This is a genomic window from Klenkia sp. AC732 (genome assembly GCF_979256525.1).
Genome location: NZ_CEEDOS010000021.1, coordinates 1 through 83,555, shown reverse-complemented (window position 1 = coordinate 83,555; position 83,555 = coordinate 1). Strand labels below are relative to the sequence as shown.

Annotated in this window: 92 protein-coding genes and 1 tRNA gene; 78 read left to right on the top strand and 15 right to left on the bottom strand. The window is 72.3% G+C overall.

Annotated features, from left to right (window positions below):
* Nucleotides 1–373: 373 nt before the first annotated feature.
* From AC0IVP_RS12135 to rplA, 5 genes are all read left to right on the top strand, one after another.
* Nucleotides 374–446: transfer RNA gene (locus AC0IVP_RS12135), tRNA-Trp, on the top strand.
* A 130-nt stretch (nt 447–576) separates the two neighbouring features.
* Nucleotides 577–1,293 (top strand): preprotein translocase subunit SecE, encoded by a 717-nt coding sequence (gene secE, locus AC0IVP_RS12130; RefSeq protein WP_471756780.1) that lies wholly within the window; start codon nt 577–579, stop codon nt 1,291–1,293.
* Between the two features lie 55 nt (nt 1,294–1,348).
* Nucleotides 1,349–2,275, top strand: coding sequence for a transcription termination/antitermination protein NusG (gene nusG, locus AC0IVP_RS12125; protein ID WP_471756778.1), 927 nt, complete (start codon nt 1,349–1,351; stop codon nt 2,273–2,275).
* A gap of 112 nt (nt 2,276–2,387) precedes the next feature.
* The gene (rplK, locus tag AC0IVP_RS12120; protein WP_056289273.1) at nt 2,388–2,816 is read left to right on the top strand and encodes a 50S ribosomal protein L11; all 429 of its coding nucleotides are present in this window, start codon (nt 2,388–2,390) and stop codon (nt 2,814–2,816) included.
* Between the two features lie 205 nt (nt 2,817–3,021).
* Complete coding sequence (rplA, locus tag AC0IVP_RS12115; RefSeq protein WP_056289269.1) at nt 3,022–3,741, top strand: 50S ribosomal protein L1; 720 nt, start codon at nt 3,022–3,024, stop codon at nt 3,739–3,741.
* A 108-nt stretch (nt 3,742–3,849) separates the two neighbouring features.
* On the opposite strand, the gene AC0IVP_RS12110 is transcribed toward rplA, so the two are convergent.
* Both AC0IVP_RS12110 and AC0IVP_RS12105 read right to left on the bottom strand, forming a co-directional pair.
* Nucleotides 3,850–4,674 carry a DUF1295 domain-containing protein gene (locus AC0IVP_RS12110; RefSeq protein ID WP_471756776.1) on the bottom strand — a complete coding sequence of 275 codons (825 nt, stop codon included), beginning with the start codon at nt 4,672–4,674 and terminating at the stop codon, nt 3,850–3,852.
* A gap of 160 nt (nt 4,675–4,834) precedes the next feature.
* Nucleotides 4,835–6,163: a class I SAM-dependent methyltransferase gene (locus tag AC0IVP_RS12105; RefSeq protein WP_471756774.1), complete on the bottom strand. Its 1,329-nt coding sequence runs from the start codon at nt 6,161–6,163 to the stop codon at nt 4,835–4,837.
* 345 nt (nt 6,164–6,508) lie between these two features.
* Between AC0IVP_RS12105 and rplJ the strand changes: the two genes are divergently transcribed.
* The 15 genes from rplJ (at nt 6,509) to AC0IVP_RS12030 (ending at nt 27,532) form a co-directional block, all read left to right on the top strand.
* A complete protein-coding gene (gene rplJ / locus AC0IVP_RS12100; protein WP_056289261.1) occupies nt 6,509–7,135 on the top strand; it encodes a 50S ribosomal protein L10 in 627 nt (208 codons plus the stop codon).
* 15 nt (nt 7,136–7,150) lie between these two features.
* Entirely contained in the window at nt 7,151–7,534 is a 384-nt protein-coding gene (rplL, locus tag AC0IVP_RS12095; protein WP_056289260.1) for a 50S ribosomal protein L7/L12, read from the top strand.
* A 291-nt stretch (nt 7,535–7,825) separates the two neighbouring features.
* The gene (locus AC0IVP_RS12090; protein WP_082556473.1) at nt 7,826–8,938 is read left to right on the top strand and encodes an ABC transporter ATP-binding protein; all 1,113 of its coding nucleotides are present in this window, start codon (nt 7,826–7,828) and stop codon (nt 8,936–8,938) included.
* The gene (locus AC0IVP_RS12085; RefSeq protein ID WP_471756772.1) at nt 8,935–9,753 is read left to right on the top strand and encodes an MlaE family ABC transporter permease; all 819 of its coding nucleotides are present in this window, start codon (nt 8,935–8,937) and stop codon (nt 9,751–9,753) included. Before AC0IVP_RS12090 ends, AC0IVP_RS12085 begins: the two co-directional genes overlap by 4 nt.
* A 2-nt stretch (nt 9,754–9,755) precedes the next feature.
* Nucleotides 9,756–10,625: an MlaE family ABC transporter permease gene (locus AC0IVP_RS12080; RefSeq protein ID WP_471756770.1), complete on the top strand. Its 870-nt coding sequence runs from the start codon at nt 9,756–9,758 to the stop codon at nt 10,623–10,625.
* Nucleotides 10,622–12,055 (top strand): MCE family protein, encoded by a 1,434-nt coding sequence (locus AC0IVP_RS12075; protein ID WP_082556471.1) that lies wholly within the window; start codon nt 10,622–10,624, stop codon nt 12,053–12,055. The genes AC0IVP_RS12080 and AC0IVP_RS12075 overlap by 4 nt, the downstream gene beginning before the upstream one ends.
* Nucleotides 12,052–13,089 (top strand): MCE family protein, encoded by a 1,038-nt coding sequence (locus AC0IVP_RS12070; protein WP_056289251.1) that lies wholly within the window; start codon nt 12,052–12,054, stop codon nt 13,087–13,089. The genes AC0IVP_RS12075 and AC0IVP_RS12070 overlap by 4 nt, the downstream gene beginning before the upstream one ends.
* On the top strand, nt 13,089–14,114 hold the full coding sequence (locus AC0IVP_RS12065; protein WP_471756768.1) for an MCE family protein: 1,026 nt from the start codon (nt 13,089–13,091) through the stop codon (nt 14,112–14,114). The genes AC0IVP_RS12070 and AC0IVP_RS12065 overlap by 1 nt, the downstream gene beginning before the upstream one ends.
* Nucleotides 14,111–15,349, top strand: coding sequence for an MCE family protein (locus AC0IVP_RS12060; RefSeq protein WP_056289248.1), 1,239 nt, complete (start codon nt 14,111–14,113; stop codon nt 15,347–15,349). The genes AC0IVP_RS12065 and AC0IVP_RS12060 overlap by 4 nt, the downstream gene beginning before the upstream one ends.
* Nucleotides 15,346–16,629, top strand: coding sequence for an MCE family protein (locus AC0IVP_RS12055; protein WP_471756766.1), 1,284 nt, complete (start codon nt 15,346–15,348; stop codon nt 16,627–16,629). The genes AC0IVP_RS12060 and AC0IVP_RS12055 overlap by 4 nt, the downstream gene beginning before the upstream one ends.
* Nucleotides 16,626–17,900: an MCE family protein gene (locus AC0IVP_RS12050; protein WP_056289243.1), complete on the top strand. Its 1,275-nt coding sequence runs from the start codon at nt 16,626–16,628 to the stop codon at nt 17,898–17,900. Before AC0IVP_RS12055 ends, AC0IVP_RS12050 begins: the two co-directional genes overlap by 4 nt.
* 107 nt (nt 17,901–18,007) lie before the next feature.
* Nucleotides 18,008–18,607, top strand: coding sequence for a hypothetical protein (locus AC0IVP_RS12045; protein WP_056289240.1), 600 nt, complete (start codon nt 18,008–18,010; stop codon nt 18,605–18,607).
* A gap of 500 nt (nt 18,608–19,107) precedes the next feature.
* Nucleotides 19,108–19,617: a hypothetical protein gene (locus AC0IVP_RS12040; RefSeq protein ID WP_157518913.1), complete on the top strand. Its 510-nt coding sequence runs from the start codon at nt 19,108–19,110 to the stop codon at nt 19,615–19,617.
* Between the two features lie 416 nt (nt 19,618–20,033).
* On the top strand, nt 20,034–23,531 hold the full coding sequence (gene rpoB, locus AC0IVP_RS12035) for a DNA-directed RNA polymerase subunit beta (protein ID WP_235564390.1): 3,498 nt from the start codon (nt 20,034–20,036) through the stop codon (nt 23,529–23,531).
* A gap of 92 nt (nt 23,532–23,623) precedes the next feature.
* A complete protein-coding gene (locus AC0IVP_RS12030; protein ID WP_056289230.1) occupies nt 23,624–27,532 on the top strand; it encodes a DNA-directed RNA polymerase subunit beta' in 3,909 nt (1,302 codons plus the stop codon).
* Between the two features lie 125 nt (nt 27,533–27,657).
* Here the strand turns inward: AC0IVP_RS12030 and AC0IVP_RS12025 are convergent, their stop codons facing one another.
* From AC0IVP_RS12025 to AC0IVP_RS12015, 3 genes are all read right to left on the bottom strand, one after another.
* Nucleotides 27,658–28,749 (bottom strand): LLM class F420-dependent oxidoreductase, encoded by a 1,092-nt coding sequence (locus AC0IVP_RS12025; RefSeq protein WP_235564388.1) that lies wholly within the window; start codon nt 28,747–28,749, stop codon nt 27,658–27,660.
* A 100-nt stretch (nt 28,750–28,849) separates the two neighbouring features.
* Nucleotides 28,850–29,086 carry a hypothetical protein gene (locus AC0IVP_RS12020; protein WP_056289227.1) on the bottom strand — a complete coding sequence of 79 codons (237 nt, stop codon included), beginning with the start codon at nt 29,084–29,086 and terminating at the stop codon, nt 28,850–28,852.
* A 56-nt stretch (nt 29,087–29,142) separates the two neighbouring features.
* Nucleotides 29,143–30,120 (bottom strand): chymotrypsin family serine protease, encoded by a 978-nt coding sequence (locus tag AC0IVP_RS12015; protein WP_471756764.1) that lies wholly within the window; start codon nt 30,118–30,120, stop codon nt 29,143–29,145.
* 659 nt (nt 30,121–30,779) lie between these two features.
* Between AC0IVP_RS12015 and rpsL the strand changes: the two genes are divergently transcribed.
* From rpsL to truA, 36 genes are all read left to right on the top strand, one after another.
* Nucleotides 30,780–31,154, top strand: coding sequence for a 30S ribosomal protein S12 (gene rpsL / locus AC0IVP_RS12010; protein WP_055764615.1), 375 nt, complete (start codon nt 30,780–30,782; stop codon nt 31,152–31,154).
* Nucleotides 31,154–31,624 carry a 30S ribosomal protein S7 gene (gene rpsG / locus AC0IVP_RS12005; RefSeq protein ID WP_056289219.1) on the top strand — a complete coding sequence of 157 codons (471 nt, stop codon included), beginning with the start codon at nt 31,154–31,156 and terminating at the stop codon, nt 31,622–31,624. Before rpsL ends, rpsG begins: the two co-directional genes overlap by 1 nt.
* Before the next feature lie 107 nt (nt 31,625–31,731).
* On the top strand, nt 31,732–33,819 hold the full coding sequence (gene fusA / locus AC0IVP_RS12000) for an elongation factor G (RefSeq protein ID WP_056289217.1): 2,088 nt from the start codon (nt 31,732–31,734) through the stop codon (nt 33,817–33,819).
* Nucleotides 33,820–33,920: 101 nt separating this feature from the next.
* Nucleotides 33,921–35,114, top strand: a complete 1,194-nt coding sequence (gene tuf / locus AC0IVP_RS11995; protein WP_056289215.1) for an elongation factor Tu — start codon at nt 33,921–33,923, stop codon at nt 35,112–35,114.
* A 125-nt stretch (nt 35,115–35,239) separates the two neighbouring features.
* Nucleotides 35,240–35,545 carry a 30S ribosomal protein S10 gene (gene rpsJ, locus AC0IVP_RS11990; protein ID WP_014742859.1) on the top strand — a complete coding sequence of 102 codons (306 nt, stop codon included), beginning with the start codon at nt 35,240–35,242 and terminating at the stop codon, nt 35,543–35,545.
* Between the two features lie 13 nt (nt 35,546–35,558).
* The gene (gene rplC / locus AC0IVP_RS11985; protein WP_056289211.1) at nt 35,559–36,224 is read left to right on the top strand and encodes a 50S ribosomal protein L3; all 666 of its coding nucleotides are present in this window, start codon (nt 35,559–35,561) and stop codon (nt 36,222–36,224) included.
* Nucleotides 36,221–36,982, top strand: a complete 762-nt coding sequence (gene rplD / locus AC0IVP_RS11980; RefSeq protein ID WP_471756762.1) for a 50S ribosomal protein L4 — start codon at nt 36,221–36,223, stop codon at nt 36,980–36,982. The genes rplC and rplD overlap by 4 nt, the downstream gene beginning before the upstream one ends.
* Nucleotides 36,979–37,281: a 50S ribosomal protein L23 gene (rplW, locus tag AC0IVP_RS11975; RefSeq protein ID WP_014742856.1), complete on the top strand. Its 303-nt coding sequence runs from the start codon at nt 36,979–36,981 to the stop codon at nt 37,279–37,281. Before rplD ends, rplW begins: the two co-directional genes overlap by 4 nt.
* 55 nt (nt 37,282–37,336) lie before the next feature.
* Entirely contained in the window at nt 37,337–38,170 is an 834-nt protein-coding gene (gene rplB, locus AC0IVP_RS11970; protein WP_056289203.1) for a 50S ribosomal protein L2, read from the top strand.
* 23 nt (nt 38,171–38,193) lie between these two features.
* Nucleotides 38,194–38,475: a 30S ribosomal protein S19 gene (gene rpsS / locus AC0IVP_RS11965; RefSeq protein ID WP_055764633.1), complete on the top strand. Its 282-nt coding sequence runs from the start codon at nt 38,194–38,196 to the stop codon at nt 38,473–38,475.
* A gap of 20 nt (nt 38,476–38,495) precedes the next feature.
* A complete protein-coding gene (rplV, locus tag AC0IVP_RS11960) occupies nt 38,496–38,972 on the top strand; it encodes a 50S ribosomal protein L22 (protein ID WP_056289199.1) in 477 nt (158 codons plus the stop codon).
* On the top strand, nt 38,972–39,892 hold the full coding sequence (gene rpsC / locus AC0IVP_RS11955) for a 30S ribosomal protein S3 (protein WP_056289193.1): 921 nt from the start codon (nt 38,972–38,974) through the stop codon (nt 39,890–39,892). Before rplV ends, rpsC begins: the two co-directional genes overlap by 1 nt.
* 3 nt (nt 39,893–39,895) lie before the next feature.
* On the top strand, nt 39,896–40,312 hold the full coding sequence (gene rplP / locus AC0IVP_RS11950; RefSeq protein ID WP_056289191.1) for a 50S ribosomal protein L16: 417 nt from the start codon (nt 39,896–39,898) through the stop codon (nt 40,310–40,312).
* Nucleotides 40,312–40,545 (top strand): 50S ribosomal protein L29, encoded by a 234-nt coding sequence (gene rpmC, locus AC0IVP_RS11945; protein ID WP_055765175.1) that lies wholly within the window; start codon nt 40,312–40,314, stop codon nt 40,543–40,545. The genes rplP and rpmC overlap by 1 nt, the downstream gene beginning before the upstream one ends.
* Complete coding sequence (gene rpsQ, locus AC0IVP_RS11940; protein WP_056289188.1) at nt 40,542–40,841, top strand: 30S ribosomal protein S17; 300 nt, start codon at nt 40,542–40,544, stop codon at nt 40,839–40,841. The genes rpmC and rpsQ overlap by 4 nt, the downstream gene beginning before the upstream one ends.
* 205 nt (nt 40,842–41,046) lie before the next feature.
* The gene (gene rplN, locus AC0IVP_RS11935; protein ID WP_014377983.1) at nt 41,047–41,415 is read left to right on the top strand and encodes a 50S ribosomal protein L14; all 369 of its coding nucleotides are present in this window, start codon (nt 41,047–41,049) and stop codon (nt 41,413–41,415) included.
* 2 nt (nt 41,416–41,417) lie between these two features.
* Nucleotides 41,418–41,753 (top strand): 50S ribosomal protein L24, encoded by a 336-nt coding sequence (rplX, locus tag AC0IVP_RS11930; RefSeq protein WP_056290210.1) that lies wholly within the window; start codon nt 41,418–41,420, stop codon nt 41,751–41,753.
* Nucleotides 41,754–41,758: 5 nt separating this feature from the next.
* Nucleotides 41,759–42,343 (top strand): 50S ribosomal protein L5, encoded by a 585-nt coding sequence (gene rplE / locus AC0IVP_RS11925; RefSeq protein ID WP_056289185.1) that lies wholly within the window; start codon nt 41,759–41,761, stop codon nt 42,341–42,343.
* A 19-nt stretch (nt 42,344–42,362) separates the two neighbouring features.
* A complete protein-coding gene (locus AC0IVP_RS11920; RefSeq protein WP_014742845.1) occupies nt 42,363–42,548 on the top strand; it encodes a type Z 30S ribosomal protein S14 in 186 nt (61 codons plus the stop codon).
* 154 nt (nt 42,549–42,702) lie between these two features.
* Nucleotides 42,703–43,113, top strand: coding sequence for a 30S ribosomal protein S8 (gene rpsH, locus AC0IVP_RS11915; protein WP_056289182.1), 411 nt, complete (start codon nt 42,703–42,705; stop codon nt 43,111–43,113).
* A 12-nt stretch (nt 43,114–43,125) separates the two neighbouring features.
* On the top strand, nt 43,126–43,665 hold the full coding sequence (gene rplF / locus AC0IVP_RS11910) for a 50S ribosomal protein L6 (RefSeq protein ID WP_056289179.1): 540 nt from the start codon (nt 43,126–43,128) through the stop codon (nt 43,663–43,665).
* Nucleotides 43,665–44,081 carry a 50S ribosomal protein L18 gene (rplR, locus tag AC0IVP_RS11905; protein WP_056290207.1) on the top strand — a complete coding sequence of 139 codons (417 nt, stop codon included), beginning with the start codon at nt 43,665–43,667 and terminating at the stop codon, nt 44,079–44,081. The genes rplF and rplR overlap by 1 nt, the downstream gene beginning before the upstream one ends.
* A 31-nt stretch (nt 44,082–44,112) precedes the next feature.
* On the top strand, nt 44,113–44,772 hold the full coding sequence (gene rpsE / locus AC0IVP_RS11900) for a 30S ribosomal protein S5 (RefSeq protein WP_471756760.1): 660 nt from the start codon (nt 44,113–44,115) through the stop codon (nt 44,770–44,772).
* A 1-nt stretch (nt 44,773) separates the two neighbouring features.
* Entirely contained in the window at nt 44,774–44,956 is a 183-nt protein-coding gene (gene rpmD / locus AC0IVP_RS11895; protein WP_056289172.1) for a 50S ribosomal protein L30, read from the top strand.
* A 13-nt stretch (nt 44,957–44,969) separates the two neighbouring features.
* Nucleotides 44,970–45,413 (top strand): 50S ribosomal protein L15, encoded by a 444-nt coding sequence (rplO, locus tag AC0IVP_RS11890; protein WP_056289169.1) that lies wholly within the window; start codon nt 44,970–44,972, stop codon nt 45,411–45,413.
* Between the two features lie 187 nt (nt 45,414–45,600).
* Nucleotides 45,601–46,911: a preprotein translocase subunit SecY gene (gene secY, locus AC0IVP_RS11885; RefSeq protein ID WP_056289164.1), complete on the top strand. Its 1,311-nt coding sequence runs from the start codon at nt 45,601–45,603 to the stop codon at nt 46,909–46,911.
* Entirely contained in the window at nt 46,911–47,537 is a 627-nt protein-coding gene (locus AC0IVP_RS11880; RefSeq protein WP_056289161.1) for an adenylate kinase, read from the top strand. Before secY ends, AC0IVP_RS11880 begins: the two co-directional genes overlap by 1 nt.
* 67 nt (nt 47,538–47,604) lie before the next feature.
* The gene (gene map, locus AC0IVP_RS11875) at nt 47,605–48,408 is read left to right on the top strand and encodes a type I methionyl aminopeptidase (RefSeq protein WP_056289157.1); all 804 of its coding nucleotides are present in this window, start codon (nt 47,605–47,607) and stop codon (nt 48,406–48,408) included.
* Nucleotides 48,409–48,680: 272 nt separating this feature from the next.
* A complete protein-coding gene (gene infA / locus AC0IVP_RS11870) occupies nt 48,681–48,902 on the top strand; it encodes a translation initiation factor IF-1 (protein WP_012950459.1) in 222 nt (73 codons plus the stop codon).
* 67 nt (nt 48,903–48,969) lie between these two features.
* Nucleotides 48,970–49,083: a 50S ribosomal protein L36 gene (gene rpmJ / locus AC0IVP_RS11865; protein WP_012950458.1), complete on the top strand. Its 114-nt coding sequence runs from the start codon at nt 48,970–48,972 to the stop codon at nt 49,081–49,083.
* Between the two features lie 13 nt (nt 49,084–49,096).
* A complete protein-coding gene (gene rpsM, locus AC0IVP_RS11860) occupies nt 49,097–49,471 on the top strand; it encodes a 30S ribosomal protein S13 (protein WP_056289154.1) in 375 nt (124 codons plus the stop codon).
* A gap of 98 nt (nt 49,472–49,569) precedes the next feature.
* On the top strand, nt 49,570–49,974 hold the full coding sequence (rpsK, locus tag AC0IVP_RS11855) for a 30S ribosomal protein S11 (RefSeq protein ID WP_056289151.1): 405 nt from the start codon (nt 49,570–49,572) through the stop codon (nt 49,972–49,974).
* Nucleotides 49,975–50,015: 41 nt separating this feature from the next.
* Nucleotides 50,016–50,642: a 30S ribosomal protein S4 gene (gene rpsD / locus AC0IVP_RS11850; RefSeq protein ID WP_056289148.1), complete on the top strand. Its 627-nt coding sequence runs from the start codon at nt 50,016–50,018 to the stop codon at nt 50,640–50,642.
* Nucleotides 50,643–50,778: 136 nt separating this feature from the next.
* Nucleotides 50,779–51,843: a DNA-directed RNA polymerase subunit alpha gene (locus AC0IVP_RS11845; RefSeq protein WP_056289144.1), complete on the top strand. Its 1,065-nt coding sequence runs from the start codon at nt 50,779–50,781 to the stop codon at nt 51,841–51,843.
* A 142-nt stretch (nt 51,844–51,985) separates the two neighbouring features.
* Entirely contained in the window at nt 51,986–52,711 is a 726-nt protein-coding gene (rplQ, locus tag AC0IVP_RS11840; RefSeq protein WP_056289143.1) for a 50S ribosomal protein L17, read from the top strand.
* A 76-nt stretch (nt 52,712–52,787) separates the two neighbouring features.
* Nucleotides 52,788–53,570, top strand: coding sequence for a tRNA pseudouridine(38-40) synthase TruA (gene truA / locus AC0IVP_RS11835; protein WP_471756758.1), 783 nt, complete (start codon nt 52,788–52,790; stop codon nt 53,568–53,570).
* Nucleotides 53,571–53,584: 14 nt separating this feature from the next.
* Here truA and AC0IVP_RS11830 read toward each other — a convergent pair whose 3' ends face one another.
* Entirely contained in the window at nt 53,585–54,250 is a 666-nt protein-coding gene (locus AC0IVP_RS11830; RefSeq protein WP_471756755.1) for an SDR family oxidoreductase, read from the bottom strand.
* Between the two features lie 74 nt (nt 54,251–54,324).
* Nucleotides 54,325–54,939: a molybdenum cofactor guanylyltransferase gene (mobA, locus tag AC0IVP_RS11825; RefSeq protein WP_471756753.1), complete on the bottom strand. Its 615-nt coding sequence runs from the start codon at nt 54,937–54,939 to the stop codon at nt 54,325–54,327.
* A 42-nt stretch (nt 54,940–54,981) separates the two neighbouring features.
* On the opposite strand from mobA, the gene fdhD reads away from it, so the two are divergent.
* Entirely contained in the window at nt 54,982–55,815 is an 834-nt protein-coding gene (gene fdhD / locus AC0IVP_RS11820) for a formate dehydrogenase accessory sulfurtransferase FdhD (RefSeq protein WP_056289131.1), read from the top strand.
* On the opposite strand, the gene AC0IVP_RS11815 is transcribed toward fdhD, so the two are convergent.
* Genes AC0IVP_RS11815 through moeA form a run of 3 tightly spaced genes read right to left on the bottom strand, consistent with a single transcriptional unit; the run spans nt 55,809 to nt 57,966 of the window.
* Nucleotides 55,809–56,297, bottom strand: coding sequence for a MogA/MoaB family molybdenum cofactor biosynthesis protein (locus AC0IVP_RS11815; protein WP_056289128.1), 489 nt, complete (start codon nt 56,295–56,297; stop codon nt 55,809–55,811). The genes fdhD and AC0IVP_RS11815 overlap by 7 nt on opposite strands.
* Nucleotides 56,294–56,764: a cyclic pyranopterin monophosphate synthase MoaC gene (gene moaC, locus AC0IVP_RS11810; RefSeq protein WP_056289125.1), complete on the bottom strand. Its 471-nt coding sequence runs from the start codon at nt 56,762–56,764 to the stop codon at nt 56,294–56,296. The genes AC0IVP_RS11815 and moaC overlap by 4 nt, the downstream gene beginning before the upstream one ends.
* Entirely contained in the window at nt 56,761–57,966 is a 1,206-nt protein-coding gene (gene moeA / locus AC0IVP_RS11805; protein ID WP_471756751.1) for a molybdopterin molybdotransferase MoeA, read from the bottom strand. The genes moaC and moeA overlap by 4 nt, the downstream gene beginning before the upstream one ends.
* 81 nt (nt 57,967–58,047) lie before the next feature.
* On the opposite strand from moeA, the gene AC0IVP_RS11800 reads away from it, so the two are divergent.
* The 15 genes from AC0IVP_RS11800 to tsaD all read left to right on the top strand — a co-directional run bounded on the left by AC0IVP_RS11800 (nt 58,048) and on the right by tsaD (nt 72,000).
* Nucleotides 58,048–58,533 (top strand): beta-class carbonic anhydrase, encoded by a 486-nt coding sequence (locus AC0IVP_RS11800; RefSeq protein WP_056289117.1) that lies wholly within the window; start codon nt 58,048–58,050, stop codon nt 58,531–58,533.
* A 2-nt stretch (nt 58,534–58,535) separates the two neighbouring features.
* Nucleotides 58,536–59,765 (top strand): DUF7373 family lipoprotein, encoded by a 1,230-nt coding sequence (locus AC0IVP_RS11795; RefSeq protein ID WP_471756749.1) that lies wholly within the window; start codon nt 58,536–58,538, stop codon nt 59,763–59,765.
* Nucleotides 59,766–59,895: 130 nt separating this feature from the next.
* Nucleotides 59,896–60,339 (top strand): 50S ribosomal protein L13, encoded by a 444-nt coding sequence (gene rplM, locus AC0IVP_RS11790; protein ID WP_056289109.1) that lies wholly within the window; start codon nt 59,896–59,898, stop codon nt 60,337–60,339.
* Nucleotides 60,336–60,767 carry a 30S ribosomal protein S9 gene (rpsI, locus tag AC0IVP_RS11785; RefSeq protein ID WP_471756747.1) on the top strand — a complete coding sequence of 144 codons (432 nt, stop codon included), beginning with the start codon at nt 60,336–60,338 and terminating at the stop codon, nt 60,765–60,767. Before rplM ends, rpsI begins: the two co-directional genes overlap by 4 nt.
* A gap of 11 nt (nt 60,768–60,778) precedes the next feature.
* Nucleotides 60,779–62,131 (top strand): phosphoglucosamine mutase, encoded by a 1,353-nt coding sequence (gene glmM, locus AC0IVP_RS11780; protein WP_056289105.1) that lies wholly within the window; start codon nt 60,779–60,781, stop codon nt 62,129–62,131.
* 85 nt (nt 62,132–62,216) lie between these two features.
* Nucleotides 62,217–64,079: a glutamine--fructose-6-phosphate transaminase (isomerizing) gene (glmS, locus tag AC0IVP_RS11775; protein WP_471756745.1), complete on the top strand. Its 1,863-nt coding sequence runs from the start codon at nt 62,217–62,219 to the stop codon at nt 64,077–64,079.
* A complete protein-coding gene (locus AC0IVP_RS11770; RefSeq protein WP_056289098.1) occupies nt 64,076–64,450 on the top strand; it encodes a holo-ACP synthase in 375 nt (124 codons plus the stop codon). Before glmS ends, AC0IVP_RS11770 begins: the two co-directional genes overlap by 4 nt.
* Entirely contained in the window at nt 64,447–65,877 is a 1,431-nt protein-coding gene (locus AC0IVP_RS11765) for an NAD(P)H-hydrate dehydratase (protein WP_056289095.1), read from the top strand. The genes AC0IVP_RS11770 and AC0IVP_RS11765 overlap by 4 nt, the downstream gene beginning before the upstream one ends.
* Before the next feature lie 55 nt (nt 65,878–65,932).
* Complete coding sequence (gene alr / locus AC0IVP_RS11760; RefSeq protein ID WP_471756743.1) at nt 65,933–67,072, top strand: alanine racemase; 1,140 nt, start codon at nt 65,933–65,935, stop codon at nt 67,070–67,072.
* Complete coding sequence (locus AC0IVP_RS11755; protein ID WP_471756741.1) at nt 67,069–68,298, top strand: alpha/beta fold hydrolase; 1,230 nt, start codon at nt 67,069–67,071, stop codon at nt 68,296–68,298. The genes alr and AC0IVP_RS11755 overlap by 4 nt, the downstream gene beginning before the upstream one ends.
* Nucleotides 68,295–68,909 carry a uracil-DNA glycosylase gene (locus AC0IVP_RS11750; protein ID WP_471756739.1) on the top strand — a complete coding sequence of 205 codons (615 nt, stop codon included), beginning with the start codon at nt 68,295–68,297 and terminating at the stop codon, nt 68,907–68,909. Before AC0IVP_RS11755 ends, AC0IVP_RS11750 begins: the two co-directional genes overlap by 4 nt.
* Nucleotides 68,906–69,895 carry a tRNA (adenosine(37)-N6)-threonylcarbamoyltransferase complex ATPase subunit type 1 TsaE gene (gene tsaE, locus AC0IVP_RS11745; RefSeq protein ID WP_082556469.1) on the top strand — a complete coding sequence of 330 codons (990 nt, stop codon included), beginning with the start codon at nt 68,906–68,908 and terminating at the stop codon, nt 69,893–69,895. Before AC0IVP_RS11750 ends, tsaE begins: the two co-directional genes overlap by 4 nt.
* Before the next feature lie 11 nt (nt 69,896–69,906).
* Nucleotides 69,907–70,533: a tRNA (adenosine(37)-N6)-threonylcarbamoyltransferase complex dimerization subunit type 1 TsaB gene (tsaB, locus tag AC0IVP_RS11740; protein WP_471756737.1), complete on the top strand. Its 627-nt coding sequence runs from the start codon at nt 69,907–69,909 to the stop codon at nt 70,531–70,533.
* Nucleotides 70,530–70,967: a ribosomal protein S18-alanine N-acetyltransferase gene (gene rimI / locus AC0IVP_RS11735; RefSeq protein WP_235564378.1), complete on the top strand. Its 438-nt coding sequence runs from the start codon at nt 70,530–70,532 to the stop codon at nt 70,965–70,967. The genes tsaB and rimI overlap by 4 nt, the downstream gene beginning before the upstream one ends.
* Nucleotides 70,960–72,000, top strand: a complete 1,041-nt coding sequence (gene tsaD, locus AC0IVP_RS11730) for a tRNA (adenosine(37)-N6)-threonylcarbamoyltransferase complex transferase subunit TsaD (RefSeq protein ID WP_471756735.1) — start codon at nt 70,960–70,962, stop codon at nt 71,998–72,000. Before rimI ends, tsaD begins: the two co-directional genes overlap by 8 nt.
* Here tsaD and AC0IVP_RS11725 read toward each other — a convergent pair.
* The gene (locus AC0IVP_RS11725) at nt 71,981–73,216 is read right to left on the bottom strand and encodes a class I SAM-dependent methyltransferase (protein ID WP_471756733.1); all 1,236 of its coding nucleotides are present in this window, start codon (nt 73,214–73,216) and stop codon (nt 71,981–71,983) included. The genes tsaD and AC0IVP_RS11725 overlap by 20 nt on opposite strands.
* 197 nt (nt 73,217–73,413) lie before the next feature.
* On the opposite strand from AC0IVP_RS11725, the gene groES reads away from it, so the two are divergent.
* Nucleotides 73,414–73,722: a co-chaperone GroES gene (gene groES / locus AC0IVP_RS11720; RefSeq protein ID WP_055764705.1), complete on the top strand. Its 309-nt coding sequence runs from the start codon at nt 73,414–73,416 to the stop codon at nt 73,720–73,722.
* A gap of 174 nt (nt 73,723–73,896) precedes the next feature.
* A complete protein-coding gene (gene groL / locus AC0IVP_RS11715) occupies nt 73,897–75,540 on the top strand; it encodes a chaperonin GroEL (RefSeq protein ID WP_056289079.1) in 1,644 nt (547 codons plus the stop codon).
* A 180-nt stretch (nt 75,541–75,720) separates the two neighbouring features.
* On the opposite strand, the gene AC0IVP_RS11710 is transcribed toward groL, so the two are convergent.
* Nucleotides 75,721–76,020 carry a WhiB family transcriptional regulator gene (locus AC0IVP_RS11710; RefSeq protein WP_056289076.1) on the bottom strand — a complete coding sequence of 100 codons (300 nt, stop codon included), beginning with the start codon at nt 76,018–76,020 and terminating at the stop codon, nt 75,721–75,723.
* A 440-nt stretch (nt 76,021–76,460) separates the two neighbouring features.
* Between AC0IVP_RS11710 and AC0IVP_RS11705 the strand changes: the two genes are divergently transcribed.
* Nucleotides 76,461–77,222 carry a LuxR family transcriptional regulator gene (locus AC0IVP_RS11705; RefSeq protein ID WP_056289073.1) on the top strand — a complete coding sequence of 254 codons (762 nt, stop codon included), beginning with the start codon at nt 76,461–76,463 and terminating at the stop codon, nt 77,220–77,222.
* A gap of 1 nt (nt 77,223) precedes the next feature.
* Here the strand turns inward: AC0IVP_RS11705 and AC0IVP_RS11700 are convergent, their stop codons facing one another.
* Nucleotides 77,224–77,622: a DUF5319 family protein gene (locus AC0IVP_RS11700; RefSeq protein WP_056289070.1), complete on the bottom strand. Its 399-nt coding sequence runs from the start codon at nt 77,620–77,622 to the stop codon at nt 77,224–77,226.
* 136 nt (nt 77,623–77,758) lie between these two features.
* Between AC0IVP_RS11700 and guaB the strand changes: the two genes are divergently transcribed.
* From guaB to guaA, 3 genes are all read left to right on the top strand, one after another.
* Entirely contained in the window at nt 77,759–79,267 is a 1,509-nt protein-coding gene (gene guaB, locus AC0IVP_RS11695; RefSeq protein ID WP_056289067.1) for an IMP dehydrogenase, read from the top strand.
* 62 nt (nt 79,268–79,329) lie between these two features.
* On the top strand, nt 79,330–80,451 hold the full coding sequence (locus AC0IVP_RS11690) for a GuaB3 family IMP dehydrogenase-related protein (protein ID WP_056289064.1): 1,122 nt from the start codon (nt 79,330–79,332) through the stop codon (nt 80,449–80,451).
* A 2-nt stretch (nt 80,452–80,453) separates the two neighbouring features.
* Nucleotides 80,454–82,016, top strand: coding sequence for a glutamine-hydrolyzing GMP synthase (gene guaA, locus AC0IVP_RS11685; protein ID WP_056289061.1), 1,563 nt, complete (start codon nt 80,454–80,456; stop codon nt 82,014–82,016).
* A 140-nt stretch (nt 82,017–82,156) separates the two neighbouring features.
* Here guaA and AC0IVP_RS11680 read toward each other — a convergent pair whose 3' ends face one another.
* Both AC0IVP_RS11680 and AC0IVP_RS11675 read right to left on the bottom strand, forming a co-directional pair.
* Nucleotides 82,157–82,597 (bottom strand): phage holin family protein, encoded by a 441-nt coding sequence (locus AC0IVP_RS11680; RefSeq protein WP_471756731.1) that lies wholly within the window; start codon nt 82,595–82,597, stop codon nt 82,157–82,159.
* A 64-nt stretch (nt 82,598–82,661) separates the two neighbouring features.
* Nucleotides 82,662–83,555 (bottom strand): PspC domain-containing protein (locus tag AC0IVP_RS11675; protein WP_471756729.1); only part of this gene is annotated, 894 nt, incomplete at its 5' end.

Below are 83,555 nucleotides of genomic sequence, written 5' to 3'. Positions count from 1 at the left end.
GCGGGAGCGGGCTCCGACGCGGCGGGCCCCGGGGACGACAGGGCGGTCATGGGCACCATCGTGTCAGCCCGGTCACGGTGCGGTCACGACCCGGTCGTCAGCGGGGCCGCCGGCGGCCCGGGGGCGGCCCGGGGGCGGCCTGGGCGTGGACCGGGTGGCGGCACGGTCCCCGACCTGGGCGGAGACCCTCCCGGGGGGTCCGGGGACGGTGTGTCGGCAACCGGTGTCCCGGGTCCCGTACACTTCTCGTCCTGGGGCTCGCGACCCCGCCACCGGCGTGCCCCGGGGCCACCTCATCGAGCAGTCCGAGGGTGCCCTGGACCGCCCCGGCGGCGAGGCGGGGGTCCCGGTGTCCGACCCCGGTCGGGCACCTAGGGGTGTAGCTCAATTGGCAGAGCAGCGGTCTCCAAAACCGCAGGCTGCAGGTTCAAGTCCTGTCACCCCTGCTCGTGCCGCCGGCCAGCCGGCGGCCTGCACGACCCGCCCCGCGCGGCGCAGGACCACGGTCGGGTCGACCGGACCGTCAGGGCCGGGAACAGACCCGGCCACCGACCACCGACGACGAGGCGAGGCGCAGTGAGCGACGAGGAGCCGGGCACCGAGGACGGCCGTGCACGCCGGGCCTCCGGCGGTGCCGCCGACGACGCCACCGCCACGGGCAGCTCCGCCTCCGGCGCCACGGGCAGCTCCGCCCCCGGCGCCGGGGACAGCACCCCCGCCGACGCCACGCCGGCCGCCGCGGACGGCGAGCTGACCGACGAGCAGATCGACGCCGCGACCCCCGGGGTCGACGACGCCGCCGAGCTCGAGGCGGCCGAGGACGAGATCGCCGCCGAGGCCGCGCAGGACGAGGACAAGGTCGTGGCCACCCCGGCCCGGCGTCGTCGTGGCGCGATCACCGCCGACGACGCCGACGACGAGGACACCGACGACGCCACCGGGGCCGCTCCCCGGGTCCGGCGCCGTGACCGGCCCGGTGGCCGTCCGGCCAGCGAGGCTCGCACCACGCGGCCCGCCGGCGGGAAGAACACCGGCTCGAAGGCCGCTGACGGTGAGGGCACCCGCTCGCGGGCGGCCGCGGAGAAGGCCCGGGCCGAGGAGCTGCGGGACAAGCGCTCCATCGGCCGGTTCCTGCGCGAGGTCGTCGCCGAGCTCCGCAAGGTCATCTGGCCCGGGCGCAAGGAGCTCATCACCTACACCACCGTGGTGATCGTCTTCGTGGCCTTCATGGTCGCGCTCGTGGCCGGCCTGGACATCCTCTTCGCCCAGGGCGTGCTCGCCGTCTTCGGCTGAGCCACCACCACCGACGCTCGACGCACCACCGACGCACAGGAAAGAGACCCTCCCCGTGACCGACCCCCGCGAGACCGACGAGGCCCTCGAGGCCACCGACGCGACGCTCGACGAGCAGGCCGACGCCGCCGCCGTCGAGGACGCCACCGGTGCCGTCGACGCCGAGACCGGCGTGCGTGAGACGGGCGCTGCCGAGGGCTCCGTCGACACCGGCGACCTGACCGCCGACAACCCGATGGCCGACGCGGTCGCCGGCGGCAGCGGCAACGCCCGTGGTGCCGTGGACGACGCGCTCGTCGGGGCCGACACCGAGCCGGCACCGGACCACGACCCGCTCACCGAGGAGGTCCTCGAGACCGCCGAGGAGGAGGACGAGGACCCCGCCGAGGCGATGCGCAAGGCGCTGACCCGGGCGTTCGGTGACTGGTACGTCATCCACTCCTACGCCGGCTACGAGAACAAGGTGAAGACCAACCTCGAGTCCCGGATCACCAGCCTGGACATGGAGGACTACATCTTCCAGATCGAGGTGCCGACCGAAGAGGTCACCGAGATCAAGAACGGCAAGCGGGTGCAGGTCAACCGCAAGGTGCTGCCCGGCTACCTGCTGGTCCGGATGGACCTCACCGACGACTCGTGGGGCGCGGTCCGCAACACCCCCGGCGTCACCGGCTTCGTCGGCGCCACCTCCCGGCCCAGCCCGCTGAGCATCGACGAGGTCGTCAAGCTCCTGGTCCCCGCGACCACCCACAAGCAGGCCGCCTCCCCCGAGACGCCGTCGACGCCTGGTGGCTCGGCCACCACGCCCCTCGTCGACTTCGAGGTCGGGGAGTCGGTCACGGTCATGGACGGGCCGTTCGCGACCCTGCCCGCGACCATCAACGAGATCAACGCCGAGCAGCAGAAGCTGCAGGTGCTGGTCTCGATCTTCGGCCGCGAGACCCCGGTCGAGCTGTCCTTCAGCCAGGTCCAGAAGTTGTAGCTGAAGGACCTCGGAGCCCCCCAGCCCACGCTCCGCGCGGGCTGGGCCCCTGCTCCGAAGCCGTTCCATCCCAGACCATGCAGTTCCGGTCGCCAGACAGAAGAAGGAAGTCATGCCCCCCAGGAAGCGGTTGACCGCGGTCATCAAGCTCCAGATCAAGGCCGGCGCGGCCACCCCCGCACCGCCCGTCGGTCCGGCGCTCGGCCAGCACGGCGTCAACATCATGGAGTTCTGCAAGGCGTACAACGCCGAGACCGAGTCTCAGCGTGGCGACGTCGTCCCCGTCGAGATCTCCGTCTTCGAGGACCGCTCGTTCACCTTCATCACCAAGACCCCGCCGGCCGCGCGCATGCTGCTCAAGGCCGCCGGTGTCGAGAAGGGCTCGGGCGAGCCGCACAAGACCAAGGTCGCCACGGTCACCCGTGACCAGGTCCGCGAGATCGCGCAGACCAAGATGGCCGACCTGAACGCCAACGACCTCGACGAGGCCGAGAAGATCATCGCCGGCACCGCCCGGTCGATGGGCATCACCGTCGCGTGACGTCGGGCCGCCCGGCCGGCGGCCCCGCGACACCGCACGGAGCGACACCGCACGGAGCGACACGGCACGGGCACCACCTCACGGGCCCGACTGCACGACCGGCACCACCCCCGCACCTGCACCAGAGCTCTTGTGGGAGGGCCCAGCCAGGCCCGCACACCACGCAGTCGCGCCCCGGGCGCGACCCGAACGAGGGGATCCTCGAATGGCCAAGCACGGAAAGGGCTACCGCAAGGCAGCCGAGCTCGTCGACGGCGACCACCTGTACAGCCCGCTGCAGGCTGCAGGTCTGGCCAAGCAGACGTCGACCACGTCCTACGACGCCACCGTCGAGGTCGCCATGCGCCTGGGCGTCGACCCGCGCAAGGCAGACCAGATGGTCCGCGGCACGGTCAACCTGCCCCACGGCACCGGTAAGACCGCCCGCGTCATCGTCTTCGCGACCGGTGACAAGGCCGCCGAGGCCGAGGCCGCCGGCGCCGACGTCGTGGGCTCGGACGACCTGATCGAGCGCATCCAGGGCGGTTTCCTGGACTTCGACGCCGCGATCGCCACCCCGGACCAGATGGCCAAGGTCGGTCGCATCGCCCGCATCCTCGGCCCCCGTGGCCTGATGCCGAACCCGAAGACGGGCACCGTGACCCCCGACGTCACCAAGGCCGTCAACGACATCAAGGGCGGGAAGATCAACTTCCGCGTCGACAAGCAGTCCAACCTGCACCTGGTGATCGGCAAGGTCTCCTTCGACGAGGCCAAGCTGGTGGAGAACTACGCCGCCGCCCTGGACGAGGTGCTCCGCGCCAAGCCGTCGGCCGCCAAGGGCCGTTACGTCCGCAAGGTCACCGTCTCCACGACGATGGGCCCGGGCATCCAGGTCGACCCGAACCGCACGCGCAACCTGCTGGTGGACGAGCCCACCCAGTAGTCGACGGACCCCCTCGCCCCCCTGGTCACGCTCCGCGCGACCAGGGGCCCTGCGAGGGGGCCGACAGGAAGGGCCCCGCAGCTGACGCTGCGGGGCCCTTCCTGCGTCTCAGTGCTTCTTCGGGGGGAGTGGGAAGAACCCACTGGTGCGCTCCACGTACTCGGCGAAGCCGCGGCGGGAGCTCTTCATCCGCTTGTCGGTCATGGCCGCGCCGGAGCCCTTCACCAGGTTGAGGGTCATGAGCACCGGGCAGAGGACGAAGACCAGCCCGGACCAGTGCCCGGCGGTGAGCAGCCACAGGCCCCACATGACCGCGGCGTCCCCGAAGTAGTTGGGGTGACGGGTGTACTTCCACAGCCCACGGTCGTTCACCTCGCCCGCGTTGGCGGGGTCGGCCTTGAAGCGCTCGAGCTGCCAGTCACCGACCGTCTCGAAGGTGAACCCGACCGACCAGACGACGACCCCCAGCAGCGCGACCACCAGCGGCCAGCCCGACGTCGCCGGGCCCTCCTGGTAGGCGGCGACCTGCAGCGGCTGGGAGACCACGAAGAGCACCGCGACCTGGCTCAGGTAGACCCGGCGGTAGATGTGCGCCGCCGGCGAGCCCTTCGCCCGGGCCAGGATGTCCAGGTAGCGCGGGTCCTCCTTCGACCCGTTGCGCCGGCCGATGTGCACCGCCAGTCGCACGCCCCACGCCGTCGTCAGCGCCAGGGCCAGCAGCTGCCGGCCGGCGTCGCCGTGGTCACCGGCCTGCGCGACCAGCAGCCCCACCAGGGACACGACGACGAAGCCCAGCCCCCAGACGACGTCGATCACCGAGTGCCGGCCCAGCCGCAGTGCCAGCAGCCAGGTGCCGGTGAACACCGCCAGCAGCACGCCCAGCGTGATCAGCGCGTTGACGCCCAACGCGCCCCAGTCGACCCCGACGTCCATCCGTGTGTGCTCCTCGTCCTCGGGCCGTGGCTGACCCGTCCCTCCAGCATGTCCTGCCGGGTGTGCGTGCACGCGTCACCGCCGGCCGGACACCCCGGAGGGGGTGGCCGACCGGCGGTCGCGGTCGATCAGGTGGTGCGGGTCGTCGCGGGTGGGGCGGTCAGCCCGGGGTGACGTCCCAGCCGCGACGGGTGGCGGGCATCCCGCTGCGCCCGTCGGGGCGGGGCTTGACGAAGAGCAGCTGGTCCACCCCCATCCGGTTCTCGGCGAAGGTGAGCCCACCGCCGGCCAGGTAGAGCCGCCAGATCCGGGCACCGGCGACGCCGATGATGGCGACGACCTCGTCCCAGCGGTCCTCCAGGCGCTGCGCCCAGGCACGCACGGTCCAGTCGTAGTGCTCGCGGATGCTCTCCACGTCGCGCAGCTCCAGACCGGGCCGGGCCAGCATCTCCGCCGTCCCCCAGGTGGGCCGCATGTGCATGTCGGGGGCCACGTAGCGCTCGATGAACGCGCCGCCGCCGGGGGTGCTGGGGTGGCTCATGGCCTGCACCAGCACCCGGCCGCCGGGCTTGACCAGCCGGTGCAGCGTCTCGGCGTAGACCGGGTACTGCTCCTGGCCGACGTGCTCGCTCATCTCGATCGAGCTGATCGCGTCGTAGGGCCCCTCGGCGGGCATCGGCACGTCGCGGTAGTCCTGCAGCCGCACGGTGACCCGGTCGGCCAGCCCGCGCTCGGCGACGAGCTTCTCGATGTGGTCGCGCTGCTGGGCGGAGATGGTGACGCCCGTGGCGTGCACGCCGTGGTGCTGAGCGGCGTAGAGCAGCATCGAGCCCCACCCGCAGCCCACGTCCAGCAGCCGCATCCCCGGCTGCAGACCCAGCTTGCGGCAGACCAGCTCGAGCTTGTCCCGCTGCGCGTCGGTCACGGTGTAGCTGCCGTCGGCGGCGCCGGGGTCGGTGGCCGGGTCCTCGCGGAAGTAGGCGCACGAGTAGGCCATGTGCTCGTCCAGCAGTGCCTGGTAGACGTCGTTGCTCTGGTCGTAGTGGTAGCTGATCGCGTCGCTGTCCCGGTCGGTCGAGTGCTTCTCACCCGACAGCACCGCCTCCTCCGGAGGGGCGGGCGGACGCGGGCCCACGATGCCCAGCCGCAGCGCCGTCCGGCCCCAGCGGAGCTGGTCGCGCAGCGTGGGCAGCGCCGGCGGGCGCTCGCGGACCAGCGACCACACCCGGGACAGCCCCTCGGCCAGGTCGCCCTCGACGTCGATCTCGCCGGCCACGTAGGCGCGGGCCAGACCCAGCTCGTTGGGGTCCCACAGCAGCCGGCGCAGCGCGGTGCGGCTGCGGAGCACGACCACGGGGGCGTCGAGCGGGCCGGCCTCGCTGCCGTCCCAGGCGCGGATGCGGACCGGGACGCGGCCGCCGAAGACCTCGCCGACCAGGGCGGCGAGCCGCCCGGCGACGGACCGGTCGGGGGAGGTGGTGCTGGACATGCGTCGGTGCTCCTGTCGTGCGGGGGACTGGCCGAGATCCTCCCGGGTTCGCGGCGGGCGGTCCCGGCGGATGGGCCCGGCCGCTGCCCGTGTCGCCGATGGCGTACTCTTGCCGGAGTTCCCCCCAGACCGCTGGTCGTCGCACGTGCGCGTGTGATCGAAGGTCCCGGATCCCCGGGCGACCCGCGCAGGTGGACGGTCCGGTCGACAGGCGTCCTACGCCTGCTCTCTCGCCCCGTGCGCCCTGCGCCGGGGCGTCTGTCGTCTCTGACGAGGTCCAGGCCCTCTCGATCGTCCGCGCCCCGTGCCTCCTCCGGTGGTCGCCCCGACTGAGAGAGGAGGCCCATGCCCACGCAGGCCAAAGCCGAGGCGATCGCTGAGATCACCACTCGGTTCCAGGACTCGAGTGCGGCGGTGCTCACCGAGTACCGCGGGCTGACCGTGGCGCAGCTGACCCAGCTGCGTCGTTCCCTCGGTGCGGGCAGCAGCTACGCCGTCGTCAAGAACACCCTGACGAAGCGGGCCGCGGACCAGGTCGGTCACTCCGACCTGGCGCCGCTGCTCAACGGCCCGACCGCCATCGCGTTCATCTCCGGTGACCCGGTGGAGGCCGCCAAGGCCATCCGCGACTTCGCCAAGGCCAACCCGGCCCTGGTCGTCAAGGGCGGCGTCGTCGAGGGGCGCACGGTCGATGCCGCCGAGGTCACCCGCCTCGCCGACGTCGAGTCCCGTGAGGTCCTGCTGGCCAAGCTGGCCGGCGCGATGAAGGGCAACCTGACCAAGGCCGCCGGCCTGTTCCAGGCCCCGCTGTCGCAGGTCGCCCGCCTGGCCGCCGCACTGCAGGAGAAGAAGGAGGCGGCCGGGGAGACCCTGCCCGCCGCCGACGCTCCCGCCGCGGACGAGACCGCTGCTGCACCCACCACCCCCGACACCACCGACGCTGACGCCGCGCCTGCGGCCAGCGACGACTGACCAGAAGGAGACACCATGGCCAAGCTGTCCACCACGGAGCTGCTCGACGCTTTCAAGGAGATGACGCTCCTGGAGCTGTCGGACTTCGTGAAGGAGTTCGAGACCACCTTCGACGTCACCGCCGCCGCCCCCGTGGCCGCCGCTGCCCCGGCCGCCGCCGGTGCCGCTGCTGAGGCCCCGGCCGAGCAGGACGAGTTCGACGTCATCCTCGAGGCTGCCGGCGACAAGAAGATCCAGGTCATCAAGGAGGTGCGCGGTCTCACCTCCCTGGGCCTCAAGGAGGCCAAGGACCTGGTCGACGGCGCGCCGAAGCCGGTGCTGGAGAAGGTCGCCAAGGACGCTGCCGAGAAGGCCAAGGCCGCTCTCGAGGGCGCCGGCGCCACCGTCACCGTCAAGTGACACCCCGCCCGGCGCTCGCCGGGCACGTCACCCACGGGTGACACCTGCACCACCGCACGACCCGCAGGGGCCGTCCTCCACCTGGAGGACGGCCCCTCTGGCGTCTCCGGGACGGCGCGCGTCGGTGAGACGGGGGCCACGCGTTAGGCGTGACCCACGTAACCACTAACCTCCTGCGTCGTTGCTCCTCAGTAGGACGCGCGTCACCGCCCAGGTGGCCGCGCGCTGCCGGGGCCCCGCACTGGAGCGGGGGTGACGTGGACCGGTGTGGGTCGGTGGAGGAGGTCGGTCGTGGGTGTCGCCGTGCACGTGGAGGGGCTCACCAAGTCCTTCGGCAGCCAGAACATCTGGTCCGACGTCACGCTGACGCTCCCGCCCGGGGAGATCTCGGTGATGCTCGGCCCCTCAGGCACCGGCAAGTCGGTCTTCCTGAAGTCGCTGGTGGGTCTGCTCAAGCCCGAGCGCGGCTCGATCGTCATGAGCGACACCGACATCGTCACCTGCTCCGAGCGGCAGCTCTACGACGTGCGGCGGCTGTTCGGGGTGCTGTTCCAGGACGGCGCGCTCTTCGGGTCGATGAACCTCTACGACAACGTCGCGTTCCCGCTGCGGGAGCACACGAAGAAGAGCGAGTCCGAGGTGCGCGCGATCGTGCGCGAGAAGATGGACATGGTCGGCCTGTCCGGCACCGAGGGGAAGCTGCCCGGGGAGATCTCCGGCGGCATGCGCAAGCGCGCCGGCATCGCCCGCGCCCTGGTCCTGGACCCCGAGGTCATCCTCTTCGACGAGCCGGACTCCGGCCTGGACCCGGTCCGCGTCGCCTACCTCAACCAGCTGATCGTCGACCTGAACGCCCAGATCGACGCCACCTTCCTGATCGTCACCCACGACATCGGCACCGCCCGGACCGTGCCGGACAACCTGGGCCTGCTCTTCCGCCGGCACCTGGCCATGTTCGGCCCGCGCGAGCAGCTGCTCACCAGCCAGGAGCCCGTCGTCCGCCAGTTCCTCAACGGCCGCCGCGAGGGGCCGATCGGGATGAGCGAGGAGAAGGACGTCGCCCAGGTGGAGGCCGAGATGGCCGCCCTGGAGGCGCGCGGGGGCGACCAGCACAACGGCGTCGGACCCAAGGGCGCCTCGGGCGGCGAGGCCGTGCCCCCGCAGCTGGAACCCTCCCCGGGCCTGCCCGAGCGCAAGGCCGTCCGCCGCCGGCAGGAGCGGGTGGCCCGGATGCTGCACACCTACGACCCGACCACCGCCGACGCCATCCGGGCCAGCCTGCCCGCCGACCTGCTCGCGCTGGCCGACTCCGGCAGCTACCGGCCCACGACGGTCGGCAGCCGCGAGTGGCGCACCGAGGACGGCGCCGACCTCGTCGTGCCCGACCCGCGGGGCCGTCCGTGAGCGCACCCGGCGAGAAGCCGACGGCGCCGGGTCTGCTGGACGGGAGGCTGTCGCCGCTGCGCCCGCTCAAGGCCAGCGGCAACCTGTTCGCCTTCGCCCTGGACGTCGTCCGGGCGGTGTTCCGGCGGCCCTTCCAGCTGCGTGAGTTCATCCAGCAGACCTGGTTCGTGGCCTCGGTGACGATCCTGCCGACCGCGCTGGTGGCCATCCCCTTCGGCGCGGTCATCGCCCTGCAGCTGGGGTCGCTGACCCGCCAGCTGGGCGCCCAGTCCTTCACCGGGTCGGCCTCGGTGCTCGCCGTGCTGCGCGAGGCCAGCCCGATCGTCACCGCGCTGCTCATCGCCGGGGCCGGCGGCTCGGCGATCTGCGCCGACCTGGGTGCCCGCAAGATCCGCGACGAGATCGACGCCATGGAGGTGCTGGGCATCTCGCCGATCCAGCGACTGGTGGTGCCGCGCGTGCTGGCCTCGATGCTGGTCGCGGTGCTGCTCAACGGCCTGGTCTCGGTCGTCGGCGTCGTCGGCGGGTACTTCTTCAACGTCATCCTGCAGGGCGGGACGCCGGGGGCCTACCTGGCCTCCTTCAGCGCTCTGGCGCAGGTCGCGGACTTCTGGTCCGGGGAGATCAAGGCCCTGGTCTTCGGCCTGATAGCCGGGATCGTCGCCTCCTACAAGGGGCTGCGCGCCGGTGGTGGCCCCAAGGGCGTGGGGGACGCGGTGAACCAGGCCGTGGTCATCACGTTCCTGCTGCTGTTCGCGGTGAACTTCGTGATCACCGCGATCTACTTCCAGCTCGTGCCGCCGAAGGGCCAGTGACCGTGGCCCTCCTCTCACCCGTCGACCGGGTCAAGGTCCGCACCCGCCGGATCGTGGCGACCGTCTACCGCCGTCCGCTCACGGTGCTCGACGACCTCGGGGACCAGCTCGGGTTCTACGGGCGCGCGCTGGCCTGGACCCCGCGCACGCTCAAGCGCTACAAGCGGGAGACGCTCCGGCTGCTGGCGGAGGTCAGTTTCGGCACCGGCGCGCTGGCCGTCATCGGCGGCACCGTCGGCGTCATCGCGTTCCTGTCCTTCTTCACCGGCACCGAGGTCGGCCTGCAGGGCTACGCGGCGCTGGACCAGCTGGGCACCTCGGCGTTCACCGGGTTCCTCTCGGCCTACTTCAACACCCGGGAGATCGCGCCGCTGGTCGCCGGGCTCGCCCTGTCGGCCACCGTCGGCTGCGGCTTCACCGCCCAGATCGGTGCCATGCGGATCAACGAGGAGATCGACGCCCTGGAGGTCATGGGCGTGCCCTCGCTGCCGTTCCTGGTGACCACCCGCATCGTCGCCGGCTTCGTCGCCGTCATCCCGCTCTACGTGATCGGGCTGCTGACCAGCTACTTCGCCACCCGCACCATCACCACGACGGTCTACGGCCAGTCGGCGGGCACCTACGACCACTACTTCAACCTCTTCCTGCCCCCGCAGGACGTGCTGTGGTCCTTCCTCAAGGTGCTCGTCTTCAGCGTCGTGATCATCCTGAGCCACTGCTACTACGGCTACCGGGCCGGCGGCGGGCCCGCCGGCGTCGGCCTGGCCGTCGGTCGTGCCGTGCGCTTCTCGATCGTGGCCGTGATGGTCATCGACCTGTTCCTGTCCCTGGCCATCTGGGGCTCCACGACGACGGTGAGGATCGCAGGATGAGCCGGGGCAGGGGAGCCGTGGTCCGTCAGCGGCTGCAGGGGCTGGCGTTCCTGGTGGTCATCGCGCTGCTGCTGGGCCTGGCGGTCGCCACGTACCAGAAGGCGTTCAGCGACGCCGTCGAGGTGCGGCTGGAGACCGACAGCATCGGCAACCAGCTGGCCACCGCCAGCGACGTGAAGATCCGCGGCGTCATCGTCGGGGAGGTGCGCGCCGTCGAGGCCCAGGAGGGTGGCGCCGTCGTCACGCTGGCGATCGAGCCCGAGGCGCTGGCCCAGATCCCCAGCAACGTCGACGCCCGGCTGTTGCCCAAGACGCTGTTCGGCGAGCGGTTCGTCGCCCTCGTGCCCCCGGCCGACCCCACCCCGCAGCGGCTGGCCGCCGGCGACGTCATCGGCCAGGACCGGACCGAGAACGCCATCGAGCTCGAGCGGGTCATCGACGGCCTGCTCCCGCTGCTGCAGGCCGTCGACCCCGCCGACCTGTCCGCGACCCTGGGCGCGGTGGCCGACGCGCTGCGCGGGCGCGGCGACGTGCTCGGGGAGAACCTGGCCGACACCGGCGCCTACGTGGAGCAGGTCAACACCGTCCTGCCCGAGCTGCAGGCCGACATCTCGCTGCTGGCCGACGTCGCCGACACCTACGACGCCGCCGCCCCCGACGTGCTGGCGGTGCTGGAGGACCTCTCGGTGACCGCCACCACGGTCACCGACCAGGCCGAGCAGCTGCGCCGCACCTTCACCGTGGTCGGCAGCTCGGCGCAGACCGCCGCCTCCTTCCTGACCCAGAACGAGGACGCCCTGATCTCCCTCGCCGCCGGGTCCCGGCCGGTGCTCGGCCTGTTCGCCGAGTACTCCCCGGAGTACCCCTGCCTGCTGAACGGGCTGTCCCGCTTCAACCCGCTGATCACCGAGGCCTTCGGCGGCGACGGCGACCCCGCGCTGAACCTGAACCTCACCGTCACGCTGCCCCCGCGCAACCCCTACGCCCCCGGCGACCAGCCCGCCTACGACGACGTGTCCGGGCCCGACTGCCGGGGCCTGGACGACATCGACGGCGTGATCGCGGCCGCGGCCCAGGGCGAGTACTACTGCCCGGTGCCCCCGCTGGACGGCGTGGACTCCACCGACAACCCGGTCAGCGGCAACCCGGTCTGCCTGGGCGGCACGGGCCCGACCGACCTGCCCTCGGAGGACACCCGCGTGGGCCGCGACGGCACGGGGGCCGGCACCGACCTGTCCCTGGCCTCGGCGTTCCCGCCCGGGCTCACCGACGGCGGGGCGAGCGGCAGCCTGGCCGGCAGCAGTGCCGAGCTGGACTTCGTGCGCAACCTGCTGGGCTACCAGACGGGGGTCGCCCCGGCCGAGGTGTCCGACCTCGCCGCGTCGTCCATGGCGCCGCTGCTGCGCGGCACGCAGGTGATGGTCCGATGAGGGGCCTGACCGCGCCGATCGTCAAGCTCGTCGTCTTCGCGATGGTGACGATCCTGGCCAGCTACGTGCTGATCGCGACCATCACGAACGCCGGCTACGGCGAGCAGACCACCTACCGGGCGCAGTTCAGCGACGTCGCCGGTCTGGTCGAGGGCGACGAGGTCCGGATCGCCGGGGTGCGCGTCGGCCAGGTCACCAGCATCGGCCTGAGCGAGGACCGGGAGCGACCGGTCGCCGAGATCGGCCTGGAGGTCTCCACCGACGTCCCGCTCCCGGCCGGGGTGCAGGCCACCATCCGTTACCGCAACCTGGTCGGCCAGCGCTACGTCGCGCTGACCGAGGGCGACGGGTCCTCCGGTCGCACGCTGGCCGCCGACGACGTCATCCCGCTGGCCCAGACCACCCCTGCGCTGGACCTGACCACGCTGTTCGGCGGGTTCCAGCCGCTGTTCCAGGCGCTGAGCCCCGACGACGTCAACCGGCTGTCCTACGAGCTGATCCAGGTCTTCCAGGGCGAGGGCGGGACGATCTCCAGCCTGCTGACCCACGTGGCCTCGCTGACCAACAGCTTGGCCGACGAGGACGCCGTCATCGGCAGCGTGATCGACAACCTGACGACCGTCGTGGGCAGCGTCGCCGCGCGGGACCAGCAGCTGTCGGACCTGGTGGTCTCCCTGCAGCAGTTCGTGTCCGGGCTGACCGCGGACCGCGACGCCGTCTTCGACTCCCTGCAGACCATCGACGGGCTGGCGGTGACCACGTCGCAGTTCTTGGCCGACGCCCGGGCACCCCTGGCCGCCGACATCACCGCCCTGGGCGACCTGGCCACCAACCTGGCCGACACCGGTGACGTCGTGGAGGACTTCCTGCAGCTCGCCCCGACCAAGATCGACCTCATCACGCGGACGGCGGTCAACGGCAGCTGGTTCAACTTCTACCTGTGCTCGGCGTCCGGGCTGGTGTCCCTGCCCGTCGTCGGGGACACCCAGCTGCCGCCCGGCGGGGCGGCCAACGGATCGGCGGGGTGCAGCTGATGGCGCGGGAGTCCAGGCCCTTCCGGGACCGCAACCCGGTCACGATCGGGGCGGTGAGCCTGTCGGTGATCGTGCTCTTCGTCCTCCTGGCGTTCAACGCGCAGTCGCTCCCCCTGATCGGCGGGGGCACGGTCTACACCGCGCAGTTCAGCGAGTCCGCCGGGCTGCGCGTGGACGACCCGGTGCGGGTGGCCGGGGTGAAGGTCGGACAGGTGGAGAGCCTGCAGCTGGAGGACGGCGCGGTCACCGTCGCCTTCCGCGTCCGGGACGCCTTCGTGGGCGACCGCAGCGAGGCCGCCATCGCGATCGAGACGGTGCTGGGGGCGAAGTTCCTGGCGCTCGTGCCGCGCGGGGAGACCGAGCTGGACCCCGACGAGCGGATCCCGCTGGAGCGCACCGCCTCGCCCTACGACGTGGTACAGGCCTTCAGCGGGCTGGCCCAGACCATCGACGACGTCGACACCGCGCAGCTCGCGCAGTCCTTCGAGGTGCTCAGCGAGACCTTCGCCGACACCCCCGACGAGGTGCAGGCCTCGCTGACCGGGCTGTCCCGGCTGTCGGAGACGATCGCCTCCCGCGACGCCCAACTGCAGACGCTGCTGTCGGCGACGCGGGACGTGACCCAGGTGCTCGCCGACCGCAACGGCGAGTTCACCCAGCTCATCCTGGACTCCAACACCCTGCTCACCGAGGTCCAGGAGCGCCGCGCGCTGATCGACTCGGTCCTGACCAACACCCAGACGCTGGCCACCCAGCTCGCCGGCCTGGTGCAGGACAACCAGGCCACGCTGGCCCCCGCGCTGGCCCAGCTGTCCACGGTGACCGACATCCTCGAGCGCAACCGGCAGGACCTGGGGGACACCGTGGCGAACCTGGCGCCCTTCGTCACCGTCTTCACCAACACGCTGGGCAACGGCCGGTGGTTCGACAGCTTCGTGGACAACCTGGTCCCCGGCGTCGTCGGTGGGGTGCTGTGCGGCACGGTCGCCGGCAACACCGGCGGGCTGCTGGGGTGCGCCCCGTGACCGGCCGCCTGCAGCGCCTGGTCGCGGCCGCCGCGGCGCTCCTGCTCGTGGGCACGCTGGGCTGGATCGTGCTGCGCCCGGCCGGTCAGATGCGGGTCACCGCCTGGTTCGGCCAGACCGTCGGCCTCTACGAGGGGTCCGACGTGCGGGTGCTGGGCATCGACGTCGGGGAGATCACCGACGTCACGCCGATGGGCGACCGGGTGCGGGTCGAGATGCTCGTCGACGAGGACTACCAGGTCCCCGCCGACGCCGCCGCCGTCATCCTCGCGCCCTCCCTGGTCGCCGACCGGTACGTGCAGTTCGCCCCGGTGTACTCCGGCGGCCCGGTGATGACCGACGGCGCCGAGGTGCCCATCGAGCGCACCGCCACCCCGGTCGAGCTGGACCAGGTCTACGGCGCCCTCGACGACCTGTCGGTCGCGCTGGGCCCCACCGGGGCGAACGAGGACGGGGCCCTGGCGGACCTGGTGAGCACCGGCGCGGCCAACCTGGAGGGCAACGGCCAGGCCCTCAACGACACCCTCACCGGGTTCTCCCAGGCCGTGGAGACGCTGTCGGACAACCGGCAGGACCTGTTCGGGTCCGTGGACTCCCTGCAGACCTTCACCAGCGCGCTGGCCACCATCGACAGCCAGGTCGGGCAGTTCAACACCAACCTGGCCGCCGTCGCCGAGCAGCTGGCCGGCGAGCGGGAGGACCTGGCGGCTGCCATCGCCCTGCTGTCGTCCTCGCTGGGCCAGGTCGCGGCCTTCGTGCAGCAGAACACCACCCTGCTGACGACGAACGTCGACCGGCTCGCCGCCGTCACCCTCACCCTGGTGCAGCAGCGCCAGGCCCTGGCCCAGGTCCTCGACGTCGCCCCCGCGGCGATCGGCAACCTCGCGCACGCCTACAACCCCGACTACGGCACGCTGGACACCCGGGACAACTCCCTGGGCAGCCAGAACGCCGACGTCGTGGTCTGCCAGCTCCTGGGCCAGACCGGTCGGCTGCAGCTGGCCGGGCTGGACCTGGGCGACCTGCCCGGACTGCTGGGCCTGCCGCCGATCGACCAGGTCTGCGCCCGCCTGCTCTCCGGGGACCCGGGCGGTGACGGCGCGGTCGACGACCTCAACGCCAACGGCGTGCCCGACCTGCAGGAGCTGCTCACCGCGGTCTTCTCGCCCTCCGCCGGGCTGGCCGGGATCACCACCCTGCCCGGCCTGCCCACCATCCCGGGAGCCGGCCAGTGAGCCACCTGCCCCGTCGCGCCGCCGCGGTGCTGGCCGTCGCCGCCCTGGTGTCGGGCTGCGGCTTCCGAGGCGCCTACTCCCTGGACCTGCCCGGCGGTGCCGACACCGGCGACGACCCGTACTCGGTGCAGATCCAGTTCGCCGACGTGCTGGACCTGGTGCCGCAGTCCGCGGTCCGGGTCGCCGACGTGCCGGTCGGCAAGGTGACCGACGTCGAACTGGGTGAGGACTGGACCGCGCTGGTCACCGTGGAGGTCGACCGGGACGTCGAGCTGCCGGCCAACGCCGTGGCGATGATCGGCCAGTCCTCGCTGCTGGGGGAGAAGTACGTCGAACTGGCCTCGCCCGGCGGTGAGCCCGCCGCCGGCGTGCTGGACGACGGCGCCACGATCACCCTGGACCGGACCAACCGGAACATCGAGGTCGAGGAGGTCCTCGGCGCGCTGAGCCTGGTGCTCAACGGCGGTGGGCTCACCCAGCTGCAGACCATCACCAGCGAGCTCGGTCAGGCCCTCGAGGGCCGCGAGGACGCCGTCCGCAACACCCTGGACCAGCTCGACGTCTTCATCGGTGGACTGGACGACCAGAAGGCCGAGATCAGCCGGGCCCTGGACAGCGTCGACGCCCTGGCCGCCACCCTGGCGGTCGGCACCGGCACGCTGGAGACGGCCCTGGACACCATCGGCCCGGGCCTGGACGTCCTGGAGGACCAGCGCGGCCTGCTCGTGGGCATGCTGCAGTCCCTGGCCCAGCTCGGTGACGTCGGCACCCGCGTGGTCAACCAGGCCGGCGCCGACACGGTCGCGGACCTCCAGCTGCTGCAGCCGATCCTCACCCAGCTCGCTGCCGCCGGCCCCGACCTGGCCGGCTCCCTGGACCTGCTGCTCACCTTCCCGTTCCCGGCGTCCTCGCTGAGCTCGCTGCAGTACCGCCCCGACCAGCGCACCGGTGGGTACGGCCTGTTCACCAACATGACCGCGGACCTGAACCTGGACCTGCAGGAGCTCTTCTGCCGGTACGTGGTGGACCAGACCACCGGGGCGCTGACCCTGCTCTCGCGCGACGTCGTCGGCGACACCTGCGGGCTGGCCGGCAGCCCGGGCGGGGGAGCGGGCCCGTCCGCGACGGCGGCACCGGCCGACCCCGGCGTCCAGGCCTTCAGCGTGCCCACGCTGCCCGGCGACCTGACCGCGATCCTGCCCGACCCGACCGCCGGCACCGGCAGCACGCTGCTGGGCCTGCCGGCCATCCCGGGCCTGACGAGCGGAGCCACCCCGTGATCACCCGGACCACCCGCATCCAGCTGCTGGCCTTCGCCTTGGTGGCCCTGCTGGGGATGAGCTTCGTCGGCTTCCGCTACGTGGGACTGGACCGGCTGGTCTTCGGGGGCGGCTACCAGGTCGCCGCCCAGTTCACCGACTCCGGCGGCATCTTCGTCAACGCCGAGGTCACCTACCGCGGCGTCGGCGTGGGCCGGGTCAGCGACATGACCCTGACCGACGAGGGCGTCGAGGTGGAGCTGGAGATCGACCCGGACGCCCCGGAGATCCCGGCCGACACCCTCGCCGCCGTCGCCAACCGCAGCGCCGTCGGCGAGCAGTACGTCGACCTGCGCCCGCCGGACGGCGACGGTCCCTTCCTGGCCGACGGCTCCGTCATCCCGGTGCAGAACACCTCCATCCCGATCCCGGTCGAGCAGCTGCTGCTCGACGTCGACGGGCTCGTGGGGTCCATCGACCTGGAGGACCTGCGGATCCTCGTCGACGAGCTGGGCACCGCCTTCGCCGGCGCCGGGGACGACCTGAGCCGGCTCATCGACAACGGCAACCTGCTGCTGACCCGCGCCGAGGAGTCCCTGCCGCAGACGCTGCAGCTGATCACCGACGGGCAGACCGTGCTGCAGACCCAGGTCGACTCCCGCTCGGCCATCCAGAGCTGGGCCGCGGACCTGCGCCTGCTCTCGGACACCCTGGTCAGCAGTGACGGCGACCTGCGGGCGCTGCTGGTCAACGCCCCCGACGCCGGTGCCGCGCTGCAGCAGCTGGTCACCGACGCCGGCCCCGGGCTGGGCTCGCTGATCCGCAACGTCGACGTCCTCAACGACGTCACGGCCCCCCGCCTGGACGGCGTCGAGCAGCTGCTGGTCACCTACCCCGAGGTCGTCACCGGCGCCTTCAGCACCGTCCGGCGGGACCCCGACGGCCAGATGCGGGCGCACTTCGGCTTCGTCCTCAACGCCAACGACCCGCAGGCCTGCATCAGCGGCTACAGCTCCACGGGCAACGCGCCCAGCCCCGCGGCCGTCGCGGCCCTGGACACCTCGGCCGTCGGCTGCGACGTCGTGGCCGGCGTGGACCCCGACCCCTCCGACGGCATCGACGAGAGCGGCTCCAACATCCGCGGTGAGCAGAACATCGGCGGGGACGGCGGCACCGCCTCGGCCGGCCCGCAGGGCGGGACAGCCGCCGGCGGCGGGACGCTGTCCACCGTGCTGCAGGACGTGCTGGGCGGCCTGCTGCGGGCCTCCCCGTTCTCCACCGTCACCGGCTGACCCGCCCGGCCGGGTACCGCGGCGCCCCCGACGCGGGCGCTAGCGTGATCGCCGCCACGGGCCCGCCCGAGCCCACCCCACGACCGACCGCACGAGAGGAGCGCCCCGTGGCCGACCACACCCGAGCCGACGAGCGCGGAGCCGACGCGGAGGAACGTGTCGACGTCCCCGACGCGGGCACCGACACCGAGCCCGAGGACGGGTCCGACGCGGCCGGGCACCGCCGGCGGGCCTCGTTGCCCCTCGTGCCGGTGCTCGCCGTCCTGCTGGTCCTGCTGCTGGCCGGGACCGGCTGGCTGCTGGCCACCCGGCCCGAGGGCTCCTCGGTGCGCACCGAGGACTACGTCGACGTCCTGCAGGCCGCCCGCGCCGGGATCGTCGACGTCGCCTCCTTCGACCACGTGACCCTCGACGACGACATCCAGCAGATCCGCTCGGTCACCACCGGGGACCTGCAGACCGAGTCCGTCGACCAGCTCGACAGCCGCCGGCAGGAGATCACCGCCGCCCAGGCCGTCGTCAACACCGAGGTCGTGGGTGCCGCCGTCGGGGCGGCCGGCACCGACAGCGCCACCGTCTACATGGTCATCCAGTCCACCCAGTCCAGCAGTGCCTCCGAGCAGACCCAGGTGCAGCGCTACCGCATCCAGGTCGACCTGACCAAGGACGGCGACCGCTGGTTGCTGTCCGGGATCACGGGACGGTGAGCGACGTGACCGGCACCCCCTCTGACGGCACCCCCTCTGACGGCACCCCCGCGGACGACACGCCCGTCGGCGGCACCCGGGCGGACCGCCCGCGACCCACCCCCCGGCCCAGGTCCGGCGCCGCCCGGCCGGCGCTGCGGCCCTCCCCGCGTCCCCGGGTGGCCGGCAGCCGCCGGGCCGACGAGGACGAGGCGGCTCCGGCCCCGGCCGCAGCCCCGGCCCCGGCCCCGCCGGCGGGAGCGGTCGAGGAGGCCACCGCACGTCGACGGCCCAGCCCGCGCGCGCGGTCGACCGCCGCCGCGACGCCGACGACCGCGGCCGCCGCCGCTACGGCCCGGGCTGCAGCCGCGGACGACGGGCCACGCCGGGCCAGGCGGACCACGCGGGGTGCGACGTCGGCCCGTGCGTCGTCGGCCCGTGCGTCGTCGTCACCGGCCGCGCCGTCCTCAGCGTCCTCGTCGGGACCGTCCTCGCGGGGCCGCGTCCCGGCGCTGGTGCTCGTGCTGGCCCTGCTGTGCGTGCTCACCGCAGCCGGCGGTGGCTGGCTGCTGTGGCAGCGCACCCACCCGGCCACCGTCGACGCCGAGGTGTTCACCGCCGCCCGCGAGGGCGTGCAGGACGTCTACGCCTACGACTACCAGGACTCCGAGGGCAGCGTGCAGCGCAAGCTGGACGCCCTCACCGGGGACCTGCGCGACCAGTACGAAGCCGATCTGTCCCAGGGCGGGATCATCGACACCTACGAGCAGGTCTCGGCGACCACCAGCTACGACGTGCTCGAGGTGGGCCTGCAGCAGGTGGCCGAGTCCCAGGACCAGGCGACCCTGGTCGTCTTCGGCCAGTACGTGGTGTCCTCGGTGAACTCCGGCACCCAGGCCGCCCCGGCCGGCTCCGAGTGCACCGTCACCGCCGACGGCGCACAGTCCTGCACCCAGACCGTGCGGGTCACGGTCACGCAGGTCGACGGCGACTGGAAGATCAGCGAGCTCACCCTGCTGACCACCAGCTGACGCCGGGGCGCCCGGGATGCGGTCGCGCCCGGCGTGGCGGTGCGGGGGAGGGCCCGTCGCTGGCATCATCACCGCGGACGCGTCCTCCGCGTCCCGACCGTGAGGCCCCGCCCGCGCCCCCCACTGGGGCGCCCGCCCGGGCCGGACCCGGGCCGGGCGCGGGGAGGGGTGGGGTCCGGTGACCCCGCATGGACATCGGGCCCCGGTAGGGGTAGGGTCACCTGTTGCGCTGCCCTCTGCCCGTCCACCCGCTGATCCGGGTCGCCCCGGGAGGCCGGGAACATCCCCGGCCCACCCCGCGCTGACCTGCTCGGACGGGTGGTCTGACGGGCGTCGGGGAGCAGCGCCGCCTACACCGCCGACGGACGACCCGCACCGACCGCCCGCACGTCGTGAGGTCCTTGAAAGGACGCATCTTGGCAGGCTCCAGCCCCACCAGCACGGACACCACCAGCACCGAGCAGATCATCCCGGACGACCCCCAGAACAGCGCGCACACCGCCGGCACGGCCGCGCAGAAGATCCCGGGCGCGCCCCTGCGCGTCTCCTTCGCCAAGATCCACGAGCCTCTCGAGGTCCCGGACCTGCTGGCGCTGCAGACCGCCTCCTTCGACTGGCTGGTCGGCAGCCAGGAGTGGAAGGCGACACTGTCCCCCGAGGACGCGGAGACCGCCGTCGGCGGCCTGGCCGACATCCTCGAGGAGATCTCCCCGATCGAGGACTTCAGCGGCTCGATGTCGCTGTCCTTCTCCAACCCGCGCTTCGAGGACGTCAAGGCCTCCCTCGAGGAGTGCAAGGACAAGGACATGACGTACGCGGCGCCGCTGTTCGTCACCGCCGAGTTCATGAACAACACCACCGGCGAGATCAAGAGCCAGACGGTGTTCATGGGCGACTTCCCGATCATGACCCGCAAGGGCACGTTCGTGATCAACGGCACCGAGCGCGTCGTCGTCTCCCAGCTGGTCCGCTCCCCGGGCGTCTACTTCGACAAGACCCTGGACAAGACCAGCGACAAGGACGTCTTCTCCGCCAAGGTCATCCCCAGCCGGGGTGCCTGGCTGGAGTTCGACGTCGACAAGCGCGACACCGTCGGCGTGCGCATCGACCGCAAGCGCCGTCAGCCGGTCTCCGTGCTGCTCAAGGCGCTGGGCTGGAGCGAGGACCGCATCCGCGAGCACTTCCAGTGGTCGCCCACGATGCTGGCCACCCTGGAGAAGGACCACATCGCCGGCCAGGACGAGGCGCTGCTGGACATCTACCGCAAGCTGCGTCCGGGCGAGCCGCCGACGCGTGAGTCGGCCCAGGCGCTGCTGGAGAACCTGTTCTTCAACCCCAAGCGCTACGACCTGGCCCGCGTCGGCCGGTACAAGGTCAACAAGAAGCTCGGCGTCGCCGTCCCGCAGCCGACGCAGACGCTGACCGAGGACGACATCGTCGCCACGATCGAGTACGTCGTGCGTCTGCACGCCGGCGAGCCCGACCACGGCGTCGACGACATCGACCACTTCGGCAACCGTCGCCTGCGCACGGTGGGTGAGCTGATCCAGAACCAGATCCGGGTCGGCCTGTCCCGCATGGAGCGCGTGGTCCGCGAGCGGATGACGACCCAGGACGTCGAGGCGATCACGCCGCAGACCCTGATCAACATCCGGCCCGTCGTCGCCTCCATCAAGGAGTTCTTCGGCACCAGCCAGCTCTCGCAGTTCATGGACCAGACCAACCCGCTCGCGGGCCTGACCCACAAGCGCCGCCTGTCGGCGCTGGGCCCGGGTGGTCTGTCCCGTGAGCGCGCCGGCATGGAGGTGCGCGACGTGCACCCCAGCCACTACGGCCGGATGTGCCCGATCGAGACCCCGGAAGGCCCGAACATCGGCCTGATCGGGTCGCTGTCCTCCTTCGGTCGGGTCAACGCCTTCGGGTTCATCGAGACCCCGTACCGCAAGGTCGAGGACGGCACCGTCACCGACCAGATCGACTACCTCACCGCGGACGAGGAGGACCGCTTCGTCGTCGCGCAGGCCAACAGCCCGCTGGACGCGAAGGGCCGCCTGGCCGAGGAGCGGGTCCTGGTCCGCACGAAGGGCGGTGAGGTCGACTACCTCGCCCCCGAGAACGTCGACTACATGGACGTCTCGCCGCGACAGATGACCTCGGTCGCCACCGCGATGATCCCGTTCCTGGAGCACGACGACGCCAACCGCGCCCTGATGGGCGCGAACATGCAGCGTCAGGCCGTCCCGCTGCTGCGCAGCGAGGCGCCGCTGGTCGGCACCGGCATGGAGCTGCGTGCCGCCGTCGACGCCGGCGACGTGGTCGTGGCGGAGAAGGCCGGTGTGGTCGAGGACTCCACCGCCGACTTCGTGACCGTCATGGCCGACGACGGGACCCGGCAGACCTACCGGCTGCTGAAGTTCCGCCGCTCGAACCAGGGCACCTCGATCAACCAGTCCCCGGTCGTCGAGGAGGGCCAGCGGGTCGAGGTCGGCCAGGTCATCGCCGACGGTCCGTGCACCGACCAGGGCGAGATGGCGCTGGGCAAGAACCTGCTCGTGGCCTTCATGCCGTGGGAGGGCCACAACTACGAGGACGCGATCATCCTGTCGCAGCGCCTCGTGCAGGACGACGTCCTGTCCTCGATCCACATCGAGGAGTTCGAGGTCGACGCCCGCGACACCAAGCTGGGCGCCGAGGAGATCACCCGGGACATCCCGAACGTCTCCGAGGAGGTCCTCGCCGACCTCGACGAGCGCGGCATCATCCGCATCGGTGCCGAGGTCGTCCCCGGCGACATCCTGGTCGGGAAGGTCACGCCCAAGGGCGAGACCGAGCTGACCCCCGAGGAGCGCCTGCTGCGCGCCATCTTCGGTGAGAAGGCCCGCGAGGTCCGCGACACCAGCCTCAAGGTCAAGCACGGTGAGTCCGGGAAGGTCATCGGCGTCCGCGTGTTCTCCCGCGAGGACGGCGACGAGCTCCCCGCCGGTGTGAACGAGCTCATCCGGGTCTACGTGGCCCAGATGCGCAAGATCTCCGACGGCGACAAGCTCGCCGGCCGGCACGGGAACAAGGGCGTCATCTCCAAGATCCTCCCCCAGGAGGACATGCCCTTCCTCGAGGACGGCACCCCGGTCGACATCGTGCTCAACCCGCTGGGCGTGCCCGGCCGGATGAACGTCGGTCAGGTCCTGGAGACCCACCTCGGGTGGGTGGCCAAGACGGGCTGGCAGGTCGAGGGCGACCCGGAGTGGGCCAAGAAGCTCCCCGCCGGCGCCCGCGGTGCCGCTCCCGGCACCCGGACCGCCACCCCCGTCTTCGACGGTGCGCGCGAGGAGGAGATCGTGGGCCTGCTGGGCTCCACGACCCTGACCCGTGACGGCGAGCGTCTGGTCAAGGAGACCGGCAAGGCCCGGCTGTTCGACGGTCGTTCCGGGGAGCCCTTCCCCGAGCCGATCTCGGTGGGCTACGTCTACATCCTGAAGCTCCTGCACCTGGTGGACGACAAGATCCACGCCCGCTCCACCGGCCCGTACTCGATGATCACGCAGCAGCCGCTGGGTGGTAAGGCGCAGTTCGGTGGTCAGCGCTTCGGTGAGATGGAGTGCTGGGCGATGCAGGCCTACGGCGCCGCGTACGCGCTGCAGGAGCTGCTGACGATCAAGTCCGACGACATCCTGGGCCGCGTGAAGGTCTACGAGGCCATCGTCAAGGGCGAGAACATCCCCGAGCCGGGCATCCCCGAGTCGTTCAAGGTGCTGCTCAAGGAGCTCCAGTCGCTGTGCCTGAACGTGGAGGTCCTCTCCTCCGACGGCAACGCGATCGAGCTGCGCGACACCGACGACGAGGTCTTCCGGGCCGCCGAGGAGCTGGGCATCGACCTCAGCCGTCGTGAGCCCTCCTCCGTCGAGGACGTCTGATCGACCGCCGGCCGGCCCCGTGACCCGGGGCCGGCCGGCCACCACCTCGTGACTCAAGAAACGAAGAACTAGCCCCGGAAAGGGGTAATCAGTTGCTCGACGTCAACTTCTTCGACGAACTGCGCATCGGCCTCGCCAGCGGTGACGACATCCGCCAGTGGTCCCACGGCGAGGTGAAGAAGCCGGAGACCATCAACTACCGGACCCTGCGTCCGGAGAAGGACGGTCTCTTCTGCGAGAAGATCTTCGGTCCCACCCGGGACTGGGAGTGCTACTGCGGCAAGTACAAGCGCGTCCGGTTCAAGGGCATCATCTGCGAGCGCTGCGGCGTCGAGGTGACCCGGGCCAAGGTCCGTCGTGAGCGCATGGGGCACATCGAGCTCGCCGCCCCGGTGACCCACATCTGGTTCTTCAAGGGCGTGCCGTCGCGGCTGGGCTACCTGCTCGACCTGGCGCCCAAGGACCTCGAGAAGATCATCTACTTCGCGGCCTACCTGATCACGACCGTCGACGACGAGGCCCGCCACCGGGACCTCCCCACCGTCGAGGCCGAGATCAGCGCCGAGAAGCACAACCTGGAGAGCCGTCGCGACGCCGACGTGGAGGGTCGCCAGCAGAAGCTGGAGGCCGACCTCGCCGAGCTCGAGGCCGAGGGCGCCAAGTCCGACGTGCGCCGCAAGGTGCGCGAGGGCGGCGAGCGCGAGATGCGCCAGATGCGTGACCGCGCCCAGCGGGAGATCGACCGTCTCGACGAGGTCATGGACACCTTCCGCAAGCTCGAGGTCAAGCAGCTCATCTCCGACGAGGGCCTGTACCGCGAGCTGCGCGACCGCTTCGGTGAGTACTTCGAGGGCGGCATGGGCGCGGCTGCGCTGCAGAAGCTGCTCAAGGACTTCGACCTCGACGCGGAGTCGGTCTCGCTGCGCGACACCATCCGCAACGGCAAGGGCCAGCGCAAGCTCCGTGCGCTCAAGCGCCTCAAGGTCGTCGCGGCGTTCCAGCAGACCCGCAACTCGCCCATGGGCATGGTGCTGGACTGCGTCCCGGTGATCCCGCCGGACCTGCGCCCGATGGTGCAGCTGGACGGTGGCCGCTTCGCGACCTCGGACATGAACGACCTGTACCGCCGCGTGATCAACCGGAACAACCGGCTCAAGCGCCTGCTGGACCTGGGTGCCCCGGAGATCATCGTCAACAACGAGAAGCGGATGCTCCAGGAGTCCGTGGACGCGCTGTTCGACAACGGTCGCCGTGGCCGTCCGGTCACCGGTCCGGGCAACCGTCCCCTGAAGTCCCTGAGCGACCTGCTCAAGGGCAAGCAGGGCCGGTTCCGCCAGAACCTGCTGGGCAAGCGCGTCGACTACTCCGGTCGTTCGGTCATCGTCGTCGGCCCGCAGCTGAAGCTGCACCAGTGCGGTCTGCCCAAGCAGATGGCGCTGGAGCTCTTCAAGCCCTTCGTGATGAAGCGGCTCGTGGACCTCAACCACGCCCAGAACATCAAGTCGGCCAAGCGGATGGTCGAGCGTGCGCGCCCGGTCGTGTGGGACGTGCTGGAAGAGGTCATCACCGAGCACCCGGTGCTGCTCAACCGTGCACCGACGCTGCACCGTCTGGGCATCCAGGCCTTCGAGCCCCAGCTGGTCGAGGGCAAGGCCATCCAGATCCACCCGCTCGTGTGCACCGCGTTCAACGCGGACTTCGACGGTGACCAGATGGCGGTGCACCTGCCGCTGTCGGCCGAGGCGCAGGCCGAGGCCCGGATCCTGATGCTGAGCTCGAACAACATCCTGAGCCCGGCCGACGGTCGTCCGATCACCGCGCCCACCCAGGACATGGTGCTGGGGCTCTACCACCTGACCACCCTGAAGGCGTCCGGCCACGAGCCGGCCGAGGGTGAGCTCAAGGAGGCCTACTCCTCCACGTCCGAGGCCGTCATGGCCTACGACCGTGGTGCCCTCGGCATCCAGGAGCGCGTCTGGATCCGCCTCGCGGAGGTCTTCGGCGTCGACAACGGCCCGAAGAACGACGCGTGGGAGGCCCCCGAGGGCTGGGAGCCGGGTCAGCCCGCGCTGGTGCACACCAGCCTGGGCCGGGTGCTGTTCAACGAGGCGCTCCCCGAGGACTACCGCTTCGTCAACTACCAGGTGCCGAAGAAGGAGCTCGGGGCGATCGTCAACGACCTCGCCGAGCGCTACCCCAAGGTGCAGGTCGCGGCGACGCTGGACGCCCTCAAGGCGGCCGGGTTCCACTGGGCCACCCGCGCGGGCATCACGATCGCCATCGACGACGTCGTGACCCCGCCGGCCAAGGCGGCCATCCTCGAGCGTCACGAGGACGAGGCCCGCAAGATCGAGAAGCAGTACGAGCGCGGCGTCATCACCGACTCCGAGCGTCGTGCCGAGCTCATCGAGATCTGGACCCGGGCCCGCGCCGAGGTCAGCCAGGCGATGGTGGACAACTTCCCCACCACCAACCCCGTCTGGGTCATGGTCAACTCGGGTGCCCGAGGCAACATGATGCAGATCAGCCAGATCGCCGGCATGCGTGGTCTCGTCGCCAACCCCAAGGGCGAGATCATCCCGCGGCCCATCAAGGCGAACTTCCGCGAGGGTCTGTCCGTGCTGGAGTACTTCATCTCCACCCACGGCGCCCGCAAGGGCCTGGCCGACACCGCGCTGCGCACCGCCGACTCCGGGTACCTCACCCGTCGTCTGGTGGACGTGTCGCAGGACGTCATCATCCGCGAGGAGGACTGCGGGACCGAGCGCGGCGTGCTCATGCCGATCGGCACCGTCGTCGACGGCACGGTCACCCGTGACGCCCACGTGGAGACCAGCGTCTACGCCCGCGCCCTGGCTGCGGACGTCGAGGCCTCGGACGGGACGGTCGTCGCGACGGCCGGCTCCGACCTGGGCGACGTCCTCATCGCCGAGCTGGTCGACGCCGGCATCAGCGAGGTCAAGGTCCGCTGCGTGCTGACCTGCGAGTCGCTGCTGGGCACCTGCGCCACCTGCTACGGCCGGTCGCTGGCGACCGGCAAGCTCGTGGACGTCGGCGAGGCGGTCGGCATCATCGCCGCCCAGTCGATCGGCGAGCCCGGCACGCAGCTGACGATGCGCACCTTCCACACCGGTGGTGTGGCCGGTGACGACATCACCCACGGTCTGCCCCGCATCGTCGAGCTCTTCGAGGCCCGTGTCCCCAAGGGCAAGGCCCCGATCGCCGAGCTGGCCGGCCGGGTCTCCATCGAGGACGGCGAGCAGTTCCGCAAGCTCACCATCACCCCCGATGACGGCTCCGACGACGTCGTCTACGAGAAGCTGTCGCGTCGTTCGCGGCTGCGGGTCGAGGACGGCGGCCACGTCGAGGTCGGCGAGCAGCTGACCGAGGGTGCTGTCGACCCGCACGAGGTGCTCCGGATCATGGGCCCGCGCGAGGTGCAGCTGCACCTGGTGCGCGAGGTCCAGGAGGTCTACCGCAGCCAGGGCGTGTCGATCCACGACAAGCACATCGAGGTGATCATCCGCCAGATGCTGAAGCGGGTGACCATCATCGACTCGGGTGCCACCGAGTTCCTGCCCGGTGCCCTCGTCGAGCGGACGCTCTTCGAGACCGAGAACCGTCGGGTGGTGTCCGAGGGCGGCGAGCCGGCCTCGGCCCGTCCGGTCCTCATGGGGATCACCAAGGCGTCGCTGGCGACGGAGTCGTGGCTGTCCGCCGCCTCCTTCCAGGAGACGACCAAGGTGCTCACCGACGCCGCGATCCAGGGCAAGAGCGACAGCCTGCTCGGGCTCAAGGAGAACGTGATCATCGGCAAGCTCATCCCGGCCGGCACCGGGATCAGCCGCTACCGCAACATCACGGTCGAGCCCACCGAGGAGGCCCGCGCCGCGGTCTACACGATGGCGGGCTACGACGACGGGCAGTACTACAGCCCGGACGTCTTCGGCTCCGGCACCGGTGAGGCCGTGCGCCTGGAGGAGTACGACTGGCGGAGCTGACGGCAGGCTCCCGTCAGGGAGCCTGACCCAGCACGTGGGAGAGGCCCCGCAGACCACCCGGTCTGCGGGGCCTCTCTGCGTCCGGGGTCGCCCGCGTGAGCGTCACGTGACGCAACACCGGCCGGTCAGTGGCAGAGCCGGGCCATGGTCTCGACGGTCGCCCGCCGACCCTCCCGGCTGTCGTCCAGCGGCTGGCAGGTCAGCACCGTGACCCCGGCCTCGGCGAAGGCGGCGATCCGCTCGGCCACCCAGGACTCCGGCCCGACCAGTGACACCGCCCGGACCAGGTCCTCGGGCAGTGCGGCCGCCGCCTCGTCCTTCCGGCCGGACAGGTAGAGGTCCTGCACGGTCGCGGCGGCCTCGGCGTACCCGTAGCGGACGGCGAGGTCGTTGTAGAAGTTCTTCCCCCTGGCACCCATCCCGCCGACGTAGAGGGCCAGGGCCGGACGGACGGCGTCCAGCAGGTGGTCGACGTGCTCGCCGATGGCCACCGGGACACCGGCCACGATGCCCAGCTCGCCGAGGGCGGGGTCGCGACGGGCCCGCCCGGCGGTCAGCGCGTCCCCCCAGACGTCCGCTGCGCGCTCGGGGTGGAACCAGATGGGTTCCCAGACCTCGGCGATCTCCGCGGCCAGCTCGACGTTCTTGGGGCCGATCGCGGCCAGCATGACCGGGATGCGCTCCCGGACCGGGGTGTTGATCAGCTTGAGCGCCTTGCCCAGGCCGGTGCCTTGGTCCGCGGGCAGGGGAACGGTGTACTTGGGGCCGGCGTGCTCCAGCTTCTCGCGGCGCCACACCTGCCGGCAGATCTCCACCAGCTCGCGCGTGCGGGCCAGCGGTGCGTCGTAGGGGACGCCGTGCCAGCCCTCGACGACCTGCGGCCCCGAGGCGCCCAGACCCAGGGTGAACCGGCCACCGGACACGAAGTCCAGGCCGGCCGCGGTCATCGCCGTCAGCGCCGGGGTCCGGCTGTACAGGGGGAGGATCCCGCTCATCAGCTCGACCCGCTCGGTGACCGCGGCGAGGTAGCCGAGCTGGCTGACCGCGTCGAAGGTGTACACCTCCGCGCAGACCGCCACGTCGAGGCCGACCTGCTCGAGGTCGGCGATCTCGCTCGCGGTCTGCCGGAAGTCCCCTGCGTAGGCCGCCTGGATGCCGATGCGCACGTGTGCCCCCTCGCCGGCGGCGACGATCGCCGTCTGCCGGCACTGTGACACGCGCCTCCTCCCGGCGGCGAGCTCATGCAGGAGCGGGTGTCGCGGAGTGCGTGGGCTGGTGGAGCGGGTGTGGTGGACGGCGGGTGTCGGGGGAGCGGGGTCAGGTCGCGGGCAGGGCCCGGACGCCGCCGATCACCTGGGTGACGACCCTGACGCCCGAGACCGTCCCCGGTACGCGCGAGCCCGCACCGCTGTCGGTCAGGTCGACGCGGACCACGTACTCGGTGTCCCGCCGTGCCAGCCCCACGCCCACGACGCCGGGTTCGGCCGCCAGCCGTGCAGCGAGCTCGGTCTTGGCCGCACGGGCGGCCGAGCGGTCCGGGTGGGCAGCGGTCATGCACCCATGGTCCACCCGGGAAGCGGTCCTGCCCAGACCTCACCCGGCTGGACGGGTCAGCCGGCGACCCACTCCAGCCCCAGCACGTCCAGGACGGTGGCCAGCGGGTTGGCGAAGGTGACGCCCCCGCCGTTGGCCCCACCCGTCGTCGAGCCGGCGAACAGCAGGCCCAGCGCGGCCCGGTCCCGGCTGCGCCAGATGACCGAGCCGGAGTCACCGCCCTCGCTGAAGGAGCCGGTGCGGCCCTCGATCTCGATCTGGTCGTCGAAGGTGTAGACGCCTTCGTCGTACTGCACGCCGACCCCGTCGACCTCGACGGCGGTGATCCGGCCGTGGGTGTGGCCGGTGGTCCGGCCGACCTTCTCGACGTCCTCGTCGGGGTCCACGTCCAGCGCGGCGGCGACGATGCCCAGCAGCGGGCCACCCGGGTAGCCGGCCGGGTCGGCGTCCACCCCGTCGTCGAGGGCGGCGACCGCGGCGTCCACGAGGTTGCCGGTGGCCGAGAAGCGCTGGGCGGCCGTGAGCACGCCGACACGGTCCTGTGCGGTGCCGCCGTCCGCCGGCCCGGGCTGCAGGACCGGGTCCCCGACGGTGGCCAGGTCGCTGTCGGCCAGCACGTGGTTGTTGGACAGCACGAGCAGCCCGCCCGCCCCGGCGCGACGCACGAAGCCTCCCAGCGTCCCGGCCGTCACGTCCCGCTGGGCGATCGACAGACCCGGCACCAGCGGGCGGGTGCGGCGTTGCAGCTGCTCGGGTGTGGGGGAGGTGAGGGGGCGGACGGGGCCGATCACCCGGACGTCGACCTCGCTGCGTGCAGCCTCGCCGAGCCCCTCGAGCACGCGGGCCGCGTCGGTCTCGGCCACCAGCCGGACCGCGAGGTGCACCTGGCCCGGCCCGACGGGGGTCAGCCCGAGCGCCACGCCGCTCCAGTCCGAGCCCGAGGGGACGCCACTGGCCACCACCGACCCGGGAGGCGCCTCGGAGAGCCGGCGGGACAGCAGGGCCTTCAGCTCGCGGGCGGAGTCGACGTGCACGGTGGCCTCCTGGGGGCGGTCCAGCCGGGTGGGTCCCGGGCCGGTGTGACCGTTCGACTCCCGACGGTAGGGGGAGGGTCTGACAGGAGCGATCGGGCGGCCCGGCGGTCGCGTCACCTGACACGGGGCCGGGGGCCGGGTATCGTCGCCTCTGGTTTGGTCCCGGCCGGCCGCTGCCCGGGGTCCCCCCTCGCAGTGGCCGGGCACCCAGGGACCGTCGTCTGCACCACGTCCGGCCTCCGGGTACCGGTGGTGCACGACGTCGGTCACGGTGCCCAGCGCAGGCGTGACGGACCCGGCTTTGACCGGGTCCACCCGCCCGGGTATCGTGGTCAGCCGTGCCCAGGGAGACCTGGGACTGCTCCCGTTCGCGGCGCACCTGTGTGCCCGGTCGGTCCTCGGACCGCCTGGTCACAAGGGGTTCCAGCCCGCTGGCTCACGCCGCGGACTGACTGCCCGGTGCACCAGGCGCGAGGGGCGACCGAGTCCGGCTCACCCGCTGGCCGATCCACGCACGAGGCGACACGCCCGAGTGCGGGGGTCGGACGACAGGCCTGGGCGGACCCGGGAGCAGCACCAGTGAGACCCAGGCACCACGGCACTCAGCACCGCACTCATCCACAGCACGACCCAGCGCAGGCAGGAGATCAAGGCCACCCATGCCCACGATCCAGCAGCTGGTCCGCAAGGGCCGCGAGGACAAGGTCGAGAAGACCAAGACCCCGGCGTTGAAGGGATCCCCTCAGCGCCGCGGCGTGTGCACGCGCGTCTACACGACGACGCCGAAGAAGCCGAACTCGGCGCTGCGCAAGGTCGCTCGCGTCCGGCTGACCAGTGGCGTCGAGGTCACCGCGTACATCCCCGGTGTCGGTCACAACCTGCAGGAGCACTCCATGGTGCTCGTGCGTGGTGGCCGAGTGAAGGACCTCCCCGGCGTCCGTTACAAGATCATCCGTGGCTCCCTGGACACCCAGGCGGTCCGCGGTCGCAAGCAGGCTCGCAGCCGGTACGGCGCGAAGAAGGAGAAGAGCTAATGCCGCGCAAGGGCCCCGCGCCGAAGCGTCCGCTCGTCGTCGACCCGGTGTACCAGTCGCAGCTGGTCACCCAGCTCGTCAACAAGGTGCTCGTCGACGGCAAGCGCTCCATCGCCGAGGCGATCGTCTACGGCGCCCTCGAGGGCGTCCGGGCCAAGAACGACACGGACCCGGTCGTGACCCTCAAGCGTGCGCTGGACAACGTGAAGCCCGCCCTCGAGGTGCGCAGCCGCCGCGTCGGTGGCGCCACGTACCAGGTGCCGATCGAGGTCCGTCCCTCGCGCAGCACCACCCTGGGCCTGCGGTGGCTCATCCAGTACAGCCGCTCGCGTCGTGAGAAGACCATGACCGAGCGCCTCATGAACGAGCTGCTCGACGCCAGCAACGGCCTCGGTGCCGCGGTCAAGCGCCGCGAGGACACGCACAAGATGGCCGAGTCGAACAAGGCCTTCGCGCACTACCGCTGGTGACCACCGGCGGCTGGTGACACCCACCAGCGCCACCAGCCGCCACCCCGCGGCGCCCCCGGGCAGACCCCCGGGCCCCGCGATCAGGACCCAGAGCAGGAGGAACACCCATGGCCGACCTCGTTAAGACCCGGAACATCGGGATCATGGCGCACATCGACGCCGGCAAGACCACCACCACCGAGCGGATCCTCTTCTACACCGGGATCAACTACAAGATCGGTGAGGTCCACGACGGCGCGGCCACCATGGACTGGATGGAGCAGGAGCAGGAGCGCGGCATCACCATCACGTCCGCCGCGACGAAGTGCACCTGGAACGGCTTCGACATCAACATCATCGACACCCCCGGGCACGTCGACTTCACCGTCGAGGTGGAGCGTTCGCTCCGCGTGCTCGACGGTGCCGTCGCCGTCTACGACGGTGTCGCCGGTGTCGAGCCGCAGACCGAGCAGGTGTGGCGTCAGGCCGAGAAGTACGGCGTCCCGCGCATGTGCTTCGTCAACAAGCTCGACCGCACCGGTGCGAACTTCTTCCGCTGCGTCGACATGATGGTGGAGCGGCTCGCCGCCAACCCGCTGGTCCTGCAGATCCCGATCGGTGCCGAGGGCGACTTCATCGGTGTCGTCGACCTGGTCGAGATGCGCGCTCTCACGTGGCGTGGTGAGACCAAGCTCGGTGAGGACTACGCCGTCGAGGAGATCCCGGCGGAGCTGGCCGACCAGGCCGCCGAGTACCGGACCAAGTTCCTCGAGAACCTGGCCGACTTCCACGACGACATCATGGAGTCCTACCTCGGTGGTGAGGAGATCTCCGTCGCGACCCTCAAGGCCGCGATCCGGAAGTCCACCATCGCCGGCGAGGTCAACCCGGTCGTCACCGGCTCGGCGTTCAAGAACAAGGGCGTCCAGCCCATGCTCGACGCCGTCACCGACTACCTCCCCAGCCCGCTGGACGTCGAGGCGATCGTCGGCACCGCGCTGGACGGCGAGACCGAGGTCCTGCGTCACGCCGACGAGACCGAGCCCTTCTCGGCTCTGGCCTTCAAGATCCAGACCGACCAGCACCTGGGCAAGCTGACCTACATCCGCGTGTACTCCGGGCGCCTCGACGCCGGGTCCCCGGTGCTGAACAGCACCAAGGACCGCAAGGAGCGGGTCGGCAAGATCTACCAGATGCACGCCAACAAGCGCGAAGAGCGTGCGGGCGTCGGCGCCGGCGAGATCGTCGCCGTCAACGGCATGAAGGGCACGACCACCGGTGACACCCTCTGCGACCCGCAGAAGCCCGTCATCCTCGAGTCGATGACCTTCCCCGCGCCGGTCATCTCGGTGGCCATCGAGCCGAAGACCAAGAGCGACCAGGAGAAGCTGGGCACGGCGATCCAGAAGCTCGCCGAGGAGGACCCCACGTTCCAGGTCCGCCTGGACGAGGAGACCGGTCAGACGGTCATCTCCGGCATGGGCGAGCTCCACCTGGAGATCCTGGTCGACCGCATGCGGCGTGAGTTCAACGTCGAGGCCAACGTGGGCAAGCCCCAGGTCGCCTACCGCGAGACCATCCGCGGCACGGTCGAGCGCTACGACTACACGCACAAGAAGCAGACCGGTGGTTCCGGCCAGTTCGCGAAGGTGCAGATCGCCCTGCAGCCCCTCGTCATGAGCGGTGACTCGGCGACCTACGAGTTCGAGAACAAGGTCACCGGTGGCCGCATCCCCCGGGAGTACATCCCCTCGGTGGACGCCGGCATGCAGGACGCCATGCAGTACGGCATCCTCGCCGGCTACCCCATGGTCGGGGTCAAGGCCACGCTGCTCGACGGCGCGTACCACGAGGTCGACTCCTCGGAGATGGCCTTCAAGATCGCCGGGTCGATCGCCTTCAAGGAGGCGGCCCGCAAGGCCAACCCCGCGCTGCTCGAGCCGATGATGGCCGTCGAGGTCGTCACGCCCGAGGAGAACATGGGCGACGTCATCGGCGACCTCAACTCCCGCCGCGGCACCATCCAGGCGATGGAGGAGCGTTCCGGCGCCCGCGTCGTCAAGGCCCTGGTCCCGCTGTCGGAGATGTTCGGCTACGTGGGAGACCTGCGCAGCCGCACCCAGGGACGGGCGAGCTACACCATGGTGTTCGACACCTACGCTGAGGTCCCGTCGAACGTCGCCAAGGAGATCATCGCCAAGGCGACCGGAGAGTGACCGGGCCGGGCCGCAGCTCCTAGGCGGCCCGACCCAGCGGGCGCCCGCCCGCACCCCAGACTCAGCAGCTGACTGCGAATCACACTTCAGAGAGGAACCCAGTGGCCAAGGCCAAGTTCGAGCGGACCAAGCCGCACGTCAACATCGGCACCATCGGGCACATCGACCACGGGAAGACGACGCTCACCGCGGCGATCACCAAGGTCCTGCACGACAAGTACCCGAACCTCAACGAGGCGTCTGCGTTCGATCAGATCGACAAGGCGCCCGAGGAGAAGGCGCGTGGGATCACGATCTCCATCGCCCACGTCGAGTACCAGACCGAGAACCGCCACTACGCGCACGTCGACTGCCCCGGGCACGCCGACTACATCAAGAACATGATCACCGGTGCCGCGCAGATGGACGGCGCGATCCTGGTGGTCGCGGCGACCGACGGCCCCATGCCGCAGACCAAGGAGCACGTGCTCCTGGCCCGCCAGGTGGGTGTCCCCTACATCGTCGTCGCGCTGAACAAGTCCGACATGGTCGACGACGAGGAGATCCTGGAGCTCGTCGAGCTCGAGGTCCGCGAGCTGCTCTCCGAGTACGAGTTCCCGGGCGACGACCTCCCGGTCGTGCGCGTCTCGGCGCTGAAGGCGCTCGAGGGCGACGCCGAGTGGGGCGACAAGCTCATGGAGCTCATGGACGCTGTCGACAGCTCCATCCCCGAGCCCGAGCGTGAGATCGACAAGCCGTTCCTCATGCCCGTCGAGGACGTCTTCACCATCACCGGCCGCGGCACCGTCGTGACCGGTCGTGTGGAGCGCGGCATCGTCAAGGTCTCCGAGGAGATCGAGATCGTCGGCATCCGCCCGACCTCGTCGAAGACGACCGTCACCGGCGTCGAGATGTTCCGCAAGCTGCTCGACCAGGGCCAGGCCGGCGACAACGTGGGCCTGCTGCTGCGTGGCATCAAGCGCGAGGACGTCGAGCGCGGCCAGGTCGTCGTCAAGCCCGGCTCGATCACCCCGCACACCAACTTCGAGGGTTCGGTCTACATCCTCTCGAAGGACGAGGGCGGTCGTCACACGCCGTTCTTCAACAACTACCGTCCCCAGTTCTACTTCCGGACGACGGACGTCACCGGCGTGGTCACGCTGCCCTCGGGCACCGAGATGGTCATGCCCGGCGACAACACCGAGATGTCGGTCGAGCTGATCCAGCCGATCGCCATGGAGGAGGGCCTGCGCTTCGCCATCCGCGAGGGTGGCCGCACCGTCGGCGCCGGCCGGGTCGTGAAGATCAACCAGTAGTCCCCCGGTGGGTGGCGGCCCCGACTGGCCGCCACCCACCACCCCGGGTCGTCCCGGGAACCCCCGGGTCAACCGACCCAGTACGTCTTCCAGCAACACCCGATCGGCAGGAGCGAGACAAGGCGATGGCGGGACAGAAGATCCGCATCCGGCTGAAGGCATACGACCACGAGGCCATCGATGCCTCGGCGCGTCGCATCGTGGACACGGTGACGAAGACCGGAGCGCGCGTCGTCGGCCCGGTGCCGCTGCCGACCGAGAAGAACGTGTACTGCGTCATCCGCTCGCCGCACAAGTACAAGGACTCGCGCGAGCACTTCGAGATGCGTACGCACAAGCGGCTCATCGACATCCTCGACCCGACGCCGAAGACGGTCGACGCGCTCATGCGCATCGACCTGCCGGCCTCGGTCGACGTCAACATCCAGTAGGGGCACCGAGACAATGGCGAGCACATTCCGTGGTCTCCTCGGCGAGAAGCTGGGGATGACCCAGGTCTTCGACGAGAACAACCGCATCGTGCCGGTCACCGTGGTCAAGGCGGGCCCGTGCGTGGTCACCCAGGTGCGCACGCCCGAGGTGGACGGCTACTCGGCCGTCCAGATCGGGTTCGGCGCGATCGACCCCCGCAAGGTGAACAAGCCCGAAGGCGGGCACTTCGCCAAGGCGGGCGTCACGCCGCGACGGCACCTGGTCGAGCTGCGCACGAAGGACGCTGCTGACTACACGGTCGGCCAGGAGCTGACCGCTGACGTCCTCGCCGGTCTGGCGACGGTCGACGTGATCGGCAAGAGCAAGGGCAAGGGCACCGCCGGTGTCATGAAGCGCCACGGGTTCAAGGGCCTGGGCGCAGGACACGGCGTCCAGCGCAAGCACCGGTCGCCCGGCTCGATCGGTGGCTGTGCCACCCCGGGTCGTGTCTTCAAGGGCATGCGCATGGCCGGTCGGATGGGTGCGGTCACCACGACCACCCTGTCCCTCAAGGTGCACAAGGTGGACGCGGAGAAGGGACTGGTCCTGATCAAGGGCGCCGTCCCGGGCCCGCGCGGTGGGTTGCTGCTCGTCCGCTCCGCGGTCAAGGGCGGCGCCGTGGGGAGTGACGCGAAGTGACCATCACGACGACCGAGCGGACCGATCGGACCGTCGACGTCCGGACGCCGGCCGGCGAGAAGTCGGGCACGGCCACGCTGCCGGGCGCGCTCTTCGACGCCAACGCCAACGTCTCGCTGATGCACCAGGTGGTGGTGGCCCAGCTGGCTGCCGCCCGCCAGGGCACGCACGCGACGAAGACCCGCGCCCAGGTCAGTGGTACCGGTGCCAAGCCGTACCGCCAGAAGGGCACCGGCCGCGCCCGTCAGGGCTCGTTGCGCGCCCCGCAGTTCGAGGGTGGTGGTGTGTCGCACGGCCCGCAGCCGCGCAACTACGACCAGAAGACCCCCAAGAAGATGAAGGCCGCCGCCCTGCGCGGTGCCCTCTCCGACCGGGCCCGTGAGGACCGCGTGCACGTCGTGTCCGCGTTCGTCGAGGGTGACGCGCCCTCGACCAAGGCCGCTCTGGCCGCGCTGAACACGATCAGCACCGCCAAGCGGGTGCTCGTCGTGCTCGACCGCGACGACGTCCTCAACTGGGTGAGCCTGCGCAACGTGCCGCACGTGCACCTCATCGAGGCCGGCCAGCTGAACACCTACGACGTGCTGTGTGCCGACGAGGTGGTCTTCACCGAGACCGCACTCGCCGAGTACGTGGCCGGTCCCGCCAAGGGCGGACGGGGCCGCGCGAGCAGCTCCGAGCTGCCCGACCTCGAGACCCACGAGATCGACAGCGAGGTGCCGTCCATGGCACCCGCGACCACCGAGGAGAAGGCATGAGCGTCCGCGACCCCCGGGACGTCCTGCTGTCCCCGGTCATCTCGGAGAAGAGCTACGGGCTGCTCGACGAGAACAAGTACACGTTCATCGTCCGCCCGGACGCGAACAAGACGCAGATCAAGATCGCTGTGCAGCAGGTCTTCAACGTGAAGGTCCTCGCCGTCAACACGATCAACCGGCAGGGCAAGCGGAAGCGCTCCAAGGGCGCTGTGATGGGCAAGCGCAAGGACACCAAGCGCGCCATCGTCTCCGTCGCCCCTGGCGACCGCATCGAGCTGTTCGGCGGCCCGGGCGCCTGACGGCGTCCGCGGACCAGCGACTGCACCGAGACCAGACAGGGACTGAGTAGGAACCATGGCCATCCGTAAGTACAAGCCGACGACGCCGGGCCGCCGCGGCTCGTCCGTCGCCGACTTCGCCGAGGTCACCCGCGACCACCCCGAGAAGTCGCTGGTCCGCCCGCTGCACGGCCGGGGCGGCCGCAACGTCCACGGCCGCGTCACCGCGCGTCACCAGGGTGGCGGGCACAAGCGTGCCTACCGCCTCATCGACTTCCGTCGGGCCGACAAGGACGGTGTGCCGGCCAAGGTCGCGCACATCGAGTACGACCCGAACCGCACCTCGCGCATCGCGCTGCTGCACTTCGCAGACGGCGAGAAGCGCTACATCATCGCCCCGGCGAAGCTCAAGCAGGGCGACCTGGTCGAGTGCGGCCCCAACGCCGACATCAAGCCCGGCAACAACCTGCCGCTGCGCAACATCCCGGTCGGCACCGTGGTCCACGCCATCGAGCTGCGTCCCGGTGGCGGGGCCAAGATCGCCCGCTCGGCCGGCACGAGCGTCCAGCTGGTGGCCCGCGAGGGCCGCTTCGCCCAGCTGCGGATGCCCTCGGGCGAGATCCGCAACGTGGACGTCCGCTGCCGCGCCTCCATCGGCGAGGTCGGCAACGCCGAGCAGTCGAACATCAACTGGGGCAAGGCTGGCCGCATGCGGTGGAAGGGCAAGCGCCCCACCGTCCGTGGTGTCGCCATGAACCCGGTCGACCACCCGCACGGTGGTGGTGAGGGGAAGACCTCCGGTGGACGCCACCCGGTCAACCCCAAGGGCAAGCCGGAGGGCCGTACGCGCAAGCGCAAGGCCTCCGACGCGATGATCGTGCGCCGCCGGCGCGCGAACAAGAAGCGCTGAGCGGGTAGAGGAGCCGACAGACAATGCCACGCAGCCTGAAGAAGGGCCCGTTCGTCGATGACCACCTGCTCGCCAAGGTGGACGCCCAGAACGAGAAGGGCACCAAGAACGTCATCCGCACCTGGTCGCGGCGTTCGACGATCATCCCCGACATGCTCGGCCACACCATGGCCGTGCACGACGGGCGCAAGCACGTCCCGGTCTTCGTGACCGAGGCGATGGTCGGGCACAAGCTCGGCGAGTTCGCGCCCACCCGCACCTTCCGCGGGCACGTCAAGGACGACCGCCGGTCGCGGCGCGGCTGAGCGGACGAGGAGAACCTGAGATGACTTCCCAGCTGGGGACCGACGCACCGGTCGCCCGGGCCACGGCCCGGTTCGTCCGCGTCACCCCGATGAAGGCGCGTCGCGTGATCGACATGATCCGCTACCTGCCCACAGACGAGGCGCTCGCGCTGCTGCGCTTCGCCCCGCAGACGGCCAGCGAGCCCGTGGCCAAGGTCGTCGCCTCGGCGGTGGCCAACGCCGAGCACAACCTGCAGCTCGACCCGGCCGCGCTGGTCGTCAGCGCCGCCTACGTCGACGAGGGCCCGACGCTCAAGCGGATCCGTCCGCGGGCCCAGGGTCGCGCCTTCCGCATCAACAAGCGGACCGCGCACATCACCGTCGAGGTCAGTGAGGTCGCCTCGAGCGCCGAGCTGGCCCTGCGGTCCCGCAAGGCCCGCCGTCAGACCGGCCAGACCGGCCCGGCCACCCAGACCGGGCAGCCGACGCAGTCCAACTCGAAGGGAGGGACCCGCTAGTGGGTCAGAAGGTCAACCCGCACGGGTTCCGCCTGGGCATCACCACGGACTACAAGTCCCGCTGGTTCGCCGACAAGCAGTACGCGGAGTACGTCAAGGAAGACGTCGCCATCCGCAAGCTGATGGGCAAGGGCATGGAGCGCGCTGGCATCTCGAAGGTCGAGATCGAGCGCACCCGTGACCGCGTCCGCGTCGACATCCACACCGCCCGCCCGGGCATCGTCATCGGGCGTCGTGGCGCCGAGGCCGACCGCATCCGCGGCGAGCTGGAGAAGCTCACCGGCAAGCAGGTGCAGCTGAACATCCTCGAGGTGAAGAACCCCGAGTCCGACGCGCAGCTGGTCGCCCAGGGCGTCGCCGAGCAGCTCTCCAGCCGTGTCAGCTTCCGTCGTGCGATGCGCAAGGCCATGCAGTCGGCCCAGCGCAGCCCGCAGGTCAAGGGCATCCGGGTCCAGTGCTCCGGGCGTCTGGGTGGCACGGAGATGAGCCGGTCGGAGTTCTACCGCGAGGGTCGTGTGCCGCTGCACACGCTGCGCGCGAACATCGACTACGGCATCTACGAGGCCCGCACGACCTTCGGACGGATCGGCGTCAAGGTCTGGATCTACAAGGGTGACGCGAGCGGCTCCCGTGCCGAGCGCGAGGCCCTGCAGGCCCTGGCCCAGCGCCAGGAGCGTCGCGAGCGGGCCCAGCGTCCGCGCCGGTCGGGTTCGACCGGCACCACCGCCGGTGGCACCGAGGCCGGCCGCGCTGCGGCCGCCCCGGGCACCGGTGCCCCTGAGCAGCCCGCCGAGGACGCCGCCGTCACCACGGTGGAGCCCACGGTCGAGGCCGCTCCCGCGCAGAGCGTCGGCGAGGCCGTCGGCGCCGAGGGCACCGCGACCGCGCAGGCCGCGGGTGCCGAGACCACGGAGGGCTGACAGATGCTGATCCCGCGTCGCGTCAAGCACCGCAAGCAGCACCGTCCCGACCGCACTGGTCGGGCCAAGGGCGGCACCGCGATCAACTTCGGCGAGTACGCGATCCAGGCTCTCGAGCCCGCCTACGTGACGAACCGTCAGATCGAGTCCGCTCGTATCGCCATGACCCGCCACATCAAGCGTGGCGGCAAGGTCTGGATCTCCATCTACCCGGACCGTCCGCTGACGAAGAAGCCCGCCGAGACCCGCATGGGTTCGGGCAAGGGCTCGCCCGAGTGGTGGGTCGCCAACGTGAAGCCCGGCCGCATCATGTTCGAGCTGTCCGGTGTCGACGAGCCCATCGCCCGCGAGGCGATGCGCCGCGCCATCCACAAGCTCCCCATGAAGTGCCGCTTCATCACCCGTGAAGGAGAGGTGTGATGGCTGCCGGCCTCACTGCCCCGGAGCTCCGTGAGCTCTCGGTGGACGAGCTCGCCACGCGTCTGCGTGAGTCGAGGGAAGAGCTGTTCAACCTGAGGTTCCAGGTGGCCACCGGCCAGCTGGACAACAACCGGCGACTGCAGACCGTCCGCCGCGACATCGCCCGGATCTACACGATCATGCGCGAGCGCGAGCTGGGTCTGTCGGTCGCACCGAGCGAGGGTGTGGCATGAGCGAGACCACCAACGAGGCCGTCGCCTCGGGTCCCGGCCTGGCCGGGCGCGGCTACCGCAAGGTCCGTGAGGGCCTGGTCGTCAGTGACAAGATGGACAAGACCATCGTCGTCGAGGTCGAGGACCGCGTGAAGCACGCGCTCTACGGCAAGGTGCTGCGCCGTACCAGCAAGCTCAAGGCGCACGACGAGGCGAACACCGCCGGCATCGGCGACCGTGTCCAGATCATGGAGACGCGCCCCACCTCGGCCACCAAGCGCTGGCGCCTGGTGTCCGTCGTGGAGAAGGCCAAGTAAGAACCAGTCCGTCGCGGCCACGACCCCGGTGATGACCGGGGGAGTGGCCGCGCGTACTCTGGACGACTGGCGCACCCGAGGGTGTGCCCCATCCGGGACCTGACGGCCGGCGGCGAGAGCCGCCGGCTGTCGCACGTGAGTCCCGACCGCCGCTTCACCACCAGGACCCGGCGGTCACCGAGCAGACAGATTCAGGAGCAGAGCTGTGATCCAGCAGGAGTCGCGACTGCGCGTCGCCGACAACACCGGTGCCAAGGAGATCTTGTGCATCCGTGTTCTCGGCGGCTCGGGTAGGCGCTACGCGGGCATCGGCGACGTGATCGTCGGCACCGTGAAGGACGCCCTCCCGGGCGCAGGCGTCAAGAAGGGCGACGTCGTCAAGGCCGTCATCGTCCGGACCGTGAAGGAGCGTCGTCGTCCCGACGGCTCGTACATCCGGTTCGACGAGAACGCAGCCGTCATCATCCGCGACAGCGGCGACCCGCGTGGGACCCGCATCTTCGGGCCCGTCGGTCGTGAGCTTCGCGACAAGCGCTTCATGCGGATCATCTCGCTCGCCCCGGAGGTGTTGTGACCATGGCTGAGAAGACCCCGTCTCTCAAGGTCAAGAAGGGCGACCAGGTCGTCGTCCTGTCCGGCAAGGACAAGGGGGCGAAGGGCCGCGTCATCGCCGCCTTCCCCAAGACCGGCAAGGTGCTCGTGGAGGGCATCGGCCGCGTCAAGAAGCACACCCGCGTGAGCACCAGTCAGCGCGGCGCCCAGTCGGGCGGGATCGTGACGCAGGAGGCCGCCATCCACGTGAGCAACGTGATGGTCATCGACTCCGATGGCACCCCGACCCGCATCGGCCACCGCAAGGACGAGGACGGACGCAGCATCCGGGTCTCGAAGCGTTCCGGTAAGGACCTCTGATCACCATGAGTGCACCCACCCGTGAGCTGCCCCGGCTGCTCGCCCACTACCGCTCGGACATCGCGCCGGCGCTGATGAGCGAGTTCGGCTACAGCAACGTCATGCAGATCCCCGGTCTGACGAAGATCGTCGTCAACATGGGCGTCGGCGAGGCCACCCGCGACGCGAAGCTGATGGACGGTGCGGTCCGCGACCTCACCGCCATCACCGGCCAGAAGCCGGCCGTCGTCCGGGCCCGCAAGTCCATCGCCCAGTTCAAGCTGCGCGAGGGCATGCCCATCGGCGCGAAGGTCACCCTCCGGGGCGACCGCATGTGGGAGTTCCTGGACCGGCTGCTGAGCCTGGCCCTGCCCCGCATCCGCGACTTCCGTGGCCTGTCCTCGACCCAGTTCGACGGACACGGCAACTACACGTTCGGCCTGACCGAGCAGTCGATGTTCCGCGAGATCGACGTCGACCGGATCGACCGCCCGCGTGGCATGGACATCACGCTGGTCACCACCGCCACGAACGACGAGGAGGGTCGCGAGCTGCTCAGCCTCCTGGGCTTCCCCTTCGCCGGCCGGCCCGTCGTGCAGACGACCCGCTGACCCGGGACGAGGAGACACCATGGCCAAGAAGGCGCTCGTCAACAAGGCGGCTCGTACGCCCAAGTTCAAGGTGCGGGGTTACACCCGTTGCCAGCGTTGCGGTCGTCCGCACGCGGTCTTCCGCAAGTTCGGCCTGTGCCGGATCTGCGTCCGGGAGATGGCCCACGCGGGCGAGCTGCCCGGCGTGACCAAGTCCAGCTGGTGACCTGACCGGTGCCGGGCCCGCCTCGTGCGGGTCCGGCACCGGAGCCGGTCCGGGCACCCGTCCGGACGGCACCGCACCTCCCCTGCACCACCGATCGCCGAGAGGCCCGCGCGAGACGCGTGCGGAACCGCGGTGAGAGAGGCACGACCGACACATGACGATGACCGACCCGATCGCGGACATGCTCACGCGGATCCGCAACGCCAACTCGGCGTACCACGACGCAGCGGCCATGCCCTCGTCGAAGCTGAAGACCAAGGTCGCCGAGATCCTCCAGCAGGAGGGCTACATCGCCGGCTGGAAGGTCAACGACGTCGAGAAGGACGGCCAGACCCGCAAGGAGCTGGTGGTCGACCTGAAGTACGGCCCCAACCGTGAGCGCAGCATCGCCGGTGTCCGGCGCGTGTCGAAGCCCGGTCTGCGGGTCTACGCGAAGTCCACCGCACTGCCCAAGGTGCTCGGCGGCCTCGGGGTGGCGATCATCTCCACCTCGACCGGTCTGCTGACCGACAAGCAGGCGAACAAGAAGGGCGTGGGTGGGGAAGTCCTCGCCTACGTCTGGTAAGGGGAGCTCGAGATGTCACGGATCGGACGACTCCCGGTCACGGTGCCCGGTGGGGTCGACGTCGCGATCGACGGCCGCACGGTGAACGTGAAGGGCCCCAAGGGCGCACTGAGCCACACGGTGGCCCAGCCCATCTTCGTCGAGAAGAGCGACGACGGTGCGCTGCTCGTGCAGCGCCCCGACGACGAGCGTGAGAGCCGTGCGCTGCACGGTCTGTCCCGCACTCTGATCGCCAACATGATCACCGGCGTCACCGAGGGGTACTCCAAGACCCTCGAGATCGTCGGCGTCGGCTACCGCGTGCAGGCCCGCGGCTCGGACCTCGAGTTCGCGCTCGGCTTCAGCCACCCGGTGCTCATCAAGGCCCCCGAGGGGATCACCTTCACCGTCGAGGCCCCGACCCGTTTCCGGGTCGCCGGCATCGACAAGCAGCTGGTTGGCGAGGTCTCCGCCAAGATCCGCAAGCTCCGCAAGCCCGACCCGTACAAGGGCAAGGGCGTGCGGTACCAGGGCGAGGTCATCAAGCGCAAGGTCGGGAAGACGGGCAAGTGATGGCACAGACACAGACCAACGAGAAGGCGTCCCGGGTGCACAAGCCCGTGGGCACCGACGCCAGCACCGCGCGTCGCACCTCGCGACTGCGCCGACACAACCGGCTCCGCAAGCGCGTCGCCGGTACCGCCGAGCGTCCGCGCCTGGTGGTCAAGCGCAGCTCGCGCCACGTGCACGTGCAGGTCGTGGACGACACCCAGGGGCGCACCCTGGTGCACGCCTCCACGATGGACGCCAGCCTGAAGGGCGCTGCGGGCGACAAGTCCGCCCTCGCCCGTCAGGTCGGCGCGCTGGTGGCCGACCGCGCCAAGGCCGCGGGGATCACCGCCGTCGTCTTCGACCGTGGTGGCAACCGGTACGCCGGCCGCCTCGCGGCGCTGGCCGACGGTGCCCGCGAGGGCGGGCTGGACTTCTGATGACTGACACGAAGATCGAGAGGGACCTCTGATGCCAGGACCACAGCGACGCGGCGGTGGCGCCGGCGGTGCCGGTGGCGCCGGCGGCGGACAGGGCGGCCAGGGCGGTCAGGGCGGCAACGACCGCCGCGACCGTCGTGACGGCGGGGGCCGCGGCCCCGGCGGTCCGGCCGAGAAGAGCCAGTTCCTCGAGCGGGTCGTGGCCATCAACCGTGTGTCCAAGGTCGTCAAGGGTGGTCGTCGCTTCAGCTTCACCGCCCTGGTGATCGTGGGCGACGGCGACGGCACCGTGGGTGTCGGCTACGGCAAGGCCAAGGAGGTGCCCGCGGCGATCGCCAAGGGCGTCGAGGAGGCCAAGAAGCACTTCTACCGGGTGCCTCGCATCGCCAGCACCATCCCGCACCCCGTGCAGGGTGAGGCGGCGGCCGGTGTCGTGCTGCTCAAGCCGGCCAGCCCGGGTACCGGCGTCATCGCCGGTGGCCCGGTGCGTGCCGTGCTGGAGTGTGCCGGGATCCACGACGTGCTCTCCAAGAGCCTCGGGTCCTCGAACCCGATCAACATCGTGCACGCCACGATGCAGGCCCTGAAGGACCTCGTCCGTCCCGAGGAGATCGCGGCCCGCCGCGGTCTGCCCCTCGAGGACGTCGCGCCGGCCGCCATGCTGCGGGCCCGTGCGGGACAGGGGGCCTGACGTGAGCCAGATCAAGGTCACCCAGACCAAGTCGGCGATCGGGACCAAGCCGAACCAGCGCCAGACGCTGCGTTCGCTGGGTCTCAAGCGGATCAACGACTCCGTCGTGCAGGAGGACCGTCCCGAGATCCGCGGGATGGTCGCGACGGTGCCGCACCTGGTCACCGTCGAAGAGATCAGCTGAGCAGGGGAAGACGATGACTCTGAAGGTCCACCACCTGCGTCCCGCCCCGGGCGCCCACACCAAGAAGACCCGCGTGGGTCGTGGTGAGGGCTCCAAGGGCAAGACGGCCGGTCGCGGCACCAAGGGCTCGGGCGCTCGTGTCCAGGTCTCGGCCCGCTTCGAGGGTGGTCAGACGCCGCTGTTCATGCGTCTGCCCAAGCTCTCCGGCTTCACCCCGCGGAACAAGGTCGTCTTCCAGGTCGTGAACCTGGACAAGATCGCCTCGCTGTTCCCGAACGGCGGGTCCGTCAACCCGGACACGCTGGTCGAGGTCGGCGCCGTGCGGCGCGGCCAGCCCGTCAAGGTCCTCGGGACCGGCGAGCTCGGCAGTGTCAATGTCACCGTGCACGCGCACGCCTTCTCCGCCTCCGCGGCTGAGAAGATCGCCGCGGCCGGGGGCAGCACCACCCAGATCTGACCGCCGACGACCCCCGGGGTGCACCTGCGCCCCGGGGGTCGTCTGCTGCCCGGCCCCGCCTCCGGCGGAGACCGGCACCACCGGGACGTCGTCGCCGACGTCACGGCAGCCTCCCCTCCGGGGACAGCCCGCCGTCGAGGCCTCCCGGCCCGTTGCTAACCTCACACGACCGACTCGGGGAGGGCACGTGCTGCAGGCGTTCGCCGCGGCGTTCCGGACGCCAGACCTCCGGCGCAAGATCCTGTTCTCCCTGGCTATCATCGCCGTGTACCGGCTGGGCGCCAGCGTCCCCGGTCCCGGTGTCTCCATCGAGGCCATCAACAGCTGTCTGGACCAGGCGCAGGCCTCCGACCAGCGAGACGTCTACTCGCTGGTGAACCTGTTCTCCGGTGGGGCGCTGCTGAGACTGTCGATCTTCGCGCTCGGGATCATGCCGTACATCACGGCCAGCATCATCGTGCAGCTGTTGGTCGTGGTCATCCCACGCTTCGAGCAGCTGAAGAAGGAAGGGCAGTCGGGACAGCAGAAGCTGACCCAGTACACCCGTTACCTGACCATCGCGCTCGCGGTCCTGCAGAGCACCGGGATCATCGCCCTGGCCCGCAGCGGCCAGCTGTTCCCGAACTGCGCCCAGGACCTCATCCCCTCGGACTCGATCTGGACCACCGTCGTCCTGGTCATCGCCCTCACCGCCGGCACGGCCGTGATCATGTGGCTGGGCGAGCTGCTGACCGAGAAGGGGATCGGCAACGGCATGTCCGTGCTGATCTTCACCTCGATCGCCGCACGCATCCCCGCCGAGGGCGGGTCGATCCTGCAGACCCGCGGTGGCCTGATCTTCGGCCTGGTCTGCGTGCTGGCGCTGGTGGTCATCGCCTCGGTCGTCTACGTCGAGCAGGCGCAGCGGCGCATCCCCGTGCAGTACGCGAAGCGCATGGTCGGTCGCCGGATGTACGGCGGCACGTCGACGTACCTGCCCCTGAAGGTGAACCAGGCCGGTGTCATCCCGGTCATCTTCGCCTCCTCGCTGCTGTACCTCCCGCAGCTCATCAGCCAGCTGCAGGGTGACTCGACGGGCGCGGTACGACGGTTCTTCGAGAACTACGTCATCAACCAGTCCAGCCCGGTGCACATCGCCATCTACTTCGGGCTGATCGTCTTCTTCACGTACTTCTACGTGTCGATCACGTTCAACCCGGAGGAGCGCGCCGAGGACATGAAGCGCTACGGCGGCTTCATCCCCGGCATCCGTCCGGGCCGGCCCACCGCCGAGTACCTGCAGTACGTGCTCTCCCGGATCACGCTGCCGGGCTCGATCTACCTGGGGCTGGTGGCAGTCTTGCCCAACCTGTTCCTCTCGGTGACCCAAGAGGGGCAGAACCAGAACTTCCCGTTCGGCGGGACCGCGGTGCTGATCATGGTGGGAGTGGGCTTGGAGACGGTGAAGCAGATCGAGACGCAGCTGAACCAGCGCAACTACGAAGGGTTCCTGAAGTAGTGCGCGTCGTCCTGCTGGGGCCGCCCGGCGCGGGCAAGGGCACCCAGGCGCAGATCATCGCCGGTGAGCTCGGCGTCCCGGCCATCTCGACCGGAGACATCTTCCGGGCCAACGTGTCCGGCAAGACCGAGCTCGGCGAGAAGGCCAAGGCCTACATGGACGCCGGCGACCTCGTCCCCGACGAGATCACCGTGGCCATGGTCAGCGACCGGCTGGCCGAGCCCGACGCAAAGGCGGGCTTCCTGCTCGACGGGTTCCCCCGGACGATCGCGCAGGCCGAGCAGCTGCGGGACTCCCTGGTCGACCTGGGGCAGCACCTGGACTGTGTCCTGGAGCTCGTCGTCGAGGAGGACGAGCTGGTGCGCCGCCTGTCGGGTCGCGTCGTGATCGTCGACGGTCAGCCCGTGCAGCGCGGTGACGACAAGCCCGAGACCGTCCGGCACCGGCTGGACGTCTACCGGGAGCAGACCGCTCCGCTGTCGGGTTGGTACCGCCAGGAGGGGCTGCTCGCGACGATCGACGCCATCGGCGAGATCGGCGAGGTCACCGGGCGTGCCCTGGAGGCGCTGCGAGGTGCCGCCGGCTCCGACGACGACGGGACGGCCGGACAGCCCGCACGGCGATGACGGGGGTCGAGCCGTGAGCGCTGGGCTCTTGTCCCGTCTGCCGCTGCTGGCGAAGTGGAGTGGACGCATGATCCAGATCAAGACCGCGCACGAGATCGAGCTGATGCGGGCGGCGGGGCTGGTGGTCGCCGGCGCCCTGGCTGCGGTGCGCGCCGGGGTGGCGCCCGGGGTCACCACGGGTGAGCTGAACGCCATCGCCGAGGACCACATCCGCAGCGCGGGGGCCATCCCCTCGTTCTTGGGGTACCACGGGTTCACGGGGTGCATCTGCGCCTCGATCAACGCCGAGATCGTGCACGGCATCCCGGCTTCCAGCCGAGTGCTGGAGCTCGGGGACAACATCTCCATCGACTGCGGCGCGATCCTGCAGGGGTGGCACGGTGACTCGGCCATCACGGTGACGGTGGGGGAGCCCTCCGCCGAGGACGCGGCCCTGATGGCGGCGACCGAGCAGTCCATGTGGGCGGGGCTGGCCAGGGCTGTGGTCGGTGGCCGGCTGACCGACATCAGTCACGCCGTCGAGGAGTCGATCTCGGCGCACGAGCACGACTACGGCATCGTCGACCACTACGGCGGCCACGGCATCGGCACCGAGATGCACCAGGACCCCCACGTGCTGAACTACGGGCGCGCCGGTCGTGGACCCAAGCTCGTCCCGGGGCTCGCCCTGGCCATCGAGCCGATGGTCACCGTCGGGTCGCCGGACACCCTCGAACTCGAGGACGGGTGGACCGTGGTGACCAAGGACGGTTCGCGGGCCGCCCACTTCGAGCACACCGTCGCGATCACGCCCGAAGGCCCCTGGGTCCTCACGGCGGAGGACGGCGGGGTGGCGGGTCTCGCGCCCTTCGGCATCACCGCCCGCACCTGAGGCAGTCCTCCGTCCCCGGTCCTCCTCGACACCGTCGAGGCGGGTCGCGGGGGTCACCTGCACCGGGGTTGGAACGGGTGAGGCTGGCGGGGTACAGTGACCGCTGGCGTTCGCGCCGTCCGTCGTCGTGCTGTGGCCGCACACCGGCGGGCGCCCTCTGCGAGACCGCCCGCACCAGACACCCAGCACCACACACCCGTGCCTCCGGCATGGGTGCACGCGAGTCAGTGCACCAGCACTGGAGCACACCAGATCGGGAGGCCGTGTAGGGAATGGCGAAGAAAGACGGGGCCATCGAGGTCGAGGGTCGAGTCGTCGAGCCGCTCCCCAACGCGATGTTCCGAGTGGAACTGCAGAACGGGCACCGCGTGCTCGCGCACATCAGCGGCAAGATGCGGCAGCACTACATCCGCATCCTGCCCGAGGACCGCGTCGTCGTGGAGCTCTCGCCCTACGACCTCACGCGCGGTCGCATCGTCTACCGCTACAAGTGACCTCCGCGGTGCGCCCCGACACGGTGGTGCCGCGACCCACGAACTACCAGGAAATGAGGGCGGCCCGGTGAAGGTCCAGCCGTCGGTCAAGAAGATCTGCGACAAGTGCAAGGTGATCCGCCGGCACGGCCGGGTCATGGTCATCTGCGACAACGCCCGGCACAAGCAGCGCCAGGGCTGAGGGAGTACAGGACATGGCACGACTGGCTGGCGTCGATCTCCCCCGCGAGAAGCGCATGGAGATCGCGCTCACCTACATCTACGGCATCGGCCGGACCTCGGCGAAGGCCACCTTGGAGGCGACGGGCGTGAGCCCGGACCTGCGTGCCAAGGACCTCTCGGACGAGGACCTGCTGAAGCTCCGCGACTACATCGACGAGCACTTCCGCGTCGAGGGTGACCTGCGCCGCGAGGTCGCTGCCGACATCCGCCGCAAGGTGGAGATCGGTTGCTACCAGGGTCTGCGTCACCGCCGCGGTCTGCCCGTGCGCGGACAGCGCACCAAGACCAACGCGCGTTCGTCCAAGGGCCCGCGCAAGACCATCGCCGGCAAGAAGAAGGCCCGCTGAGGGCCTAGGCGCCTCGGCCCGGTCGTCGTGCCCCCGCAGAGGGGGCGACCGGGCGCTCCACCCCTGCTCCACCCAGGCCACGAACAGAGAAGAGAGTCATGCCTCCCAGGGCACGCGCGGCAGGCGCCAAGAAGGTGCGCCGCAAGGAGAAGAAGAACGTCGCTCACGGTGCGGCGCACATCAAGAGCACCTTCAACAACACGATCGTGTCGATCACGGACCCCACGGGGAACGTCATCAGCTGGGCCTCGGCCGGCCACGTCGGGTTCAAGGGCTCCCGCAAGTCCACGCCGTTCGCGGCGCAGATGGCTGCCGAGAGCGCCGCGCGCAAGGCGCAGGAGCACGGCATGCGGAAGGTCGACGTCTTCGTGAAGGGTCCCGGCTCCGGCCGCGAGACCGCCATCCGCTCCCTGCAGGCCACGGGCCTGGAGGTCGGGCAGATCTCCGACGTCACCCCCCAGCCGCACAACGGCTGCCGCCCCAAGAAGCGTCGCCGGGTCTGACCCGACGCTCCTGACTCTTAGAAAAACAGGGAGACACCACCGTGGCCCGTTACACCGGAGCCGACTGCCGCCTGTGCCGGCGCGAGAAGATGAAGCTGTTCCTCAAGGGCAGCAAGTGCGAGTCTGCCAAGTGCCCGATCGAGATCCGTCCCTACCCCCCGGGTGAGCACGGTCGCGGTCGCACCAAGGACAGCGAGTACCTCCTGCAGCTGCGTGAGAAGCAGAAGGCCCGTCGCATCTACGGCGTGCTGGAGAAGCAGTTCCGCGGCTACTACGAAGAGGCCAACAAGAAGTCGGGCAAGACCGGTGAGGTCCTGCTGCAGATCCTCGAGTCCCGCCTGGACAACGTGGTCTACCGCGCCGGCTTCGCGAAGTCCCGTGACATGTCGCGCCAGCTGGTGCGTCACGGCCACATCAAGGTCAACGGCCGCAAGGTCGACATCCCGTCCTACCGGGTGACCGCGAACGACATCGTCGAGGTGGCTGCGAAGTCCGTCGAGATGGTCCCGTTCCAGGTGGCGCAGGCCGAGGCCGGCTCGCGTCCGGTCCCGGCGTGGCTGGAGGTGATCAGCAGCCAGCTCAAGGTGCTGGTCCACTCGATCCCGGCCCGTCAGGTGATCGACACCCCCGTCCAGGAGCAGCTGATCGTCGAGCTGTACTCCAAGTGACGCACCTGCACCACTGAACGACCCGCAGCACCACGCGGCAGCACGACGGCGGGACGGACGGACAGATGTCCGTCCCGCCGGCACCATCCCCCTCGGCGTCATATAGCGGTCGCCGGCGGACCTGGAGGAGAACCACATGCTCATCGCACAGCGCCCCACCCTGACCGAAGAGACGATCGACGCCCAGCGCTCGCGGTTCGTCATCGAGCCGCTGGAGCCCGGCTTCGGCTACACCCTCGGCAACTCGCTCCGCCGCACCCTGCTGTCCTCGATCCCCGGCGCCGCTGTCACCAGCATCCGCATCGAGGGCACCCTGCACGAGTTCACCACCGTGCCCGGGGTCAAGGAGGACGTCACCGAGCTGATCCTGAACCTCAAGGGCCTGGTCGTCAGCTCCGACTCCGACGAGCCGGTGACGATGTACCTGCGCAAGCAGGGCCCCGGTGAGGTCACCGCCGCCGACATCGCGCCCCCGGCCGGTGTCGAGGTGCACAACCCCGAGCTGCACATCGCGACCCTGAACGCCAAGGGCCGTCTGGAGATCGAGCTCGTCGTCGAACGTGGCCGTGGCTACGTGCCGGCCACCCAGAACAAGCAGCCCGGCCAGGAGATCGGTCGGATCCCCGTGGACTCGATCTACTCCCCGGTGCTGAAGGTGACCTACGCCGTCGAGGCCACCCGCGTCGAGCAGCGCACCGACTTCGACCGTCTGGTCGTCGACGTCGAGACCAAGCCCTCCATCGAGCCCCGTGACGCGATCGCTTCCGCCGGCTCGACCCTGGTGGAGCTCTTCGGCCTGCTGCGCGAGCTCAACGTCGACGCCGAGGGCATCGAGGTCGGCCCCAGCCCGGCCGAGGCCGCCGACATCGCCAACTTCTCGATGCCGATCGAGGACATGGACCTCACCGTCCGGTCCTACAACTGTCTCAAGCGCGAGGGCGTGCACACCGTCGGTGAGCTCGTCACCCGCTCCGAGGCCGACCTGCTGGACATCCGCAACTTCGGCGCGAAGTCCATCGACGAGGTCAAGCTGAAGCTGGCCGCCATGGGCCTCGCGCTCAAGGACAGCCCGCCCGGATTCGTCCCCACCTCGGTGGAGAGCTACGACGAGACCTACGACGAGAGCTTCCCGGGCGAGACGCAGTACGCGGACGGCCAGGAGTACACCGAGGGCGACTTCCGGGAGACCGAGCAGCTCTGATCGACGGACTCCGCCGGCGACTGCCCCTCGGGGCCGTCGTCGGCGGGCTCCCGCCGGCACCCCGGACCACCGGGACCGGAGCACCACCCATCAGAAGACGCGCGGCCGGCACAGTTCTCCGGCGGCCTGAGAAGGGATCGACATGCCCACCCCCACCAAGGGCCCCCGCCTCGGCGGATCTCCGTCGCACGAGCGGCTGATGCTGGCCAACCTGGCCACCGCGCTGTTCGAGCACGGCCGGATCACCACCACCGAGACCAAGGCCAAGCGGCTGCGTCCGCTGGCCGAGAAGCTCGTCACGCTGGCCAAGAAGGGCGACCTGCACGCCCGTCGCCAGGTCATGACGACCGTCCGCGACAAGAACGTCGTGCACCACCTCTTCGCCGAGATCGGTCCTCGCTTCGAGAACCGCCCCGGTGGCTACACCCGCATCACGAAGGTCGGCCCCCGCAAGGGCGACAACGCGCCGATGGCCGTCATCGAGCTCGTCGAGGCCCTCACGGTCGGCCAGCAGGCCGTCGGCGAGGCCGAGCGCGCTCGCGGCACCCGCTTCGCGGCCGGGGCCGGGGCTGCCTCCGCCGCCGGCGAGGTCACTGCCTCCAGCGAGGAGATCGCCGACGAGGCCAGCGACCAGGCCGACGCCGAGGCCACCACGACCGAGGTCTTCACCCCCGACGGTGAGGTCCAGGACGAGAACACCACCGACGCGCAGCCCACGGCCGAGAACGGTGTCGTCGTCGCCGACGACGCCCTCTCGCCCGAGGTCGCCGAGGCCGCTGCTGCCGAGGTGAACGCCGCCGAGGTGGGCGACGCCGCCACCACCGGCGACGCCGCCCCCGGCGGGGAGTCCCAGCCCGACCCGAAGTGACGCAGCGCTGAACCACAGCACGGCCGACGAGCCCGCCACCGACACCGGTGGCGGGCTCGTCCGCGTCCGGCTGGGGGTGTCCTACGACGGCACGGCGCTGCACGGCTGGGCGCGGCAGCCCGACCAGCGCACCGTGCAGGGAGAGCTCGAGCTGGCCCTGGCGATGGTGTTGCGGCACGACGTGGGGCTGACCGTCGCCGGGCGCACCGATGCCGGTGTCCACGCGACCGGTCAGGTGGCCCACACCGACCTGCCGGCCCACCTGTGGTCCCAGCACCAGCCCAAGCTGCTGCGCAGACTGCGCGGCGTGCTGAGCGGGGACATCGCGGTGACCTCGGCCCAGGTGGTGCCCGGGGACTTCGACGCCCGGTTCGCCGCCCTGGGGCGGCACTACGTCTACCGGCTGACCGATGCGGTCACCGGCCCTCCTCCGCTGCGGCGCGCGGACACGGTGGGCTGGCCGCGCACTCTCGACGTCCCGGCCATGCGGGTGGCGGCGGCGCTGCTCCTGGGCCAGCACGACTTCGCGGCGTTCTGCCGGCGCCGTGAGGGCGCGACCACGATCCGGGTCCTCACCGACCTGGACGTCGTGCGCGACGGCGACCTGGTGACGGTCTCGGCGTCGGCCGACGCGTTCTGCCACTCGATGGTGCGCAGCCTGGTCGGCGGGCTGCTGGCCGTGGGGGAGGGACGGCGCCCACCGGACTGGCCGGCGTCGCTGCTGAGCCGCACCAGCCGGGCCGACGACGTGCCGGTGGCACCTGCCGGCGGGCTCACGCTGATCCGGGTGGACTACCCGCCGGAGGACCAGCTCGCCGCGCGGACCCGGGTGACCCGGGCCCGCCGCGACGACGACTGACCGCTGCGCCACGCTCAGACGACGGCGGCGACGGCCTCCACCACCGGGACGTCGCCGCCACGCAGCTCCACGACGGCACCGGTCTTGGGGTCGTCGAGCAGGGCGACGAGGACGGCTGCGACGTCGTCCCGGGTGACCTCGCCGTGCTCGACGTGCCGGGCGAGCTCGACCCGGCCGGTGCCGGGGTCGTCCGTGAGCGTGACCGGTCGGACGACGGTGACGTCCAGTGCGGGGCGGGGGAGCACGGCCTGCTCGGCCGCGAGCTTGGCGCGCAGGTAGGCCACGAAGACCTCGCCCATGCCCTCGGGGGTGGCACCGTCGGCGACGGCGTCCACACCGACGGAGGACACCAGCAGGTAGGGGCGCACACCGGCGGCCTCGGCAGCGTCGGCGAGCAGCACGGCGGCGCCGCGGTCGACGGAGTCCTTGCGGGCGATGCCGCTGTCGGGTCCGCCGCCGGCGGCGAACACCACCCCGTCGGCGCCGCGGAGGACGCCGGCGACGTCGTCGACGGAGGCCTGCTCGAGGTCGAGGACGACGGGCTCGGCGCCGTCGGAGGTGAGGTCCTGGGTGTGGTCGGGGTTGCGGACGATGCCCACGACGGTGTCCCCGCGTCCGGTGAGCAGCCGGGTGAGGCGTCGGGCGATCTGTCCGTGGGCTCCTGCGATGACGATGCGCATGGGGGACACGTACCCCGGGGGCGGTCGGGCAGTCAGCGCCCGGCGTCACACCGCTCGTCGGCGGGTGCCGGGGCTCAGGCGGGCGGTGCTGCGGCCCGGGCGCGGCCCAGCTCGGCCGGGGTGTCGCAGTCGGTCCAGGGCGGCGGGGTGCCCGGCACCAGGTCGGGCCGGTACCGGCGGACGGCGAGCGGGGACAGCACGGCCCGTACCGAGGTGGGGCCGCGGACGTCGGCGACGGCTGCGCGCAGGGCGGCGGTGCGCCAGACCCCCAGCAGGAACTGGTCCCGGCCGGTGGCGTCGACGACCAGGACGCCGTCTCCGGTGAGCCGCTCGCGCAGGGCGCTGACCACCTCGGCGGTGAGGAACGGCAGGTCCGCCGCGAGGACGGCGACCACCTCGGTGGTGACGGCGGCCAGACCCGCGCGCATCGCGGGTACCGGCCCGCCGCCGGGGGGCTGCTCCCGCACCACGGTCACCCCCGTCGGCACGGGCTGGGGCGGGCCCACGACGACCCGCTCGTCGGCGTCGGCCACGGCGGCGAGGACCGCCTCGAGCATCGACCGCCCACCGACCTGCAGCTGGGGCTTGGGCTGCCCGCCCAGCCGGGCCGCGCGGCCACCGGCCAGCACGAGGGCGGCGTAGGCGGGCAGCCGCCCCGCCCGGTCGTCGTCCGGTGCCTGCTCGTCCACGGGGCAGACGCTAGGTGGCCGACGGTGGGTACGGTCGTCCGCGTGGGACGAGTCACCAGCCGGACACCGGTGCTGCGCATCCGGGGCGACCAGCACGTCACCCGCCCGGACACCGTGGCGAGCGAGGAGCCGCTGGAGATCCGGCTGGACGGGACGCCGCTCGCGGTCACCATGCGGACCCCCGGCGACGACTTCGACCTGGTACACGGGTTCCTGGCCACCGAGGGCGTCATCCGGTCCCTGGACGACGTCTCCTCGCTGCGCTACTGCGACTCGGTCGACGACAGCGGCCGCAACACCTACAACGTGGTCGACGTCGACCTGGCGCCCGGTGTCGAGGCCCCGGACACGGCGCTGGACCGGAACTTCTACACGACCAGTTCGTGCGGGGTCTGCGGCAAGGCCAGCATCGACGCGATCCGCACCAAGACGGTCTTCGACGTCCCCGGGGACGAGACCCGGTTGACGCTGGCGACGCTGCTGGCGCTGCCGGACCGGCTGCGTGCGGCCCAGGCCGTGTTCGACCGGACCGGTGGGCTGCACGCCGCGGGCCTGTTCACCGCCGAGGGCGAGCTGGTGGCCCTGCGGGAGGACGTCGGCCGGCACAACGCGGTGGACAAGGTGGTCGGGGACGCGGTGCGTGCCGGGCGGCTGCCGCTGGCCGGGCACGTGCTCATGGTCAGCGGGCGCTCCAGCTTCGAGTTGACCCAGAAGGCCGCGATGGCCGGCGTCCCGGTGCTGGCGGCGGTGTCGGCGCCGAGCTCGCTGGCCGTGGAGCTGGCGGAGTCCACCGGCATCACGCTGATCGGCTTCCTCCGCGGCGACGGGTGCAACGTCTACAGCCACACCCGCCGGTTGGTGCTCCCGGCTCAGTGATCGCCGCCGCGGAGCTGGCTCACCACGTGGGGCAGCAGCGGCCCGAGCACCGCGAGCCCGTCGCGGACCCCGCCGGTGGACCCGGGGAGGTTGACCACCAGGGTGCGCCCCGCGGTGCCGGCGAGCCCACGGGACAGGACGGCGGTGGGCACGGCGGGCTGCCCGTACCGGCGGACGGCGTCGGCGATGCCCGGTGCCTCCCGCTCGATCACCAGCCGGGTCGCCTCGGGGGTGACGTCGGTGGGGGTGAGCCCGGTCCCGCCGGTGGTGAGGACGACGTCGGCGCCGGAGGCCACGGCCTCGCGCAGCACCGCGGCGAGGGCCTCGACGTCGTCGGGGCGGACGTGCGGGCCCTCGACGGCGAAGCCGAGCTCGCGGAGCCCGGCGGCCAGCGCCTGGCCGGAGCGGTCCTCGTAGACCCCGGCCGAGGCCCGGTTGGAGGCGGTGACGACGACGGCGCGGGCGCCGGTGGGGAGGGTCATCGGGTCCAGTCGCCCTTCTTGCCGCCGGACTTCGCGAGCAGCCGGACGTCGGTGATGACCGCGCGCGGGTCGACGGCCTTGACCATGTCGATGACCGTCAACCCGGTGACGGCGACCGAGGTGAGGGCCTCCATCTCGATCCCGGTGCGGTCCGCGGTGCGGGCGGTGACGGTGATCTCCACGGCCTCGTCGGTGACCTCGAGGTCCACGGTGACCCCGTGCAGGGCGACCGGGTGGCACAGCGGGATGAGGTCGGGGGTCCGCTTGGCCCCGGCGATGCCGGCGATCCGGGCGACGGCGATCGCGTCGCCCTTGGGCACGCCCTCCCCGCGCAGCAGCGCGACGACCTCGGGGCTGACCAGCACCCGGCCGGCCGCCGTCGCCACCCGGGCGGTGACCTCCTTGCCGGTGACGTCGACCATCCGGGCGGCGCCGGCGGCGTCGAGGTGGGTGAATCCGGTGCTCACTGCAGGGCTCCTTCGATCAGGACGACCTCGACCTCGCTGCCGGCCGGCAGCTCGGTGACGTCCTCGGGGACGACGACGAGGCAGTTCGCGCGCGCAAGGTGCGCGACCAGGTGCGAGCCGGGCCCGCCGACCTGGGACACCTCGCCGGCGTCGAACCAGCCCCGCAGGTACTGGCGGCGGGCGGCGGGGGAGACCAGGGGGCCGACGAGCCGGGCGGTGGTGCGCAGCCGCTGGGGGTGGGTGATGCCCATCGCGGCGCGGAGGGCGGGCCGCACGAAGACCTCGAAGGACACGAAGGAGCTCACCGGGTTGCCGGGCAGGGTGACCACCGGGACGCCGTCCACGGTGCCGCAGCCCTGCGGGCCGCCGGGCTGCATGGCGACCTTGACGAACTCGACGGTGCCCAGCGCCCCGAAGGCGTCCTTCACCACCTCGTAGGCGCCCATGCTGACCCCGCCGCTGGTGACCAGCAGGTCGGCGGTGGCCAGCTCCGCCCGCACGGTGGCCAGGAACTGGTCGACGTCGTCGGGGACGAAGTGCAGTGTGCGGGCCTCGCCGCCGGCGGCCTCGACGGCGGTGGCCAGCAGCAGCGAGTTGGACTCGTAGATCTGCCCCGGCGCCAGCGGCTCGCCCGGGGCGACCAGCTCGGTCCCGGTCGAGAGGACCAGCACGCGGGGACGCCGGCGGACCACGACGGTCGAGCGGCCCACCGAGGCGGCCAGGCCCAGCTGGGAGGACCCGAGCACGACGCCGGCCGACAGCGCGACCTCGCCCCGGGCGATGTCCTCCCCGGCGTGCCGGACGTGGGTGTCGCGGGCCGGGGCGCTGCTGATCCTGACGGTGTCGGTGGCGCCGTCGGTGCGCTCGACCGGGACGACGACGTCGGCGCCCGGGGGCATCGGTGCGCCGGTCATGATGCGGTGCACGGTGCCGGGCGCCAGGTCGGGCACGTCGGTGCGACCGGCGGGCAGGTCGGCGGCGACCGGCAGGTGGACCGGGGCGTCGTCGGAGGCGGTCGCGACGTCCGCCCAGCGGGCGGCGTACCCGTCCATCGCGGAGTTGGTGAAGACGGGCAGCCCGACGGCGGCGGTCACGTCCTCGGCCAGCACCCGGCCGGCGGCGTGGGCCAGCGGCACCTCCTCGGTGCCGGGCTGCCGGAGCAGCGCGGCGACGACCTGCTGGTGTTCCTCGACCGTGCGCACCGGACCATCCTCACCCGCGGGCGGCCCGGGCGGCCCGGTGGCCGTCGTGACGGGGGGCCCGGGGGTCGATAGGTTGCCCCGGTGACCGAGATCGACCGCATCCTCGACGCCAACGCCGCCTGGGTGGCGCAGTTCCCCGGGTCCCGGCCGGTGCGCCCGGCCCGGCACGTCGCCGTGGTGGCGTGCATGGACTCCCGGATGCCGCTGTTCCCGCTGCTGGGCCTGGAGGTCGGGGACGCCCACGTCATCCGCAACGCCGGTGGCGTCGTCACCGAGGACACGCTGCGGTCCCTGACCATCTCCCAGCACCTGCTGGGCACCCGCGAGACGGTGCTGGTGCACCACACCGACTGCGGGATGCAGAAGACCGACGACGCCGGGCTGGCCGACCTGGTGGAGGCCGCGACCGGACACCGGCCGCCGTGGGTGGGCCGCACCTTCACCGACGTCGACGACGACGTCCGGGAGTCCCTGCGGCTGCTGCGGGCCACGCCCTACCTGCTCTCGCACGAGGTCCGCGGCACGGTCTACGACGTGACCACCGGCGCGCTGCGCGAGGTGGTCTGACCGTGCGCACGCGGGGGGTCCTGGCGACCGCCGCCGTCGCGGCCGTGACGCTGCTGGCCGGTTGCTCGTCCACCGTCGAGGGCACGGCCAGCGCCGTCCCGACCAGTGCGCCGCCCTCGGACACCGCCGCCCCCAGCACCACGGCCGCCCCGTCCGGGCAGGTCACCCCGGCCCCCGAGGTCGGGCCGGGCACCGGTGCCGAGGCCCGCCGGCTGGCCTCGGTGACGTCGCTGGCGGCCAGCACCAGCCCGGACCGCACCGACTCCTGCTTCCCCAGCGGGCCCTTCGGGACCGCGCGCAGCGTCGACTCCCTCTACTTCGGGGACGGCCGGGTCGAGCAGGAGCTGGACCGGTGGGGCTTCGTGGCCGGCTGGGGCAACTGCGCCCAGGACGCGGCGAACAACGGGACGCTGACCCTGGTCGCCGAGGTGTCGGACCCGGACTCGGCGGTCGCTGCGGCCACCGCCCTCAACGAGATCGCGCTGGACTTCGAGGCCGGGGACCACCAGCCCGTCGAGCTGCCCGGCCTCGGCGTCACCGCCGCGCAGACCACCGGCGGGTCGGACTCCGCGGGTGGCTCCGTGGACACGATCCAGGCCTGGGTGCCCACCGGTCGCCTGCTGGCCTACGCCTACCTGGACGCCCCGGCCGGCGGCGGGCCGGACCTGATCACCCGCCAGCTCACCGACCAGCTGGCCCTGCTGGCCACCTTCACCCCGACCCCGCAGGCGCAGGTGCCCGACCTGCCCAACGACCACCTGGGCCTGGCCGCCTTCGCGCTGGACCCTCCCGGTGACCTCAACCGGTTCACCGGCACCTACGACCTGGAGGGCTACCTGCGGCTGGCCATCGACCCGGTCGTGGAGCGCGAGCTGCTGACCACCAACGGGCTCAGCGGCTTCTTCGCCAAGCAGTCCACCGACGAGGGGCTGGGGCTGGACTTCGCGGTGGCGCTGTACGCCTTCCCCAGCTCCGCGCAGTCCAACGCCGCCTACGTGGGCTTCGCCCAGCTGGAGGCCACCGCCTTCGGCGGGGCGCCCTTCGTCCTGCCGGCGCTGCCGGAGGCCCCGTGCTTCGCCTTCGACGGTGGCGGCGGCAGCTTCTACCAGCGCTGCTACGTCGGGTACGGGTCCTACCTGGCCAGCGTCGACGTCACCGGGCTGGACGCCATCGACGACACGGCCCAGATGGACGACCTGCTCCCGCGCCAGCGCGACCTCATCGACGGCTGAGCTGCCTGGGCGGGCTGGTACTGTTCTCCGTTGGCGCGCGCTGCCGGCTGGTGCACGCGCGCTGTTGATCGGTCTCCCGTGCTCGGTGAGGCGATCCACCAGCCACCCGACGACGAGGAAGTGGGCCCCCGTGCGCACATACAGCCCCAAGCCCGGTGACATCACCCGGGCCTGGCACGTCATCGACGCCACCGACGTGGTGCTCGGTCGACTGGCCAGCCAGACCGCGCAGCTCCTGCGCGGCAAGCACAAGCCGCAGTACGCCCTGCACGTGGACACCGGCGACTTCGTCGTCGTCATCAACGCGGGCAAGGTGGCGCTGACCGGCTCCAAGCGCGACGCCAAGATCGCCTACCGCCACTCGGGCTACCCGGGTGGTCTGCGGGCGATCAACGTCGGCGACGAGCTGAAGACCCGCCCCGACCGCGTGATCGAGCGCGCCGTCAAGGGGATGCTGCCGCACAACACGCTGGGCCGGCAGATGCTCTCCAAGCTCAAGGTCTACGCCGGGCCCGAGCACCCGCACCAGGCCCAGCTGCCCCAGACCTACGAGATCAAGCAGGTGTCCCAGTGACCACCCCGATGACGGCGCCCCAGACCGTGACCGACGCCGACGGCCGCCCGATCCAGACGGTGGGCCGCCGCAAGGAGGCCATCGTCCGGGTCCGGCTCCTCCCCGGCACCGGCCAGTTCAAGCTCAACGGCCGGACCATCGAGGAGTACTTCCCGAACAAGGTCCACCAGCAGCTCATCCGTGAGCCCTTCACCATCCTGGAGAAGGGCGAGCAGTACGACGTCGTCGCGCTGCTCAACGGCGGCGGCGTCTCCGGGCAGGCCGGCGCGCTGCGCCTGGCGATCGCCCGCGCGCTCATCGAGGTCGAGCCCGAGGACCGTCCGGCCCTCAAGAAGGCCGGCTTCCTGACTCGTGACCCCCGGGTCATCGAGCGCAAGAAGTACGGCCTGAAGAAGGCGCGCAAGGCGCCCCAGTACTCCAAGCGCTGACCGGGTAGTCCGTGGGTCGCCTCTTCGGGACCGACGGCGTCCGGGGTCGGGCCAACGCCGACCTCACGCCGGAGTTGGCCCTCTCGGTGGCACGTGCTGCCGCCAGCGTGCTCGCCGACCGCGACGGGACCTCGCGTCCCGTCGCGGTCGTCGGCCGCGACCCCCGCGCGAGCGGGGAGATGCTGGAGGCCGCGGTCGTCGCGGGCCTCACCAGCGCCGGTGCCGAGGTGCTGCGGGTGGGCGTCGTCCCCACCCCGGCCGTCGCGTTCCTCACCGGTCGGACCGGCGCCGACCTGGGCGTGATGATCTCCGCCAGTCACAACCCGATGCCCGACAACGGCATCAAGCTGTTCTCCCGCGGCGGGCACAAGCTGCCCGACGCGGTCGAGGCGGCCATCGAACGGCGCATCGCCGGCCACCTGACCCCTGCCGACGCCCCCGACCACCGGCCCACCGGGGGCGGGGTCGGCCGGGTCCGGGACCTGCCGAACGCCGCCGAGGACTACACCGACCACGTGCTGTCGGCGCTGCGGCAGCCGCTGTCCGGGCTGCGCGTCGTCGTGGACTGCGCGCACGGGGCAGCCTCGCGCTGCGCCCCGGAGGTCTACCGCCGGGCCGGTGCCACCGTGCACGTGATCGGCGGCGAGCCCGACGGGTGGAACATCAACGAGGGCATCGGCTCCACCCACCTGGGACCGCTGCAGGCCGCCGTCGCCCGGACCGGGGCCGACATCGGCATCGCCCACGACGGCGACGCCGACCGCTGCCTGGCCGTGACCGCCCGGGGCGACCTGGTCGACGGCGACGAGATCCTGGCGATCTGCGCCCTGGCGCTGCACGAGAGCGGCAACCTGGTGGACGACACCGTCGTCGCCACGGTGATGAGCAACCTGGGCTTCCACCACACGATGCGCGACGCCGGCATCACCGTGGCCACCACCGCCGTCGGGGACCGCTACGTGCTCGAGGCGCTGCGCTCCCGCGGGCTCTCGCTGGGTGGCGAGCAGTCGGGCCACCTGGTCTTCCTGGACTGGGCGACCACCGGGGACGGCCTGCTCACCGGACTGGCCCTGCTGTCCCGGATGTCGGCCACCGGCCAGTCGCTGGCCGAGCTGGCGTCGGTGGTGCAGAAGCTGCCGCAGGTCCTGGTCAACGTGCCCGTCAGCGACCGGCTCGCCGTCGTGGAGAGCGACGACGTCGCCCGCGCCGTCAACGACGTCGAGGCCGAGCTCGGGGACAGCGGCCGGGTGCTGCTGCGTCCCTCGGGCACCGAGCAGCTGGTCCGGGTGATGGTCGAGGCCCCCACCCAGGAGCAGGCCGACGCCGTCGCCCAGCGGCTCGCCGAGGTCGTCGCGGCCGTCTGAGGGCGTCACCCGTACGGGCTGCAGGCTCGCCGCGGGGTCCTGCAGCGGGGCCGGCGTCCGGCCGGGCACCGGTACCCTCGCTGGAATGTGCGGCATCGTGGGGTACGTCGGTCCTCAGAACGCGTTGGACGTGGTCCTGGAGGGCCTGCGCCGGCTGGAGTACCGCGGGTACGACTCGGCCGGGGTCGCCGTCCTGGCCGACGGGGCGCTGGCCACGGCGAAGAAGGCCGGCAAGGTCGCGAACCTGGAGAAGGAGCTGGCCGAGAAGGCGCTCCCGCCCTCGACGATCGGCATCGGGCACACCCGCTGGGCCACCCACGGTGGCCCGACCGACCGCAACGCGCACCCGCACACCTCCGCCGACGGCACCGTCGCGGTGATCCACAACGGGATCATCGAGAACTTCGCCGCGCTGCGCACCGAGGTCGAGGCAACCGGCGTCGAGTTCACCTCCGAGACCGACACCGAGGTCGTGGCGCACCTGCTGGCCGCGGTCTACCCGACGCTGCCCGAGGGTGGAGGCCGCCTCGCCGAGGCGATGCGGGTGGTCTCCCGCCGGCTGGAGGGTGCCTTCACCCTGGTCGCCAGCCACGTCGCCGAGCCCGACACGATCGTCGCCTCGCGCCGCAACTCCCCGCTGGTCGTCGGCGTCGGGGACGGCGAGTACTTCCTGGGCTCCGACGTCGCCGCGTTCATCGGGCACACCCGCAACGCCCTGGAGCTCGGGCAGGACCAGGTCGTCGAGCTGCACCGCACCCGTGGGGTGACCGTCACCGACTTCGCCGGCACGGTCGTCGAGCCGCTGGCCTACTCGGTGGACTGGGACGCCGAGGCCGCCGAGAAGGGCGGCTACGACTGGTTCATGCTCAAGGAGATCGCCGAGCAGCCGCAGGCGGTCGCCGACACCCTGCTGGGTCGCCTGGGCGACCGCGGGGAGATCGTGCTGGACGAGGTGCGGATCTCCGACGAGGACCTGCGCGGGATCACGAAGGTCTTCGTGATCGCCTGCGGCACCGCCTACCACGCCGGCATGATCGCCAAGTACGCCATCGAGCACTGGACCCGCATCCCGGTCGAGGTCGAGCTGGCCAGCGAGTTCCGCTACCGGGACCCGGTGCTGGACCGCTCCACGCTGGTCGTGGTCATCTCCCAGTCCGGGGAGACCATGGACACCCTGATGGCGCTGCGGCACGCCAAGGAGCAGCAGGCGCGGGTGCTGGCCATCTGCAACGCCAACGGGTCGACCATCCCGCGCGAGTCCGACGCGGTGCTCTACACCCGGGCCGGACCCGAGGTCGCCGTCGCCTCCACCAAGGGCTTCCTGACCCAGGTGGTGGCCGTGTACCTCGTCGGGCTGTTCCTGGCCCAGGTCCGCGGGCTGAAGTACGAGGACGAGGTCGCCGCGGTCGTCACCGAGCTGCGCAAGCTGCCCGAGCAGGTCACCCAGGTGCTCGCCGGGCTCGACGACGTGCGGGCGCTGGGCCGGTCGCTGGCCACCGAGTCCACGATCCTGTTCCTGGGCCGCCACGTCGGGTACCCGGTGGCCCTGGAGGGTGCGCTCAAGCTCAAGGAGCTGGCCTACATCCACGCCGAGGGCTTCGCCGCCGGCGAGCTCAAGCACGGCTCGATCGCGCTGATCGGCGAGGGCACCCCGGTCATCGTGGTCGCGCCGTCCCCGCACGGGCGGGAGTCGCTGCACGGCAAGGTCGTGTCCAACATCCAGGAGGTCCGGGCCCGCGGGGCGCGCACCATCGTCATCGCCGAGGAGGGCGACGACGACGTGCTGCCCTACGCCGACCACGTCATCCGGGTGCCCCGGACGCCGACCCTGCTGGCCCCCGTCGTCACGACGATCCCGCTGCAGGTGCTGGCCTGCGAGATCGCCGACACCCGCGGCCTGGACGTCGACATGCCCCGCAACCTGGCCAAGTCCGTCACCGTGGAGTGATCGTCGGGGTCGGCATCGACGTGTGCCCGGTGGAGCGGTTCGCCGCCTCGCTGGTGCGCACGCCGGGGCTGCGCGACCGGCTGTTCACCGCCGCCGAGCAGGTGACGCCCTCGGGCGCCCAGCGGACGGGGGAGTCCCTCGCCGCGCGGTTCGCGGCCAAGGAGGCGCTGGCCAAGGCGCTCGGTGCCCCCGGCGACCTGCACTGGCACGACGCCGAGGTGGTGGTCGGTGACCGGGGCCGTCCGCTGCTGGAGGTCCGGGGCACGGTGGCCCGGCGGGCGCAGGAGCTGGGAGTCACGTCCTGGCACGTGTCGCTGAGCCACGACGGGGGCATCGCCTCGGCCGTGGTGATCGCCGAGGCGGACTCGTGACCGGGCTGTACACGGCCGACCAGGTGCGGGCGGCGGAGGCGCCGCTGCTGGCTTCGCTGCCCGTGGGTGCGCTCATGCTGCGGGCGGCGACCGGGTTGGCCACGGTGTGCCTGCGGCTGACCGGCCGGGCGCACGGCCTGCGGGTGGTGCTGCTGGTCGGCGCCGGGGACAACGGCGGCGACGCGCTGTGGGCCGGTGCGCTGCTGGCCCGTCGCGGGGCCGCCGTCACCGCGCTGCTGCTGGCCCCCGACCGGGCGCACGGGACCGGGCTCGCCGCCCTGCGCGGGGCGCGTGGGCGGGTGACCACCAGCCTCGAGGAGGCCGGTCTGGACCGGGCGGACCTGGTGCTGGACGGCATCGTCGGCATCGGTGGGCGCGGGGGACTGCGGGCCGACGCCGCCGCCGCGATCGCCGCCGCGGTGGCCGGGCCGGGCCTGCTGGTCGCCGTCGACCTGCCCAGCGGGGTGGACGCCGACACCGGCGCGGTCGAGGGGGAGGCGTTCCCGGCCCAGCACACGGTGGCCTTCGGGGCGGTGAAGCCCGGCCTCGTGGTCGGCGCCGGGCGGGGGTACGCGGGCACGGTGCACCTCGTGGACATCGGGCTCCGGCTGCCGGCCCCCTCGGCCCGGCAGCTCACCGACGGCGACGTCGCCGACCGGCTCGCCGAGCCCGGCTCGGGGGACGACAAGTACAGCCAGGGCGTGGTCGGCGTCGTCGCGGGCTCGGCGACCTACCCCGGCGCCGGGGTGCTCTGCACCGGAGCGGCGCTGCGGGCCCGACCCGGTCTGGTCCGCTACGCGGGCACCGCCGCCGAGGGGGTGCGGGCGGCCTGGCCGGAGGCGATCGTCACCGCGGGCCGCCCTGCCGGTGCCGGGCGGGTGCAGGCCTGGGTGGTCGGTCCCGGGATGGGCACCGACGACGAGGCCCGCAGCGTGCTGGCCGAGGTGCTGGCCACCGACCTGCCGGTCGTGGTCGACGCCGACGGTCTGACCCTGCTGGCCGCGGACCCCGGCCTGGCCCGGGGCCGCGGCGCGCCCACCGTGCTGACCCCTCACGACCGGGAGTTCACCCGGTTCGGCTGGGAGCTGGGCGGCGACCGGATCGGGGCGGCCCGGGCCGCGGCCGTCGACCTGGGCGTCACCGTGCTGCTCAAGGGCGACGCGACCGTCGTCGCCGGGCCGGACGGGACGACGTTCGTCAACGGCACCGGCACGCCCTGGCTGGCCACCGCCGGCACCGGCGACGTGCTGGCCGGGATCACCGGGGCCCTCCTGGCCACCGGGCTGGACGCCACCGAGGCCACCGCGGTGGCCGCCCACGTGCACGGCCGGGCCGGTCAGCTCGCCGCGGCCGGGGGCCCGCTGATCGCCGGTGACCTGGTCCGCCGGTTGCCCGAGACGCTGCACCGCCTGCGTTCGGGCACGTGAGGGCCCGGGGCCCGGGAGCAGGGCGCGGGCGGAGGGTGCTGGGACACTGGGCGACGTGAGCGAGCACAGCAGGGCCGAGGTCGTGGTCGACCTGGACACGATCGCGGCCAACGCCGCCGCCCTGCGCGAGCGGGCCGGCCGGCCGTTGATGGCCGTGGTCAAGGCCGACGGGTACGGCCACGGGCTGGTGCCCGCGGCGCGGGCCGCGCTGGCCGGCGGCGCCGACGCCCTCGGGGTCACCGTGCTGGAAGAGGCGCTGGCGTTGCGGGCGGCCGGGGTCACCGCCCCGGTGCTGTCCTGGCAGCACGGCCCGGGCGAGGACTACGCCGCCGGGCTCGCCGCCGACGTCGAGCTGTCGGTCAACGCCGAGTGGGCGCTCGCCGAGGTCGTCGACGCGGCGCGGGCCACCGGCCGCACCGCCCGGGTGCAGCTCTTCGTCGACACCGGGCTGTCCCGCGAGGGCGCCACCGGGGCCGACTGGCCGGGTCTGGTCGCGGCCGCCGCCCGGGCGCAGGCCGAGGGCGAGGTCGTCGTCGTCGGGTTGTGGAGCCACCTGGCGTACGCCGACGCCCCGACGCACCCGACGATCGCCGCCCAGGTCGCGGTCTTCGAGGAGGCCACCGCGCTGGCCCGGGCCGCCGGGCTCACCGAGGCCCGCCGGCACCTGGCCAACTCCGCGGCCACGATCGCGCTGCCGCACACCTGGTACGACACCGTCCGCCCCGGCGTCGCCGTCTACGGGCTGGACCCGCTGGAGGGCGACCCCGCGCAGTACGGCTTGCGGCCGGCGATGACCGTGCGCGCCCGGGTCGCGCTGACCAAGCGGGTGCCGGCCGGCACCGGGGTCTCCTACGGCCACACCCACCACACCGCCGCGGACACCACGCTCGCGCTGGTCCCCGTCGGCTACGCCGACGGCGTGCCGCGGGCGGGGGGCAACACCGCCCGGGTGCTGGCCGCGGGCTCCCAGCGCACCATCGCCGGCCGGGTCTGCATGGACCAGTTCGTGCTCGACGTCGGCGACGACGAGGTGGCCCCCGGCGACGAGGTGGTGCTCTGGGGTCCCGGCGACCGCGGCGAGCCGACCGCGCAGGACTGGGCGACGGCGCTGGGCACCATCCACTACGAGCTGGTCACCCGGGTCGGCGGGCGCTTCACCCGCACGTACACCGGCACGGCCGGGGTGCCGGCGTGAGCGCCCGGCCGCCGCACCGGCGCCCGGCGCCCATCCCGGTGCCGCACCCCACGCCCCGCACCGTCGGCATCCTGGGCGGGGTCGTCGGGCTGGCCGCTGCCGGTGCCGCGGTCGGTGTCGCCGTCACCCGTGCGGCCGGACGACGGGTCGCGGCCGCCCAGCTCGGTCCGGCCGCCGAGCGTGCCGAGCTGCCCGCCGCGGTCGACCCCACCGACCGCCCGGCGGCGGTGCAGCGGGAGGACGACCCGCTCGGCGCGGGCAGCCGCGCGCCCGACCGGACGGCGCTGGTGCAGACCACCGACGGCGTGCTGCTGTCGGTGGAGGAGATCGGCCCGGGCGACGCGCCGCTGACCGTGGTCTTCGTGCACGGGTACTCGCTGTCGATGGCCTCCTGGACCTTCCAGCGCCGCGACCTCGCCGCCACCCTGGCCACCGGGAACGGGCACCGGCCCGACGCCCGGCTGGTGTTCTACGACCAGCGCGGGCACGGCTCCTCGGGCCGCGGGGCCGCCGACCACTCCACCATCGAGCAGCTCGCCGAGGACCTGGCCAGCGTGCTGGACGCCCGGGTCCCGCGCGGGCCGGTGGTGCTGCTGGGCCACTCGATGGGCGGCATGACCGTGCTCTCCCTGGCCGCCCACCGGCCCGAGCTGTTCGGCCCCCGGGTCGTCGGCGTCGGGCTGCTGTCCACGTCCAGCGGGGGGCTCGCCGACCTGGACCTCGGGCTGCCGCACGTGCTCACCCGGGTCCGCACCGCGGTCTTCCCGATCGCGGCGTACACGATGCGCCACCGCCCGCAGTGGGCCGAGCGCACCCGCCGGATCGCCCGCGACCTGGTCTCGGCCGCGGTCAAGGCGCTGTCCTTCGCCGGGGACGACGTCGACCCCGCGCTGGTGCGCTACGTGGACGCGATGATCGCCGGCACCCCGGTCGACGTCATCGCCGAGTTCTACCCGGCCATCGCCGGCCTGGACGCCGACGCCGCCCTGGAGCCGCTGACCCGCATCCCGGTCCTGGTGCTCACCGGCGACGAGGACAAGATGATCCCGCGCGGGCACAGCGACCGGATCGTGGCCCGGATGGAGCAGCTGGGCGCGGGCCCCGAGGAGTACGTCGTCGTCCCGGTCGCCGGGCACCTGGTGCCCCTGGAGCGTCCCGCCGAGGTCACCGCGGCGATCACCCGGCTGCTGCGCCGGGTCGGCGCCGGACAGCGGGCGTCCCGGTGAGGGCCCCGGACCCGGTCGCGCTCGAGCTGACCGAGCGCGCCGCCGTCATGGACTGGCCGACGCTGGCCGCCGCCGCCTCGACCTGCACCGCCTGCCCGGAGCTGGCCGCCGCCCGGCAGCACGTGGTGGTCGGCGACGTCCCGGTCTCGGGTCGGCCGCGGCTGGTGATCATCGGCGAGGCCCCCGGCGCGACCGAGGACGAGACCGGCCGGCCGTTCGTGGGACGGAGCGGGGCCCTGCTGGACCAGCTGCTGGGCGAGGCCGGCCTGGACCGGGCCGAGACCGCGGTGCTCAACGTGGTCAAGTGCCGTCCCCCGGGCAACCGGACGCCGAAGAGCCCCGAGGTGGCACGGTGCAGCGGCTGGCTGCGCCGCCAGCTGGACCTGCTCGACCCGCCCGCGGTCCTCGCGCTGGGGCTGTCCTCGGCGAAGTGGTTCCTGGGGCCGGGGACGGTGCTGGGGCAGGCGCGTGGCCGCGCGCACGAGGTCGACGGCCGCCGGGTGTGGGTGACCTACCACCCCAGCGCGGCCATCCGGTTCGGCCCGCGTGGGGCCCCCCGGGCCGCGCTGGTCGAGGACCTGGCGACGATCGCCGCCGAGGTCGGCCGGTGAGGCGGGTGCTGGCCACCCCTGCCGACACCCGCGCGTTCGGCGTCGAGCTCGCCGGGCTGCTGCGGGCCGGGGACCTGGTGCTGCTGTCCGGACCGCTGGGTGCCGGGAAGACCGCGCTCACCCAGGGCATCGGTGCGGGTCTGGGCGTGCCCGGCCCGGTCACCTCCCCGACGTTCGTGCTGGCCCGGGTGCACCGCGGCGGGCGGCTGCCGCTGGTGCACGTGGACGCCTACCGGCTCGGCTCGGTCGCCGACGTCGACGACCTGGACCTGGACGCCTCCGCCGAGGAGGCGGTCACCGTCGTCGAGTGGGGCCACGGGCTGGTCGAGCAGCTCGCCGACGAGCACCTCGTCGTGCAGCTCGACCGGGCCGACGACGACGTCCGGACCGCGGTGCTGGTGCCGCACGGCCCGTCCTGGACCGCCCGGCTCGCCGCCGCCGACCCGCGCCCGCGCCGCTCCCGCGCCACCGTGCGGGTGCTGCTGCTGGCCCGCGGTGACGACGGCGAGGAGCGGGTCCTGCTGTTCCGGGACAGCGACACCGGCCTGGACCCGCAGGACCCGGCGGCCAGCTGGTGGATGACGCCCGGCGGCGGCATCGAGGACGGCGAGGACGAGGTCACCGCGGTGGTCCGCGAGGTCGCCGAGGAGACCGGGCTGGTCGTGGACCGGGCCGACGTGGCCGGCCCGCTGGCCCGACGGCAGGTGGTGCACGGCTACAGCGACGTGCTGGTCGACCAGGCCGACGCCTTCCACGTCGTCCGGGTGCCGGCGTTCGCGGTGTCCACCGTGGGCTTCACCGAGGACGAGCAGCGCACCGTCCTGGGGCACCGCTGGTGGACCCGTGCTGAGCTCGCGGACGCCACCGAGCCGGTCTGGCCGGCGCTGCTGCCGGAGCTGTGGGACCTGGCCGGCACCCCCGGGGCCTGGCCACGCGAGCTGCCCGACGTCGAGGAGTCCTCCGTCCCGGCCCCGGCCGCCGACTAGCCTTCTCCGTCGTGCTCACCCTGGCGATCGACACCGCTACCCCGACCCTGGTGGTCGGCGTCGGCGAGCCGGGCCCCGGTGGCCGGGTGCTGGCCGAGGCCGCCGAGGCCTCGGGCACCCGGCACGCCGAGCTGCTGAGCCCCACCGTCACCGCCGTCCTCGCCCGGGCCGGGGTCACCCTGGCCGACGTCGGGGCGCTGGTCGTCGGGCTGGGCCCGGGCCCCTACACCGGCCTGCGGGTCGGGATCGTGACCGCCGCGGCGCTCGGGGACGCCCGCGGGCTGCCGGTGCACGGCGTGTGCTCGCTGGACGCGGTCGGCTCCGGTGCCCGGGTCGTCGTCACCGACGCCCGGCGCAAGGAGGTGCACTGGCGCGCCTACGACGCCGACGGCGCACCGCTCACCGGGCCCTCCGTCGGCCGGCCCGAGGACGTCGAGCTGCCCGACCTGCCGGTCGTGGGCGACGTCCGGTTCGCCGAGCGGCTCGGGCGCGACGTCACCCCGGCCGACGTGGACACCGCGGGGCTGCTGCGCACGGCCGCGCCGCTGCTGGCACACCCGGCGGCGCCGCTGGTGCCGCTGTACCTGCGCCGCCCCGACGCGGTGCCCAACGTCGTCCGCAAGCCGGTGACCCGGTGATCGAGCTGCGCGCGATGACCCGGGAGGACCTCACCGCCGTCATGCGGCTGGAGGAGGAGCTCTTCGCCCCCGACACCTGGACCCGGGCGATGTACCTGGAGGAGCTGTCGATGACCGACACCCGCAGCTACACCGTGGCCGTCGACGGCGAGGAGCTGGTCGGCTACGCCGGGCTCATCGCCTACCCCGACGAGGCCCACGTCGCCACGATCGGGGTCACCGGTGCACGCCAGGGCCAGGGGATCGGCGGCCGGCTGCTGGACGCGCTGCTGGCCGAGGCCGACACCCGCAGCCCGGTGGTGCTGCTGGAGGTCCGGGCCACCGACGAGGCCACCCAGGGCCTCTACGCCCGGCGCGGGTTCGTGCCCATCGGGGTGCGCCCGGGCTACTACCCCAACAGCGGCGAGGACGCGGTGGTGATGAAGCGTGGTTGACAGCCGGCCGCTGGTGCTCGGCTTCGAGACCAGCTGCGACGAGACCGGCATCGGCCTGGTCCGGGGCCAGACCCTGCTCTCGGACGCGCTGGCCACGTCCATGGCCGAGCACGAGCGCTTCGGCGGGGTCATCCCCGAGATCGCCTCCCGGGCACACCTGGAGGCCATGGTCCCCACCGTGCACGCGGCGCTCGCCGAGGCCGGCGTCGGGTTCGCCGACGTCGACGCGGTGGCCGTCACCAGCGGCCCGGGGCTCACCGGCGCGCTGCTGGTCGGCGTCGCCGCGGCCAAGGCGTACGCGCTGGCCCTCGACGTGCCGCTGTACGGGGTCAACCACCTGGCCGCGCACGTCGCCGTCGACGAGCTGGAACACGGGCGCCTCGCCGAGCCCAGCATCGCGATGCTGGTGTCGGGCGGGCACAGCTCGCTGCTGCTGGTGCCCGACCTGGCCCAGGACGTGCAGCCCCTGGGCCAGACCGTCGACGACGCCGCGGGGGAGGCCTTCGACAAGGTCGCCCGGGTGCTGGGCCTGCCCTTCCCGGGCGGTCCGCCCATCGACCGGGCCGCCCGCGACGGCGACCCCCGGTCCATCGCGTTCCCGCGCGGGCTCACCGGCCCCCGGGACGCCCCCTACGACTTCTCGTTCTCCGGCCTGAAGACGGCGGTGGCGCGCTGGGTCGAGGCCCGGGAGCGGGCCGGGGAGCCGGTGCCGGTGGCCGACGTCGCCGCGGCGTTCCAGGAGGCCGTCGTGGACGTGCTGACCGCCAAGGCGGTCCGCTCCTGCCGGGACCACGGGGTCGACCACCTGGTGATCGGCGGGGGAGTGGCGGCCAACAGCCGACTGCGCGCGCTGGCCCAGGAGCGCTGCGACGCCGCGGGCATCGTGCTGCGGGTGCCCAGCCCCCGGTTGTGCACCGACAACGGCGCGATGGTCGCGGCGCTGGGCTCGCGGCTGGTCGAGGCCGGGGTGGCGCCCTCGGCGCCGGACCTGGGCGCGGACAGCTCCCTGCAGGTCACGACGGTCTCGGTCTGAGGGGCTCGCACAGCAGCACGGTCGGGACGTCGAGCACCCGGGTGACGACGACGACCGCGTGCCCCTCGCCCTTGCCGCGCAGCTGCTTGACCAGCGCCTCCGGCTCGACCGCGGAGCCGCGCTTCTTCACCGTCACGCTGCCGATGCCGCGCTCGCGCAGCAGCGCCTTGACCCGCTTGACGGCGAAGGGCAGCACGTCGGTGACCCGGTAGGAGCTGACCCACGGGGAGTCGGCCGGGGCGTCGGAGGTCAGGTAGGCGATCTGCTCGTCGACGAGCGTGGCCCCGAGCTGCGCGGCGACGGTGGCGACCAGCCCGGACCGGATGACGGCGGGGTCGGGCTCGTGCAGCCACTCCCTGGGGGCCGCGACCGGTGCCCGGCCGGGGTCGGCGTCGGCGGTGAGCTCGTGCCGGACGCCGGCGCGCAGCAGGGTGGCCCGCCGCCAGGTCTGCGACGGGCCGTGGCCCCACAACAGCGCCTCGACGATCGACCCGCCCACCGACACCCACTCGGCCTCGATCCCGGCCGGCACCCGGTCGTGGTCCAGTCCGGGCGCCACCTTCACCACGCTGGCCGGCACGCGCTCCAGCAGCGCGGTGACCGTCGACCAGGGCGGGGACCAGCCGTCGGGGTCCAGCACCCGGCGACCGCCGGCCCGCCGCGCGGGGTCCAGCACGGCGGCCTCGCACCCGGCGACCCGCCCGTCGGCGGCGTCCGCGACCAGGTCGACCACGTCGGCGTCGGTGACGGTGACCCCGCCCAGGCCCAGCGCCGCGGTGTTGAGCGCCGTCAGCTCGCGGGCCACCGGGTCCCGGTCGACGGCGGTCACCCGGGCGCCGGCCCGGGCCAGCGCGACGGTGTCGGTGCCCGAGGCGCACCCCAGGTCGGCGACCGAGGTGGCACCGCCGGCCAGCAGCCGGGTGGCCCGGCGGGCGGCCAGCTCCGGGCGGCCGGCCTGTTCCAGGGTGTCCCCGGTGAACAGCAGCCGGTCGGTGTCGGCGCCGAACGCGGGCCGTGCCCTCTCCCGCTGGCGGGCCACGCCCCAGGCGGGGCCACCGACCTCGGGGCCGAACTCCGCGCGCAACCGGGACAGCGCGGTGACCACGTCGGTGCGGGCGGCCAGCAGCTCGCCGGCCCGGGCCAGTGCGGCCGCCCCCGCGGGCGTCGCCAGGGCCCGGAGCTGACGGAGCGTCTCGGCGGTCTGGTCCTCTGCCACCCCGACAGCCTCGCCCACCGGCCGGGCCCGGCTCCGACCGGTGTTGGCGGCTGGCACTCGGATGGGTAGAGTGCCAATCGACACGGGTCGTGCCTGACCCCCGCGACGGCAGGTGCGTCGACCCCGTGCCACAGCATCAGCTCGACCAGCACCACCCCATCACGCCCTGCTCGACGAACTGAAGGGGGAGTCACGACGTGACCACCGCCACCAAGGTCAGCATCAAGCCGCTCGAGGACCGTGTCGTGGTCCAGGCCAACGAGGCCGAGACCACCACCGCCTCCGGTCTGGTCATCCCGGACACCGCCAAGGAGAAGCCCCAGGAGGGCACCGTCATCGCCGTGGGCCCCGGCCGCATCGACGACAACGGCAACCGCGTCCCCCTGGACGTCAACGTGGGCGACGTCGTCGTCTACTCGAAGTACGGCGGCACCGAGGTGCGCTACGCCGGCGAGGACTACCTCGTGCTCTCCGCCCGCGACCTGCTGGCCGTCGTCGTCAAGTGAGCTGAGCCCCCCGGGGCACAGCACCACCGCGACACCCAGCACCACGCGCGCAGCACTCCCGCGAGCAGCACCACCGCGAGCCGCACCACCGACCGCCCCGGGCGACCCGAGCACCACCGGGTCCCGGGGCGGTCTGCGTGACCCCCCAAGCCACCCCCCGATCGAGAGGTCCCCATGCCCAAGATCATCCGGTTCGACGAGGACGCCCGTCGCGGCCTCGAGCGCGGCGTCGACAAGCTGGCCGACGCCGTCCGCGTGACCCTCGGCCCCCGCGGCCGCAACGTGGTCATCGACAAGAAGTTCGGTGCCCCCACCATCACCAACGACGGCGTGACCATCGCCCGTGAGGTCGACCTCGAGGACCCCTTCGAGAACCTCGGCGCGCAGCTGGCCAAGAACGTCGCCACCAAGACCAACGACGTCGCCGGTGACGGCACCACCACCGCGACCGTGCTGGCCCAGGCCCTCGTGCACGAGGGCCTGCGCAACGTCGCCGCCGGCGCCAACCCCACGGCCCTGGGCCGCGGCATCCACGCCGCCGTCGCCGCCGTGCAGGCCGCCCTGGACGCCGTCGCCATCCCCGTCGACGACCGCCGCGCCATCTCCGGTGTCGCCACCATCTCCGCCCAGGACGCCGTCATCGGCGACCTGATCGGCGAGGCCATGGAGAAGGTCGGCAAGGACGGCGTCATCACCGTCGAGGAGTCCAACACCCTGGACACCGAGCTGGTCGTCACCGAGGGCCTGGCCTTCGACAAGGGCTACCTGTCCCCGTACTTCGTCACCGACCAGGAGTCCATGGAGGCCGTCCTCGACGACGCCCTGCTGCTCCTGGTGGCCGGCAAGGTCAGCTCGCTGCCCGACCTGCTCCCGCTGCTGGAGAAGGTGCTGGGCTCGGGCGCCCGCCCGCTGCTCATCGTGGCCGAGGACGTCGAGGGGGAGGCGCTGTCGACCCTGGTCGTCAACTCCATCCGCAAGACCATCAAGGTCGTCGCGGTGAAGTCCCCGTTCTTCGGTGACCGCCGCAAGGCCTTCATGCAGGACCTCGCCATCGTCACCGGCGGCCAGGTCGTCAGCGAGGACGTCGGCCTCAAGCTCTCCGAGGTCGGCCTCGAGGTGCTGGGCACCGCCCGCCGGATCACCGTCACCAAGGACGACACCGTCCTGGTCGACGGTGGCGGCCAGCCCACCGCCGTCTCCGACCGGGTCGCCCAGATCCGCCGCGAGATCGAGGACACCGACTCCGACTGGGACCGCGAGAAGCTGCAGGAGCGGCTGGCCAAGCTGGCCGGCGGCATCGGCGTCATCCGCGTCGGGGCGGCGACCGAGGTCGAGATGAAGGAGAAGAAGCACCGCATCGAGGACGCGATCGCCGCGACCCGCGCCGCGGTCGAGGAGGGCGTCGTCCCCGGTGGTGGCTCCGCGCTGGTGCACGCCGCCACCGCCGTCGACGCGCTGACCCTGGAGGGCGACGAGCTCACCGGTGCCCGGTCGGTCCGCAAGGCGCTGGACGCCCCGCTGACCCAGATCGCCTCCAACGCCGGCTTCGAGGGTGCGGTCGTCGTCGGCCGGGTCCGCGAGCTGGGCGTCGGCAACGGCTTCAACGCCGCCACCGGCGTCTACGGCGACCTCGCGGCCGAGGGCGTCATCGACCCGGTCAAGGTCACCAAGGCAGCCCTGGGCCACGCGGCCTCGATCGCCGCGATGATCCTGACGACCGACTCCGCGGTCGTCGAGGCGCCCGAGGACAGCCACGAGCACGCCGGCGGTGGGCACCACACCCACGGCCACGGCGGCGGGCACGGGCACAGCCACTGAAGAAGGACCCCCTCGCCCCCCGGGGTGCACGCTCCGCGCGCACCCCGGGGCCCTGCGAGGGGGCCGTTCCAGCACGTCACCAAGAACGCCGAGAGGGCCGGTCGACCATCCGTGGTCGACCGGCCCTCTGGGGGTTCGTGGGGGACCCGTGGGTCCCGGGGTGGTGCGGGGGAGCGGAGCTCAGACGCCCGCGGCGACGGGGGCGGGCTCGGCGGCGATGAGCCGGGTGCGCTCCTCCTCGCTCATGCCCCCCCAGACGCCGTAGGGCTCGCGGACGGAGAGGGCGTGCTTGAGGCAGGCCTCGACGACCGGGCAGGTGCCGCAGACGGCCTTGGCGGCGGCCTGGCGACGGGCGCGGGCCGGGCCGCGCTCACCGTCGGGGTGGAAGAACAGCGACGTGGACTCACCACGGCAGGCGCCGTGCAGTTGCCAGTCCCAGACCTCGGCGACGGGCGTGGGCAGGCGGCGGATGTCGGCCATGGGGGGTCCTCCTCAACTCGGTCGGCCGGGGGTGCTGCCCGGCCGCAACCCGGGTATGTCCCACGTTGATCACCCGCAAACGCACCAGACCCGGTCTTTCTGTTGCGGGCACCCCGGGTGTGTGCGATGACCGCCCACCGGACCCGCCGTCGGTCGCACCTGGTAGGCGCCCCACCAGCGCGGGCCCACCATCCGTGTCGGTCTCACCCCGCTGAGTGACATCCCCTGTCCTCGCCCGGTCGAGTGGATCAAGGTGGTGTCCGGCCCTGCCGACCACCTGGGTGGGCGACACCGCGACACCCCGCCGGACACGTGCGGGTGGTCCCGGGGCGCCGCCGTCCGGGACCCCCCGGTCGGTGCGGCCACGGTCGGGCGACACCCGGCCACCGGCACCCCGCCGGCCCACCCCCGGGTGGCCGGTGCATCGACGGAGGTACTCAGTGATCGAGGACAGGACCCGGACCGGCGTCAACGGCGGGGCGGCAGCGCCCTCCTCGGGCGGATCGGTCGTGTGGGTGTTCGACGAACGCCGCCGCGTCCGCGACGACGTCGCCTCCCGGCTGGTCGCCCTGCCCTTCGTGGGCCGGGTGGAGGCCGTCGGCGACCCCGCCTCGCTGCTGGCCCGACTGGCCACCCGCCAGCCCGACGTGCTGCTGGTCGGCACCCAGCGGGCCACCGACAACGGCCTCGCCGTCGCCACCCAGGTGCTGCGCTCCCACCCGGGCCTGTCGGTGCTGGTGCTGGGCGCCCCCGACGACGCCGAGACCGTCCGCGCCGCCGTCGCCTTCGGGGCACGCGGCTACCTGCGCTGGGACGCCTCGCCCGTGGAGATGGGCCTGGGCGTCTCCCGGGCCGGACTGCGCGCCGAGCCCCTGCGCCCCCCGCACGCCGGCCCGTTGTCCACCGTGGGCGCCTCCTCGGCGCCGGCCTCCTGGTCGGGTTCCAGCGCGCTCGCCGGCGCCGGCCCCACCACCGTCCGGGCCGCGGTCCGGGTCGACGTCCCCGCGGTCTCGTTGTCGGTCCGGGAGATGCAGGTGCTCACCGGCATGAGCCAGGGCAAGTCCAACGCCCAGATCGGCCGCGAGCTCTACCTGTCCGAGGACACCATCAAGACCCACGCGCGCCGGCTGTTCCGCAAGCTCGGCGCCAAGGACCGCGCCGAGGCCGTCGCCACCGGCTTCCGCCGGGGGATGATGAGCTGAGTCAGTCCTCGCGGGCGTGCCGGCCCGGCGTGCGGCCCTCGCGGGGCTCCTCGGCCTCGGCGCGGGCGGCCACGCCGTCGGCGTACCCGCTGGCGTAGTCCCAGCTGACGTAGTCGTCGGGGTCGGGGTCGAAGGGCGGCTCGTGCCGGCCGGTCTGACCCTCGTCCAGCAGCTGCCGCAGGTTGGCCTGCATCAGCGCCCAGTCGACGTGGTGCTCCTCGTCGCAGTCCGGGCAGTCCACGACGATGCCCTTGACCCCGGTGGGCTCCAGCAGCGTGCGGAAGACCTCCAGCTCCGCCAGGTCGTCGAGGACCCCGGCGCGCTCCTCCATCGTCAGCGGGGGAGGGGCCGGTGAGTCACCGGCGCCGTCGGTCCCGAACGCGTCGTCCCACGAGGTCACGGGGTCAGCGTAGGCGGCCTGGGGGTGTGACGGGCCTGGCAGCCTACGATCGGGGGCGGTCCTCGCGCGCCGACCCCGGCGCTCCACCGTCGGGCGCCCCCGGCGCCGCACCACTACACGAGAGGTGGCGGCACGCATGCAGCCCGAAGCCACGGTCCCCGAGCTCCCGGCCAAGTTCGCCCCGCTGGGCCTGACCTACGACGACGTGCTGCTCGTCCCGGGGGCCTCCGACGTCGTCCCCGCCGAGGTCGACACGTCCTCGCGGCTGACCACCGGCATCCGGCTGTCCATCCCGCTCGTCTCCAGCGCCATGGACACCGTCACCGAGGCCCGGATGGCCATCGCCATGGCCCGGGCCGGTGGCGTGGGCATCCTGCACCGCAACCTGGCCGCCGAGGAGCAGGCCGGCCAGGTCGACCTGGTCAAGCGCTCGGAGTCCGGGATGATCACCAACCCGGTGACCTGCTCCCCGGACAACACCCTCGCCGAGGTCGACGCCCTCTCGGGCCGCTACCGCATCTCCGGGGCCCCCGTGGTCGACGCCGACGGCGTGCTCGTCGGCATGGTCACCAACCGGGACATGCGCTTCGAGACCGACCAGCACCGCCTGGTCCGCGACGTGATGACCCCGTTGCCGCTGGTCACCGCCCCCGTCGGGGTCGACGGCGAGACCGCCCTGGGCCTGCTGCGCCAGCACAAGATCGAGAAGCTGCCGCTGATCGACGAGGCCGGCCGGCTGCGCGGGCTGATCACCGTCAAGGACTTCGTCAAGCGCGACCAGTACCCCCACTCCACCAAGGACGCCGACGCCCGGCTCGTCGTGGGGGCCGCCCTGGGCGTGGGCGAGGACGCCTACAAGCGCGCCGGCCTGCTCGTGGACGCCGGTGTCGACCTGCTCGTCGTCGACACCGCCCACGGCCACCAGCGCGCGGTGCTGGAGATGGTCGCCCGGGTCAAGAAGGACTTCGGCGTCCAGGTCGTCGGCGGCAACGTCGCGACCCGGGCCGGGGCGCAGGCCCTGGTCGACGCGGGTGTGGACGGCGTGAAGGTCGGCGTCGGCCCGGGCTCGATCTGCACCACCCGCGTGGTCGCCGGCGTCGGCGTCCCGCAGGTCACCGCGGTCTACGAGGCCTCGCTGGCCTGCCGCCCGGCCGGCATCCCGGTCATCGCCGACGGCGGCCTGCAGTACTCCGGTGACATCGCCAAGGCCCTGGTGGCCGGTGCCGACACCGTGATGCTGGGGAGCCTGTTCGCCGGCGTCGAGGAGGCCCCGGGCGACCTGGTCTTCATGAACGGCAAGCAGTACAAGTCCTACCGCGGCATGGGCTCCCTGGGGGCCATGCAGAAGCGCGGTGGCGGCCAGTCCTTCAGCCGGGACCGCTACTTCGCCGACGACGTCCTCTCCGACGACAAGCTCGTCCCCGAGGGCATCGAGGGCCAGGTGCCCTACCGCGGCCTGCTGTCCGGTGTGGCCCACCAGCTCGTCGGCGGGCTCCGCGCGGCCATGGGCTACGCGGGTGCCGCGACCGTGGCCGAGCTGCAGGAGAAGGGCCAGCTGACCCGGATCACCGCGGCCGGCCTCACCGAGAGCCACCCGCACGACATCCAGATGACCGTCGAGGCCCCGAACTACCGGGCCCGATGAGCCGCTCGACCCGCCCCACCCCGCCCGCCCCCCAGAACCGGACCCGGTGACCCCCTGTGCCTGTGCGTGACAACGTCGAGATCGGGCTGAACCGCTTCGCCCGCCGTGGCTACGACCTCGACGAGGTCTCCATCGTCCCCAGCCGCCGCACCCGGGACGTCGACGACGTCTCGACGGCCTGGCAGATCGACGCCTTCCGCTTCGAGATCCCGCTGGTCGCCAGCGCCTCGGACGCCGTCATGAGCCCGGCCACCGCGGTCGGGGTCGGGCGGGCCGGCGGGCTGGGCGTGCTCAACGCCGAGGGCCTGTGGACCCGCTACGACGACCCGACCGACGTCTACCGCCAGCTGCGCGAGGCGGCGGCGTCGGGGACGTCGTCGGTGGCGCTGCTGCAGCAGCTCTACAGCGAGCCGGTGAAGCCGGACCTGGTCACCTCCCGGGTCAAGGAGCTGCGCGACTCCGGGGTGACCTCCGCGGTGCGGATCAGCCCGCAGCACACCGAGGCGCTGGCGCCCGCGGTGCTGGCCGGCGGGGTCGACCTGCTGGTCATCCAGGGCACGATCGTCTCCGCCGAGCACGTCACCACCACCGGTGACTCGCTCAACCTCAAGGAGTTCATCGCCGACCTCGACGTCCCGGTGATCGTCGGCGGGGCCGCGGACTACCAGACCACGCTGCACCTGATGCGCACCGGCGCCGCCGGCGTCATCGTCGGCATCGGTGCGGACTCGGCCTCCACCGGTGACGCCGTCATGGGCGTGCGGGTGCCGCTGGCCACCGCCATCGCCGACGCCGCCGCGGCCCGCCGGGACTACCTGGACGAGACCGGTGGCCGCTACGTGCACGTCATCGCCAACGGCCGGATCGAGACCTCCGGCGCCATCGCGCGGGCCCTGGCCTGCGGTGCGGACGCCGTGCAGCTGGGCGAGCCGCTGCGCTCGGCCGCCGAGGCCCCGGCCGGCGGTGCCTGGTGGGACTCGGTCGCGGCGCACCCGCGGCTGCCGCGCGGCGAGGTGTCCGCGCCGGTGACGGCGACCGTGCCGCTGGAGCAGGTGCTCCACGGCCCGGCGCTGGACTCCGACGGCCGCACCAACCTGTTCGGCGCGCTGGCCCGCACCATGGCCAAGACCGGCTACCGGGACCTCAAGGAGTTCCAGCGGGTCGACCTGGTCATCGGGGGCTGAGCATGGACTTCCCCACGGTGCTCGTCGTCGACTTCGGCGCGCAGTACGCCCAGCTCATCGCCCGCCGGATCCGTGAGGCCGGGGTGTACTCCGAGCTGGTCGGCTCCGACGTCCCGGTCGCGGAGGTGCTGGCCCGCAAGCCGGCCGCCATCGTGCTGTCCGGCGGCCCGTCGTCGGTCTACGCCGACGGTGCCCCGCAGGTCGACCCGGCGCTCTTCGAGGCCGGAGTCCCGGCGTTCGGCATCTGCTACGGCTTCCAGGCCATGGCCCAGTCCCTCGGCGGCACCGTCGCGCACACCGGCGACCGGGAGTACGGCGGCACCCCGCTGACCGTCACCACCGCCAACCGGCTGTTCGGGGAGACCCCGCTGGAGCAGTCGGTGTGGATGAGCCACGGGGACGCCGTCTCGGCGGCCCCGCCCGGGTTCACCGTCACCGCCACCTCCACCGGTGCCCCCGTCGCGGCCTTCGAGGACGTCGACCGCAAGCTCGCCGGCGTCCAGTTCCACCCCGAGGTCCGGCACACCGCGCACGGGCAGACCGTCCTCGAGCACTTCCTGTTCGACATCGCCGGCCTGGAGAAGACCTGGACGATGGCCAACGTCGTCGAGGAGCAGGTCGAGGCGATCCGCGCCCAGATCGGCGACAAGCGCGCCCTGTGCGCACTGTCGGGCGGCGTGGACTCCGCGGTGGCCGCGGCCCTCGTGCAGCGCGCCATCGGGGACCGGCTGACCTGCGTCTACGTCGACCACGGGCTGATGCGCGAGGGCGAGACCGAGCAGATCGAGCGGGACTTCGTCGCCATCACCGGGGTCGACCTGCGGGTGGTCGACGCCCGCGAGCAGTTCCTCGGCGCGCTCGCCGGGATCAGCGACCCCGAGCAGAAGCGCAAGACCATCGGTCGGGAGTTCATCCGGGTCTTCGAGCAGGCCGCCACCGACGTCGTCGCCGACGCCTCGGCGCACGGCGAGACCGTGGACTTCCTGGTGCAGGGCACGCTCTACCCCGACGTCGTGGAGTCCGGCGGCGGCACCGGCACCGCGAACATCAAGAGCCACCACAACGTGGGCGGGCTCCCCGAGGACCTGCAGTTCTCCCTGGTGGAGCCGCTGCGCACGCTGTTCAAGGACGAGGTCCGCGAGGTCGGCGTCCAGCTCGGGCTGCCCGAGTCGATGGTCTGGCGCCAGCCCTTCCCGGGTCCCGGGCTGGGCATCCGGATCGTCGGTGAGGTGACCGCGGAGCGGCTGGACGTCCTGCGCAAGGCCGACGCCATCGCCCGGGCCGAGCTGTCCGCGGCCGGGTTGGACCGGGAGATCTGGCAGTGCCCCGTGGTGCTGCTCGCCGACGTCCGCTCCGTCGGTGTGCAGGGCGACGGCCGCACCTACGGCCACCCGGTCGTGCTGCGCCCGGTCTCCAGCGAGGACGCGATGACCGCGGACTGGACCCGGCTGCCCTACGACGTGCTGGCGAGGATCTCGACCCGGATCACCAACGAGGTGGCCGAGGTCAACCGGGTGGTGCTGGACGTGACCAGCAAGCCCCCGGGCACCATCGAGTGGGAGTGAGTTGAAGGACCCGGCTGCCCCCCAGGACGCGCTCCGCACGCCCTGGGCCCCTGCAGCCGGGCCGTTCCAGCCCGCCGCCTCGTGACCCTGCAGCCGTCCTCCCTCCGCAGCGCGGGGGGAGGACGGCTGTGTCCGGGGGGTCAGCGGCGGAGGCGGCGGAGCTCGGTGACCAGCAGGACGGCGCCGATCGCGACCAGCACCGCGGCCACCAGGCCGCCGCCGAACACCCAGCCCGGCAGCGACGTCCCGATCAGCCCGAGGACGGCGATCAGCACGAAGAGCGCACCGGCGACCAGGGCGACGACGTCGGGGGACCGGCGTCCGCGTGCGGTGGCCGTGACCTCGGGTGCCCCGGGCAGCACCGCCGTGTCGTGCCAGCCGGCGTACTGCGGCTGCGGGATCCCGGTGGGGTGCTCGGGAGCGGGGTGCCCGAGGCCGGGCTGCCCGGGGCCGGACCGCTCCGTGGTGGGCTGCCCGTACGTCGGTGCCTCGTAGGTCGGCAGCTCGTAGGTCGGCAGCTCGGTGGTGGGGTGCTCGGTGGTGGGGTGCTCGGTGGTGGGGTGCTCGGCGGTGGGGTGCACGGCGGTCTCCTGAGGATCGGCGGGGTGGTCCTGCGGGGGGACGGCGGTCGGCCGGTCGGCCGGGTCAGCTACGGGACACCGTCACGTCGCCGATGCCGGCCTCGACGGTGAGCACGATCTCAGGGGTGTCGTCGCCGGTCCACGGCTGCGACCCACGGCCGGCGTAGGTGCCGCCGCTGGAGCTCCGGCCGAAGACGTCGGCGTCACCCAGCCCGTTGGAGACGGTGACCTCGACGTCGGCCGAGGTGGGCAGCACCACGTCGACGTCACCGACACCGGCGTCGACCCGGGTGCGGATCGGGCCGTCCAGGTCGCTGAGGTCGATCGCGCTCAGGTCCAGGGTGTAGTCCCCGACCCCGGACTGGTAGCGGTCCTGGACGTCGTCGACGGTCAGCGGGGTCTCGACGCGGTCGCCCACCCCGCCGCGGCCGGCGTCGGACCGGAAGCCGCCGTCGGTGGCCGAGCTGACCAGCAGGGAGAAGGACAGCAGCACGCCCAGGGCGATGAGCGGCCCGCGGGCACTGCGGCCGGAGACGAACGCCCCGACGCCCAGGCCGACGCCGACGACGATCAGCGCGGCCGCCAGGAACGGCGTCGCGTCGGGCGACCAGGCCGTCGTGCGGGCGACCAGGGCCATGATCCCCACGACGATGAGGAGCACCGCCACGGTGATGCCCGGGACGGGTGAGCGCGGCTCGGGCGGTCCGGTCTCCACCCGCACCGGGGCCACACCGTCGGTGTCGCGGCGGCGCGGCATGAGCACCCACAGCAGCAGGTACACCAGCACGCCGGTGCCGCCGGCGAAGACCAGCGCGATGAACCCGACCCGCCACAGCAGCGCGTCGATGCCGGTGTACTCGGCCAGCCCGCCGCTGACGCCGCCGAGCACCTTGTCGGTGCGGCTGCGACGGAGCGGGGGCCGCAGCCCGTCCGCGCCGGGCGGCGGCCCCCGCTCCGT

Coding starts and splice junctions, on each gene's coding strand:
- rplK (WP_056289273.1), top strand. CDS start 2,388: ATGCCCCCCAGGAAGCGGTTGACCGCGGTCATCAAGCTCCAGATCAAG.
- rplA (WP_056289269.1), top strand. CDS start 3,022: ATGGCCAAGCACGGAAAGGGCTACCGCAAGGCAGCCGAGCTCGTCGAC.
- AC0IVP_RS12110 (WP_471756776.1), bottom strand. CDS start 4,674: ATGGACGTCGGGGTCGACTGGGGCGCGTTGGGCGTCAACGCGCTGATC.
- AC0IVP_RS12105 (WP_471756774.1), bottom strand. CDS start 6,163: ATGTCCAGCACCACCTCCCCCGACCGGTCCGTCGCCGGGCGGCTCGCC.
- rplJ (WP_056289261.1), top strand. CDS start 6,509: ATGCCCACGCAGGCCAAAGCCGAGGCGATCGCTGAGATCACCACTCGG.
- rplL (WP_056289260.1), top strand. CDS start 7,151: ATGGCCAAGCTGTCCACCACGGAGCTGCTCGACGCTTTCAAGGAGATG.
- AC0IVP_RS12075 (WP_082556471.1), top strand. CDS start 10,622: ATGAGCCGGGGCAGGGGAGCCGTGGTCCGTCAGCGGCTGCAGGGGCTG.
- AC0IVP_RS12070 (WP_056289251.1), top strand. CDS start 12,052: ATGAGGGGCCTGACCGCGCCGATCGTCAAGCTCGTCGTCTTCGCGATG.
- AC0IVP_RS12065 (WP_471756768.1), top strand. CDS start 13,089: ATGGCGCGGGAGTCCAGGCCCTTCCGGGACCGCAACCCGGTCACGATC.
- AC0IVP_RS12020 (WP_056289227.1), bottom strand. CDS start 29,086: ATGACCGCTGCCCACCCGGACCGCTCGGCCGCCCGTGCGGCCAAGACC.
- rpsL (WP_055764615.1), top strand. CDS start 30,780: ATGCCCACGATCCAGCAGCTGGTCCGCAAGGGCCGCGAGGACAAGGTC.
- rpsG (WP_056289219.1), top strand. CDS start 31,154: ATGCCGCGCAAGGGCCCCGCGCCGAAGCGTCCGCTCGTCGTCGACCCG.
- fusA (WP_056289217.1), top strand. CDS start 31,732: ATGGCCGACCTCGTTAAGACCCGGAACATCGGGATCATGGCGCACATC.
- rpsJ (WP_014742859.1), top strand. CDS start 35,240: ATGGCGGGACAGAAGATCCGCATCCGGCTGAAGGCATACGACCACGAG.
- rplC (WP_056289211.1), top strand. CDS start 35,559: ATGGCGAGCACATTCCGTGGTCTCCTCGGCGAGAAGCTGGGGATGACC.
- rplW (WP_014742856.1), top strand. CDS start 36,979: ATGAGCGTCCGCGACCCCCGGGACGTCCTGCTGTCCCCGGTCATCTCG.
- rplB (WP_056289203.1), top strand. CDS start 37,337: ATGGCCATCCGTAAGTACAAGCCGACGACGCCGGGCCGCCGCGGCTCG.
- rpsS (WP_055764633.1), top strand. CDS start 38,194: ATGCCACGCAGCCTGAAGAAGGGCCCGTTCGTCGATGACCACCTGCTC.
- rplV (WP_056289199.1), top strand. CDS start 38,496: ATGACTTCCCAGCTGGGGACCGACGCACCGGTCGCCCGGGCCACGGCC.
- rplP (WP_056289191.1), top strand. CDS start 39,896: ATGCTGATCCCGCGTCGCGTCAAGCACCGCAAGCAGCACCGTCCCGAC.
- rpmC (WP_055765175.1), top strand. CDS start 40,312: ATGGCTGCCGGCCTCACTGCCCCGGAGCTCCGTGAGCTCTCGGTGGAC.
- rpsQ (WP_056289188.1), top strand. CDS start 40,542: ATGAGCGAGACCACCAACGAGGCCGTCGCCTCGGGTCCCGGCCTGGCC.
- rplX (WP_056290210.1), top strand. CDS start 41,418: ATGGCTGAGAAGACCCCGTCTCTCAAGGTCAAGAAGGGCGACCAGGTC.
- rplE (WP_056289185.1), top strand. CDS start 41,759: ATGAGTGCACCCACCCGTGAGCTGCCCCGGCTGCTCGCCCACTACCGC.
- AC0IVP_RS11920 (WP_014742845.1), top strand. CDS start 42,363: ATGGCCAAGAAGGCGCTCGTCAACAAGGCGGCTCGTACGCCCAAGTTC.
- rpsH (WP_056289182.1), top strand. CDS start 42,703: ATGACGATGACCGACCCGATCGCGGACATGCTCACGCGGATCCGCAAC.
- rplF (WP_056289179.1), top strand. CDS start 43,126: ATGTCACGGATCGGACGACTCCCGGTCACGGTGCCCGGTGGGGTCGAC.
- rplR (WP_056290207.1), top strand. CDS start 43,665: ATGGCACAGACACAGACCAACGAGAAGGCGTCCCGGGTGCACAAGCCC.
- rpsE (WP_471756760.1), top strand. CDS start 44,113: ATGCCAGGACCACAGCGACGCGGCGGTGGCGCCGGCGGTGCCGGTGGC.
- rplO (WP_056289169.1), top strand. CDS start 44,970: ATGACTCTGAAGGTCCACCACCTGCGTCCCGCCCCGGGCGCCCACACC.
- map (WP_056289157.1), top strand. CDS start 47,605: ATGATCCAGATCAAGACCGCGCACGAGATCGAGCTGATGCGGGCGGCG.
- infA (WP_012950459.1), top strand. CDS start 48,681: ATGGCGAAGAAAGACGGGGCCATCGAGGTCGAGGGTCGAGTCGTCGAG.
- rpsM (WP_056289154.1), top strand. CDS start 49,097: ATGGCACGACTGGCTGGCGTCGATCTCCCCCGCGAGAAGCGCATGGAG.
- rpsK (WP_056289151.1), top strand. CDS start 49,570: ATGCCTCCCAGGGCACGCGCGGCAGGCGCCAAGAAGGTGCGCCGCAAG.
- AC0IVP_RS11845 (WP_056289144.1), top strand. CDS start 50,779: ATGCTCATCGCACAGCGCCCCACCCTGACCGAAGAGACGATCGACGCC.
- rplQ (WP_056289143.1), top strand. CDS start 51,986: ATGCCCACCCCCACCAAGGGCCCCCGCCTCGGCGGATCTCCGTCGCAC.
- AC0IVP_RS11830 (WP_471756755.1), bottom strand. CDS start 54,250: ATGCGCATCGTCATCGCAGGAGCCCACGGACAGATCGCCCGACGCCTC.
- AC0IVP_RS11815 (WP_056289128.1), bottom strand. CDS start 56,297: ATGACCCTCCCCACCGGCGCCCGCGCCGTCGTCGTCACCGCCTCCAAC.
- glmS (WP_471756745.1), top strand. CDS start 62,217: ATGTGCGGCATCGTGGGGTACGTCGGTCCTCAGAACGCGTTGGACGTG.
- groL (WP_056289079.1), top strand. CDS start 73,897: ATGCCCAAGATCATCCGGTTCGACGAGGACGCCCGTCGCGGCCTCGAG.
- AC0IVP_RS11710 (WP_056289076.1), bottom strand. CDS start 76,020: ATGGCCGACATCCGCCGCCTGCCCACGCCCGTCGCCGAGGTCTGGGAC.
- guaB (WP_056289067.1), top strand. CDS start 77,759: ATGCAGCCCGAAGCCACGGTCCCCGAGCTCCCGGCCAAGTTCGCCCCG.
- guaA (WP_056289061.1), top strand. CDS start 80,454: ATGGACTTCCCCACGGTGCTCGTCGTCGACTTCGGCGCGCAGTACGCC.